We start from the raw sequence: 100,000 nt of genomic DNA, 5'->3' as shown, positions 1-100,000 counted from the left end.
CAGACCATTGGCATTCAGCGCCCGCACGGCCATCGGCTGCGTCTCGGGCGGGACGGCATCGAGAAGGCGGACCGCCGTCTTGACCCGCATGGCCGGCGACAGCTCCGGATTGAACGACGTATCCGGCTTCAGCTGGGCGGCGGCGAAAGCCGCGAGCTGTATGACGAACAATGCCACGGCGACGATCATGATGATGCGGGCGACGAGACCGAGTTTCAGCATGGCTCAGACATCCTTCACGTCCGTGGTAAGAAGATAGCCGGCATTGCGCACGGTGGTGATGATATGGGCGCCATCGGGCAGGCAGTGCCCGAGCTTGGTGCGCAGGCGGGAGACCGTGACGTCGATGGTGCGATCGAAGGGGTCGGCGCCGCGGCCGCGTGTCCAGTCGAGCAATTGTTCGCGCGACAGGACGCGCCGTGGCCGCTCGAGGAAGCAGACAAGCAGATCGAACTCCGCCGTCGTCAGATGCACGACGCGTTCGCCGTCCATTTCGATGACGCGGCCGTCGAGATCGACGGTCAAGCCGGCGAAACACTTACGGCGTGACGGGATGCTGGCGTCTTCCGGCCGTTCCGGCCCGGATCGCCGAAGGATGGCGCGGATGCGCGCCAGAAGCTCGCGCGGATTGAAGGGCTTGCCGAGATAATCATCCGCGCCCATTTCGAGACCGACGATGCGATCGATATCTTCCGTCTTCGCCGTCAACATAAGGATCGGCACTTTGCTGCGCGCGCGGATGCGGCGGCATGCCGACAACCCGTCCTCTCCGGGCAGCATCAGGTCGAGAATGATCAGATCGGGAAAACCCTTGGACAGAACGCGATCCATGACGGCGGCGCTATCGGCCGTCTGCACGGAAAAACCCTCACGGCTCAGGAACTCCTCAAGGAGCGCCCTAATCTCGCGGTCGTCCTCGACCAGAAGAAGCGATGCGGAAACCATGGCCCTTCCATGCGGGGCGAGAGGTCGTTTTGGCAACAGGGAAACGGCCGGCGTTACAAACTGTAACAAATTTCTCCTCTTTTGAAAAACACCAGCAAAAGAAGCAGTGCAGGTTTCCGGGCAAGGGCTATCCCTCCGGAGCGAATGGCGGCAGCCCTGCCGTCTACCCGACCCCATCGCCCGCTCCGGCCCACGACAGGGCTCGCATCCACGAAGTGCGAGCCCTGTTTGCGTTTCAATAGTCTCTTCCCGCACAATGCGGTTTGCGTCCCCGCCGCCGCCATGCGAAAGGATGTCCTTCCCGGGCGCAACGCCCGGCCACGCGATGAAGACAGCAACGATGATCATGAGGCAGAACGGGTGAGCCAGCGGCAATCACCGCAAAGATCCGGCAAGGCGGCGAAGCGCGCCCAGGAGCCCGAAGGCAAGCGCGTGACCTTGCCGCGGGCGCTTTCCAAGCTCGGCTACTGCTCTCGCACCCAGGCGGAGGCGCTGATTACCGCCGGCCGCGTCAGCGTGGATGGCCGGAAGATCGCGGATCCCGCTACCTGGGTCGATCTGGAGCATTCGAAATTCGCGGTCGATGGCAGAGAGATATCAGCGGAAAAGAAGCTCTATTTCATGCTGAACAAGCCACGCGGGCTGGTGACCACCCGCGATGATCCCGAAGGGCGGCCGACGGTCTATGATTGCCTCAAGGAGATCGATGCCCGGCACCTCGCGCCGGTCGGACGGCTGGACAAGGCGAGCGAAGGGCTGCTGCTCTTCACCAATGATACGGTGCTGGCCCAGTCGCTGCTCGATCCCGTCAGCCATGTCGGCAAGGCCTATCACGTGCAGGTCGACCGCATCATGGATCAGGAACAGCTTGCGCGCATGGAGCGCGGCATCGTCGACGATGGCGAGCTTCTGACGGCAAGCTCAGCCCGCCTGCTGCGCAGCGGCGATCGCAACAGCTGGATCGAGGTGGAACTCAAGGAGGGCCGCAACCGACAGATCCGGCGCATGCTGGAGGCGCTCGGTATCGAATGCCTGCGGCTGGTGCGTGTCGCCTTTGGCGATATCGCGCTCGGCGATCTGCCGAAGGGCGGCGTGCGGGCCTTGACCGAGGCCGAAATCCTTGGCCTGCGCCGGCGCGCCGGAATGAAAGTCAACAGATAGAAGGCGGAATGCAATGCAACCCCATGACTTCTGGCAGGAGCTGCATGCGCCGGGCAGCTTCGACCCGATGGAGGAGCGAGCGGATTTTCATGTGGCCGAACTGCCGGACGGACGTCAGTTGCGCCTGCCGATCCGCGTACTCGCGGACGGCGAACACGCGCTGGCGTCGCTCATCATTAATCAGGCGAGCTTTACCGTGCTGGAGGCGCTGGCGGCAGCATTGGCAGCGCGGATCGCGACTCACAATATCGACGTCGTCGCCGGATTGCCGACGCTCGGGCTGACGCTGGCGGCAGCGGTGGCGCGCGCGCTCGGTCATGCGCGCTATGTGCCGCTCGGAACATCGCGCAAGTTCTGGTATCGCGCGGAGTTGTCGGTCCCGCTTTCCTCGATCACCACGCCGAACCAGGAGAAGCGTCTCTATATAGACCCGCGAATGCTGCCGCTGCTGGAAGGAAAGCGAGTGGCGCTGATCGACGATGTCATTTCCAGCGGCGCCTCGATCGTCTCCGGGCTTTCTCTCCTGACGTCCTGCGGCATCGAGCCTGCGGTGATCGGGGCGGCCATGCTGCAATCCGAGCGCTGGCGCGATCGTGTCGATATCGACGGCAAGCAATGGAGCGAGCGGATCGTCGGCGTCTTTTCCACGCCGATCCTCGAGCGAAGCGAAAACGGCTGCTGGCGCCGGCCGAACTAACGGCTTTTGGCCGGCGCGACGAGGCGACCAGCAACGGATTACATATTATATATAGGAAGGCCGTTCCGATTCCGGCCGTGATGCGCTAAGGGTCCGCTCAAGAAGCATCCGTCGGGCGGATGCACGAGCTTGTTGGTGGACACGTTGCGAATTCTCTCCGAAGCCCATTTTCCGGAATTGCCCAACTACTATCGCGGCAAGGTGCGCGAGAATTACGACCTGCCCGACGGCAGCCGCATCATTATCAGCACCGATCGGCTCAGCGCCTTCGACCGCATCCTCACCTGCATTCCCTACAAGGGCCAGGTCCTGACGCAAACCGCGCGCTACTGGTTCGAACAGACGCGCGACATCTGCCCGAACCATGTGATCGACTATCCGGATCCGAATGTCGTCGTCGGCAAGCGACTGAATATTCTCCCGGTCGAAATCGTCGTCCGCGGCTATCTCGCCGGTACGACCGGTACGTCCATCCTGACGCTCTACAAGAAGGGCCAGCGGGAGATGTACGGAATCACGCTGCCTGACGGCATGCGCGACAACCAGATCCTGCCGGAGCCGATCATCACGCCGACGAGCAAGGAATTCGACGGCGGTCACGACGAGCCCCTGACGCCGACTGAAATCGTCGAACACGGGCTTCTGACGCAAGAGCAATGGCAGACGTTGTCTGACTATGCCCTTGCTCTGTTCGCACGAGGGCAGGAAATCGCCCGCAAGCGCGGACTGATCCTCGTCGATACGAAATATGAATTCGGGACCGACGAAAACGGAACCATCATCCTCGCCGATGAAATCCATACGCCCGACAGCAGCCGCTATTGGCTGGCCGGCAGCTATCAGGAGCGTTTCGAAAAGGGCATGCGCCCGGAAAGCTTCGACAAGGATTTCGTCCGAGCCTGGGTCACAGAGCGTTGCGATCCCTACAAGGATGAGATTCCCGAAATCCCGGGCGAGCTCGTCGAAGAGACGTCCAAGGTCTATATCCGCGCCTTCGAAGCGATTACAGGCACCCCTTTCGTGCCTGACGATCGCGGTGCAACACCGCGTGACCGGGTTCGCGCAAGCCTCGCCCGCTATTTCCCTTAAAGCGACGGTCTGGACCATCGTTCAGCTGAATCGGTATGCCGAAACTTCGCAGAAGTTGTGGCGTCTATAAGTTTTTGCGCCTCTTACATCCCCTGATTGCGTAGGCAGGGGTATGTTTTTTGCAACACTTCAGATTTTTTTTACCGATAAGCTGATATTTCGCCCGATCACCCATATGTTCGCTGCCGAGAATTCGTAAAAGCCACTGTGCTATTGCAAAACTCGTTGCTAGATTGACGCCGACCGCTTCGGGTCATTGTTTGTACTGCGTAAGACTGGAGCACCGGTACCTGGAGTCATGTTGACTCCGTTAAAGACACTGATCATGTAAATTGAATTGTGGGACAATGTGATGGTTTCCATTCGTACTGCCGCCCCCGCCCTGCTGCTTGTTTTGGCAGGCTGCGTCAGCGGCCCAGACCATAAGCCACCGGAAATGCCTCTCCCGGCCAAATTCTCGGAGGGCGGTACGAAGGCGAACGGCGATATCGCCGGCTCGCAATGGTGGACCGCTTTCGGCGATTCCAAGCTGAATGCCTTCGCCGCACAGGGACTTGCCCAGAACCTCAACATCCAGCAGTCGCTGGAACGCATCAACCAGGCTGAAGCGGCGGTCGTGACCGCAGGTGCTGGCGGCCTGCCGAGCCTGACGGTTGCCGGCGACCACACGACCAGCGGCCAGAAGGGCTCGCTGCGCACGCAGACCGAAACGCGAAACAGCACCGGCGGCACCGCCTCGGTTTCGTGGCTGCTCGATCTCTGGGGCCAGTATCGCCGCGCAACGGAAAGCGCCAACGCCTCGCTCGATGCCGCCTATTCCAACGTCGATACCGCACGCCTCACCTATCTGCAGGACCTAGCCACCAGCTATGTCAATGCCCGCTACTATCAGGCGCTGGTGGCGATCGCCCGCGAAAACCTGAAGTCCCGGCGCGACACGCTTTCGCTGACCAAGTTCCAGCTCGAAGCCGGCGCTGCCTCGCGCCTCGACGTCGTCCAGGCCGAAGGTCTCGTCAACTCGACACTGTCGACGATTCCCGGCTTCGAGATCAGCTACCGCCAGGCGGTGCATCACATCGCAACGCTGCTCAACGTGCCTTCGTCTACGATCATCGCGCAGATGCAGGGCGGCGGCAGCCAGCCGGTATTCCGCGGCAGCGTCCGCACCGGCGTCCCGGCCGATCTCATCCGCAACCGTCCTGACATTCGCGCCGCCGAGCGGAACCTTGCCGCCGCGACCGCCCAGATCGGCGTTGCGGAAGCAAAGCTCTTCCCGTCGATCACGCTCAGCGGTGCGATCTCGCCGTCCTATATCCATAGCCCGTCCGCAAGCGGCAGCCTCACCAGTTGGTCGTTCGGCCCGGCGCTGAACCTGCCGATCTTCGACGGCGGCACCCTGCGCGCCGGTGTCAAGAGCGCGGAATCGTCCAGCCGCGAACAATACATCGTCTGGCAGCAGACGGTGAGAACCGCGATCCAGGACGTTGAAAACGCCCTATCGGCGGTGACCCGCGATGCGCAGACGGTTGCGGCCCTGCACGCTCAGGTCAAGTCCTACCAGGAAGCCCTGCAGCTCTCGACCGCCAGCTATAAGGATGGCGCGTCTTCGCTGCTCGACGTTCTGGACGCCCAGCGCAACGTGACCAGCGCTCAGCAGAGCCTTGCTCAGGCGGTTCAGCAGAGCGCCATCGACTATATCTCGCTGAACGTCGCGATCGGTGCCGGCTACGTGCCAGCTGGCAAAGCAACCGTGGCCGCGGCTCCGGCCAAGGTCGTCAAGGTCGCTGCCAAGAAGGCGAACTGACAAGGTCGCCCGGTCCGCCAGGCACTTTGCTTGAACTGAAAAGCCTAAAGCGAAAACCGCCGCGTTCCCCGTGGCGGTTTTTCTTTTGATGCCGAAGAGATGAAGGAGCTTCCGTGCTGAAACTGAAAATGGCGCGCTCCGCTTGCGCAAGAGCACGCCATCGCAAAAACAAAAAGGCCGGAATAACCCGGCCTTTCGCCATCCGCTATCGCATCAGTGCCAGTACATCCGTGGTCAAAGGCAATGCGGAACTGCAGCCAGATTGATCATGAAAGGTTAACCAAAGGTCAACTTCTCTTCCAAAACCATGATGAACGAAAACGGCTCGCTTTGAAGCGCGCCAGCCGCCCTCGGCTGCATGACTGAGGTCTATATCGGCGGGCAAGGTGGCAATTTCAAGGCCGTCATCCGAAATTCTCCGACCGATCTCTCCACTGACGGCCGCCAGTGACGCCACACTCTTCAGCCACAACCGGGCCATCGCAACGAATCCAGCAGATTTTCCGGCCACCGCAAGCCATCGTTCAAGCTGCATTCATGCGAATGCCTCTAAAACACATGTAAAGATTGAAGGCTTACCATGGAATCCTATCCGATTCCGTGCATGGGGCGACCTTTATCTTGCCGGCGCCGGGGTAGGCGCATGAGATGCGGAAGACATTCGTTGGCGGTTTCGCGACAACGGTGCGCAAAGGGAGAGTATTCATGAGGTTCAAGGTTCTTGCCGCAAGCTTGCTGGCCGCATTCATTGCGCTGCCGGCCGTTGCGGAAGCCGCGGAGGGCTTTGCCACCGCAAACGTCAACATGCGGTCAGGTCCGAGCACGGCCTATCCGGCGGTGACGATGATTCCCGTCGGAGCGCCGCTGCAGATCAACGGCTGCCTCAACGAGACGCCTTGGTGCGATGTCTCGTTCTACGGCGGTCGCGGATGGGTGGCTGGCCGCTACATCCAGGCCACCTATCAATCACGCCGCATCTATGTCGGCCCGCAATATTATCGGCCGCTCGGCATTCCGACGGTGGTTTTCAACTTCGATGATTACTGGGGTCGCTACTATCGCGGCCGCGATTTCTATCGTGACCGTGACCGCTGGCGGCGTGGCCCCGGCTGGGTCGATCGTCGGCCCGACCGTGGCTGGGATCGCGGATCGGACTGGGATAACGGCCCGGACCGCAATTGGGACCGCCGTCCCTACCGCAATCGCGATTGGGACGATGATTCGGATCGCAACTGGGACCGTCGCCCCGATCGCGACTGGGATCGGCAGCGCGACGACAATCGTAACTGGGGCCGTCAGCGGCCGGACAACAACCAGGACTGGGATAACCGGTCGGACCGCCCGCGCGACAACAACCGCCCCCGCCCGGAACCCCAGCGTCAGTCGCCTCAGGCTCAGCCGCAGGCACAACCTCAGCCGCAGCCGCAGCCGCAGCCGCAGAACAATCCACGACAGGAGACGCGTACGCCAGGCCCTTATAGCCCGGATCACAAGGACTGCCCGGCCTCGGAACCGAATTGCCGGATGTCCGTAAGGGGTTCAAACCGCTGAGCAATTCCCTGAAAAGCTGAACCGTTCTAGCGGCGCCTTCCGGAGTCCGCAAAATCAAAGCCAGCGATCTTGGAGATCGCTGGCTTTTTGATGCGCTATTTATCGAGAAGCGGCACTCAAGCGGAAATAATATCTTGAACGAGATCTCTTGCGCGCCTCCAGCGGCTCGCAGGGATCGAACGAACGGCTTGAAAATGCCGAGCGGTTCAGTGCATCTTCAGGTGCGCTTCACGCGTCGCCGAGATGAACATTTCCCGCGCCTCTTCGGCAGACTTACGACCGTCGATGGCTGCCCGGCAAAGGCTTCTTGCTGCAACATACAAAGGACCGCGCCGATCGGGCCACAGGTTGGCCATGCAATTCAATGCATCGGAAGGACCGGTCACTAGCTGGAAACTACCATGAGCAAAACCGACTTCAATGGGATTGCTCCATTTGACGTGCCGCATGAATACTCCTCCTCACGCGCTACCAATTGCTTGGAACCGTCCTCCACGACGGCCGCACCGTACTATAACCCCGATCAGAACTTTCGAAAATATGAAAGATTTCGAGCTTGCCGCGACATGTCGGGTCGATGTGATCGGGCGAATACGGCCCGGATGATGCCGGGACGACGTGAATGCGATGAACTTCCAAACCTTGACTTAGAGAAGGGTTGGAGGTGCATCGCATGCGATTTACTTCTCACGGGCGATGCGCCTTGCCTCGTCCGGCGAAAAACCTGCCCGGCGGGCAAGGCGTTCCAAGCCGAATATCCGGTCGATCTGATCGACTAGCCATAGTTCGAAACGTTTCCACATTGACGCAACCTCCTCCACTGCCGACCTTCGGTCGTAGCGGCCCACGATGTCTATCGCGTCATTTCCATCGCGCGCTCTCTATCGCGCTTGGCCTGCCAAATTTCCTTTCAGCGAAATTGCGGCGGCCTCTGCGCGTTTGAGAGCAGCTCCTGCTTTGTCGCAAAGTCGCCAAACAGCTTCTTCAGCCGGGCTTCCTCCTCTTTGCAAAGCCGGTGGCGGCGGGCAAAATCCTCGACGCTCCAGACCTCCCGCAATCTGCTCCTGTCGACTTCCTCCACCTTGATCAATGAACTCATGGGCTCGCCCTCTTTGTTGTTGTGCTCTGTTAATGTCCGAAGGGGCGAAAAGTTCCCTCTGCAGCCCGCCAGCAGGGAGCTGGAGCGATCTGGCGGTACGGGTCGGAATTGTTCTTAATTCCTCCTTAAATCGCCGCATTTACAGTTCAGGCGGGACTTGATGTCTTCACGAGGGCTCGTGAACAAATGGCGGTAGCCGCCTTGGCAGCCATATCGGCTCTCGGGCGACCGGCCCGCTTGAAGACGGCCGAACGGTCGCAAAGATTTCTACCGCCGCTGTGATCAGCCTGATAGAAGACATAGGAACACTGGGGAATACTGGACACCGAGGTACAACCGGCCCGCAATGGCAGATAAGAAGAAATCACGCCAGAGGATAGAACCATCCTTTTCCAGCGGTCGGGAACGCATCGATGACGGATTCAATGCCGGCGAGCGCATCGTCGGCAGCAGGCGCTCGGCCAATACATATTCGTCTTCTTCCAAAACATACTACGACGAGCCGGAACTCGACGACGACGAGGATGAAGACGACAAGGATGAGCCCGTGGTCGAAAAACCTCGCCGCACCCGGGCCCGCAGCCGGCGCAAACCGGCGCGGCGCGCCCGCCCGCGGCGCGGCTTTTTCGGCTTCATCCGCTCCACGATCTATTGGGGCCTAGTGCTCTGCCTCTGGGCCGGCATCGGCCTTGCAGGCCTTGTCGCCTATTACGGCTCGCGCATGCCAAGCGCCAGCACCTGGTCGATCCCCGAGCGCCCGCCGAACGTAAAGATCAATGATCTCGACGGCACCTTGCTCGCCAATCGCGGTACGACAGGCGGCGAAGCCGTGGCGCTTGGCGACATGTCGCCCTATATACCGGAGGCGATCGTCGCCATCGAGGACCGCCGCTTCTATTCCCATTTCGGCTTTGACCCGATCGGCCTTGGCCGCGCCGTCGTGACGAACGTCCTGACCGGACACGCCGTTCAGGGCGGCTCGACGCTCACGCAGCAGCTCGCCAAGAACCTGTTCCTCTCGCCGGACCGCACGCTGGAGCGCAAGGTGCAGGAAGTGCTGCTGGCGCTGTGGCTGGAGCACAAATACACCAAGGACCAGATCCTGACGATGTACCTGAACCGCGTCTATTTCGGCTCCAACGCCTATGGCGTCGAGGCGGCTTCGCGGCGCTACTTCAACAAGTCGGCCAAGGACGTAAACCTCGGCGAGGCGGCCATGCTCGCCGGCCTGGTCAAGGCGCCCTCTCGGCTGTCGCCGGCCCGCGATCCGGCTGCCGCCGAGGCCCGCGCGCAGCTGGTGCTACAGGCGATGCATGATCAGGGCTTCATCTCCGAGGCCGACATCAAGACCGCCATGTCGCAGCCGCCGACCCGTTCGAAAAGCTATTGGACAGGTGCCGAGAACTATGTCGCAGACATGGTCATGGACCAGCTTCCGAAGCTGATCGGCGGCGACATCAAGGAAGACCTGATCGTCGACACCACGCTCGATATGTCGCTTGAGGAGAAGGCCGAGAAGGCGCTGGAAGACGTGCTTGCCAAGGACGGCAAGAAGCTGAGTGCCTCGCAGGCCTCGCTCGTCTCCGTCGATGCGACGGGCGCCATCCGCGCGCTCGTCGGCGGCCGCGACTATGCGCAGAGCCAGTTCAACCGCGCCGTCACCGCCAAGCGCCAGCCGGGTTCCGCCTTCAAGCCGTTCGTCTATACCGCCGCACTGGAAGCAGGGCTGACACCCAATTCGATCCGCAACGACATGCCGGTGAAAATCGGCAATTGGGCGCCCGAGAACTACGAACAGCGCTATAGCGGTCCCGTGACGCTCGCCACTGCAGTGGCCCAATCGCTGAACACTGTTGCGGCCCAGCTCGTCGCCGAGATCGGGCCGGATCAGGTCATCAAGGTCGCCCGCAGGCTCGGCATCGAATCAGACCTGCAGGCCAATGCTTCGATTGCGCTTGGTACGTCCGAAGTGTCGCTGCTGGAGCTGACTTCCGCCTATGCCACGTTCATGAACGGCGGCTTCAAGGTGGCGCCGCATGTCATCACCAAGGTGACAACCGCTTCCGGCAAGGTGCTCTACCAAGCCAATACCGACAATCCTGAGCGGGTGCTGAACCCGGATATCGTTGCCAACATGAACGCCATGATGGCCGGCGTCATCGCCTACGGCACCGGCAAGGCGGCCCGCATTCCCGGCTGGCAGGCGGCCGGCAAGTCGGGAACGACGCAATCCTTCCGCGACGCGCTTTTCGTCGGCTTCACCAGCCATCTGACGACAGGCGTCTGGTTCGGCAATGACGACGGCAAGTCGATGCGCAAGGTCACCGGCGGTGGGCTGCCGGCCAAGGCATGGAAGGAGTTCATGGTCGCCGCCCACAAGGGCATTACGCCGACGCCGATCTTCGGCGGCGGCCAGATCATCGACAACGGCCCGCCAATGGCGCAGGCGCCGAATGGCGACCAGCCGACGACGATCGGCAATATCATCTCGGGCGCCGCCGATGACGGACAGGTCGTGCAGCAACCGACACTGCGGCAGAGACCGATCCAGCCCCAGATCGTCAACCAGACCGCGATCAATGACGACCCGCAGGACCTGCCGCCGGCGAACCTTGCCGACGACACCAATCCCTACAGCTCCTACTCTTATGACAGCGGCGATATACCGCCGGCGGACATCGGCGACAGCGGCGCTCCGGTCGCAACGGCGCGGCCGCATCGCTCCTCGCTGCTCGACGTCATCCTGGGCCGATAAAATCGCAATTTTTGTGCCCACAGCGCTGCGCGTCATATATGGCGCGGTAGAGCGGGATGCCGAAAAGTGTGAGCAGTTTTCGGGGCGACATCCCGCCCTAACTTTTTGATTTAGAGCTGCCGCATGATTTTATGCCTAAATCGATCCCGATTTAAGGAATTACGCAGGAGACGCTTGCATGGCCGCGGCAAGGCTGCTCTGATGCGCGGTCGCGTCAAATCCACGTGTCCTCGGCGCACATGGGGTCAGGTGGAATTTGCGCGACAAACCATTTGTTTTGCTGGATTTCGGGCAATTTCCTGCCTTGCAGTCAGTAAAACCGCTACTTATATACGCGGCATCACCGCAGTCATGGCTGCGCAATCCTCAAGACCATCCCGTAAGGGGCTGTCAATGGAATGCCTGACAGGGGTTCCGACAGCTTGCTTCAAGGAGAGAATGACATGGCAAAAGTAATTGGTATCGACCTTGGAACGACAAATTCCTGCGTCGCCGTCATGGACGGTAAGGACGCGAAAGTGATCGAAAATGCCGAAGGCGCCCGGACCACCCCCTCCATGGTTGCCTTCACCGACGATGGTGAACGTCTCGTCGGCCAGCCGGCCAAGCGCCAGGCTGTCACCAACCCCACGAATACCCTCTTCGCTGTCAAGCGCCTCATCGGCCGCCGCTACGAAGATCCGACCGTCGAGAAGGACAAGCACCTTGTTCCCTTCAACATCGTTCGGGGCGACAATGGCGACGCCTGGGTCGAAGCCAACGGCAAGGGCTATTCGCCCGCACAGATTTCCGCAATGATCCTTCAGAAGATGAAGGAAACCGCCGAATCCTACCTCGGCGAAAAGGTCGACAAGGCCGTTATCACCGTTCCCGCATACTTCAACGACGCTCAGCGCCAGGCAACCAAGGACGCCGGCAAGATCGCCGGTCTCGAAGTCCTGCGCATCATCAACGAGCCGACCGCTGCCGCGCTCGCCTATGGCCTCGACAAAAAGGACGGCAAGACCATCGCCGTATACGACCTTGGCGGCGGCACCTTCGATATCTCCATCCTGGAAATCGGCGACGGCGTCTTCGAAGTGAAGTCGACCAACGGCGACACCTTCCTCGGCGGTGAAGACTTCGACATGCGTCTCGTCGAATACCTCGTCGCCGAGTTCAAGAAGGACAACGGCATCGATCTCAAGGGCGACAAGCTCGCTCTGCAGCGCCTGAAGGAAGCCGCCGAAAAGGCCAAGATCGAACTGTCGTCTTCGCAGCAGACTGAAATCAACCTGCCCTTCATCACGGCAGACGCGACCGGCCCGAAGCACCTGACGCTGAAGCTGACCCGCGCCAAGCTGGAAAGCCTGGTCGACGATCTCGTTCAGCGCACCATCGCTCCGTGCAAGGCAGCGCTCAAGGATGCCGGCGTCACCGCTGCTGAAATCGACGAAGTCGTTCTCGTCGGCGGCATGAGCCGCATGCCGAAGGTACAGGAAGTCGTCAAGCAGCTGTTCGGCAAGGAGCCGCACAAGGGCGTCAACCCGGATGAAGTCGTCGCACTCGGCGCCGCCATCCAGGCCGGCGTTCTGCAGGGCGACGTCAAGGACGTTCTGCTCCTCGACGTGACCCCGCTGTCTCTCGGCATCGAAACGCTGGGCGGCGTCTTCACCCGTCTGATCGAACGCAACACGACGATCCCGACGAAGAAGTCGCAGACCTTCTCGACCGCCGACGACAACCAGTCGGCCGTGACCATCCGCGTTTCGCAGGGCGAGCGCGAAATGGCTGCAGACAACAAGCTGCTCGGCCAGTTCGACCTCGTCGGCCTGCCGCCGGCACCGCGCGGCGTACCGCAGATCGAAGTCACCTTCGATATCGACGCCAACGGCATCGTCCAGGTTTCGGCCAAGGACAAGGGTACCGGCAAGGAACAGCAGATCCGCATCCAGGCTTCCGGCGGCCTTTCCGACGCCGACATCGAGAAGATGGTCAAGGATGCAGAAGCGCATGCTGCCGAAGACAAGAAGCGCCGCGAAGGCGTCGAAGCCAAGAACCAGGCTGAAAGCCTGATCCACTCCAGCGAGAAGTCGCTGAAGGATTACGGCGACAAGGTCACGGAAGCCGATCGCACCGCGATCTCCGACGCGATCGCTGCGCTCAAGACGGCAACCGAAGCTTCCGAGCCGGACGCCGAAGACATCAAGGCCAAGACCCAGACGCTCATGGAAGTTTCCATGAAGCTCGGCCAGGCAATCTATGAGGCCCAGCAGGCGGAAGCTCCTTCGGCCGATGCCTCCGCAGCCGGCAAGGACGATGTCGTCGATGCCGACTACGAGGAAATCAAGGACGAAGACGACCGCAAGCGGTCTGCATAAGCGCGAACCGAAAGGTTCTTGAGGAGACTTGAATCCGGCTGCCTTCGGCAGCCGGAAATCCATTTCCGGGGTCTAATCCTTAATGGCAAAAGCGGATTTTTACGAGACATTGGGCGTCTCAAAAACAGCGGACGAGAAAGAGCTGAAGAGCGCCTTTCGCAAGCTGGCAATGCAATATCATCCGGACAAGAACCCGGACGACAGCAATGCCGAGCGGAAGTTCAAGGAAATCAACGAAGCCTACGAAACGCTCAAGGATCCGCAGAAGCGCGCAGCCTATGACCGCTATGGCCATGCAGCCTTCGAACATGGTGGCATGGGCGGCGGTGGCGGCTTCGGGGCCGGTTTCGGCGGCGGTGGCTTCTCCGATATTTTCGAGGATATTTTCGGCGAGATGATGGGTGGCGGCCGCTCGCGCGGACGTTCCTCCGGCGGCCGCGAACGTGGCGCCGATCTTCGATACAATATGGAAATCTCTCTCGAGGAGGCCTTTACCGGAAAGACCGCACAGATCCGGGTTCCGACGTCGATCACTTGCGATGTCTGTTCCGGCTCGGGCGCCAAGCCCGGCACACAGCCGAAGACCTGCGGCACCTGCCAGGGCTCCGGGCGTGTACGCGCTGCCCAGGGCTTCTTTTCCGTCGAGCGCACCTGCCCGACTTGCCACGGCCGCGGCCAGATCATTCCCGATCCCTGCACCAAGTGTCATGGCCAGGGCCGCGTGACCGAGGAGCGTTCGCTCTCCGTCAATATTCCCTCCGGCATCGAAGACGGCACGCGCATCCGCCTGCAGGGCGAAGGCGAAGCTGGCCTGCGCGGCGGACCGGCGGGCGATCTCTACATCTTCCTCTCCGTCAAGCCGCATGAATTCTTCCAGCGGGACGGCGCCGATCTCTACTGCGCCGTGCCGATCTCGATGACGACGGCGGCTCTCGGCGGCACTTTCGATGTCGCGACCCTCGACGGCACGAAATCGCGTGTCACCGTTCCCGAGGGGACACAGGTCGGCAAGCAGTTCCGCCTGAAGGGCAAGGGCATGCCGGTGCTACGCTCCAGCCAGGTCGGCGATCTCTATATCCAGATCCAGATCGAGACGCCGCAGAAGCTGACAAAGCGCCAGCGCGAGCTGCTGCAGGAGTTCGAGCAGATCTCCTCGAAGGACAACAATCCCGAATCGACGGGCTTCTTCGCCCGCATGAAGGATTTCTTCGATACGTTCAGCGACTGATTCGCGAATCAAAATGTTTCACATGAATCCGGCCGATGATTCGGCCGGATTTTTTATTTGGGCGCGCGAATCAGCCGTCCTCGTGGTTCGAAGGTCGTTTCGCTCCCGCCTCACCATGAGGCTGATCTTTTGCGCCCAGTCGCGATATTCCTCCTTCCAGTTTGAGGGCTCCTTCGGACATCCACCGGATTGCTCCTTTGCGGCCGGGTGCTAGATCCGCTCCACCCTCATCCTGACCCGTCGAAGGACGAGGGTGGCCATGGACGGCGCCATCCCATCGCCTCAATATTCCTTGCACTCCTGCGGGGTTCGGCATACGCCTCGCCCATCGACCCGGAATCCGAAAGACCATGCCAAACAAGGTTTCCATTTCGCGCCTGAAGCTCACCGACTTCCGCAATTATGCGGCAGCGGCGCTGACGTTTGACGGACGGCATGTGGTGCTGACCGGCGACAATGGCGCGGGCAAGACCAATCTCATGGAAGCGGTCTCGCTGCTGTCGCCCGGCCGCGGCCTGCGCCGCGCCGCCTATGCCGATATCACCCGAGTCAATGCGCCGGGTGGCTTTTCCATCTTCGCGGAGCTCGAAGGCATGGATGGCAGCGTCGAAATCGGTACCGGCATCGACACGATGGACGAATCGACCGCTCGTCGGCTCCGAATCAACGGCACGCCGGCCAAGACCGTCGACGAGCTGACAGACCATTTACGCGTACTCTGGCTGACGCCGGCCATGGACGGCCTGTTTACCGGCGGCTCCTCGGAGCGCCGCCGCTTCCTCGATCGACTGGTGCTGTCGCTCGATCCCGCCCATGGCCGCCGGGCCAGCGATTTCGAGCGCGCCATGCGCAGCCGCAACAAGCTGCTGTCCGAAAACCGATTCGATCCATCCTGGCTCGCCGGCATTGAGGAGCAGATGGCGAGCCTCGGCATTGCCATGGCGATCGCGCGGCAGGAAATGCTCGGCCTTCTCTCGCGGCTGATCTCCGAAACGCGCGAGACGACACCTTTTCCCTCGGCGGCGTTGGAGCTCTCCGGCTTCCTGGACGGACAGTTCGACCGGCCGGCCGTCGATCTGGAGGACGCCTATGCCGATATGCTGCGCGAGGGGCGTTACCGCGATGCAGCCGCCGGCCGCACGCTGGACGGGCCGCATCGGGCCGACCTTCTGGTACGGCATTGCGAGAAAGACATGGAGGCGGAGCGCTGCTCGACGGGCGAGCAAAAAGCCTTGCTCGTCGGCCTCATCCTTGCCCATGCGCGCCTTGTCGGCAATCTGACGGGCTATGCGCCGATCCTGCTGCTCGACGAGATCGCGGCGCATCTCGACGAAGGACGGCGTGCAGCCCTCTTCGATCTCATCGACGGGCTCGGCGGCCAGGCTTTCATGACCGGCACCGACAAATCCATGTTCTCGGCTCTCGGCGAGCGAGCGCAATTCTTTACCGTGGCGCATGGCGGCATTACGAAATCCTAGCGCCTCTTCGCCCTCGATTGTGATAGATTCGTATCTATGGATCCTTTGACCTCAGACGAAATCGCCCGCTATCACCGCCATATCCTCCTGCCGGAGGTCGGCGGCGCCGGCCAGCAAAAATTGAAGGCGGCCCGCGTGCTTGTCATCGGTGCCGGCGGTCTTGGTGCGCCGGTGCTGCAATATCTCGCTGCTGCCGGTGTCGGGACACTTGGTATTGCCGACGACGACCGCGTTTCGCTGTCCAACCTGCAGCGGCAGGTGATTCACGACACGGGCACGATCGGCGAGATGAAAACGCAGAGTGCGGCAGACGCCATCGCGCGGCTGAACCCGCATGTGCGCACCATCCGCTTCGAGGAGCGGTTCTGTGCCGCCAGCGCCACCCGGCATCTTGCGGGCTTCGATCTCGTCATCGACGGCTCCGACAATTTCGATACGCGCTATGCGGCTGCCGATGCGACCGAAGCAGCGCGCCTGCCGCTGGTGACCGGTGCAGTCGGCCGATTCGATGGGTCGGTGACGACGCTGAAGCCTTACGAAAGCGACGCGGATGGCAACCTCAATCCGCGCTATCGCGATCTGTTTCCCGCGCCCCCGCCGGAAGGTCTCATTCCGAGTTGCGCGGAAGCTGGCATCATCGGCGCACTGACGGGTGTCATCGGCACGCTAATGGCGATGGAGGCGATCAAGCTCATCACGGGCATCGGCGAGCCGTTGATCGGCCGCCTGCTGCTCTATGACGGGCTTTCCTCGCGCTTCGAAACCGTGCGCTATCGCCGCAAACGTGCCCGGGTTGCTGCCGAATGAGCGATATGACGCTTCGTCGCCTCGATGACGGCTTCGATCGCTGGGATGCGTTGCTGGATCTGATCCTGGCGTCCTTCGCCCATATGAACGGACGCATCGATCCGCCCTCCTCCGCATTCGCGCTGACATCCGAAACGCTGAAAGCGAAGGCACTTAGCGAGATTGCTTATGCGGCACTCGATGGCGAGCAGTTGGTCGGCTGCATTTTCTGCCGGCCGGAGGCGGAAAGCCTTTATGTCGGCAAGCTCGCCGTGCTGCCGACGGCACAGGGTAAAGGTATCGGCAAGCGACTGCTGAGCCTGGCCGAGACAACGGCGCGAGAGCTCGGCCTCAAGGCGTTGCGGCTGGAAACGCGGATTGAGCTGGTCGACAACCATGCTACCTTCGCCGCATGGGGCTTTCAGAAGACGGCCGAAAATCGCCACCCCGGCTTCGATCGGACGACATCGATCGAGATGCGCAAGGCGATTGCCTAAATACCCTTCCTCACGCCGAATGGCGGGGCTGTAGCACATGGCGCGGATGAGCACCGGAAGCTCCTTCTCCCCAGCGGGGAGAAGGTGGCCCGAAGCGTCGGATGAGGGGGTTCTCCGATTTGAATTCACGAATTTTCGTACTTCTGGCAGACACCCCTCATCCGCCTGACGGCACCTTTTCCCCGAGGGGAGAAGGGGTGCGCGGCGGAATTCGTGTAATGCGGGCACCCATGGCGTTCAACCGCTCCTCGATTCGCTCGTAACCACGCTCGATCTGCTGGGCATTGTTGATGACGCTCGTGCCTTCCGCACACATCGCCGCGATCAGCATCGCCATGCCGGCGCGGATATCCGGGCTTTCGAGCTGAGCGGCGCGCAGCTTGGAGGGGCCGGCAACGATGGCGCGATGCGGATCGCACAGCACGATGCGGGCGCCCATGGCGATCAGCTTGTCGACGAAGAACATGCGGCTTTCGAACATTTTCTCGAACATCAGCACGACTCCGTCACATTGCGAGGCGGTGACGATGGCGATCGACATGGTATCGGCCGGAAAGGCCGGCCAGGGCTGATCCTCGATCTTCGGAATATGGCCGCCGAAATCGGGCTGGATCTTCATTTCCTGGCCGGAGCGGATGATCAGATCATCGCCGTCGATCTGGCAGCGGATGCCGAGGCGCTCGAAGGTCATCAGGGTGGAGCGGAGATGCTCGACACCTGCACGGCGGATGGTGATTTCCGAGCCGGTGACCGCGGCAAGGCCGATCAGGGAACCAACCTCATTGTGATCCGGGCCGATGCGATGCGACGCACCGCCGAGGCGCTGGCCACCATGGATGGTCATCATATTGGTGCCGACGCCCTCGATTCGGGCGCCCATGGCAATCAGGAAGCGGGCGAGATCCTGCACATGCGGCTCGGAGGCGCAATTGCGCAGGATCGTCGTCCCCTCGGCAAACACGGCAGCGCAAAGCGCATTTTCCGTCGCCGTCACCGACGGCTCGTCGAGAAAGACGTCGGCGCCGCGTAAGCCCTCCGTGCGGAAGCTGTAGACGCTGTTGACCTCGATCCTGGCGCCGAGCTGTTCCAGCGCCAGGAAATGCGTATCGACACGCCGGCGGCCGATGACGTCGCCGCCGGGTGGCGGCAGCGTGATCTCGCCGCAGCGCGCCAGCATCGGGCCGGCAAGCAGGATGGAGGCGCGGATGCGGGCACAAAGATCGGGATCGAGATTGGCGGGGCGAAGCTCCCGCGCTTCGATTTCGAGCTCGTTGCGGCCGAGCCAACGCACGTTTGCGCCGACCGACTGGATCAGCTCCACCAGCGCTTCGACATCGCGGATGCGCGGCACGTTGCTGAGCTCGACGCGCTGGTCGGTCAAAAGCGACGCGGCGATGATCGGCAACGCGGCATTCTTGTTGCCGCTCGGCTCGATCTCGCCCGACAGCTTGAAGCCGCCCTCAACCACATATTGAATCCGCTCATGCGGCAGCGCCCGCGCCATCGTTTCCGCCCTTCCTGATTTGTATTCGTGGTCACCTCTGGGCCGGCTTTATGACATGCACATGACCGGCGAGAGGGAAGTGAGATCAAATTTGCAGCTGGGTATTCAGCCCCGTTTCGGCAGGAGAATCAGAACGCTTCGGTCATCGAAACGGCAGCACGCGATTGGGCGGACGATGGCCATCGATGAAGGTGCGGATATTGATGATCACCTTGTCGCCCATGTCGATGCGGCCCTCGAGCGTCGCCGAACTCATATGCGGCAGGATGACCACCTTGCCCTCGTTGGCGAGCTTCACCAGCTTCGGATTGACGGCAGGTTCATTCTCGAAGACGTCGAGACCGGCACCGGCGATCTTGCCCTCGCGCAGGATCTTGATCAGCGCCGTCTCGTCGATGACGTCGCCGCGCGCCGTGTTGACGATGTAGCTCGTCGGCTGCAGCAGCGCCAGGCGGCGGGCCGAGATCAGGTGATAGGTGGCCGGCGTCGACGGGCAATTGACCGAAACGATATCGACGCGGGCGAGCATCTGGTCGAGGCTGTCCCAATAGGTCGCCTCCAGCTCGTCCTCGGTTGCCGGATTGACGCGCTTGCGATTGTGATAGTGGATCGACAGGCCAAAGGCCTTGGCGCGGCGGGCGACGGCCGTGCCGATCCGCCCCATGCCGACGATGCCGATGCGCTTGCCGTGAATGCGGCGGCCGAGCATCCAGGTGGGCGACCACCCAGCCCATTCGCCGGGTTTGTCGGTCAGCACGCGCGCACCTTCCGCCAGCCGCCGCGGCACGGCGAGGATGAGCGCCATGGTCATGTCTGCGGTATCTTCCGTCAACACATTGGGCGTATTTGTCACGGTGATGCCGCGGCGGGCGGCGGCTTCGACATCGATATGATCCGTGCCGTTGGAGAAGCTGGCAATGAGCTTCATCTGCGGGCCGGCCTCTTCGATCACCTCCGCATCGATGCGGTCGGTGACCGTCGGCACCAGCACATCGACGGAGCGGACAGCCTGGATCAGCTCGGCCTTGCTGCGCGGGCGATCATCGATATTGAGTTCGGCATCGAAGAGTTCGCGCATCCGCGTCTCCACCGCGTCCGGCAGTTTGCGCGTGACGTAGACCTTCGGTTTTTTCTTCGTCGTCATGGCGAGCGGCGATGCCTTGTTCAGATGTTCTTAACCAAGAAGCAGGATAATTTTCCCGTTCCGGGCATTTCTACCAGACCCGCAGGCGAAGACAAACAAAACTCGCTGACGCGATCCGGAGATTTGCCGCTCACCGGAGCGAAAGGTTGCCGGAATGGCGCCTTTGTCATGACGAACGAACGGAAATCCCATGCGTGGCAACGTCTTGAAGTCCTGCGCCATTTTCGCGATCGGCCTGATGATGGCCGCTGCGTCAGCGGATCTTGCCGCCGCCCAGGCGGCCAAGGGGCCGAGCGGCTTGCCGCTGCCGCGCTTCGTCACGCTGAAGTCGAAGCGGGTCAATCTGCGCATCGGTCCGAGTGCCGATTACGCGGTGTCGTGGCTCTACCTCAAACAGGGACTGCCAGTCGAAATTATCCAGGAGTATGATAATTGGCGGCGCGTGCGCGATGCCGACGGCACGGAAGGCTGGGTCAACCAGTCGCTGCTATCAGGCCAGCGCTCGGCGATTGCCGCTCCCTGGATGAAGGGCAAGGGCAAGGCCGTCTTCGTCAACATGCGCCGTGAGTCCCAACCGTCCGCCGCCGTCATCGCCAAGCTTCAGCCCGGCGTGATGATGACCGTCAAGGAATGCACCGGCGACTGGTGTCTCGTCAGCGCCGATGGCACCGAGGGCTGGGTGGCGCAATCCGAGATCTGGGGCGCTTACCCCGGTGAAGCCTTCAAATAACCAAACCCGCGTCGTTCCTCGGTGAATGCAGCCGCGCGATTTTTCCGGCGCGATGAAATATCCGGTATCGCAAAGGGAGAGCGGCGATCTTGGGTTATGTGCTTGGTGTCTTCGGCGTTGCTGTCGCCACGTTCGTTTCGACTAATGTAGACGACATCTTCGTTCTTCTCGGTTTCTTTGCCGATCCTAAATTCCGCTTGAACCAGATCGTCATCGGCCAATATCTCGGCATCGGCGCGCTCTATGGCTTCAGCGCCGTCGCCTCGCTGCTCGTCCTCGTCATTCCCGCCGCCTATATCGGCCTGCTCGGCCTTGCTCCGATCTATTTCGGCCTGAGGCGGTTGTGGGAGATCTGGAACGGCGTCGAAACAGGGGATGATGCGGAAGATCACCAGAAGGCCTCGGCTGGGCACGGCAACATAGCGGCCATCGCCCTTGTAACGATCGCCAATGGCGGCGACAATATCAGCATCTACACGCCGCTTTTCGCCACCCGCTCGGCTCATGAGATCCTGATCATCGGCTGCATTTTCGCAATGCTGACGGCGGTGTGGCTGGGCGCGGCCCATTCCCTCGTCAATCATCCGAAGCTCGGAGCGCCGATCAGGCGACACGGACACAGGGTCGTCCCATTCGTGCTGATCGCGCTCGGTATCCTCATCCTGTATGAGGCGGGAACCGCGAGGCTCTTCTGGTAATGAGCCTTGCCCAGCGAGTTCATGATAAAAGCCGCCCAGCGAACTGCTGAAGGCGGCTTCCATGAGCTGTTGATGGCGAATCTAAAGACGGTCAGAGCAGCCCGAATTCCCTTGCGGCCTCCGAGAGCGACCGCATCGGCCGCGGGCCGATCTGTTCGATGACGATGGCTGCGGCAAGGTTGCCGAGTTTGGCGCAATCTTCCAGGCTACGGCCCTGCGTATAGCCGAACAGGAAACCGGCAGCGAAAAGATCGCCGGCGCCGGTCGTGTCGACACGCTCCTCAATGGGGTGGGCATCGACGATATAGCGTTCGCTGCCGCGCACGATGACGGCGCCGTCCTTGCCCGTCGTCACGGCGGCGATCTTGCAATCGGCCGCAATGAGCTTCAGCGCCTTCTCGAAGTCATCGGTCTCGTAGAGCGAGAGGGCTTCGTCGCGATTGGCGAAGACGATATCGACGGTGCCGGAGCGCATGAGATCGAGAAATTCGTCGCGGTAGCGGCCGACGCAGAAGCTGTCGGACAGCGTCATCGACATTTCACGGCCATTGTCGTGGGCGATGCGGGCGCATTCGCGGATAGCTTCCTTGGCGCGCGGCGGATCCCAGAGATAGCCTTCGAAATAGGTTACCTTGGCATCGGCTACGACGTCCGCCTCGACATCTTCCGGACCGAGTTCGACGCAGGCGCCAAGATAGGTGTTCATGGAGCGCTCGCCATCTTCCGTGACAAAGATCATCGAACGAGCGGTTGGCGGGAAGGTGCCCTTCGCCTTGGTTTCGTAGTGTACGCCCTGGGCGCGGATGTCATGCGCGAAGATCTGGCCGAGCTGGTCTTCGGCGACCTTGCCGAAATAAGCCGCCTTGCCGCCGAAACTCGCGACACCTGCCGCCGTGTTGCCGGCGCTGCCGCCCGAGGCTTCCAGAGCCGGTCCCATGCGCGAATAAAGCAGTTCGGCGCGCTCGGCGTCGATGAGGTTCATCGCGGCTTTGGTGATGTTGTTGTCGATCAGGAACTGATCGTCGCAACGGGCGATAATGTCGACGATGGCATTGCCAACGGTCAGTACATCGAAGCGAGTCATCTATTGGAGGATCCCGGTGTTGGTGATAGCCGGTATCCGGTATTATCGGTTTTTCCGAAGTTTGGAAGAAAAATCAGCGCCGGCGCGGCCAACTTGAGCTCAATCAGTCATTTGCCTGTCACTTTCTATCTTTAAATGCTTATCAAGCGGCTGGGATGGGAAGCTCGAAAGACTTCCGAGCCAGTCTGGGAAGGAATGATGCCTTCCGCCTCACCGGTACGCGGGCCGACCACGGATGAACTGGCGGCATGTGCACCGGGGGGACTTTCCGGCGAGGCCGGATACACAAGCGGGCATTGCCCGCTTTTTTGTTTTTACAGGTTCTCACACCTACAAGGCGCCGCGATCCGTCAGATCCGTTCCTGGTATTTTAAGCTTTTGATTTTGTGCATGTCGTCTTCGCAAAACCGCTCCGCACTTTTGCGCGACATGCTTTGAGCAAGCTGCTACAACTCCTTGATCGCTCTTCCCAAGCCACGATTTTCACGGCCCCCGCCCGGCATGTCCGAAATTCTCATCGACGTCCTCCCCGTCTTTCTGCTCATTCTCGTCGGCTGGGTCATCGTGCGCACCGGCCTGCTGAAAGCCGATGTCGGCGAAGCAATGAGCGAGTTCGTCTTCAAGGTCGCCGTGCCGCTCCTGCTGTTCCAGACCATTGCCGAGGCGAATTTTCGCGGTGCTTCGCCCTTTCGGCTATGGATCGCCTATTTCTCCGGTGTCGCCGTCACCTGGGCTGCCGGCCATATCGTTGCGACGCGGATGTTCGGGCGGGACGCACGGATCGGCGTGCTGGCCGGCGTCTCATCCGCCTTCGCCAATACGATCTTCATCGGCCTGCCGCTGGTGGGACGCACCGTCGGGCCGGACGGCGTCATGGCGATGTCGATTCTGATTGCCGTGCACCTGCCGACCATGATGATCGCCGGCACGCTGCTGATGGAGCAGGCCGAGCGCAAGGAGAATGCCGGCGCCGGCCGCAGCACCAGCGAATTGCTGCGGCAGGTCGGCAGGAACCTGGTGCGCAATCCGCTTGTCATCGGGCTCTTTTGCGGCCTTGTCGTTCACCTCACAGGCGTTCCCATCCCCGCGACACTCGGCACCGTGGTCGACAGCATCGCCAACATCGCCGGCCCGGCGGCGCTGATCTCGCTCGGCATGGCGCTGCGCCAATACGGGCTGTCGGGCAATCTCGGCATCACCAGCGTGATTGCCGGCTTCAAGCTGCTTCTGCTGCCGGCCTGCGTACTGGCGGCGGGTCTTCTGCTCGGCCTCAGCCCAGAATGGCGGGCGGCACTCGTGCTCACCGCCGCCGTTCCCACAGGTGTGAACGCATGGCTGATTGCCAATCGCTTCGGCGTCGGTCACAGTCTCGCTGCCTCGACGATAACTTTGACGACGGCGCTCGGGGCATTCTCGGTGTCGCTCTGGGCCTATCTGCTCGCCTAGCGCCGGTCCGGTTCCGCCGACTTGCAATGGCATATCTCCGCATTCGGAGAAGCAGGCAGGAAAATGGTCATATATTTGCGCATCCCGGCCTTCCCACCCGGAGCGCAGCAAAGGATGGCACATGAATATTGCAGCTCCAGTTACCAATCCAGCGTCCGCCTATTCACAGAAGGTTTTCGTGCTGCAGGGCGGGGGCGCCCTCGGCTCCTACCAGGCCGGCGCCTTTCAGGCGCTCAGAGAACAGAATATCGAACCAGACTGGATCGCCGGCATCTCGATCGGCGCCATCAACGCCTCCATCATGGCCGGCAACGTGCCGGGCGAGCGGCTCGAGAAGCTGCGCTCCTTCTGGAACAAGGTCACCATTCAGCTTCCGGTCGACCTCCTGATGGAGCGGCAGCGAGAAACGAACCCTTTCTATCGCACCGTCAGCAGCTGGTGGGTATCGACCTTCGGCGTGCCTGGCTTCTTCTCGCCCTGGCAGCTGCCGGCCTGGTTTCAAGCGCGCGGCTCGGCGGGTGCCACCAGTGTCTACGATACCGAACAATTGCGCCAGACGCTGCTCGATCATGTCGATTTCGACCGGATCAACCATGGTCCGGTGCGCCTCAGCCTCGGCGCGGTCAATGTGCGCACCGGCAATTTCGCATTCTTCGACAATCGGGACATCAAGATCGCCCCCGAGCACGTCATGGCGAGCGGCGCGCTGCCGCCCGGCTTTCCAGCGATCAAGATCGGCGGTGAATATTATTGGGATGGCGGTCTCGTCTCGAACACGCCTCTGACCTATGTGCTGCGCAACGGCGCCGCAATCGATACGGTCGTCTTCCAGGTCGATCTCTTCAGCGCCATCGGCCCGCTGCCGCAGGACCTGGAAGAGGTGGAAGAGCGGCGCAAGGACATCACCTATTCGAGCCGCACCCGGCTCAACACCGATCTCTTTCTGGAGCGTCATCGCCTGCGGCGCGCGATATCCGAGCTTTATGCGCGCCTTCCAGAAGAGGCCAAAGCCGATCCGGAAATCAGCAAGCTGGAGCAGCATTGCTCCGACTATGGCGTCACCATCATTCACATGATCTATCGCAACAAGCAGTTCCGCTCGCATTCGAAGGACTACGAGTTTTCGGCGCTATCGATGCACGAGCATTGGGAGGCCGGCTTGCGCGATGCCCGCAAGGCGCTGGCCGCGGAAGACTGGCGCACGCCTCCGAGCGCCGTGGATGGTCTCAAGGTCTTCGACCTCGATCAGAGAACGAAATCACGCCGCCATTCGGTCTGAACAGCAGCATGAAAAACCCGGCTCCTGGCAGCCGGGTTTCAATCCATCATTCAGATTATCTCAGTTCGTAGCGGCCGGTGCGTTCGGATCCGGCAACGGCACCTGCGTATCGGCCAGCGTACGCAGATAGGCGATCACGTTGGCGCGGTCCTCTTCCTTCGGCAGACCGGCAAAGCCCATCGCCGTACCGGCGACGAACTTCTTCGGAGCTGCGAGGAAGTGATAGAGATGATCATAGGTCCACTTTTCCGAACCGCCCTTGGAAAATTCCTTCATGCCGGCCGAATAGGCAAAGCCCTCGTGTTCGGCGACCGGACGGTCGACAATACCCCAGAGATCGGGGCCGACCTTGTTCGGTCCTCCCTTCTCTCCGGAATGACAGGCCTGACACTTCTTGAAGATGGCTTCGCCGGCTTTGGCGTCAGCCTTCTGCAGCAGCTGGGCGATCGGCGTTTCCGCCTTGGCGGCCGCACCCTTGTCACCGCCTGCAGCCGGCTCCTCGGTCGCAACAATCGCGAAACCGGGCTTTTCCGGTGTCTCTGAATGGAAAATAAATCCTGACGCGAGCGACACGGACTTCAACACGAACAGCGTGGCCAGAAGCGCCCCGACACCCATGTTCACGTAGGATGAATTCATCTGCTATGCTCCCCTCGCCGCCGGCATCCTCCGCCGGCCCATCTTGAATTCGCGCGAAACCTATGTCTTTTGGCTGTTTCTTGCAACTCTGTAAACGGTCTCCACCGTGAGACGTTTTGACACTTTTCCCTCGGGAATAGAAGGCCCAACAATGACTGATCCGAATTTAGACAAGACGCTGGTCCTCATTCCCGCCCGCATGGCCTCCACGCGCCTGCCGGGCAAGCCGCTGGCTGACATTTGCGGTCTGCCCATGATCGTACAGGTTGCCAAGCGCGCGCGCGAGGCGGCGATCGGTCGCATCGTCGTCGCCGTCGACCATGAGGATACCTATGCCGCCGTCGCTAATGCCGGCTTCGAGGTCGTCATGACGCGCACCGACCATCAATCCGGCTCGGACCGCATTTACGAGGCGCTGCAGGCGGTCGATCCTGAAGGTCGCGCGGAGATCGTCGTCAATGTGCAAGGCGACCTGCCGACCATCGATCCAGCGACCATCCGCGCCTCGCTGCGCCCGCTGGAAGATCCGGCCGTCGACATCGCGACGCTGACCGTCGAGATCAAGGACGAAGAAGAAAAGACTGCGCCGAGCGTCGTCAAGGTCATCGGCTCGCCGATCTCGGAGAGCCGCCTGCGCGCGCTCTATTTTACCCGCACGACCGCCCCCTACGGCAAGGGGCCGCTCTATCACCATATCGGCCTCTACGCTTACCGCCGCGCTGCACTCGCGAAATTCGTGAGCCTCGGCCCATCGACGCTGGAATTGCGCGAATCACTGGAGCAGCTGAGGGCGCTGGAGGCCGGCATGCGCATCGATGTCGAGATCGTTGACACGGTCCCGCTCGGTGTCGATACTCCCGCCGACCTCGAAAAGGCCAGATGCATCCTCTCCGCCGCTTCTCTCTGACGGCATTCCCCCAAGGGCAGTCCCATGATTACCAAGACCAACAAGATCTCCTTCCAGGGCGAGTACGGCGCCAATTCCGACATGGCCAGCCGCGACATGTTCCCGACCATGGAGCCGCTGCCCTGCCAAACCTTCGAGGATGCCCTCACCGCCATCGAGAACGGCGATGCCGATCTCGGCATGATCCCGATCGAAAACACGATCGCCGGCCGCGTCGCCGACATCCATCATCTGCTGCCGGAATCGCGCCTGCATATCGTCGGCGAATATTTCATGCCGATCCGCTTCCAGCTGATGGTGCTGCCAGGCGTAAAGAAGGAAGAAATCCGCACGGTGCACAGCCATATCCATGCGCTCGGCCAATGCCGCAACATCGTCCGCGCCAACGGCTGGAAGCCTGTCATTGCCGGCGATACGGCGGGGGCTGCCAAGCTGATCAAGGAAACCGGCGACCGCAGCATGGCGGCGCTGGCGCCGCGGCTTGCGGCCGATCTCTATGGGCTGGAAATCATCGCCGAGAATGTGGAAGACACCGAAAACAACATGACGCGCTTCGTCATCCTTTCGCGCGACGAGGATTGGACGGAACGCAGTTCGGCGGATGAAAAGATCGTCACGACTTTCGTCTTCAACGTCCGCAACATTCCAGCCGCCCTCTACAAGGCGCTCGGCGGCTTCGCCACCAACGGCATCAACATGACGAAGCTGGAAAGCTATCAGCTCGGCGGCCGTTTTGTCGCAACGCAGTTCTATGCGGACATCGAGGGCCACCCTTCGGATCCGCATGTGCGCCGCGCGCTGGAGGAACTGCGTTTCTTCTCCGAAAAGGTCCGGATCCTGGGCGTCTACAAGGGTCATCCGACGCGGGGCGATCTCTAACATTCGACGCGAACCCGGGCCACCTCGTGGTTCGAGGCAGCACCGTTTTCGCCGCGCTTGACGGCGCCGCTCTGCACCACGAGGTGGATAACGCCCTGTGGTGAGGCACACAAAGATCAGTCCTCGTGGTGAGGTGCGGAGCTCGAAGAGCAAAGCCTTGAACCCCGAGGACGAGTGGTTAAACCGCTACAATTCCACGGCCGGCTATCCTTCGGCCTTGGTCACGACCTCGATGCGATGCCCGTCCGGATCGATGACGAAGGCGGCGAAATAAGTCGGCCCGTAATGCGGTCGAAGACCAGGTGCGCCATTATCCTTGCCGCCATGAGCCAATGCGGCCTGATGGAACAGGACGACAGCCTCACGGCCCTGTGCAGCAAAGGCGAGATGAAAGCCTGGGCCTGGCGCATGAGCCTCTTTGCCGCGCAGTTTGATGGCGAACTTATCGCCCCCACCCGGCGGGCCATATCCGATCGCCTGGTCGGGATCGCCGGGGGTCAAGTCTTCCCAAACCCTGATATAACCGAGCGGCGCAAATGCTGCGTCATAGAAGGCGGCGGCTTTCTCGATATCGGATACACCGAACGAAATATGATGGAGCAACTGTTCCTCGCGTGGTTTTGGGTGCATCGATCAATGTCTTTTGCGGACGCCTATCATCTCAAGCCCCTCATCCGGCCTCCTCAGCTTGCCGAAGGGCGGCCACCTTCTCCCCGCCTGCGGAGAAGGGGATAGACCCACCTGCAGCCTACCTTCCATCATCGGCTTGGCGAGGGAACACAGATCGTCCCCTCTCCCCGAAAGCGGGGAGAGGGCTAGGGTGAGGGGCAGGCAGGGCATGAATTCACTTATCCGGCTCACAAACGCGCAGGCGATGGCCGTCGGGATCAAGAACGACGAAAGTCGGGCCGAAATCCATCGTCGTCAGTTCCTGCGCGATCGGCAGGCCGCGCGCCTTCCAATCCCTGTAGTGCTGCTCGACGGCCCCGGTGCCTTCGACCATGAAGCCCAGTTCGCCGCGATTGCCGATGGCGGAGGGCTGTGGCTCGACGCTGCTGCGGCGCCAGAGACCGAGACTTAAGCCATTATCGAGCGCGAAGGCCACGAAATTCGGCGAGGCGAATGCCGGCTCACGGCCAAAGAGATCGCGGTAGAACGGCGTGCTTTCGCTGGGATCCTTGACGTAGAAGATGATGAGATTCGGGCTTGTCATTTGGATATTCCTCTTGTTTTGGTGGAGTTAAGGGCATGCGGATAGGGCCGGCGAACGGAACAAAGTTCGCCGGAGATGACCGTGTCATTGCCTGGTTGGGTGCTTGCGAAGATGCGCTTCCAAAGGGCATTGCGCTGTTGAGATCAGCGCCTTGCGCTCGGATGTTTGATTATGCGTATGTCGTTATCGCGAAGGCCGCGACGAGCTCCCGCGGCCGGCCTCAGCGCATCCGATCTTCCTCTCGATACGGAGCACAGCCGTCCAGGAAGCCCAGATCTCGTTTCACGGAATCCGGCACTTCTTCGATATCGAGGCGATTCCACCGGCGGGTGAAATAGCCAAGCGCGATCTCAGAAAGACGATCCAGCCATGACCGATGCTTGCCTCTGTGCGCCTCGACGTCGCCGCGATGCATTCCTTTCATCGTGATGAAAACGCTACTTGCCATGATCGGTCCTCCTTCCTGTTTGGATGGAGCCGATTATAACTATCCCTACTGACAGTTTCTGGCAGTAGCATCGCGCCAGCCAGTCAATTATGGGCAATGCCCTCTTTGGCTTGCCATTCTCTTGCAAGCGCGACGCGACGGCGCGGGTAGCGCGCCTCGAGCACCGCGAAATCGACGATGCGGTCGGCGCGGAAATGGCGGAAATCCTGGCGCAGCTCGCACCATGCCATGATGATGCGGGAATTGTCGAAATAGCCGAGCGCGAAGGGCCAGATACGGCGGGTGGAAATGGCGCCGTTCACATCGCCATAGGTCAATTGCACCATGCGTTCGGTGCGGATCGCCTTGCGCATCAGGGAGAGATCGGCCTTGTCTTCCGTGATGCGGCGCGTGCCGACGACCACGGCGGCCTGATCGATCGCCTCGCGCATCTCTGGAGGCAGAACGGCAGCGATCTTGGCGAGAGCATCGGTTCCGGCTGCCGCCAAGCGGGCATCGGTTGCTCGCGCCACCCATCTCGACCCCAGCACCAGCGCCTCGATCTCGTCTTGCGAAAACATCATCGGCGGCAGCATGAAGCCGGGCTTCAGAACATAACCGATGCCGGGCTCGCCCTCGATCATAGCGCCTTGCGACTGCAGACTGGCGATATCGCGATAGAGCGTGCGCAGGCTGACGCCGGTTTCCTCCGCCAGAACGGCACCGCTCACCGGACGACGATAGCGCCGCAGCGTCTGCAACAGCGTCAGCAAGCGTTCGGAGCGGGCCATGGCAGGATAGTCCTAGCGCTTCCATTCCACCCAGTCGCGCATCAGGCGATGGGCGATGGCGCCCTTGGGCGGAGATGTGTTGCCGGAAGCCGAGACGCGGTCGAGCATGGCGAGCGTCTCCTCCGGGGTAAACCAGCGGCAATCCTCGAGCTCGGCCTCATCCATATGAATGTCCGTCGACTTGGCCTCGGCATAGCAGCCAATCATAAGGGAATGCGGCATGGGCCAGGGCTGGGAAGCATGGTAGCGCACGCGGCCGATATGAATGCCGGATTCCTCATGCGTCTCTCGACGCACCGCATTCTCGATGGTTTCACCCGGTTCGACGAAACCGGCGAGACAGGAATACATGCCCGGCGCGAAATGATGGCTGCGGCCGAGCAGGCAGCGATTCCTCTCCTCGTCGATGCAAAGCATGATGACCACAGGGTCCGTGCGCGGGAAGATCGTATGTTCGCAGGCCGTGCAGACCCGCTTGTAGCCGCCGATCCGGCTGTCCATGACCGAGCCGCAGCGGCCGCAGAAGCGGTTGTCGCCATTCCAGCGGAGGAGGCTCATGCCCTGAGCGGCCTCGCCCAGGATTTCGCCTTCGAGCAGCAGGTCGCGCCAGAGGGAGCGCATGTCGGCGGGCTTATACTGGCTGGCAAGCTCGTCGGCATTGACCCGCACCGGCACGGCAAGCCTGGGCTCGCCGGTCTTGCGATAGCCGAGCAACACGGCTTCCTCCCAATTCGGATCGAGTTCCTGCAGCTCGTAGCGGGCAAACAGCGGATCGAGTACCTGCCCGTCATGCTTCAGGACAAGCCGATCCTGTGCGAATGCCAGGATATGCGTGCCGTCCTTGGCGAGGGCCTGCTTGATCGATTCCTCGTCGCGATGCTCGGCATCCCGGTTGAGCTGGTTTTCCGCAAAGGCGGTGAGACTGCTGGCTTCGGGATGCGGCGCATCCGAGGAAAAGATGGAATGGCTCATTGTGAAAGCGTTTCCCGCAACTTGGCTATGAGGTTGTTCATGTCTTCGTCCGAATAGGGTTCGGCCTTGCCGTAGCCCCAGACCGGGCCTGGCCAGTTGGCATCACCTTCGAACCGCGCAATCACATGAACATGAAGCTGACGGACGATATTTCCAAGTGCCCCGACATTGATTTTTATCGCACCCGTCACCGTCTTCAGGGCGCTTGCGACCTTATCCGTTTCGAAGGTCAGCAGGATCCGGTCGAGCGGGGTCAGCTCGAAAACCTCCGATTTGCCGGGCCTGCGGGGGATCAGCACCAGCCACGGCCAGCGGCTATCCTTCATCAGCCGCACGTCGCACAGGCCGGTGATGGCGACGGAAACGCTGTCATTCGCCAGACGGTCGTCGAGCGTAAACTCCTTCAAGGGGGGCATCCTCCATAGTTTTATCAAATGTTTAGCAGTTTTTTTTGACCTTGGCTTGCTTTTGATGACGATATTGCCGATATGTGCATCCGGGAGGTTGGTGGTGGACGAGCCACTCGCCAACCGGGTCAGGTCCGGAAGGAAGCAGCCCTAACGAGCCCGGCACGGGTCATCGTGCCAGCCTCCCACCCTTTCCGAAAGCAGGACCCGGCTTTCCGGGCGACAAGCAGGGCACCGGGCAAAAAGCAGGGCGATGAGCGACAGCGAGCGACAAGCAAAAGATGCCGCCTCGACCGGCACCGGTTACCGGGTGCTGGCCCGCAAATACAGACCCAAGGACTTCACGGACCTGATGGTCGGCCAGGAGCCGATGGTTCGCACGCTGACCAACGCGTTCGAGACCGGCCGCATCGCCCAGGCCTATATGCTGACCGGTGTTCGCGGTGTCGGCAAGACCACCACCGCCCGCATCCTGGCCCGCGCCCTCAACTACAAGACCGCTGCCGTCGATCGGCCCACGATCGACCTGCGCGAACCCGGCGAGCATTGTCAGGCGATCATGGAAGGCCGGCATGTCGATGTCATCGAGATGGACGCCGCCTCCCACACCGGTATCGATGATATCCGGGAAATCATCGAGCAGGTGCGCTACCGGCCGGTCTCGGCCCGCTACAAGGTCTACATCATCGACGAAGTGCACATGCTGTCGACGGCGGCCTTCAACGGGCTGCTGAAGACGCTGGAGGAGCCGCCCGAGCATGTGAAGTTCATTTTCGCCACCACCGAAATCCGCAAGGTTCCGATCACGGTGCTGTCGCGCTGCCAGCGCTTCGACCTGCGCCGCATCAGCGCCTCCGATCTCGTCGGCCTGTTCACCACCATCACCGGCAAGGAAGGCATCGAGGCCGAGCCGGAAGCGCTCGCCATGATCGCCCGCGCCGCCGAAGGCTCGGCGCGCGACGGCCTGTCGCTGCTCGACCAGGCGATCGCCCATGGCAGCGGCTACGTTGCCGCCGACGCGGTACGCGCGATGCTTGGACTTGCTGACCGCGCCCGCATTGTCGATCTCTTCGGCCACATCGTCAAAGGCGACGTCGCCGCGGCACTGGCCGAATTCAACGGCCAGTACGAGGCCGGCGCCAACCCTGTCGTCGTGCTGACCGACCTTGCCGATTTCACCCATCTCGTGACCCGCCTCAAATATGTGCCCGATGCCGCCGACGATCCGTCGCTCAGCGAAATCGAGCGCACGAAAGCGGCGGAATTCGCGCAAGGGGTCGCGGTAACGGCACTTTCCCGCATCTGGCAGATGCTGCTCAAGGGCATTACCGAGACTGAGAATGCCTCGCGCACCGCCGGCGCTGCCGAAATGGTGCTGATCCGTCTTGCGCATGCCGCCCACCTTCCCGCACCCGAAGATGCGGCACGCAGGCTTGCCGAATTTTCCGACGGCAATGGCGGCTCCCGCCCCTCACCATCTCCGAGCGGCGGCAATGGCGGCGGAGCAGTGTCCTATCAGGGCAGCGCCATGGCCCGCGCGGTCGAAACACCGGCGCCACGGCCTGCACCTTCCGCCCCGGTCGCCATGTTGCGCGCCGTGCCGAATACACAGCCGGATTCGCAGCCCGTCGGCCGCATCGAGACGAAACCAGCCGAAGCGCCGAAACCGCTCGTACCGGTCAATTCGATGGCTGATATCGCCGAACTTGCGAGCCAGAAGCGCGATCCGAAGATGAAGGCGCTGGTGCGTACCTTCGTGCGCCCGGTCAAGCTGGAGCCGGGAAGGCTCGATGTGAGCCTGGCCCCCGGTGCTCCCGGCACGCTGCTGAATGAGCTTGCCGTCAAGCTGAAGGAATGGACCGGCATCCACTGGATCGTCAGCCTGAGCTGCGAAGAGGGTCAGCCGACGCTTGTCGAAGCAGAAGCGAACGCCCAGAAGCAGCGAGTCGCCGATGCACGGCAAGACCCCGATGTTGCGGCGATCCTGGCGCAATTTCCGGGCGCAAAGATCATCGACGTGCGCGTGCGGGCACCCGAGACGGACGACGAAGAGGAAGCAGCCGCCCCGCCGGCGGTCGCCGAATCCGTCGATGGCGATATCCTGCCGGGCGACGATATAGAATTCTAAGGGTAGGATAGCGGGCAGCGGAACCGCGTGGCTCGACGCTCCTGGCGGCCGACGGCCCATCTGAGCCGATGGGAAATAGAAGCATTTAGAAGAAGGACCAATAACGATGCGCGACATCATGGGCATGATGGGCAAAGTGAAGGAAATGCAGGCCAAGATGGAGAAGATGCAGTCGGAGATCGCCGACATTCGCGTCGAAGGCAAGGCCGGCGGCGGCCTCGTCACAGTCACCGTCAACGGCAAGGGCCTGATGGTCGGCCTCAAGATCGATCCGTCGCTGTTCAAGGAAGACGATGTCGAAATCCTCGAAGACCTGATCGTCGCCGCCAACAAGGATGCCCAGGAAAAGGCTGAGGCGATCGCCGCTGAAAAGACGCGCGAACTGACCGCCGGCCTGCCGATCCCGCCTGGTTTCAAGCTGCCGTTCTGAGACGGGCACGCTCCCCCGTCAGAGCGTGATGCCGAAAAGCGTGGGCGGTTTTCGGACGACATCACGCTCTATTCTTTGATGCTAGAGCGGATTCAGATTTTAGGTCGACTCGACCTAAAATCATACGGCTCTAACGAGCGGCCGCCTTGCGGATCAGATCGCGGCCAATCGCCTTTACAGGTTCGTTTCGCAGCACCAGCGATGTCGTCACCCCGCCATGGCGGGCAATGGAATCGACGATGGTTTCAAGGTCAGCCGGTGTCGGCACGAGAACCTTGAGCAAAAAGCAATCTTCGCCCGTCAGCCTCAGCACCTCGATAATCTCGGGCATTTCCGAAAACTGCTTGAGATAGGGCCGGATATGCTCATGCGTGGTCCGCAGCCGGATGACCGCCATCATGCCGAGCCCGACGGCAGCGGGATCGACGACCGCTCGGTAACCAGCGATGACGCCGCGCTCCTCCAGCCGCTTCAGCCGCTCCGATGCCGCCGGCTGCGACAGGCCGACACGGCGGCCGAGCTCCGATACCGAGATTCGCCCGTCCTGCTGCAGGATTTCGATGATCGATAGATCCGTCGGATCCAGTCCTCTTTCGATAGTATCCATGGCTCACCTTCAATTCATCGGTTGGGACAAGTTTTATCCGATGGATTGCAATGTCAATCGACATCCCGGCATGCCAGCTTTTTTCCGGGAAAGACCATGGAGAAAGGATAGAGATGAGCGATATCATCACGCTACCGGGGCTTGGCGGTTCGGGCGAAGGTCACTGGCAGACATTGTGGGAACGGGACGATCCGGCCATGCGACGCTTCCAGCCTTCCAGCTGGGACAGGCCGATACTCACGGATTGGATTGCCGCGCTCGAGCGCGAAATCTCGCGCTCCAAAACGCCGCCGATCCTGATCGCGCATAGCCTTGCCTGCCAGCTGATCGCCCATTGGGCGCCCATCAAGAAGGCGGCGATCCTCGGCGCGTTCATGGTGGCCGCGCCTGATCCCACGGGCGAAATCTATCTTGCCGAGGCCGGCAGCTTTGCCGATCCGCCACGGCAGCGGTTGCCTTTTCGATCCCTGCTCGTCGCCAGCACCGACGATCCTTTCAGCTCCTTCGACCATGCGCGCCGCAGCGCCGAAAGCTGGGGCAGCGCCTTCGTCGATGTCGGGCCACGCGGGCATATCAATGCGGCATCCGGACTGGGTGACTGGCCGGAAGGCAAGGCAATCTTCGGGCGTTTTCGCGCCGAGCTTGGCTGAACGCAAATCTGGCGTTTGGAAAAGCCGCGCCGGAATGCTATCTCTGGCGCTCTTCTTCCAGATATCGTCCAGCCTGCCCTGTTGGAGGGAATGCGATGAGCCTATCGACGCTGCTTGTTTTTGCTGGTGCCTTGTTCATTGCGGCGGGATCGCCGGGACCGAACATCGCGGCACTCGTGGCGCGCGTGCTGACGAAGGGCGCGCGCAACGTGCTGCCCTTCCTCTCCGGCATGTGGCTCGGCGAGGCGATCTGGTTGACCTGCGCCGTTGCCGGCCTTGCGACCATTGCCGAAACCTTCCACCTCGCCTTCGTGGCGATCAAGTGGCTTGGCGTCGCCTATCTGCTCTATCTTGCCTGGAAGATGTGGTTTGCCTCCTCCGATACGGCGGGAGAGGAACTGCCGGACGAACAATCAGCCATACGGCTTTTCCTCGCGGGCTTCACAGTCACCATGGGCAATCCCAAGATCATGGTGTTTTACGTGGCGTTGCTGCCCTCGATCATCGATCTGCATGCCGTCACGATCTCCGGCTGGGCCGAGCTGGTGGCGACGATGTTTGCGGTGCTTGTCGTCATCGACCTCTCCTGGGCGATGCTGGCGGCCAAAGCCAGAACCTTCCTCAGGAGCCGCCGCGCCGTGCGCATCGCCAATCGCGCCAGCGCCGGCACCATGGCAGGCGCGGCCGTTGCGATTGCCATGCGGTGAGTTCAGACCGCTGCGTCGCTTTCGATGAGTGCACGCAGCTTGTGATGGACGGGCGCCGCCAGATAGCGCACCCGATCCTCCGCTGACAATCGCCTGCCGAATGTCGCCAGCATTTCCGGCATCGTCACCCTCTCGCCAGCATAAGGCAGATAGGTGACCGGCATATCAGCCCTCACCGTGCCGCTCGCAAGAACGCGGCAATAGATGCCGGGCCGCCCGGCCTGGACGTATCGCTTGACGAATTGTCGATCGCCTATCTTCACCGCGAAGGTGGAGCAGGGAATGCGCGCCGAGGTGACTTCCAAAACAAGATCGTCGGCTATGAATTGGTCGCCGACGGCGACCTGGCAATTGTCCACGCCTTCAATGACGAGGTTTTCGCCGAAGGCGCCGGGCTCCAGCGATCGTCCAAGCTCGCTTGCCCACCAGCCCAGCGTCAGGGAACCCTCGACATAAACGGCCTGATCACGGCCGCCATGATGCCTGCGATTGCAGATGGCATCGCCGAGCAGCCCCAGCTCGTCGATCATGACGGCACCGCTGACCGCGTGCTTATTGATCCCGGTCTTCACCTTCTTGCCCGGCAGCGTTTCAGGGGCACCGCGGCACACGGCCAGAATTTTCATCACTCAACCGTTCCTTCCGAGATTCCGTTCTTGAAGCTTATGAGCTAAAAGCCTCCCATGGCAAAGCGAGTCACCGGCCCCGAAATCGAAAAACTCATCCAGCTCCTGGCGAAAGTACCGGGCCTCGGGCCGCGCTCGGCCCGGCGCGCGGCGCTGCATCTGATCAAGAAGAAGGACCAGCTGCTCGGCCCGCTATCCCATGCCATGGGCGATGCCTATGACAAGGTGAAGATCTGCTCGCGTTGCGGCAATGTCGATACCGTCGATCCCTGCACCGTCTGCACCGACGACCGCCGCGACCAGTCCGTCATCATCGTCGTCGAGGATGTCTCCGACCTCTGGGCGTTGGAACGATCAGGCGCGATGAACGCCGCCTATCACGTTCTCGGCGGCGTGCTGTCGCCGCTTGACGGCGTCGGACCTGACGATCTCAACATTCGCGGATTGATCGCCCGCGTCAGCGAGGGCGGCGTCCGCGAAGTCATCATCGCCGTCAACGCAACGGTCGAAGGGCAAACCACAGCACACTATATAACCGACCAGCTTGATGGCCTCGAGGTCAAGATCACCCGCCTTGCCCATGGCGTGCCCGTCGGCGGCGAGCTCGACTATCTCGACGAAGGTACGCTTGCGGCGGCGCTGAGGGCGCGGACGGCGATTTGATTTGAGAGCTGCAACAGAGGAAAGAGTATGAGGAGAGTTTTTACCCCCCTCTGTCAGCTTTCGCTGACATCTCCCCCACAAGGGGGGAGATTGGTCGCCCGCAGCGGAGATCGGCCTCAAACCAATATCCTGCCTGCAGATGCCGAGAGAAATTTTACGAATAAGGGTCGCAGCGAACTCCCAACAATCTCCCCTCTTGTGGGGGAGATGTCGCGGCAGCGACAGAGGGGGGTATCAGCGGCTCGACATGCGCAATGGCTGCTTTCCCTACTCTGCGTCCTCCTCCTCGCCCTTCTCCCCCTCCCCGCGCTCGCCGCCTCGAAAGCTGATGTCGAAGCGCAGTTTCAGGCCTGGATTCAAAAGGATCTGTGGCCTGAAGCGCGAAAGGCAGGAATATCCGAAAAAACTTTCCAGGCTGCCTTCACTGGCGTGACGCTGAACTGGAATCTGCCGGATCTTGAGCCGCCGGGCTTCCCGAAGCCGGAGCAACAGGCGCAAAGCCAGGCCGAATTCTCCTCCCCCGCCCCCTATTTCAATGAGGCACGGCTGCAGAAACTGGCCGTAACGGGGCGAAGCCTCGCCTCGCAATATGGGCCGGTGCTGAGGCGGATCGAAAAGACCTACGGCGTGCCGGGGCCGATCCTGCTTGCGATTTGGGGCCGCGAGACCGGCTTCGGCATTGCCAAGCTGCCGAATTCGGCGGTCCAGGTGCTGGCGACCAAAGCCTTCATGTCGACGCGCAAGGACATGTTCCGCAATGAGCTGATCGCTGGGCTGCGCATCCTCGAACATGGCGATGTCACGCCGGATCAGTTCAAGGGCTCCTGGGCCGGTGCACTCGGCCAGCCGCAGTTCATGCCGACCAACTACCTGAAATTCGCCGTCGATTTCGATGGCGACGGCCATCGCAACATCTGGACTTCGGTGCCGGACACACTGGCATCCATAGCTAACTATATGGTTCAGAAGGGCTGGCAGCGCGGCCGCGGCTGGGGCTATGAAGTCGCCATCCCGCAGAACGTCTCCTGCGCGCAGGAAGGGCCTGATCTCGCCAAGCCGATTTCGCAATGGGCTTCGCTGGGGATCAAGCCGGTTTCCGGCAAGACCCTCCCGGCAGACGAATTGCGGGCGAGCGGGATGATGCTGGTGCCGGCTGGCCGCGACGGGCCGGAATTCATCGTGACGCCGAATTTTTACGTCATCAAGGAATACAACAATTCCGACCTTTACGGCCTCTATATCGGCAATCTCGCCGACCGCATCGCCTATGGCAGCGGCGCCTTCCGGGAAAAATGGGGCGATGTCGGCAAGATGCTGCGCTCTGACGTCGCCAATATGCAGAAGACTTTGGAGCGCAAGGGATACGATGTTGGCGGCACCGACGGCTTGCCGGGCTACAAGACGCGGCGCTCGATCGGCCAATGGCAGGAAAAGAGCGGCATGAAGCCTACCTGCTATCCCGACAGCTCCATGCTCGGCGTGCTGAAATAGCGGCGAAAACCGCCTTCGACGCGAATGCCTTGCAATTTGCCGGAAAGAGGCTTATATCCGCATCAAATTCTTGATCGTGTGATGAAGAGTGGGCCGCAAGGACCCGCTCTTTTTTATTAGCGCGATCTCCCAATGCATGAACAATGCAGGAGTGAATGCTTGTCGGACGTGACAAACGCAGACAATACCAATGAACCCAGGCTGATCGTCGAAACCGGCCTTGATCAGCGCGTTGCCGCCATCATCGAGCCCGTCCTTGTGGGCATGGGCTTTCGCCTGGTGCGCGTGCGCCTCCTGAACCAGAACGGCCTAACGCTGCAGATCATGACCGAGCGCAACGACGGCACCATGACCGTCGAGGACTGCGAAGAGGTCTCCACGGCCATTTCGCCGGTTCTTGATGTGGAAGATCCGATCGATAAGACGTATCATCTCGAAGTGTCTTCGCCGGGTATCGATCGCCCGATGGTGCGGAAATCGGATTTTCAGCGCTGGATCGGCCATCTCGTCAAGTGCGAAACGTCGATCCTCGTCGATAACCGCAAGCGTTTCCGCGGCAAGATCGCCGCCGTCGATGCCGACGGCTTCACGATCGAACGCGACCAGGTTGCCTATGGCGAGGAGCCCAGGGTGACCATTCCGTTCAGCACGCTGGCCGAAGCCAAGCTGATCCTGACGGACGATCTCATCCGCGACGCGCTGCGCGCCGACAAGCTGGCCAAAGCCGAGGCTGCGAACCAGAACGAAGCGGACGACCAGGAATAACCGATCAACGAACCGCCTGACGGAACGGGAACCCAAGGGCAGGAAGACGGAGACTAAAGACAATGGCAGTCAGTGCGAACCGGCTAGAACTTCTGCAGATCGCAGATGCAGTGGCGCGCGAAAAGGTCATCGACCGCGAGATCGTGCTTGCCGCAATGGCGGACGCGATCCAGAAGGCCGCGCGTTCGCGTTACGGCACGGAATCGAACATCCGCGCCGACATCAACCCGAAGACGGGTGAAATCCGCCTGCAGCGCCTGCTCGAAGTGGTCGAGAAGGCCGAGGACTATTCCACGCAGATCCCGCTGGAACTCGCCCGCGACCGCAACCCGGACGCAGCCCTTGGCGATTTCATCGCCGATCCGCTTCCGCCGATGGATTTCGGCCGCATCGCAGCCCAGTCGGCCAAGCAGGTCATCGTGCAGAAGGTGCGCGAAGCCGAGCGTGACCGCCAGTTCGACGAATTCAAGGATCGCGTCGGCGAAATCGTCAACGGCACGGTCAAGCGTGTCGAATACGGCAACGTCATCGTCGACCTCGGCCGTGGCGAAGGCATCATCCGCCGCGACGAAATGATCCCGCGCGAAAACTTCCGCTACGGCGATCGCGTCCGCGCCTATGTCTACGACGTCCGTCGCGAGCAGCGCGGCCCGCAGATCTTCCTGTCGCGCACGCATCCGCAGTTCATGGTCAAGCTCTTCACCATGGAAGTGCCCGAAATCTACGACGGCATCATCCAGGTGAAGTCGGTTGCCCGCGATCCGGGCTCGCGCGCCAAGATCGCAGTCATCTCGAACGACTCGTCGATCGATCCGGTCGGCGCCTGCGTCGGTATGCGCGGTTCGCGCGTTCAGGCCGTCGTCGGCGAGCTGCAGGGCGAAAAGATCGACATCATTCCCTGGTCCAGCGAGCCGGCGAACTTCGTCGTCAACGCGCTGCAGCCGGCCGAAGTCGCCAAGGTCGTTCTCGACGAAGATGCTGAGCGCATCGAAGTCGTGGTTCCGGACGAGCAGCTTTCGCTCGCCATCGGCCGCCGCGGCCAGAACGTCCGCCTTGCTTCGCAGCTGACCGGCTGGGATATCGACATCATGACGGAAGCCGAGGAATCGGAACGCCGTCAGAAGGAATTCAACGAACGCACCAATCTGTTCATGGACGCGCTCGACGTCGATGAGATGGTCGGCCAGGTTCTGGCCTCGGAAGGTTTTGCCGCCGTCGAGGAATTGGCTTACGTCGATCTCGACGAAATCTCCTCGATCGACGGCTTCGACGAAGACACCGCCCAGGAAATCCAGACCCGTGCGCGCGAATATCTCGAAAAGCTCGAGGCGGAGATGGACGAGAAGCGCAAGGCGCTCGGCGTCTCCGACGAGCTGCGTCAGATCAATGGCATGACCGCACAGATGATGGTCGCCCTCGGCGAGGACGGCATCAAGACGATCGAGGACTTCGCCGGCTGCGCCGCTGACGACCTCGTCGGCTGGAGCGAACGCAAGAACGGCGAAACGAAGAAGTTCGAGGGCCTATTCTCCAAGCTCGAGGTCTCGCGCGTCGAAGCCGAACAGATGGTCGTGCAGGCTCGCCTGCTGGCCGGCTGGATCACCGAAGCCGATCTCGCCGCCGAAGCCGAAGAGGCGTCGGAAGATGAGGGCGAGGCCGAGCAGGAAGCATGATGAGCGCAGAGGGGCCGAAGGCCGCAGCCGAAGACGACGATCTTTCGGGTGACGGCGCAAATGGCCGTATGTGCATCGTAACACGCGAAAGCGGATCGCCGGATGAGCTGATCCGCTTCGTCGCCGCTCCGGACGGAACAGTCGTTCCGGATCTGAAGCGGCAGCTGCCGGGACGCGGATGCTGGGTCAAGATCGACCGTGCACTCGTGGACAAGGCAGTGGCAAAGAAGTTGTTCTCCCGCGCCCTGAAGGCGGAGGTGACCGCGCCGAGCGATCTTGGCGCCACCGTCGACCGCCTTCTTGCGGCGCAACTGGCCGGGATGATGAACATGGCACGCAAGGCGGGCCAGTTCGTATCCGGCTCGTCGAAGGTGGATGGCGCCGTTCGCAACGGCTCGGCACTTGCCGTGTTCCATGCGATGAACGCCGCCGCCGATGGCGTGCGCAAGATCGATCAGGCAAGGAAGGCCTGGCATCTCGGCATGGAGACCGAAGCGGAAATACCGTCCTTCCGTGTCTTTACGGAGGCCGAAATGGACGAACTGATGGGCCAGAATGCTTTTATCCATGCCGCAGCGCTTGCAGGGCAGGCGGGTGAGGGTGTAGTGAAGCGCGCAAACCTGCTCGAACGGTACCGCAACGGCGGTCAGTCCCGGGCAACGGGCGGCGCTGGCCGGCGAAAACAATGACGCGGTCACCGGCCTTTGCCGGACGCCTCATTAAGGTACATGCATTGAACGACAGGGTCTGACGGACGTTTCCGTGCCCTGTCCGAAGGAACAGGAACGGAATGACCGACAATCAAGACGACAAGACGCTGAGTGTTTCGGGTAAGAAGACCCTCACCTTGAAGCCTTCAGGCGTAAACCAGGGCACCGTGCGCCAGGACATGGGCCGCGGTCGCACCAAGGCGGTCGTGGTTGAGACCCGTAAGCGCCGCCCGCTACGTCCTGAAGACGAAAAGCCAATCACGCCGGTAGCAACAGCCGCGCCCTCGGTGACGCGCGTTGCCGAACCGACGCCGCAGCCGCCGCGCCCGCCGCAGCCGGCTCCGCGCATTCATCAGCCGGGCGGCCAGCAGCAGCGGCCCGCACAATCCAACCAGGGCTATCAGCAGCGCCCGCAGCAGGAACGCTCGTCGCGTCCGGTGGTTCTGAACCACCTGTCCGCCGATGAGATGGACGCCCGCCGCCGCGCGCTCGCCGACGCGCAGGCTCGCGATGCCGCGGATGCCATCCGTCGCGCCGAGGAAGAGGCGCGTCGCCGCCAAGAAGAGGAAGCACGCCGCATCGCCGAGCAGGCCGAAGCCGCACGCCGCGCCGCCGAAGAGGCTGCCCGCGCTGCCGAAGTCAAGGCAGCGGCACCGGCGGCGGCTGAACCTCAGGCGGAAGCGCCGAAGCCCGTGGCACAGCCGGCTGCAGCGCCCGTTGTTGCGCGTCGCCCGGACACGGCTCCCCAGCCGGCCCGCCCCGGTGCCCCCTCGATGGAAGCGCCGGCCAACCGTCGGCGGCTCAACCAGGAAGAAGAAGATCGCGGTCCATCGCGTGGTGGCGTGCCTGCCCGCGGCAAGATCGTGCGTCCGGAACCGGCAAAACCGGTTACCACACGTCCAAAGACCGAGGACGAGCGCCGCCGCGGCAAGCTGACGGTCACGACCGCCGATGTCGACGAAGACGGCAACGCCCGTGGTCGCTCGCTTTCGGCCATGCGCCGTCGCCAGGAAAAATTCCGCCGCAGCCAGATGCAGGAAACGCGCGAAAAGATCTCGCGTGAAGTCGTGCTGCCGGAGACCATCACCATTCAGGAACTGTCGCAGCGCATGTCCGAACGCGCCGTCGATGTCATCAAGTTCCTGATGAAGGAAGGCCAGATGATGAAGCCGGGCGACGTCATCGACGCCGATCTGGCCGAGCTCATCGCCGGCGAATTCGGCCACACGGTCAAGCGCGTTTCGGAATCCGACGTCGAACAGGGCATCTTCAACGTTGCCGACGAGGAAGGCGAACTGGTTTCCCGTCCGCCGGTCGTTACCATCATGGGTCACGTCGACCACGGTAAGACCTCGCTGCTCGATGCCATCCGTCATGCGAACGTGGTCGCCGGCGAAGCCGGTGGCATCACCCAGCATATCGGCGCCTATCAGGTCGAGCAGAACGGTCAGAAGATCACCTTCATCGACACCCCCGGTCACGCCGCCTTCACGGCAATGCGTGCCCGCGGCGCCCAGGCGACCGACATCGCGATCCTGGTGGTCGCGGCCGACGACAGCGTGATGCCGCAGACGATCGAATCGATCAACCACGCCAAGGCGGCGGGTGTTCCGATCATCGTCGCGATCAACAAGATCGACAAGCACGAGGCCAATCCGCAGAAGGTCCGCACGGAACTGCTGCAGCACGAAGTCTTCGTCGAATCGATGGGCGGTGAAGTTCTCGACGTGGAAGTCTCCGCGAAGAACCGCACCAACCTCGACAAGCTGCTGGAAGCCATTCTGCTGCAGGCGGAAATCCTTGACCTCAAGGCCAATCCGAACCGTACGGCCGAAGGCACCGTCATCGAAGCCCAGCTCGACCGCGGCCGCGGCTCGGTCGCTACCGTGCTCGTACAGAAGGGTACGCTGCGTCCTGGCCAGATCGTCGTTGCCGGCGATCAGTGGGGCCGCGTGCGTGCACTCGTCAACGACAAGGGTGAGCATGTGAAGGAAGCAGGCCCGGCCATGCCGGTCGAACTGCTCGGCCTTTCCGGCGCACCGCAGGCCGGCGACAAGTTCGCCGTCGTCGAAAGCGAGAGCCGTGCCCGCGAGATCTCGGAATATCGCCAGCGCCTCACCCGCGACAAGGCGGCTGCCCGCCTGTCGGGTCAGCGCGGCTCGCTCGAACAGATGATGACCCAGCTGCAGGCTGTCGGCGTGAAGGAATTCCCGCTTGTTATCAAGGGCGACGTGCAGGGCTCGATCGAAGCCATTGCCGGCGCTCTCGAAAAGCTCGGCACCGACGAAGTTCGTGCCCGCATCGTCCATTCGGGCGCAGGCGGCATCACCGAGTCGGACGTCTCGCTGGCGGAAGCTTCCAATGCGGCGATCATCGGCTTCAACGTCCGCGCCAACGCGCAGGCACGTCAGTTCGCCGAGCGTCAGGGCATCGAGATCCGCTACTACAACATCATCTACGACCTGGTGGATGATGTGAAGGCGGCAATGTCGGGCCTGCTCTCTCCGGAGCGTCGCGAAACCTTCCTCGGCAATGCCGAGATCCTCGAGGTGTTCAACATCACGAAGGTCGGCAAGGTCGCAGGCTGCCGCGTCACCGAAGGCAAGGTCGAGCGCGGCGTCGGCGTCCGCCTGGTGCGCGACAACGTCGTCATCCACGAAGGCAAGCTCAAGACGCTCAAGCGCTTCAAGGATGAAGTGTCTGAGGTCAATGTCGGCCAGGAATGCGGCATGGCCTTCGAGAACTACGAAGACATCCGCGCCGGCGATACCATCGAGTGCTTCCGTGTCGAGCACATCACCCGCACGCTGTAAGCGATCTTTCGATTTGCAGGATATCAAAACCGCCGGCCGAAACCGGCGGTTTTTTCTTGCGCATGACGAGCAGGATGCCGCTTTCGTGAGGATTCTGAGCCTCCGGCGAGCCGCTAAGCCTGTCCAGCCTTGACCTTTGCGCCGGATCGAGTCATTTGACCCGCTTTATCGCGTCCAAGAGACGCTGCTAACGGAACAACCATGACCAGACCAACTTCTTCCGCGCCTTCGCAGCGCATGCTTCGCGTCGGCGAGCAGGTGCGCTCAGCGATCACGCAGGTCCTGCAGCGCGGCGAAGTGCGCGACGACCTGATCGAGCGCACCGTGATCTCCATTTCCGAAGTGCGTATGTCGCCCGATCTGAAGATCGCGACGGCCTTCGTGACCCCCCTTGGCGTTGCCGATCATGGCGCCATCATCGAGGCGCTGAACCGCCATGCGAAATATATCCGCGGCCGCCTCGGCCCGCAGCTTCGCCAGATGAAGTACATGCCGGAAGTCCGCTTCCGCGACGATACGAGCTTCGACAATTACAAGAAAATCGACGCGCTTCTGCGCTCGCCCGAGGTCAGCCGCGATCTCGACGACGACAACGACCAAGATCAATAACAGAGACAGAGAATGTCCAAACCACGCAAGCCCAAGGGCCGCCCGATTTCGGGCTGGCTCATCCTCGACAAGCCGGTGGATTTCGGCTCGACCGAAGCCGTTTCCAAGATCAAGTGGCTGTTCAAGGCCCAGAAGGCCGGTCATGCCGGGACGCTCGATCCGCTCGCGTCCGGCATGCTGCCAATCGCGCTCGGCGACGCCACCAAGACGGTCCCCTATGTCATGGACGGCCGCAAGATCTATGAATTCACCGTGACCTGGGGTGAGGAACGCGCTTCCGACGACCTCGAGGGCGCAGTCACCGCCACCTCCGACAAGCGTCCGAGCGAAGAGGATATTCGCGCGCTGCTGCCGAACTATACGGGTGTCATCAACCAGATCCCGCCGCAGTTCTCCGCCATCAAAATATCAGGCGAGCGTGCCTATGACCTTGCCCGCGAAGGCGAGACGGTCGAGATCCCCTCGCGTGAAGTCGAGATTTTCCGCCTGACGCTGCTTGCCTGCCCGGATGCCAATACGGCGCATTTCGAAGTCGAGTGCGGTAAAGGCACCTATGTACGCGCACTTGCCCGCGATTTCGGCCGCGATCTCGGCTGCTACGGCCATATTTCCGGCCTGCGCCGCAGCTTCGTCGCACCCTTCGCCGAAGAGGCGATGGTGCCGCTTGCCGATCTCGTGGCGCTCGAAGAGATCGAGGACGCGGATGAGCGGCTCGCAGCCCTCGATGCGCTGCTGATCGACACGGCGGAAGCTCTTTCTTCGCTGCCGCACCTCGTCATCAGCGACGACCAGGCGCACCGTCTGAAGATGGGCAACCCTATCCTCGTGCGCGGCCGCGATGCTCCGGTCGCCGAAACCGAGGCCTATGCCACGGCACGCGGCAAGCTGATCGCCATCGGCGAAATCGGCCAGGGCGAATTTCGTCCGAAGCGCGTATTCGGCTAGCCAAACTCAGCCAGAAATAGCGCTATTGCAGCGCAATGGCTATGCGATATGCTCCCCGACGGGCCATCATGGCCCGTCCAAAGGGGGCAAACATGCGCAGAATTGCATTCGGAATAGTTGCATTCCTTTCTCTGTTTCTGGCAGTTGCGAACGCCCAATCCGCCGAGCGATGGGCCGGGCTACCGCCATTTCCTCCAATGCCGCAACCGAAGACGAGCGGCATGGCCGATGTTAACGACATCAAGATGTATTATGCTGAATATGGCGCAGGCGACCCGATCCTCTTCATTCATGGCGGCCTCGGAAATGCCGATGTCTGGGGCGCTCAGGTTGCCGATTTCGCGAGAGATCATCTCGTCATCGTCGCCGACAGCCGCGGGCATGGCCGCTCGACGCGCAGCGAACAGCCCTTCGGCTACGACCTGATGACTTCGGATTATGCTGCGCTGCTCGACCACCTGAAGATCGGTAAGGTGACGCTGGTCGGATGGTCCGATGGCGGCATCATCGGCATCGATGTGGCGATGAAATATCCCGAAAAGCTGACCCGCGTGATCGCGCAAGCCGCCAATGTCACGACCGACGGCGTGAAGCCCGATGTCATGAGCAACAAGACCTTCAACGACTACATCAACGTCGCCGGCGACTATTACAGGAAGCTGTCGCCGACCCCGAACGAATATGACGCCTTCGTCAACCAGATCTCGCAAATGTGGGCGACGCAGCCGGCATGGACCGCAGCCGACCTCGGAAAGATCACGGTGCCGGTGACGCTTGCCATCGGCGACCATGACGAAGCGGTGAAGCTGGACCACACTGAGATGATGGCGAAAGAGATTCCGGGCGCGAAGCTCGTCATCCTGAAGGACGCCAGCCATTTTGCCATGCTGCAGGATCCAGAAGGCTACGACGCCATGATCCGGAACGCCATGGCGGGGCGCTGAAGCCGCCCGGGGGGACAACCCTCTTTCAATTGCCGCTCATTTGGTTTATAGGCAGCGCCAGCATCAGGCGTGCCTGATTGCATTCGCGGCCAATGCTGGACGACATCCCGGCGTTTGGCGACTTCAATCTCCTCTCATAGAAAGGACCATCCGATGTCGATCACTGCTGAGCGCAAGGCTGCGCTGATCAAGGAATATGCGACCGCCGAAGGCGACACCGGTTCTCCGGAAGTCCAGGTTGCGATCCTGACCGAGCGCATCAACAACCTCACGGAACACTTCAAGGACCACAAGAAGGACAACCACTCCCGTCGTGGTCTCCTGACGATGGTTTCTAGCCGGCGCTCGCTTCTTGACTACCTCAAGAAGAAGGACGAAGGCCGTTATACCAAGCTGATCACCAACCTCGGTATCCGCCGCTAACGGAATTTCCGGCGGGCGTTCACCTGAACGCCCGCCGGTTGCTTATGAGGGGTATGAACCCCTAAGACTGTTTCGCTTGCGCCTTGCAACGGCGCGCCGCGAAGCTGCCGGCAGGCCGGATGGGCCGGTGCTGCCAACAACAACCGTTGACCTGTCATGGGGCAGGATTGCCGGATGCTTTCAGCCGAAGCTTCGCGCTTCGGCCGATCTTCGAAAGCCTCTCGTTGTCTTGCCCGTGATGCGTCACATTTCGTGCGGTTGAAGATGCGCCCTGCCGAAATCGTCGGCCACGGCGCCTTTTCCCGCATCATGCAAGGACAAGATATGTTCGATATCCATACCGTCGAAATCGAGTGGGCAGGCCGCCCGCTGAAGCTCGAAACCGGCAAGATCGCCCGCCAAGCCGATGGCGCCGTCGTCGCCACCTACGGCGAGACCGTGGTGCTTGCGACCGTCGTTTCCGCCAAGGCGCCGAAGCCGGGTCAGGACTTCTTCCCGCTCACCGTCAACTACCAGGAAAAGACCTACGCAGCCGGCAAGATCCCCGGCGGCTACTTCAAGCGCGAGGGCCGTCCGAGCGAAAACGAAACGCTCGTTTCGCGCCTGATCGATCGCCCGATCCGCCCGCTTTTCCCGGAAGGCTACAAGAACGACACGCAGGTCGTCGTCACCGTTATCCAGCATGACTTGGAAAACAATCCCGATATCCTGTCGATGGTCGCAACTTCGGCTGCCCTGACGCTCTCCGGCGTCCCCTTCATGGGCCCGATCGGCGGCGCTCGCGTCGGCTACATCAACGGCGAATACGTGCTCAACCCGCATCTCGACGAGATGGACGAATCGAGCCTCGACCTCGTCGTCGCCGGCACGCAGGAAGCCGTGTTGATGGTCGAATCCGAAGCCAAGGAACTGCCTGAAGACGTCATGCTCGGAGCCGTCATGTTCGGTCACCGCGGCTTCCAGCCTGTCATCGACGCAATCATCAAGCTCGCCGAAGTCGCCGCCAAGGAGCCCCGTGACTTCCAGCCGGAAGACTACTCCGAGCTCGAGAAGGAAATGCTCGGCCTTGCCGAAGCCGAACTGCGCGACGCCTACAAGATCACGCAGAAGGCTGATCGCTATGCCGCCGTCGACGCCGTCAAGGCGAAGGTCAAGGCACACTTCCTGCCCGAAGAAGGCGAAGCCAAGTACACGGCCGAGGAAGTCGGCGCCATCTTCAAGCACCTGCAGGCGAAGATCGTTCGCTGGAACATCCTCGATACCTCCAGCCGCATCGACGGCCGTGACCTGCAGACGGTCCGCCCGATTCTCGCCGAAGTCGGCCTGCTGCCGCGCACGCACGGCTCCGCCCTCTTCACCCGCGGCGAGACGCAGGCGATCGTGGTTGCCACGCTCGGCACCGGCGAAGACGAGCAGTATGTCGACAGCCTGACCGGCATGTACAAAGAAAACTTCATGCTGCACTACAACTTCCCGCCCTACTCGGTCGGTGAAACCGGCCGCATGGGTTCTCCGGGCCGCCGTGAAATTGGCCATGGCAAGCTCGCCTGGCGCGCTGTCCACCCGATGCTGCCGACGGCGGAACAGTTCCCCTATACGCTGCGCGTCGTCTCTGAGATCACCGAGTCCAACGGCTCGTCCTCAATGGCGACCGTTTGCGGTACCTCGCTGGCGCTGATGGATGCCGGCGTGCCGCTGGCAAAGCCGGTTGCCGGTATCGCCATGGGCCTGATCAAGGAAGAAGAGCGTTTCGCCGTTCTCTCCGACATCCTGGGTGACGAAGACCACCTCGGCGACATGGACTTCAAGGTCGCCGGCACCGAATCCGGTATCACCGCACTGCAGATGGACATCAAGATCGAAGGCATCACCGAAGAGATCATGAATGTCGCCCTGAACCAGGCGAAGGGCGGTCGTCTACACATCCTCGGCGAAATGGCCAAGGCCATTTCCGAGAGCCGCGGCCAGCTCGGCGAATTCGCACCGCGCATCGAAGTGATGAACATCCCGGTCGACAAGATCCGCGAAGTCATCGGCTCCGGCGGCAAGGTCATCCGCGAAATCGTCGAAAAGACCGGTGCGAAGATCAACATCGAGGACGACGGCACCGTCAAGATCGCCTCCTCCTCCGGCAAAGAAATCGAAGCGGCCCGCAAGTGGATCCACTCGATCGTCGCTGAACCGGAAGTCGGCCAGATCTACGAAGGCACGGTCGTAAAGACCGCCGACTTCGGCGCTTTCGTCAACTTCTTCGGCGCCCGTGACGGTCTCGTCCACATCTCGCAGCTCGCTTCCGAGCGCGTTGCCAAGACGCAGGACGTCGTCAAGGAAGGCGACAAGGTCTGGGTCAAGCTGCTCGGCTTCGACGAGCGTGGCAAGGTTCGCCTGTCCATGAAGGTCGTCGACCAGGCGACCGGCCAGGAAATCGCTGCCGACAAGAAGAAGGACGACGCGGCCGAATAAGCTGCGCCTTCATCCAAGTTCCGGGGCGCGGGATCTTTTCCGCGCCCTTTTTATATTGAAGAGGCTGGCGATCTCGGTTTTTCCGAAGTTCTGTGCCCGGCCCCTTGCCCTAGCCCTCTCCCCGTCCCAACGGGGAGAGGGCTAGGGTGAGGGACAAGCACACAGACAGAAACCCGCCCGCAGGCCCGACCAACGAAACAATAACGAGACCACGCCCATGAGCCGCGATGCCCTGAAGACCCTGTTCCATCCCTTTGCCTCCGGCACCATCGACGCGCCCGGCGAGGGGCAGCGGATCCTGTTTCTCGGCGCCGAAGCGGGCTTTGCGCTGCCGGAGGGATTTGCTGCCGAGCTTTCGGCCGTTCAGGGCTTCCGTCCCTTCTATCGCCAGCTGCAGGCGCAGCGCATCAACGTGACGCCGGAGATCGAAGGCGAAGGTTATGACGGAGCGCTCGTGCTTTGCGGCAAGCACAAGGGCGAGAACGAGGACCATATCGCTGAAGCGCTGGCGCGCGTAAAGGAAGGCGGTCTCATCCTCGTTGCCGGCGGCAAGGAAGATGGTATCCAGCCGCTACGCAAGCGCATCGAAGCCTTCGGTCTTGCGATCGAGCATATGCCGAAATATCACGGCGTTGCCTTCTGGTTTGCGCGTCCTGCCGACATCAAGATACTGACAGCGCAGCTCGCAAAGCCGGCGACTCTCGTCGACGACAGCTTCACCACGGCGCCCGGCATGTTCTCCCATGACCGTGTCGATGCCGGTTCCGAGCTGCTCGCCTCGCGCCTGCCGACCGACTTTGCCGGCGATGCCGCCGATTTCGGCGCCGGCTGGGGCTATCTTTCCGTAGAGCTCGCAACGAAATCGCCGCGGATCGAACGCATCGACCTCTACGAGGCCCATTACGGCGCTCTGGAGGCCGCACGCGCCAATCTGCTGTCGCACTGCCCGAAGGTCGCCCAGCGCTTCTTCTGGCACGATCTGGCGAGCGAGCCGGTCAAGGACAAATACGACCTGATCATCATGAACCCGCCCTTCCATGAGGGCCATGCCGCCGAGCCTTCGCTTGGCCAGGCGATGATCAAGACGGCCGCCTCGGCGCTGCGTGGCGGCGGCCGGCTCATGCTGGTCGCCAATCGCGGCCTGCCCTACGAGCCGGTGCTGGCCGAGAATTTCAGGGAATTCGGCGAGACCTGCCGCAATGCCCGCTACAAGGTGCTCTGGGCAAAAAAATAAGAGAGGAAGGCGACCAAGGGCCGCCTTTCTTTCATGGATCAGGCTTCGTCGGCACGACGTGCACGAGGCATCAGATGATCCCGCAGGATCAGGAAGTTCCTTTCGACGAGAAACCAGAGCGTCGCCGACACGATGAAGCAGGTGGCGAGATAGATGACGAGGCCTGACAGCCCCAGAAGATTGTCCTTGCCGAACACCATCTGGTCGAGATGGTAGACGCCCTTGTGGGTGAGGTAGAGGCTGTAGGAGAGCGCCGCGACGCCTGATATGGCTGGAAGATGCCAGCGACCGATCCTCGGCTGCAGGTCCAGCAATGCGCCGAGAATGATTGCCACCCCCGCCGAAAACATCGGGAAACCGACGGCCGCGCCCGGAAGAGGCTGAAACACGAGCGGCACATTGGCTTCGGCGAGCGGCCCGCGAACGGAGAAGATCACGAGCGCCGCCGTCACGAGCATACCGCCGATGCCGAGCGCGATGTGAGGCGGCATGTACCGTTCCCATAGCAGCGGCTTGAACAGCCGGATCGCCGCCAGAACGACGCCGAAGGTCAAGCCGTCAAGCCGGTTATATGTCGGATAATAGACCTCCCTGAGATAGACGGCGAAGGCTTCCCTGTAGGCCTGCATTTCGACAATCGGACCGACATGGCTCTGCCAGAGCGCAAACCGCAGGCCTATGCCGGCGATCACGATCGCCATCACCAGAAGCGTCACAAAGCCCACCGTCGCTCGCCGCTTGAGCAGGACCACAAGAACCGGAAGAACGAGATAGAAATGCTCCTCGACACTCAGCGACCAGGCCTCGGTGAATGCGCTGCCCAGGCGAGGATCAAGGCCGAAATTGACCGTGAAGGTCAGGAACCGCCAGGCGGATTGCATCGCCGGCGCATCGCGCAGGGAGGGGAAGAACGTATAGACGGCAAGCACGAGCAGAAAGGCCGGCAATATGCGGAACGCCCGGCGCAGATAGAAAGCCTTGAAGTCGACGGCGCGGCGCCGCGCGGCTTCCGTCATCAACTGAGTTCCAATGAGATAGCCACTGAGCACGAAGAAGATGTCGACGCCGATCCAGCCATAGGGCCTAATGCCGGCGAGCGGCAGCGGCGTCGCCTCCACCGGCAGATGCACCAGCATGACGAGGAGGATGGCAAGCGCCCGCAACAGATCCGGCCCCAATGTCCTTGGAGTGGCGGCGGATTCGAGCGGTACCGCCTCGCCCAGCGGATCTAGCAGCTTGGAGCTGGCAACAGTTATGGTGTTCACGGCTGGGGTTCCCGTAAATGGCTGGTGAATACCGATGGACATGCAGGAGATACTGTTGATTGCCTGCCTTGTATCGGAATTCCCGCCAGCCGTAACGAGCCATCCCCGGCAAGATAGAATTAACCTAAAATTTTCGTAAAATCTTGTCGAATGGAGGTTAACGCGTCCAATTCGACACCCTTGCGGCCCATTCCCGGCGCAGTACGGCATAGACACATTCATCGCCCCATATGCCGTTGAAACGATCGTTTTCGATCAGGAGTGCCTCACGGCGAAGACCCAGCCGTTCGACGACGCCAATGGATCCGGCATTTTTCGCATCCAGCCGTGCAAAGATCCGGTGAAAGCCGAATTTTTCGAAGCCGAGAGTAATCATGGCTTGTGCCGCCTCGGTGGCATATCCCTTCCTGGCATAAGCGGGGTTGGAGGTATAGCCAAGCTCGGCTTGAAGCGCCGCCTTGTTTGCGAATGTCAGGCTGACATCACCGACCAAAGCATCATCCTCCCGCCGAATGGCAGCACATAGCAGCGTATCTCCGTCCTCGGCGAAAGGAGAGTTCAGATTGAGATCGAAACGCTCTCTCATCACTTCAGGCGAAGGCGGATCGCGATACAGGAACCGATAGATTTCCGGCAGGGAGCGGTAGGCGCTATAGGCTTTAAAATCCTCCGGCACAAAGCGGCGGAGGATGAGCCGTTCGGTCGATGCGAGGGATTTCGCCTCGTTGGACGTCATCGGGAAGGATATCCGGAAAATGATCCCCCCGGCCAAAGACCGGGAGGGCGATTGAGATCAGCGCGCTTACTCGGCGTCCGCGCTCGACAGCGTTTCCAGCGTCGGCATGGAGGTGATGTTGTAACCGGCATCGACAAAATGGACTTCGCCGGTGACGCCTGCCGCCAGATCCGACAGGAGGTAGAGCGACGACGAGCCGACCTGGTCGATGGTAACAGACTTGCGCAGCGGCGCGTTGCGCTGGTTCCACGACAGGATGGCACGGGCGTCGGAAATGCCGGCGCCGGCGAGCGTGCGGATCGGGCCGGCGGAAACGGCGTTGACGCGAATACCGCGCGGGCCGTAATCGGCGGCGAGATAACGAACGGAAGCCTCAAGCGCCGCCTTGGCGACGCCCATGACATTGTAGTTCGGAATAACGCGCGTCGAACCATTATAGGTCAGCGTCAGCATGCTGCCGCCTTCGGTCATCAGTTCGGCGGCGCGCTTCGCGATCTCGGTGAAGGAGAAGCAGGAAATTATCATGGTGCGGGTGAAATTCTCCCGCGTGGTGTTGGCATAGAGCCCCTTCAGCTCGTTCTTGTCGGAAAAGCCGATGGCGTGGACAATGAAATCAAGCCTGCCCCAGTGCTCCTTGATCGCGTCGAAGACGGCATCAACGGAAGCCAGATCCTCGACATCGCAAGGCAGCAGGAAATCCGAACCGACTTCGGCTGCGAGCGGCTTGACGCGCTTGCCGAGCGCCTCACCCTGAAAGGTGAAAGCCAGTTCCGCGCCTTCGGCAGCAAGCGCCTTCGAAATACCCCAGGCAATCGAGTGATTGTTTGCGACGCCCATGATGAGGCCGCGCTTACCCTGCATGATTCCCGTCATTGCCTTATCCGTTGTAGCGCTGGAACACGAGCGTGGCGTTGGTGCCGCCGAAGCCGAAGGAATTCGAAAGAGCGATATCGAACTTGGCGTTGTCGATGCGCTTGCGCACGACCGGCACGCCTTCGAATTCCGGATCGAGTTCGGTGATATGGGCGCTTTCGCCGATGAAGCGCTCCTGCATCATCAGGATCGAATAGATCGATTCCTGAACGCCTGCGGCGCCGAGCGAGTGGCCCGTCAGGGACTTGGTCGACTGGATCGGCGGGATCTTGTCGCCGAAGACCTCGCGGATTGCGCCGATTTCCTTGCTGTCGCCCACCGGCGTCGAAGTGCCGTGGGTGTTGATGTAATCGATATCGCCCTTCACGGTGGCGAGCGCCTGGCGCATGCAGCGCACGGCACCCTCCCCCGACGGTGCGACCATGTCGTAGCCGTCCGAAGTGGCGCCATAGCCGACAATCTCGGCATAGATCTTGGCGCCGCGGGCCTTGGCATGTTCCAGCTCTTCCAGAACCAGCACGCCGGCGCCGCCGGCGATGACGAATCCATCGCGCTTGGCGTCATAGGCACGCGAGGCGGTTTCCGGGTGGTTGTCGTTGAAGTCCGAAGACATGGCGCCCATGGCGTCGAAGAGGTTCGACATGGTCCAGTCGAGATCCTCGTGGCCGCCGGCGAACATGACGTCCTGCTTGCCCCACTGGATCATCTCGGCGGCATTGCCGATGCAGTGCGCCGAGGTCGAGCAGGCGGACGAGATGGAGTAATTGACGCCGTGGATCTTGAACCAGGTCGCCAGCGTTGCCGAGGCGGTCGAGGACATCGACTTCGGCACCGCGAAGGGGCCGATGCGCTTTGGGCTGTTGTTCTTGCGGGTGATGTCGGCCGCTTCGATCAGCGTGCGGGTCGACGGGCCGCCGGAGCCCATGATGATGCCGGTGCGCTCGTTGGTGATATCGCCTTCCTCGAGGCCGCTGTCGGCGATCGCCTGCTTCATGGCGACATGGTTCCAGGCACCGCCCTGCGATAGGAAGCGCATGGCGCGGCGATCCACCAGATCGGTTGTGTCGATCTTCGGCGAGCCCCAGACCTGGCACTTGAAGCCATGCTCGGCGAAATCGGGAGAGAAAGAAATGCCGGATTTGGCGTCGCGCAGCGAGGCGGTCACTTCTTGAGCATTGTTTCCAATCGAAGAGACAATACCCAGACCCGTAACAACTACCCGTCTCATGTCGATGACCTTTTCTAAAACGTCTGTCTTTGTGGAGGCGGCGGCGCCGCAGTTCAGGCGACCTTGTCCTTCGACAGGCCCACGCGCAGGTCCGTCGCCTGATAGATGGTTTCCCCATCGGCCTTCAGCCAGCCATCGGCGGTGCCGAGCACCAGACGGCCGCGCATGACGCGCTTGAAGTCGATGCCGTATTCGAGAAGCTTCGTATCCGGGCGGACCATGCCCTTGAACTTCACTTCGCCCGTCGAAAGCGCCATGCCGCGGCCGGGCTCGCCGAGCCAGCCGAGGAAGAAGCCGGTCAGCTGCCACATGCCGTCAAGGCCGAGGCAGCCCGGCATGATCGGATTGCCGGCAAAATGGCAGGGGAAATACCAGTCATCGGGGCGCACGTCGTATTCGGCGCGGATGAAGCCTTTGTCGAAGGCACCGCCGGTCTCGGAAATTTCAGTAATGCGATGGACCATCAGCATCGGCGGCAGGGGAAGCTGCGCGTTGCCCGGGCCGAACAGTTCGCCGCGGCCGCAAGCCAGGATTTCCTCGTAATTGAAGCTGGACTGTCTCGTCGTCATAAAAATTCCGTTTCCCCCGCATGAATGCCGATGGATGTGAAGCTTTAGTGCAAGATGGACAGAAAATGAAGCGAAAGCATTGGACTCTCATTCATCCGTTCGATCGACCGCACTAGCCGTTATGTGGTGGTCGCATACAGGAACGCCAGAGCCGCGACCAGAGCGAATTGCGCCAAAAGCCGGTTTTTTGCGGCTTTTGAGCACCTTCCCACCCCATTGAAACTATTGAAAGCAATCAAGGCAAAAGTTATATGGCTTAGTAAAGAATTATAGAGATCAGGAATCCGGAGTCCCTGAATGGCAGAACATGCCGAAATCGCGATCGAAACCAGGCTGCGCAATGTGGGCCTGAGGCCGACCCGACAGCGGATTGCGCTGGGAGACCTTCTCTTCGCCAAGGGCGACCGCCATCTGACGGTGGAGGAGCTTCATGAAGAAGCCGTCGCCGCCGGCGTTCCAGTTTCGCTCGCGACCGTCTACAACACGCTGCATCAGTTCACCGAGGCCGGCCTGATCCGCGTGCTCGCCGTCGAAAGCACCAAAACCTATTTCGACACCAACGTCTCCGATCACCATCACTTTTTCGTGGAAGGCCACAATGAAGTGCTGGATATCCCGATCAGTAACCTGACGATCGACAACCTGCCCGAACCGCCGCAAGGGATGGAAATCGCCCATGTCGACGTGGTGATCCGCCTGCGCCGCAAGCAGAGGCAGTAGGCAGTAGAACGACTGCCTCTCAGCTCACATCACATCGTCCGGATGCCGGCCTGGCTTGTGATGATAGGTCGGAAATGTCCAGCCGAACCAGAGCGCGCCGCCGCGCACCGCAAAGGCGGCAATCACGCCCAGCCCCGCAGAGGCGTAAAGCGGCAACATCGTCGCATTGGCGGCGGTGAAGACGCCAGCGCCGACGATTGACGCCGTCACATAGATTTCCGGGCGCAGCAGGACCGAAGGCTCATTCGCCAGCAGATCGCGCAGGATGCCGCCGAACGTTGCCGTCAGCGCGCCGGTGACGATCGCGACGGTGGGTGAGCCTGTCGCCGCCATGCCCTTGGCGGCTCCCATCACGCAATAGGCCGATAGTCCCACGGCGTCGAGCCAGATGAGCAGCCTGTAGCGCGATTCAAAGAGATGCGCGGTGAAGAAGACCAGGACGCCGACCACGGCGCAGATGATGATATAGGTCGGATTCAGCACCCAAAAGACCGGCACTCGGCCCAGGACGATATCGCGCAGCGTGCCGCCGCCGATGCCGGTGACGGCGGCCAGGAACAGGAAGCCAATCAGATCGAGCTGCTTGCGCGAAGCCGCGAGCGCACCGGTTGCGGCAAAAAGAGCGACGCCGGCATAATCAAGAAACGAGAGAAGCGACATCGAAAACTCCAACGAGGCGCCGGCGATTTTCTCGAAATGAATCACGACGGCAAGGGCCGCGCAAGCCGGCTGATGCAAAGATCTCGCAGCGGCCGCTGCTGTTATCGTGGCCGCGACGGCGCTTCGAAGAGGAATCCCCCGTGAAATCCCTGCTGATCGTGATCCTCAATCTCATCGCATTCGTGATCATGCCCGCAGTGGCCGAGGCGCAGCAATCGATCCTGCAGGATCCCGTCGCATTCGAGAAGGATCACTTCACCAAAAGCTGCGACGGTCAGGCGAGCTTCGGCGACAATTTCGCCACTCAGCAGGATATCAATAACGACAAGCTGATGGATATCGTCGTTAACGAGGGCGAGATCACCTGCAAGGGCGAAAAAGGCCCCTACTGCACGGACGAAGGCTGCCCCTACAATTTCTACGTCCAGGTGGCCGAGGGCGGCTACCTGCTCGTCGCCACTGCGCGGATCTACAGCTACGATTTCATCCAGCGCTTCGGCAACATGGTGCTGGTCATGAAAATGCATCCGCGCTTCTGCGACCGCAAGGACGGCGAGGACCGCTGCGAGATCACCGTCAGGGTCCGCGGCGTCAAATTCGTCACGATCTCGAAGAAGTAGGCTTTACGGCCCAGGGGCAGGTGGTTACGCCCCGGGGCACGTGGCTACGGCCCGGGCACGTAGTTACGGCCCGGGATAGAGCGCCGATGTCCGGCCGACGGCGTAATAGCCGACCAGGCCGACCCATTCGCGCAATCCTGTCGCCAGCAGCTGTGCGTTGCGCGAGGGCTGGGTAAAATCGAGGCCCGGCGTTTCCTTGCCGGTGCTTCGGTAGTCGACCGGCCAAGGCACGACATCGATGCCCTGCCTGCGGAAGATGCCCATCGAGCGGGGCATGTGGAAGCCTGATGTGATGAGCAGGCAATTCGAAAGCCCGTTCTGCGCCAGCAATTCCTTCGTGTTGACCGCATTCTCGAAGGTGGTGCGCGAGGTGGTGTCGGCAACCATGCGGTCTCTGGGAATGCCGAGTGCCGTAAAGAAGCGCTCGGAAATCACGGCATCCCCCTCATAGGTGCCGCCGATCGAGCCATCGCCGCCCGAGATCACGATGCGCGCCTGCGGATATTTCTGCGAGAGACGCAGCGCTTCGACCAGGCGATCGCCGGCCGAATCGAACTCATAGCCGCCACGCGCGGTCGTTACCTCGTTCTGCGTGGCGCCGCCGAGGACGATCATGCATTTGAGGTCGGCGGGATCGGTTGTGGGATGCGGAAAACGCTCCTCCAGCCCCTGGACGACATAGGCGCCGGCCGTCGTATAGAGCGAGACGAACAGGATAAGCACCGACAGCAGCGAGGAGACAATCACGGTGGCGCGCCAGCGCAGAAGAGCGGCGATAAATGCCAGCAGTACGAAGAGAAATGCCAGCGAGAGTGGCTGACCGAAAATCCAGACAAGTTTCGAAAAAACGAACACGGCATATCCTTAGGCTTGTCGGCAAAACGATTCGTTTTTCTCCCTAGCAGATTTTTGTGCACTGCAATGTGGCTATTTCGGTCGCCGCACCGTGGACGCCGAAATAACGAAGCGCTGATTGAAGCGGCGCTGCAGCGGGCGGGGGATGAAAAGCGTCGACAGCGCCAGGACGAGAGCGACCATAGAAACCAGCCAGAGCGCATGTGCGCCAAAGGCGCCGGCCAGAAGTGCGCCGATGATGGCGCCCGAGATCATGCCGCTCCAGGGCACGATCTGCACCGTCCAAAGAAAATCCCGATCCCCCAGGAGAAAACGGCCAAGACCGCGTCCGAAGCGCGACAGCGCGCCGGTGACATAGGTGAGGCCGATCGGCAGGCCCTCGATATGCTCGACCGTGGCATTGACCATGCCCATGGCAAGCACCACCAGATAGAACTGCACCAGAACCAGCGACGGCTCCGCGAAGCCCGCGGCGGCGGCCAGAAGGATGCTGACGCAGGCAAGCACCACGAAAGCTCGCCGGTCCGCCGCATGGGCAATGACGATGCCGAGCGCATTGCCGATGATGAATGTCAGGATGGCCGAGAACAGCACCGCCGCATGGCCGAACTCGCCCATTCCGAGGGCGATCGCCGCCCGTGTCGTATTGCCGGTCATGAAGGACACGAAATTGCCCGTCAGCATCAGGCCGACGGCATCGGTCATGCCCGCCAGAAAGGCGATCGAGGCAACGAGCAGAAACCCCGTCACGGTACGGCGGGTCTTGATGAGACGACGGCGGCGCTGTCTGGTCATGGGCGATTCGGAGTGGGTTGCGGACGGTCGGAGGCTAGCATGAAGTTGGGGGAATGCGGAGTATCTACCAAGTTGTCGATAGAGCGATACGGGCGTGTCTCTTAGAGCAACCTCTTCCTTGCAAATGCTCTGCCAGAATGAGACTTCAGATAGGCCTCAAACTCAAGAGCACGGTATTTGTCAGGAAAGGCAGAATACCAGGGAAGAACCCACGGCATGAACTTTGCGGTGTGGGTCGACTTACCGGCATTGTGGTCGGCAAGCCGCTGCCTGATGGTCCGAAGTCGATCCGGTATATTGCTGGTCGGGAAAATCCACGCTTTGAAGGATGTAAACGTACCACATCCGCATCTCGATCGATTGGCATCCGGTGATTCGAACGCAAATTCTATATGCAATCGAGCGTGTCTTTGTACCCGGAAATGTTTTATGGAGACTCCACCCCGTCGTCGCCCTACGGGCTTTACCGGGCACTGCTTCGGCCTAACGGTTTCCCGCGGCTGCGCCACGCGAAGCCCGTAAGGGCGAAGCGTGGTGGAGCTAAGCGGGATCGAACCGCTGACCTCTTGCATGCCATGCAAGCGCTCTCCCAGCTGAGCTATAGCCCCATCAAGATGGTGCCGTTTGACCGGCCCTGGGTCCCTTCCAAGCGCTTCGCCCGTCGGGGTGGCGGCTTATTACTTGTGGTTTTCACAGATAGCAAGCCGAAAAATTCGGCCCGGGAAAATTTTTCTTGAGACCCGGGCCGACTGTCGTTCCGATTAGACGTCGTCTTCGTCGCCGGTGACGCCGATGATGTCGCTCATGTCGTCATCGTCTTCATCTTCGTCGGCTTCCAGGAAGGTATCGTCGTCATCGTCGCCGATTTCGACATCGTCATCGCCGATATCCGGAATGTCGTCGCCGCCTGCCGCATCATCGGCGTCCTCGAGGGAGACCAGTTCGACTTCCGTGTTTTCGGTATCGACTTCGGCCACTTCGTCTTCTTCCGGAACTTCCTTGGAAGCGGAGGTTTCCTCGAAGAAGGACAAGGGCCAGGACTTGCCTGTATAGGGCGAGACCACCGGATCCCGGTTCAGGTCATAGAACTTCTTGCCGGTATCGGGGTCGGTACGTTTTGTTCCAAGTTCCGCTTTCGCCACTGTCAAAGCCTCATGAATGGCCGAATGAAAATTCGGCAATGCCGGGGAAGCCGGCGTTTTAAGGGAAATATCAGCCGGTCCCCTTAATCGTTGCGGCCGTTTCTGTCAAAGCTAAAGTTCATGCCGCTTCGCACGCAGTTTTCACGCATTGCGGGATGACTGGGGAATGGGCCTGTGCTAACCAGCCAGCGTGAACCGCAGAACATCTGGCCAAGAACGATCTCAGCCAGCACAGAATGCGGATGGAATACCGGCATCGCAAAGGAATTGCCTATGCCGCACGATACCCTCCCCCAACCAGCCGTGGCACGCCGCTCGGCCGGCCTTTCCGGTACGATCCGCATTCCCGGCGACAAATCCATTTCCCATCGCTCCCTCATGTTCGGCGGCCTTGCTTCGGGCGAGACGCACATCAAAGGTCTGCTCGAAGGCGAGGACGTGCTTAACACCGCCGGGGCCATGCAGGCTCTTGGCGCTACGATCCGCAGGTTCAGCGATGCCTGGATCGTCAACGGCACCGGCAATGGCGCGTTGCTCGCGCCCGAGGCACCGCTCGACTTCGGCAATGCCGGCACCGGCTCCCGCCTGACCATGGGCCTGGTCGGCTCCTACGATTTCAAAACAACCTTCGTCGGCGATGCTTCGCTGTCGAAACGGCCGATGGGCCGCATTCTCGATCCGCTGCGCCGCATGGGAACACAGGTCAGCGCCGCTACGGGCGACCGGCTGCCCGTCACCCTGCATGGGCCAGGTGTAACGAGCCCGCTGACCTATCGCGTGCCGATGGCCTCGGCACAGGTCAAATCCGCCGTGCTTCTGGCAGGACTCAATGCACCTGGCATTACGACGGTGATCGAGCCAGTCATGACCCGCGACCATACCGAAAGAATGCTCGCCGGTTTCGGCGCAGCACTTTCGGTCGAGACCGACGCAGCCGGCGTGCGCACCATCCGGCTCGAAGGCCAGGGCAGACTCACCGGCCAGACTATCGACGTTCCCGGCGATCCCTCCTCCGCCGCCTTCCCGCTAGTGGCGGCCTTGATCGTGCCCGGCTCCGACATTACCATCCGCAACGTGCTGATGAACACGACGCGCACCGGCCTCATCCTGACACTGCAGGAGATGGGCGCGGATATCGAGATCCTCGACCGGCGCGTGACGGGCGGCGAGGATGTCGCCGATCTCCATGTGCGCTCCTCGGCGCTCAAGGGTGTCACCGTGCCGGCCGAACGCGCGCCGTCGATGATCGACGAATATCCCGTGCTGGCCGTCGCGGCCGCTTTTGCGGAAGGCACAACGATCATGCAGGGGCTGGATGAGCTCCGGGTTAAGGAATCCGATCGGCTCTCGGCTGTCGCCGAAGGATTGAAGCTCAACGGTGTCGACTGTAGCGAAGGCAGGGATTCGCTGACGGTTCGCGGCAGACCTGACGGTAAGGGCCTGGGCAGTTCCAGCGGCACCGAAGTCAGGACTCATCTCGATCATCGCATCGCCATGAGCTTCCTCGTCATGGGGCTTGCCAGCGAGCACCCGGTTTCGATCGACGATTCGGCCATGATCGCCACCAGCTTTCCCGAATTTTTTGCTATGATGACAAGATTGGGCGCGACGATCGGGACCGGCGGTTAATAGACCGTGCAATGCCCAGGGCGGCGGAAGCTGCGCCGCCGGACTGCATTGCAGCCCCGATGGAAGACATTACCGGCATTGAAATCGATGTCCAGACGATTGACGGCAAATGGAAGGTGAGCCAGAACCGGACGCTGGCTGACCGACTGGCATCGCCGAGGGCCTCGCTGTGCTCGATCGTACAGCCGTGGCGGAAGCGGCCGAACTGGTGCGTCGCTCCAGACAATAACGAGAGACCGCGTAGGGACGGAAGAAGACATGATCATCGCTATTGATGGGCCTGCGGCTGCCGGCAAGGGAACCCTGGCGCGCCGGATCGCCGAAACCTATGGTTTTCATCATCTCGATACCGGCCTCACCTACCGCGCCACCGCCAAGGCGCTGCTCGATGCTGGGCTGCCGCTCGACGACGAGGCTATCGCCGAAGGCATGGCGCGCAAGGTCGATCTGGCCGGGCTCGACCGGACGGTTCTGTCCAGGCACGAGATCGGCGAGGCCGCATCGAAGATCGCCGTCATGCCGGCAGTCCGCCGGGCGCTGGTGGAGGCTCAGCGACGCTTTGCCGAAAAGAAGCCGGGTGCGGTGCTCGACGGCCGCGACATCGGCACCGTGGTCTGCCCTGACGCACCGGTGAAGCTCTATGTGACGGCCTCGGCGGAAGTCCGCGCGAAGCGGCGCTACGAGGAGATCGTCGATACCGGCGGCAGCGCCGATTACGACGCCATTTTCGAGGATGTGAAACGGCGCGACGAGCGCGACATGGGCCGCACCGACAGCCCTTTGAAACCAGCTGAAGACGCGTACTTGCTAGATACCTCAGAAATGAGTATAGAAGCGGCGTTTCAGACGGCAAAGTCGATCGTCGACGCCGCTCTGAGCCGAAATGCCTGAAAATATGAGCGGCTTTCGCGCGCGCCCCGCGCCCGGAACCGCCGATTTCAAAATAGCCTGACATTCCGTCCAAGCGCCGGATAGCTTTCCTTGAATGGAAAGCGGACTGGGGTCAGGCCCGTTAACACGAACCGCCGGCGCATCAGTGTCCAGATTGCATGAATCAAGGACACGCCAGGAGATTTTATGTCTGTAACTTCCCCCTCTCGCGAAGATTTCGCGGCCCTTCTCGAAGAATCCTTCGCCAAGAACGATCTGGCTGAAGGCTATGTCACCAAGGGCATCGTCACCGGCATCGAAAAGGATGTCGCGGTCGTTGACGTCGGCCTCAAGGTCGAAGGCCGTATCGCACTGAAGGAATTCGGTGCACGCGCCAAGGACGGCACGCTCAAGGTTGGCGATGAAGTCGAAGTCTACGTCGAGCGCATCGAAAACGCGCTTGGCGAAGCCGTTCTGTCGCGCGAAAAGGCTCGCCGCGAAGAAAGCTGGATCAAGCTCGAAGCCAAGTTCGAAGCTGGCGAGCGCGTTGAAGGCGTCATCTTCAACCAGGTCAAGGGCGGCTTCACCGTCGATCTCGACGGCGCTATCGCCTTCCTGCCGCGTTCGCAGGTCGACATCCGTCCGATCCGCGACGTCACCCCGCTGATGCACAACCCGCAACCCTTCGAAATCCTCAAGATGGACAAGCGCCGCGGCAACATCGTCGTTTCGCGTCGCACGGTTCTGGAAGAGTCCCGTGCCGAGCAGCGTTCTGAAATCGTTCAGAACCTCGAAGAAGGCCAGGTTGTTGACGGCGTCGTCAAGAACATCACCGATTACGGTGCGTTCGTTGACCTCGGCGGCATCGACGGCCTGCTGCACGTCACCGACATGGCATGGCGCCGTGTGAACCATCCGTCGGAAATCCTGTCCATCGGCCAGCAGGTCAAGGTACAGATCATCCGCATCAACCAGGAAACCCACCGCATCTCGCTCGGCATGAAGCAGCTCGAGAGCGATCCGTGGGACGGCATCCAGGCCAAGTATCCGGAAGGCAAGAAGATCTCCGGTACCGTCACGAACATCACCGACTACGGTGCGTTCGTCGAGCTGGAGCCGGGCATCGAAGGCCTGATCCACATCTCGGAAATGTCCTGGACCAAGAAGAACGTTCACCCCGGCAAGATCCTGTCCACGAGCCAGGAAGTCGAAGTCGTCGTTCTCGAAGTCGATCCGACCAAGCGTCGTATCTCTCTCGGCCTGAAGCAGACGCTGGAAAATCCGTGGGCAGCATTCGCCCGCAATCATCCGGCTGGCACCGAAGTCGAAGGCGAAGTCAAGAACAAGACCGAATTCGGTCTGTTCATCGGCCTCGACGGCGATGTGGACGGCATGGTTCACCTCTCCGACCTCGACTGGAACCGTCCGGGCGAGCAGGTCATCGAAGAGTACAACAAGGGTGACGTCGTCAAGGCTGTCGTTCTCGACGTTGACGTCGAGAAGGAACGCATCTCGCTCGGCATCAAGCAGCTCGGCAAGGATAGCGTTGGTGAAGCTGCTGCTTCCGGCGACCTGCGCAAGAATGCAGTCGTTTCCTGCGAAGTCATCGCAGTCAACGACGGCGGCATCGAAGTGAAGCTCGTCAACCACGAAGACATCATCTCGTTCATTCGCCGCGCCGATCTGTCGCGTGACCGTGACGAACAGCGTCCGGAGCGTTTCTCGGTTGGTCAGGTTGTCGACGCCCGCGTCACCAACTTCTCCAAGAAAGACCGCAAGATCATGCTGTCGATCAAGGCTCTGGAAATCGCAGAAGAGAAGGAAGCCGTTGCTCAGTTCGGTTCTTCCGACTCGGGCGCTTCGCTCGGCGACATCTTGGGTGCGGCTCTGAAGAACCGCAACGCCGAATAATCTTCGGCAGACGCTTGGAAACAAAAGACCCGCCGGAGCGATCCGGCGGGTTTTTCTTTATCGGTTTAGCCGCGCCTATGCCGCCGTCCTCCGAGACGGCCTAAAGCGCATCGCGATCTTTCAGATTCGCTTCTTGCGCTTCAGGTCTTTGATTTTGCGGATGTCGTTGCCGCAAAATCGCTGCACACTTTTGCGCGACATGCTTTATTCCCACGCCACCATGCGCCGATAGAAATCGAAGGCGTGATCGTGCAGCGGATCGCGTGACGGCTGCGGCAAGGCAAGGTGATCCGGCGCGGCCTCGTCAAGAGGAGGCGGAAGCCCCGCGTCTGCTTCGTCGGAAGTCTCTTCAGCTTTCTGCGACGCTTCTTCCGCTTGAGCTTCGTCTTGATCCTGCTGATGCGCCGTCTCTTCGTCCCGGGCGCCGCCGCCTTCTTCGTCGTCGACGGGATCGACGCGGTTGAGCAGTTTCGATTCGCCGGTTTTGACTGGGACATCGGCGGGCAAATAGTTCGCCACCACAAAGGGAACGCCGAGCGGCAGGGGTGCGGATAATCCCGTCTGCTCCGCAGCCTCGTACATTCCCATCGGCGCTGCGGACGACGGCTGCGGGCTGCCGGGGAGCGCGGCGGCAGGCGCGTCGAGCTGATCCGTCAACGATACCGGCACGGCCGAGGCCAGGCTTCTCGCGTTCTCGTTGACGACGGCCGGCTGTGATGGCGGTGGCATTGCCGCATTGGCCGTCAGCGCCTGTGCGATGATCTTCTCGACCGAGGACGCAGGATTGCTGATGATCTGCTCAAGGTCGGAACTGGTCGCCATCGCGGGCGGGTCGATGACGACCTGCAGCCCCTGCTTGATATCGGCTTGAATCTGCTGGATATCACGCGGCACCGACGGCGGCGTCAGCGGCGATCTGATCAAGGCGATTTCGGTCGGAAGTTCGGCTTCGTCACCGATCGCGGTCAGCAGTGCTACCACGGCAAGATCGTCGACAAGGGACGCAAGCTGCGAAGCAGCCGGGTGCGCACCGGCGGCAACGCTGCCGATAGCGGCAGCTTGCGGGGCAGACGGCGTTGCGCTTTGCGCGGACGTCTGGACCGGAACCGTCTGAGCTGCAGCCGGTGCGGCTTGCGTGGGAGGTGCGGCTTGTGTGGGAGCACCCTGTTCCGGCGTCTGCACCGGCGCGAATGCCGACGGGGCCGCGGGCTGCGCTGCCGATGCGATGGGCGTGGGCGTGGGCGTGGGCGTGGGCGTGGGCGTGGGCGTGGGCGTGGGCGTGGGAAGCAACGGCTCTTCTGCGGCGGCCGCAAGGGCCGTTGCCAGGGTGGCCAGATCGGCCGCTCGCTGCAGCGGGGTTGAGGCTGGCGCCTGCGGGACCGGCGCTTCCGTCCTGCCGGCATTCTGGCCGTAGGAATTGACGACGGCCTTCAGCACCGCGTCGGGTTCGGCGGCTGACGCCGGCTCCAGGCTGAGAGCCAGCTGGATCGCGTGCGGGGTCTCCGGATCCTCCAGCGCCTCGGCCAGAAGCGGCAGTGGCACCCGCATGTTCATCTGCGTATCCATTCGCTGTTGGGCGACGACGAGCTGTTGTGGCGTCAGGCTGCGGATCCCGGCGGCAACGCGCTGCGCATAGGCGGCATTGTTCTCGCCCGGTTCACGTGAAACGTTCACCACCTGACTCGCGGCATCGATAGCGGACAGGAGGCTATCGAGCATCCGCTCGCGGGCCGCAACCAGGAGCATGTTCAGCTTGCCCTCGACGCTGGCATTGATCGTGCTCGATAGAACGGCCAGCGGCGTCGCAGCAGTCTGGAGCCCGGAGGTCTCCGCTGTCGCAACTATCGGCTTTTCTATGGGCGCACCCACGGCGGACACGGCACCAACGGGAAGCAACATGACATGCTCCTTTGTCTGGCAAATCTGTCTGGCAATGCGACGATGGAAGCGGAGGCAGGTTCAATCAGGGTCCGCTCATGCGGCCGGTGGGTCTTCGAGCACCGGGATAACCGGAAGAGCGAAACGCGAACGCGTCGGACTGGAAGCCATATGGAAAGATAGCAGCCCGTTTCTTAACAGATTGCTAAATAAAAAAGGCCAATGCCGCTTTCACGGCACTGGCCTGTGGATATTTCTCCCGCGGAACGAGGCGATCAGCTGTGTGCGAAGATATCGGCTTCTTCCCAGCCGAGGAGATCGAGCTTGGCGCGGGTCGGAAGGAAGGCAAAGCAATCATCCGCATAGTCCATGCGGCCGTCGCGCAGCAGCCGTTCCGTCAGCTTGTCGCGAAGCGCATGTAGATAGAGAACGTCGGAAGCCGCATATTCGAGCTGCGCCGGTGACAGCGTTTCCGCGGCCCAATCGGAGGATTGCTGTGCCTTGGAGATATCGACGTCGAGCATCTCCTTGAGATTATCCTTCAGGCCGTGGCGGTCGGTATAGGTGCGGCACAGGCGCGAGGCGATCTTGGTGCAGAAGACCGGCGTAGTGGTGACGCCGAACGTATGGAACAGGACAGCAATGTCGAAGCGGCCATAATGAAAGATCTTCTGCCGAGCAGGATCGGCAAGCATGGCGACGAGGTTGGGTGCCTGCTTCTGGCCGGCGGCAATGCGGATGACATCAGCAGTGCCGTCACCCGACGAAAGCTGTACGACGCAAAGACGGTCGCGGCGCGGAATGAGGCCGAGGGTTTCGGTGTCGATGGCTATGGCGCCGGTGTAGCGGGCGGCATCTTCGGCGGAAATATCACCTTCGTGATAGCGGATGGTGGCAGCCATGAAATTCTCCCGGCGCTGTATTCGAAATTCGCTTTTCGTCCGTTCTATAGAACAGACGAGGCGATAACGATACCGGATAACGATGCAGGCGCCGTTCAAAATGTCGGCGGCGTGTTGATCCAGAGCAATATGGTCTCGCCATCGTGGCGATTGCGCCAGGAATGATAGCGGCGGCTTTCGAAATAAAGGGAATCGCCGGGCAACAGATCGAAAAACTGGTTGCTGTCGAGCACCAGTTCCAAACGCCCGGCAAGGACATGGATGAACTCCTCGCCCTCGTGTCGATAAGCGCCCTCGCTCGCCGCGCCCGGCGCAAGCACGAAGCGATGGCAATCCATCATCCTCCTACCTTCGGCAAGCAGCTGGACGGTGACGCCCGGCGTCGTCTCCGGCCAGGCACGCCATTCGCCGGATCGGATGAGTGCCGGAACATCCTCGCGCTCCTCGCCCGAAAGGCGTGACACCGTCGTTCCGTAGTACTCCGCCAGGTCATGGAGGGTCTTGAAGCTGACGCCCTGAGAGGTGCGCTCCAGGGTCGAGAGCGTCGACGACGTCATGCCCATATCGGCGGCGACCTGCTCCAGCGTCTTACCGGCGGCATGGCGCAGCGAGCGAAGCCTGCGGCCGATCTCCGAGGATGCCGATTGCTCGCCATTCTCCAGGCTCGCTGCGCCACCCTCTTCCGCCTCCAGTGCCTCGCGAATCGCAGCCGGATTGAGACCGCGCTCCGCCCGAAACCATGCAATGCGCTTCAGGCGCGCCACGTCTTCGGCGCTATACTGACGGTGCCCGGTCTCGGAGCGAAAGGGCACGACAAGCCCCTGGCTTTCCCATAACCGCAGCGTGGAGGCCGATACGCCGGCAAGACGCGCCGCTTCCGCCACCTTATAGCGCACGGGGTAGCGCTCGGGCTCGATGCTGCTCATTGCCAATTTCCCTGATCCCTTGTCTGTCGACCCGTCTAGCATGGATGAAGCGCCTTAACGCGCCTTAAAAATGCACGACGCTGCATGAGAGCCTTTGGCGCCTTCTTGCCAGTCGCACAAAATCCCGCTTGAAATCTTGCAGGAAAAATGTAGGAGTTTTCTAAATAAATTGCAGAACTTCTGCAAGATAATTCGAAACAGCTTACTGGGAGCGACTGCGATGACTTTAACCGAGCGGAAGAACGCCGCCATTTCCCGCGGCGTCGGCATGACGACGCAGATCTATGCAGATCGCGCCGAAAACGCCGAAATCTGGGACAAGGAAGGTAATCGCTATATCGACTTTGCCTCCGGCATCGCCGTGGTGAATACCGGCCATCGGCATCCCCGCGTCATCGCCGCCGTCAAGGAACAGCTCGACCGCTTCACGCATACCTGCCACCAGGTCGTGCCTTATGAGAGCTATGTGCATCTTGCCGAGCGGCTGAACGCGATCGTCCCCGGCGATTTCGCCAAGAAGACGATTTTCGTGACGACGGGTGCCGAAGCGGTCGAAAACGCCGTCAAGATCGCCCGTGCCGCTACCGGCCGCTCCGCGATCGTCGCTTTCGGTGGCGGTTTCCACGGCCGCACCTTCATGGGTATGGCGCTGACCGGCAAGGTCGCGCCCTACAAGATCGGCTTCGGCCCGATGCCGGGTGACGTCTTCCATGCGCCCTTCCCGGTACCGCTGCACGGCATCAGTGTCGAACAGTCGCTAGCGGCGCTGAAGAAGCTCTTTGCCGCCGATGTCGATCCGCAGCGCGTGGCCGCAATCATCCTCGAACCCGTACAGGGCGAAGGCGGTTTCTATCCGGCGCCCTCAACCTTCATGAAGGCGTTGCGCGAGATCTGCGACCAGCACGGCATTCTCCTGATTGCCGACGAGGTACAGACCGGCTTTGCGCGCACCGGCAAAATGTTTGCGATGGATCACCACGAGGTGGCGGCCGATCTCGTTACCATGGCAAAGAGCCTTGCCGGCGGCTTCCCGCTTGCCGCCGTCACTGGCCGCGCCGAGATCATGGATGCACCCGCTCCAGGCGGCCTCGGCGGCACCTATGGCGGCAATCCGCTCGGCATCGCCGCATCCCATGCGGTGCTCGACATCATCGCCGACGAAGGCCTGTGCGACCGCGCCAACCAGCTCGGCTCGCGCCTGAAACAGCGGCTGGAATCGCTGCGCGACAAGGTGCCCGAAATCGCCGATATCCGCGGTCCCGGCTTCATGAATGCCGTGGAATTCAACGACGCGGCGACTAAGCTGCCGAGCGCGGATTTCGCCAACAAGGTACGGCTGATCGCCCTCGACAAGGGGCTGATCCTGCTCACCTGCGGTGTCTATGGCAATGTCATCCGCTTCCTGTCGCCGATCACTATTCAGGACGGCGTCTTCAGCGAAGCGCTCGACATTCTCGAGGCATCGCTGATCGAGGCGAGCGTTTCCCGCTGATCGTCGCCATCAGCATTTTCTCATTTGTCCGTCCGTGCGCCCTGCCGGGCGAAACCTGTCGGAGTGCAGACCATGTCCTTTACAACAGCAATGACCAAGCATGTTCCCTTCTCCTCGCGCCTCCTGCGCGCCGCCGGCTATATCAACGGCGCCTGGGCCGGCGGCGGGGCGACGAAGACTTTCGATGTCATCAATCCCGCGACCGGCGAAGTGCTTGCCTCGCTGCCGGATATGGGTGCTGCCGAAACGACGGCCGCCATCGACGCCGCCTATGCCGCGCAAGCCGCCTGGGCCGCCCGGCCGGCCAAGGAACGGGCCGCAATCTTACGCAAATGGTTCGACCTTATGGTCGCCAATGCCGACGAGCTAGCCGCAATCCTGACGGCCGAAATGGGCAAGCCGCTGCCGGAAGCGAAAGGCGAGATCCTCTACGCCGCCTCCTATGTCGAATGGTATGCGGAAGAAGCCAAGCGCATCTACGGCGAAACCATTCCCGCCCCCTCGAACGACAAGCGCATGGTCGTCATCAAGCAGCCGGTCGGCGTCGTCGGCACGATCACGCCGTGGAACTTCCCGGCGGCCATGATTGCTCGCAAGATCGCGCCGGCCCTTGCCGTCGGCTGCACCGTCGTCTCGAAGCCTGCCGAGCAGACGCCGCTGACGGCGATCGCGCTTGCCGTGCTTGCCGAAGAGGCGGGCGTTCCTGCCGGCGTTCTCAACATCATCGTCGGCCTCGACGGGCCGGCGATCGGCCGCGAGCTCTGCGGCAATCCGAAGGTGCGCAAGATCAGTTTCACCGGCTCGACGGAGGTTGGCCGCATCCTGATGCGCCAGTGCGCCGACCAGATCAAGAAGGTCAGCCTCGAGCTCGGCGGCAATGCGCCCTTCATCGTCTTCGACGACGCCGACCTCGACGCCGCCGTCGAAGGGGCGATGGCTTCGAAATACCGCAATGCCGGCCAGACCTGCGTCTGCGCCAACCGCATCTATGTCCAGTCCAACGTCTATGACGCCTTCGCCGCCAAACTCGCAGCCAAGGTGGGCGAACTCTCTGTCGGCGACGGCTTCAAGGCGGGAGTATCAGTCGGGCCGCTGATCGACGAACAGGGTGTCGCCAAGGCCGAAGACCATGTGCGGGATGCCGTCTCGAAGGGTGCCCGCATCGTTGTCGGCGGCAAGCGCATCGAAGGTGCCGGCACCTTCTTCGCGCCGACCATCCTGACCGGCGTCGACCGGAGCATGAAGGTCGCCCGCGAGGAGACCTTCGGCCCGGTGGCGCCGCTCTTCCGCTTTGACACCGTTGAGGATGTCATCGCGCAGGCGAACGACACCGAATTCGGCCTCGCCGCCTATTTCTTCGCTGGCGACCTCAAGAAAGTCTGGCGCGTCGCCGAAGCGCTGGAATATGGCATGGTCGGCATCAATACCGGCCTGATATCGGCGGAGACGGCACCGTTCGGCGGCATCAAGCAATCGGGTCTCGGCCGCGAAGGCTCGCGCCATGGCGCCGACGACTATCTGGAAATGAAGTACCTCTGCATCGGCAATCTATAGCCCGCACATCAAGTTGAGGTAATGTGAACGCGGCCCTGCCACAGCCGGGCCGCGCTCAAACGGCCCGTATAAAAGGCGCCGGTATCGAGATTGAGCCTGAGACCATCGACTTCGGCCTGCCGGATCGGTGTATGGCCGTGCACGATCAACTTCGGCAGCGGCTGCGCGCTGTCGTGGAAGCGCGAGCGGATGAAGACAAGATCGTCGTCCTGCTGCTCGGAAATCGGTCTGTCCGGATCGATGCCGGCATGAACGAACAGCACCTCGGGCGTGTCCAGCAGGATCGGCAGGCGCCGCAGAAAATTGACGTGATCATCAGGCAGCCAAGTCCTTATGAAAGTATCGAGCTGCTTCTGCTTGGGATATCGCTCCCTCAATTTCTGGATATCCACCCCATAGGACGCGAGCGTTGCATCGCCGCCGAGCGCCACCCAATCATCGAGCGATATCTCGCCGTCGATATAGGCGAGCATGGCCATCTCGTGATTGCCCGTCAAGCAGATGCGGTCGAAGCCATTCGGCGGCGACGCCATCAGGCGGCCGACCACCTGCGCCGAGGCTGGGCCGCGATCGATGAAATCGCCGAGCATGATTATGAGCTTTCGGCCCGGCAGCCCTGCCGCGTCTGCAAAAATCTTGCGCTCCAGTGCGCTAAGGAGATCGTAGCGGCCATGGACATCGCCGATGACGTAGGTGGGCATATCGAGATGTTCGAGCCATTCGCGACTCCGGCGATGAGCGAAGCCACTGGCCATTTTTTCGCGTATCCTAGATGCCGCCATGAAACTGCCTTTCGAGCGCACACCCCGGAACGCCCCAATTATGTCTGCAAAAAGGACTCAAAAGCGACGATTCTTTGCCAAGAAAGCAAGAATCGCGCCCATGATTCGATATCGTGATCGGCCAAGGCCTGCGATAGCGAATTGCCTTGCGGCAAAGCGTCCCGAATGGCGCCTTTATGCATGGAGAAAGTTGACAGTGGGTATCCGCAATCCTATCGCGCTCGCCAAGCCGGCGAAATCGATACCGCATCAAACTGGAACTTCGCACTCATGGCGCCTGTAAACTTATCGTGAAGCCCTGATGGATCCGACGACAGCGCTCCAACTCTGCCGCTTTCTTCACGATGCGTCGCTGGTGCTTCTATGGGGTGCGAGCGCCTATCTCTGCCTGCTCGTGCCGAAAACGCTGGCCGACGCCGTCTGGCGCCTGTCCGCAAGGATGTTCGTCGCAGCGACCGCCATTACGGCCGTGACGGTGCTGGCGGCACTCCCCATAACCATGGCGAATCTCGGCAATGGATGGGGCGATGCGCTCGATGCCGGCATGATTCATGACGTGCTTTTCGAGACCACAGTCGGCCTGGCCTGGCAGGCACAGGCAGTTGCGGCCGCAGTCATGGCCGGCGCCTTCCTGCTGCCGGAAAGCTGGCGGCGGCGCGGGCTGGCGCTGGGTTCGGGCCTGGGGCTTGCCTTCCTTTCCTTGACCGGGCACGCCTCGATGCTGGAAGGCTGGCTGCGGCAGGTGCATCGTGCCAACGATGTCCTGCACGTGCTGACCGCCGGCGGCTGGCTGGGAGCGCTCGTGCCGCTGATCCCCATTCTGCGGCTTCTCGACCGAGCGGATTGCCGGGCGGAAGCGCTGCTAGCGCTGCGTCGTTTCTCCAGTGCTGGGCATGTCGCCGTCGCGCTCGTCATCATCTCCGGCGTCGTCAACGTGATGCTGATCCTGAAACGGCTACCGACGGACTGGTCGTCGCCCTATCAGAAGCTGCTTGCCATCAAGATCGCGCTGGTCGCCGTCATGGCGGTGGTGGCGATCGTCAATCGCTATGTCTTCGTTCCCTGGAGCGGCCGTAACCATAGCCGCGCTCTGCAGGCGCTCCGGCTTGGAAGCATCGCAGAGATCGTCATAGGCATTGTCGTCATCGGGCTGGTCGCCGTCTTCGGCATGATGGAGCCGGTCTAGCCGCCGAGCGATTTCACGACCGCGCGAACGGCCGCCGGATCTTGCATCGCCGGCTTGTATTCCAGACCCACCCTGCCCCGATAGCCTTGGGCGTACAGCCAATCCAGCCGCTTCGCCAGATCGATATGGCCGGTGCCGGGGTCGTTACGGCCGGGATGATCGGCGATATGGATATGGACGATGCGGTCGATGCGATCGCCGACGACCTCACGCGTATCCTCGCCCATGACGGCCGAATGATAGAGATCGTAGACGATGCCGATTTCCGGGCGACCGACCTCATCGACGATATCGAGGCCTTCCATGGTCGAGGACAGATAATAGCCGGGATGGTCTATCCTCGTGTTCAGCGGCTCGACGCCGAGCCGGACGGCGGACCCTTCGAGAATATCGGCACCGGCGCTGAGAGCAGCGACGATGGCCGCCCGCTGCTCGGCACGCGAAAACTCCGGCAGATCGTCGCCGGCCTGCGCAATCAGAACCGGTGCGCCGAGACGTTGGGCGACAGCAGCGGACTCCCGCAACCCCTTCAGCCATGCTTCCTTGTTTGCCGGATTCGTGAGAGCGATCATCGGCTCGGCGACGATGCTCGAGACGGCAATGCCGGTCTCGGCTGCGGCAGCGGCGATCGCATTGAGATCCTTGTCCGTCCAACGCCAGAACTCGACCGCATCGAGCCCGGCCGCATACGCCATCCGGATACGATCGGCAAAAGCATCACCGTCGCGCGCAAACAACCACTCGATACAAGCCGAAAACTGCCGCATGAGATCCTCCTCCCTCATCGGTCAGGAGCAATGCGCGAGATCATGCGTGACCGCAAGCCTCTCTAGCGATGATATTGCTGCGACGGCCGCGGCATCGAAGGTTTGATGGCCTCTACTTTCACTGCGGAGAGCACGCGCATGTCGCGCCGGAAATCGGAGGGCGTCATCCCGGCAATATGGCGGAAGGATTTGTTGAAAGCGCTGATCGAGCCGAAACCACTGTCCATCGCGACCTGCAGCACATTGGCGCCGTCGCGCATCAGCATCGCCTGGGCGCGCGAAAGGCGCAGCAGGCTCACATATTTCGCCAGCGTCATGCCTGTCGATTTTTTGAAGAGGTTCATGGCGTATTTCGGATGGAGATTCGCTGCCTTGGCAATATCGACCGTATCGATGTCATGCAGGAAATTTTCGGCGATGAAATCACACATGCGCGCCAGGCTGCGCGAGGATTGCGGATGAGCCTGCTCATTCACCGGATTCGCCGGCTTTTCCGGCACCATGCGATAGGGCTCGAAGGCGATGCGCTCCAGACGCAGGAGGAGTTCCGCGACAGCATGTTCTGCCTTGGCGCCGTCTTCGGACATGACATAGCGGTGCCACCGCGCGAAGTTCTCGTCATCGGCGGCATCGGTCGCCGAGCTGATCAGGGTCTGCCCGCGAATGAGGCGGCCGGAGATATCGAGCGGCAGCCGCAGGCGGAAGAAATGGACAAGCGGCAGATGCGCGCCGGCATAGATCGCATCCTCCGACAGTTCGTCCAACAGATGCGGCTGACCGCCCCAGAAAAGGCAGATCTCGCCCGCTCTCAAAGTAAGCTCGTGATCGCCGATGCGGTAATGCACGGTTCCGCGGACGATGTAATTGACTTCCACCTGTGCGTGCCAATGCGGCTTTGCCATCGGCAACGGGTGGTTATGAAACATCTGCAGGACGTTTGGGAGCCCTTCGACACTGCTCGCACCCGGCTGATAAACCGCCCTTTGACCCACCTTACTTTTCGCCAAGTCGATGTTCCCTTTTTAGGAGACAGAAGCGTACCGGCGGATAGTTTAAGCGTGTTCTACTGAGGACGGCAATTGAAAAGGGAGGATTTTCAATGCGTTTAAAACTTGCTGGAGCGACGGCACTTGCTGCCCTGCTCGCTTCCGGTTCTGCCTTTGCTGAGCAAACCACCATCACTGTCTGGAGCTGGAACATCGCCGCGTCGGCGCTGAAGTCCACTGTCGAGGGATTCAACAAGAAAAATCCTGATATCAAGGTCGAGGTTCAAGACATCGGCAATCCGCAGGTCTTCGACAAGATGCTGGCTGCTTGCGCTGCCGGCGGCGATGGCCTGCCTGATGTCATGTCGATCGAAAACCACAAGGCTTCGATCTTCTGGAATCGCTTTCCGGACTGCCTGACCGACCTGACGAAGCTTGGCTACAACGATCAACTGAAGAAGCAGTTTCCGGATTTCAAACGCGCGGAGCTTGAAGTCGGCGATGCCGCCTACGCGATGCCGTGGGATTCCGGTCCGGTCACCATGTTCTATCGCCGCGACATGTATGAAAAGGCAGGCGTCGATCCGGCAACGATCAAGACCTGGGACGATTTCATAGCCGCCGGCAAAAAGATCTCCGCCGCCAATCCGGGCGTGATCATGACGCAGGCCGATCTCAACGGCGACACCGAATGGTTCCGCATGCTCGCCAATGAACAGGGCTGCGGCTATTTCTCGTACGACAGCCAGAGCATCACCGTCAACCAACCGGCCTGCGTCAAGGCTCTGGACAAGGTGAAGGAGATCAAAGACGCCGGCCTGATGAGCGCGGCGAACTGGAACGAGAAAATTCAGGCGAACACGGCAAGCAAGGTGGCATCGCAGCTCTATGGCGGCTGGTATGAAGGCACCGTCCGCTCCACCTCGCCGGATCTTGCTGGCAAATGGGGTGTCTACCCGATGCCGAGCATGACGGCCGACGGTCCGCATGCGGCCAATCTCGGCGGCTCGTCACTCGCCATCGCCAGCGGCTCGAAGAACAAGGAAGCCGCCTGGAAATTCCTCGAATACACGCTTGGCACCAATGAGGGCCAGGTAACCATGCTGAAATCCTTCGGCCTCGTGCCGTCGCTGCTGACCGCGGTCCAGGATCCCTTCGTCAATCAGCCGCAGCCCTATTGGGGCGGTCAAAAGGTCTGGGCCGATATCCTCGCAACCCTGCCGAAGATCCGCCCGAGCCCAGGCACTCAGTATTTCAGTGATGCCGACGAAGTCATAAAGGCTGTCCAGACGAAATATCTCGCCGGCGGATATCCGAATGGCAAGGCTGCGCTCGACGATGCGGCTCAGCAGATCGCTTCGGCGACGGGTCTGCCGATCGCGAAATGAGTGACACCGCCGGGCGTGCTTCCCAAGCCGCGCCCGGCCTCCCCGCCGCCCTAGAATCAAAGACGTAGAGCGTGACGTCGTCCGAAAACCGCCTACACTTTTCGGCGTCACGTTCTAGGGCGGCGGGGATGCGATGTTACGCATCATTTTCCTGCGTATAAAGGAGAAGGCTTTCATGCGGTTGCGAAACCGGAGCGCCTACGCGTTCCTTGCACCCTATCTTCTGGTATTCGCCGCTTTCTGGGTCTGGCCGATCATCGATTCGTTCCTGATCTCGTTCCAGAATACCCGAGTCAATCCGTGGACCTTCAATCTGTCGCTCAATTGGGGGCGGCTGTTCGGCGATCCGGCATTCTACAACGCGCTTGAAAATACGCTGATCATCCTGATCGTCCAGGTGCCGGTCATGATCACGCTCGCCACGGTCATGGCGGTGCTGCTGAATTCACCGCTGTTGAAGGCACGCGGCATTTTTCGCTTTGCTTTCTTCGCGCCCGTCGTCGTTGGAGAAGTGGCCTATGCCGCGGTCTTTCGCCTGATGTTCAACGTCGATTTCGGCATCATCAACAAGCTGCTCGGCAATGTGAGTATCGCGCCGGTGTCGTGGTTCGCCGACTCCCACGCCGCCATGGTGCTCATCGTTATCGCCGTCACCTGGCGCTGGGCGGGTTACAACGCCATCATCATCCTGTCCGGGCTGCAATCGATCCCAGAGGATGTTTACGAGGCTGCAACCCTCGATCGCGTCAGCCGCTTCAAGCAGTTCATCCACATCACCCTGCCGCTCCTGAAGCCGATCATTCTGTTCTGCGTTGTCCTGTCCGTCATCGGCACCATGCAGCTCTTCACCGAGCCATATCTGATTACCAACAGAGGAGGCCCCGGCGGCGGGACGGAAACGCTCGGCCTGTTGCTGTATCGCCAGGCTTTCCAGTCGACCAACTTCGGCTATGCCTCCGCGATCGCCTATACGATGGCGGCGCTTGCGGTAGCCATCTCTCTCCTCAATCTCTGGGTAGGGCGCGAACCAAAATGAAATCAAAATCCAGATCCACTCTGATCCGCTCGATCGCGTTGCACGGCCTGCTGGCGCCGCTCGCCATCATCTGGCTGTTTCCGCTCTGGATGATGTTCGTCTTTTCGACCATGCCCGATTACGGCATTTTCAGCCCCGGCATCATCCTGACACCGTCGACGGGTTTCATGGACAACTTCCGAAACCTACAGGCCGACACCAACTTCGTCGGCGCGATGACGATCTCCATCGTCGTTGCGGTCACCTACACCTTCCTTTCGGTGCTGCTGACATCGATGGCCGGATGGGCTCTGGCGCGTTACCAGTTCGCCGGCCGTTCCGGCGTCATCGGCATCATCCTCGGCACGATCACCCTGCCCTACTCCGTTGTCGTCATCCCGCAATTCATCATGGTGGCGCGCGATTTCGGGCTGGCCAACTCATGGGTCGCGCTGATCGTACCACCGCTCTTCAACTCGCTCGGCGTGCTCTTCATGCGCCAGGCCTTCTCAATGATGCCGGGCGAGCTCTTTGATGCCGCCCGCGTCGAGGGCGTCAAGGAGTGGCAGATTTTCCTGCGCATCGCCCTGCCGCTTGCAAGGCCGACGATGGCAGCACTCGCCATCATCCTATTCCTGGCCTCCTGGAACAACTATCTCTGGCCGCTGCTCATTAACTCCCGGCCTGGGATGATGACGGCACCCGTGGCGCTCGGAACGCTGATCGGCCTCACCAGGGTCTCCTGGGGCGGCATCATGGCCGGTGCCGTGATGCTGACGGCGCCGATCCTGGTGGTCTTCGTTCTCCTGCAACGCCACTTCATCGCCGGCATTGCCGCCGGCGCAATCAAATAATTCCGGGAGATCCGTATGGCTGAACTTTCTCTCACCAATATCGTCAAACGCTACGGTTCGCTGGAAATCATCCACGGCGCCAATCTCGAGGTGAAGGACGGCGAGTTCGTCGTCTTCGTCGGACCGTCCGGATGCGGCAAGTCCACACTGCTGCGCATGATTGCCGGGCTGGAGGATATTTCCGGCGGCGAACTGAAGATCGGCGGGCGCGTGGTCAACGACATGGAGCCGGCCGACCGCGGCATCGCCATGGTCTTCCAGTCCTATGCCCTCTACCCGCACCTGACCGTCGAGCAGAACCTCAATTTCGGCCTGCGGATGAACGGCAATCCCAAGGCCGACACCGACCGCCGCGTCAAGCAGGCGGCCGAGATCCTGCAGATCACCGAACTGATGCAGCGCCGGCCGAAACAGCTTTCCGGTGGCCAGCGCCAGCGCGTCGCCATCGGCCGCGCCATCGTGCGCGAGCCGCAGATCTTCCTGTTCGACGAGCCGCTCTCCAACCTCGACGCCGAGCTGCGCGTGCAGATGCGCGTCGAAATCTCGCGCCTTCACAAGAAGCTCGGCACGACGATGATCTACGTCACACACGACCAGACCGAAGCCATGACGCTCGCTGACAAGATCGTCGTGCTGCGCGGCGGCAATATCGAACAGGTGGGCGCGCCGCTCGATCTCTATGACGACCCGGCAAACCAGTTCGTTGCCGGTTTCGTCGGCTCGCCTAAGATGAACTTTCTGCAGGCCGAGGTTACGGATAACCAACCCAGCCGCATCGCCGTGGTGCTCAAGGGCCAGCGCAATGTGCGCCTGACGCTGCCGATCACCTCCGCCAAGCTCGAGATCGGCCAGCCGGTGACACTCGGCGTTCGCCCGGAGCATTTCCTCGAAGGCGGGCGCGGGGAGGTCGACATGATCGTCGACGTCGATGTCGCCGAGCATCTCGGCAACACCAGCTATATCTACGCCAATATCGAAGGCGGCGAGCAGATCGTCATTGAGCGCGAGGAGTCCCGCAACACGGGCAACCGCGACAAGCTCACCGTGGCGCTGGCGGCCGCCAAGACATTCCTGTTCGACAGCGCCGGCAACCGATTGCGGTAGGCGCTTCCCATTCCCCCAAGACAGCATGCAGATTTAGGAAAGGATCGTTCCATGACCACTGAGACACCAATCCGCTGGGGCATTATCGGCCCCGGCAGGATCGCGCAGACTTTTGCCGATGGTATCGCCCATTCCCGCAGCGGCAAGCTGGTGGCCATCGCCAGCCGCAACCCGGACAAGCCAGGTCTCGGCGACGGTTTCCCGGGCGCGCGCATCGTTAGCGGTTATGAAGCCCTGCTCGCCGACAAGGAAATCGACGCCGTCTATATCGCTACGCCGCACACCGGCCATGCCGAATGGGCAATCAAGGCGATCCGTGCCGGCAAGCATGTGCTCGTTGAAAAGCCGATCGCGCTTTCCGCTTTCGATGCGGAAGCCATCTACTATGAAGCCAAGAAGGCCGGTGTCTTCGCCGGCGAAGCCTTCATGTATCGCGTCCATCCGCAGACGGCGAAACTGATCGAACTCGTCAAGAGCGGCGTGATCGGCGACTTGCGCATCATCCGCTCATCCTTTGGTTTCAATATGGGCAAGGTCAATCCGGATCACCGGCTGTTTGCCAATGAGACGGCCGGCGGCGGCATTCTCGATGTCGGCGGCTATCCGGTCTCTATGGCCCGCCTGATCGCCGGTGCGGTCGATGGCAAGCCGTTCCTCGATCCGGAAAAAGTCTCGGGCGTCGGCCACCTCGGCCAGACCGGTGTCGACGAATGGGCTTCCGCCGTCCTGAAGTTCCCGAACAACGTTATTGCCGAAGTGTCCTGCTCGATCATGGCGAACCAGGACAACACGCTGCGCATCATCGGCTCCGAAGGCCGTATCGAAGTCAAGGACTTCTGGTTCGCCTCAGGCCACAAGGGCGGCATCGGCAAGATCGACGTCATCAAGGGTGGCGAGACAGAGACGATCGAGGTCAAGGAAGATCGCTGGCTCTATTCTTTCGAGGTCGATGCGGCCGGCGATGCCATCCGCGCCGGAAACAAGGAATTCGCATATCCCGGCATCAGCTGGGCCGATTCGATCGGAAACCTCAAGGTGCTCGACCAATGGCGCACGTCGATCGGCCTGGAATATAGCGTCGAGAAGGCAGCAAAACGGACGAAGAACATCGCCGGCGCGACCGTCACCAAGGGCAACAGCATTCCGAAGCGCAGCATTCCGGGTATCTCAAAGCCGGCATCGATCGTCACGCTCGGCTTCGAATTCTTCCCGAATTTCGCAGCCGCCTCGCTGACGCTCGACGCCTTCTATGAAGCTGGCGGCAATGCCTTCGACACGGCCTATGTCTATGGTGGCGGCAAGACGGAGAGCATCTTCGGCGACTGGCACACCAGCCGCAACGTGCCGCGCGAGGAGATCGTGCTGATCGGCAAGGGTGCGCATTCGCCGCTCTGCTATCCGGATGTGATCGCCAAGCAGCTCGACCAATCCCTCAACCGCCTGAAGACCGACTATGTCGACATCTACTTCATGCATCGCGACAATACCGACGTTCCGGTCGGCGAGTTCGTCGATGCCATGGATGCCGAGGTGAAGGCCGGCCGCATCCGCGGCATCTTCGGTGGCTCGAACTGGACGCGCGCCCGCTTCGACGAGGCGATCGCCTATGCAGAGAAGAACGGCAAGACGGCACCGGCGGCCCTTTCCAACAACTTCTCGCTTGCGGAAATGCTCGACCCGATCTGGGCCGGCTGCATCGCCGCCTCGGACGATGAGTGGAAAGCCTGGCTGAATGCGAAGCAGATCCCGAACTTCGCCTGGTCGAGCCAGGGCCGCGGCTTCTTCACCGATCGCGCCGGCCGCGACAAGCGCGACGACGAGGAATTGGTTCGCGTCTGGTATTCCGACCGCAATTTCGGTCGTCGCGACAGGGCGATCGAACTGGCGCAGAAGCTTGGCCGCAACCCGATCCATATCGCACTGGCCTATGTCGTCGCGCAGCCCTTCCCGGTCATCCCGCTGATCGGCCCGCGTACGATCGCCGAGCTGGAGGATAGCCTTTCGGCGCTCGACATCAAGCTGACGCCGGAACAGGTGAAGTGGCTCGAGGGCTGAAATAGGTCTGGCGCCGTCAAGCAGCGCTGAAACAAAAAGCCCATCCGGAGGACTGGATGGGCTTTTTCGTGCCTGCCTGAATGACCATCAAACGATCACGCGGCAAAGTCGAATGTCGTCGCATCAGCCCCTTCGAGCCGCAGCAGATAGGCCTTGCGCTCGAGACCGCCGGCGAACCCGCGCAAATCACCGGCCGATCCCACGACGCGATGGCAGGGTGCGATGATCGAGATCGGGTTGCGACCATTGGCGGCACCGACCGCACGGATCGCCTTAGCCGAGCCGATCTCGGTCGCAATCTGGCGGTAGCTGCGCGTCTCGCCGAAAGGGATGGCGAGCAGGGCCTGCCATACCTTCTGCTGGAATTCCGTTCCGGCAAAATCGAGCGGCAGGTCGAAAACCTGTCGTTTGCCGGCGAAATATTCGCGGAGCTGCTGCTCGGTTTCCACGAGCACGGGATGGCTATCGTCTTCGGCCACGATCAGCAACGGCACACGCCCTGGGCGATCATTGTCCCAAAGGATCGCGGCAAGCCCATCATCGCTGCCGACGAGCTTCAAGGCGCCAACGGGCGAATCGATGATCCGATAGACATACTGCTTTTCCGCATTTTTCTGCGCTTTGGTCATGCCGATATCCTTTCTTTGAATTGCGCTCGTGGCATCGGGCGAGATTGCCTCTGATGGAGCACTTATGTCGCTATTGGACCTCAAATGACGGTCGGCAACCACCCGAAAACGGCCAACGGTCACGAAAATCCCGGCATATCCGGATTCATGCGGACAGCCTTAAGATGACGCGGGCAACAGGCTCAGACTTGGGAAAGTGGCTGGGATTGTGTAAAACCATAGAGAGACAGATCATCAAGCATGCGGAGCCCGATATGACAGTTCGCCCGCCACGCAATTTCAATCCATCGCAAACCAAAGAAACCGGCCTCGGCATTCTCGAATATGAGATGCTATCGGAACGCGCCAGCACACTCGGCCATCATGGCATGAAGGTGGAGACAGCGCTTGCCGCGCTGCAGGAGGGCGAAGCCAAGGGCAAAGAGGGCGTGGAGCACGAGCGGCTGGTGGATATCGCGGCGCAAGCCGTCTGGGCCATGTTCATCCATCGCGAGATCTGCGGCCTGCGCAACGGCCGCGACGTCATCCAGCGCTACGGCATTCCGAATAAGGTGCTCGCGCGCCTCGGCGCCAGCCCGAGACATCCCTGACTATTAGGATTTCAAGATCGCCTGGAAACGCGGATCGAAGGCGTGGCCGATCGGCTCCGCCGCCGCACCGCGCGCCACTGCCCAAGGATCGGTCATGCCGAGCTGCAGGCGCGGCAGCAATCGATCGGGACGATCGGCATTGGAGGGCAACAGCGGCTGCATCGCAGCCATCAGCCGCGTTGCCAGCGCTGGGGGCGCGCCGCCGCACAGAATAACCGTCTGCGGATCGAAGATAGTTTCGATGAGCTGCACGCTCCAGCGTAGGTCGATCGCCGCCCTTTCGATCCAGGTAAGGATATCGGGATCGTCGGCAGCGGCGCGCTTATCTATCAGCGAATAAATATCAGGCGCCATCGGATCGACGCCGAGGTGATCGTAGAGAGAAGCCAGCGAGGCGCGATGCTCCAGCTGGGTCTGCCTCCCGCCTGATGTCAGCAGCGCCATGCCGATTTCGCCGGCATTGCCATGGGCGCCGCTATAGAGCTCGCCGCCGAGGATGAGCCCGGCACCGATACCATAGCCGACATAGAGGCAGACGGCATGGTCGAGGCCATGTGCGGCACCCACCATGCGCTCGGCGGTCGCGCAGGCCGCGGCGTCGTTCTGCAGAGTGACGTTGAGACCAGTGCCCGCAGAAAGCGTTTCCAGCAGCGGAAAGCGCTGCCAGGCACCCATCATCCAAGGATTGTCGGCATCCTCCTGCTCGATTCCGAACGGACCCGGCATCGCGGCACCGAGGCCGACGAGGCGCTTCTCCGCCTGAGCCACGCGCTCCTTCAATTCGCTGCGCACGTCTTCCACGAGCTGCAAGACGACGGGCGTACCTGTCGCCGGTCCACCTGCCGGTAGGTTCGCTTCCTTGCGTATCAGCACATTGCCGACGAGATCGACGGCGATGGCGCGGGTGATGTGACGGTCGATCTGCAGGCCGATGGCGAAAGCGCCCTCTGGCACAAGACTGTAGGGCGTCGAAGGCTGGCCGCGGCCGCGGCGCACCGTTTCCCTCGATGTGACGAGCCCATCGTTTTCCAGCTCCTCCATGATGTTGGAGACAGTCTGTTTCGTCAGGCGGGTGGCGCGGGCGAGATCGGCGCGAGAGAGCGCACCATTCAACCGCAGGGCATCGATGATCACCCGCCGGTTATGGGCGCTGGTGCCCTCGTGGTTCGTTCCGCTGGTAGCCCTGATCGGGCGAATATCGTTCATCTGTTTTTGCCTCTTGACAGCAATAGAATATTGAAGAACAAATTAGTCAAGACAATTGACTTAAAAGAAACCACAGAGTTTCATCAGGGAACGCAAGGGAGCCTTGAAGCTCCAAAACGCGCCGATCGATGCTCGGCAGCCAACCCGGCCAATTGCCTGCTCGACAACTGATGGCGACGTCAGCCGCCATTGGAAAAATCGCGTGACTGTCAAAAACCGGAGGCTGGAATGTTGAAATCATTGAACAAGACATTGCTCGGCGCAGCGCTGATCGGCGTATCCTTCGCCTCGCACGCCTTTGCCGAAACCACGATCAATGCCCTTTTCATGGCGCAGGCTGCCTATAGCGAAGCCGATGTGCGTGCCATGACGGATGCCTTCTCCAAGGCCAATCCAGACATCAAGGTCAATCTCGAATTCGTCCCTTATGAAGGCCTGCACGACAAGACCGTGCTCGCGCAAGGGTCCGGCGGCGGCTACGACGTCGTGCTCTTCGATGTGATCTGGCCGGCCGAATACGCGACCAACAAGGTTCTGGTCGACGTTTCCTCGCGCATCTCTGACGACACGAAGAAGAACGTGCTGCCGGGTGCATGGACGACGGTCCAGTATGACGGCAAGTACTATGGCATGCCGTGGATCCTCGATACCAAGTACCTGTTCTATAACAAGGAAATCCTAGAAAAGGCCGGCATCAAGACGCCGCCGAAGACCTGGGACGAACTGAACGAACAGGCCAAGATCATCAAGGACAAGGGTCTTCTCGCCACCCCGATCGCCTGGAGCTGGTCACAGGCCGAAGCCGCAATCTGCGACTACGCCACGCTCGTCAGCGCCTATAAGGGCGACTTCATCAAGGACGGCAAGCCGGACTTCCAAACCGGCGGCGGCCTCGATGCCCTGAAATACATGGTCACCAGCTACAAGTCCGGCCTCACCAACCCGAACTCCAAGGAATTCCTCGAAGAGGATGTCCGCAAGGTCTTCGAAAACGGCGATGCCGCCTTCGCGCTGAACTGGACCTACATGTACAACATGGCGAACGACCCTAAGGACAGCAAGGTCGCTGGCAAGGTCGGCGTCGTGCCGGCGCCGGGCGTTGCCGGCAAGAGCGAGGCTTCCGCGGTGAACGGCTCGATGGGTCTCGGCATCACGTCGGCCAGCAAGCATCCCGACGAGGCGTGGAAGTACATCTCCTTCATGACCTCGCAGGCAACGCAGAACCAGTATGCGAAGCTCAGCCTGCCGATCTGGGCCTCGTCCTATAGCGATCCGGCCGTTACAAAAGGCCAGGAAGAACTGATTGCGGCCGCAAAGGTCGGCCTCGCTGCCATGTATCCGCGTCCGACGACGCCGAAATATCAGGAACTGTCGACCGCACTTCAGCAGGCGATCCAGGAATCGCTGCTCGGCCAGTCTTCTCCGGAAGATGCGTTGAAGTCTGCTGCCGACAATAGCGGTCTCTGATAATCTCATCGGGCGGCGCCAATCGCCGCCCGCCTCTTACCTCCTCCATGAAGAATGAAAGAAGGGGCCTGCCATGTCCGGCACCTCCATGACAACTCGTGCCTGGCTTTTGATGCTGCCGCTGCTTGTGGTGATGATCGCCGTCATCGGCTGGCCTCTCGTCGACACGGTCGGCCTTTCTTTCACTGATGCCAAGCTGGTGGGAACCGGCGGCAATTTCGTCGGCATCGACAACTACACCAAGATGCTGGCGAACTCCAATTTCCAGCGCACCCTGATTACCACGGCCTGGTTCGCGATCGTCTCCGTTGCCGCCGAAATGGTGCTGGGCGTGCTGGCCGCCCTGCTGCTGAACCAGAATTTCAAGGGCCGCGGCGTGCTGCGCGCGCTGATGATCCTGCCCTGGGCGCTGCCGACCGTCGTCAACGCGACACTGTGGCGGCTGATCTACAATCCCGAATATGGCGCGCTCAACGCAGCCCTCACTCAGCTTGGCCTCATCGACGCCTACCGCTCCTGGCTCGGCGAACCGGGCACGGCGCTGACGGCGCTCATCGTCGCCGACTGCTGGAAGAATTTCCCGCTCGTGGCGCTGATTGCGCTCGCCGCCCTGCAGGCCGTGCCGCGTGATATCACGGCCGCCTCGCTGGTTGATGGCGCCGGCCCCTTCAAGCGCTTCCGCTTCGTCATCCTTCCCTATCTTGTGGGGCCGCTTATGGTGGCGCTGGTGCTGCGCACCATCGAGGCCTTCAAGGTCTTTGACATCATCTGGGTGATGACGCGCGGCGGCCCGGCAAACAGCACGCGCACACTATCGATCCTCGTCTATCAGGAGGCTTTCTCCTTCCAGCGAGCGGGGTCCGGCGCGTCACTCGCCCTCATCGTCACGCTGCTGGTCACGCTACTTGCCGCGGCCTATGCCGCCCTAGTGCGCAAAACCGCAGGGAGTGCCGCCTGATGGAACGCCAAAGCCCGCTCTTCACCTGTTTCATCTATGTCTGCGCCCTCCTCCTCGCCATCGTTATCCTGGCACCGATCGCCTGGCTCTTCATCATGAGCATTTCGCCGGCTGCCGATCTCGCTGCCAAGCCGTTGCGCTGGTGGCCGCAGACGGCGGATTTCTCGCGCTACAAGCTGCTGCTGTCGACGCTGGAAAACAGCGAGGGTGCCGCCTTCACCTCGTCGCTGCGCAACAGCATCGAAGTCGCAGGCATGGCGACCATCGCGGCGATCGCGCTCGCTATCCCCGCCGGCTGGGCCGTGTCGCGCACGCCGTCCGTCGGATGGTCACTTTCCATGGTCATCGCCACCTATATGCTGCCGCCGGTGGCGCTTGCCGTGCCGCTCTATATGGGCCTTGCCCATCTCGGCATGCTCAACAACGTTTTCGGCCTGGTGCTCGTCTATCTGACGATTCTCGCGCCATTCACGACCTGGCTGATGAAATCCGGCTTCGATTCCATTCCGAAGGAGATCGAAGCGGCTGCCATGATCGATGGCGCCGGGCTGTTCCAGACGCTGCGAATCATCACACTGCCGCTTGCGATGCCCGTGATGGCGACCTCGGCGCTTTTTGCCTTCCTGCTAGCCTGGGATGAATTCTTCTATGCGCTGCTCTTTACCTCGGACCAGCGCGCCAAGACCCTCACTGTCGCCATTGCCGATCTCGCCGGCGGCCGTGTCTCGGATTACGGACTGATCGCGACTGCCGGTGTGCTAGCCGCCCTGCCCCCGGTGCTGATCGGCCTTGTCATGCAACGTGCCCTGATCTCGGGCCTGACCAATGGCGGCGTCAAGGGATGACCATGACCCAAGAGAAAACTCGCCCCGCAGGCCTTGCTGCCATCGACCGCGAAATGGCCCGCCAGCATGCCGATGCACTTGCCTCCTTCGAGGCTGCGAGCGATATGGCCGCCAAGGCCGCTGCCTCGCTGAAGCGCACCGGCAGGCTCTTGCTACTCGGCATGGGCGGCTCGCATGCTGTCAACCGCGCCGTCGAGCCGCTCTATCGCGCCGCCGGCATCGATGCGATCGCCCTGCCGCTCTCCGAACAGCTCGGCCAGCCGCTGTCGCTTGATGGCCGCACGATCTTCATGACCTCGCAATCCGGTGAAAGCGCCGAAGTGCTGCGCTGGTTCAACGAGACGGGCGGCACTGCCGATACTTTCGGCCTGACGCTGGAGGGCAGCTCCTTTCTTGCAAAAAACGCGCTTTCTCTTGTCGGCGCCGGCGGTACCGAGCTTGCCTTTGCGGCAACCCGCAGCCTCACCGTCACCTTCGCGCTGCATCTGGCGATCTTCACCGCCCTCGGGCAGGATCCGGCGCCTGCGCTCGCCGTGCTTCGCACGCCTGAAACGCTCGATATTAAGCCTGCGCTCGCAGCACTCGCCAATGTCGCCACAGTCGTCACCTCGGGCCGCCGCCTGCAGGGCGTGGCCGAGGCTCTTGCGCTCGGCCTCACCGAACTGTCCCGCCGTCCGTGCTTCTCGCTCGAAGGAGGCCAGCTGCGACATGGTCCGATGGAAATGCTTGGCCCCACGATCGGCGCGGTGCTGTTCCGGGGCAATGATGCGACGGCGGACCTCGTAACGGCCATGGCCGTTTCCGCAGTCGAGACGGGTGCCCCAGTGATCGTCTTCGATGGCTCCGAGGAAGAACCGGTGCCCGGCTGTGTCACGCTGCGCTTCAAGCCGGAAACCGGACTTGCCGCCATCTTCCAGATGCTGCCCGTCGCCCAGTCGCTGATGATCGCCTTTGCCGACGAGCGCGTGGAGAATGCCGGCACGCCGATACGCTCCACCAAGATCACCCGGAGCGAATGAATGAAGCCGCTTGCAGTCATCGGCAATGTCAATATTGACCTGATCCTCGGACCGGCGGCGCCATGGCCAAGGGCCGGCACGGAGATCATCGTCGATCATGACGAACTGCGCGTCGGCGGTCAGGCGGGCAATAGCGCGCTTGCCTGGGAGGGCCTCGGCGTTGATTACGAGATCGCGGCCAATGTCGGCAGCGATCAGTTCGGACGCTGGCTCAGCGAGGCATTTGGCGCGCGCAGCAGCAAATGGCCTGTCAGCCCTGAGAGCACGACGCTCTCGGTCGGCATCACCCATCCCGATGGCGAGCGTACGTTCTTCACCACGCGCGGCCACCTGCCGAGGTTCAATCTCGATGACGTGTTTACGGTTCTCAACGGCGAGAAGCTTGCTGGCGGCTATGCGCTGCTCTGCGGCGCCTTCCTCACAGAAGATCTCACGCGGGATTACGATGCCTTGTTCGACTGGGCTGACAAGCACGGGATCACCGTCGCACTCGACACCGGTTGGCCGCTCGATGGCTGGACCAAGGAGAATTGCGACGCCACGCGGCGCTGGCTTTCCCGCTGCGGCGTAGCGCTCATGAACGAGGTCGAGACGACGACCTTGGCCGGCATGAATGATCCGGCCGAAGCCGCTCGCGCGCTCCATACCCTGATGCCCGAAGGCGCGATCTTCGTCGTCAAGCGCGGTCCGGACGGTGCGATCGCCATCGATGCCGACGGCGTGCTGGCTTCGGCCGCGGCACCAAAGGTTATTGTCGTCGACACGATCGGCGCCGGCGATGTCTTCAATGCCGGCTTCCTGGCCGCCCTTGCCCGCGGCGAGCCGCCTGCGGCCTGCCTTTCGGCGGGGACCGCGGTCGCGTCCCGCGCCATTTCCACACTGCCGCGCAGCTACGGCCCGGCCCAAGCATCCGAGGAGGCCGTTCAATGAGCGCGCTCGAAATCCAGAACATCCGCAAGAGCTACGGCGAAGTGGAGACACTGAAAGGCATCGATATTTCGCTCGAAAGCGGTGAGTTCCTGGTTCTGCTCGGCTCGTCTGGCTGCGGCAAGTCCACGCTTTTGAACATCATCGCTGGGCTTGCTGAGGCCACCAGCGGCGATATCCGCATCGGCGAGCGCTCCGTGCTCGGCGTGCATCCGAAGGACCGCGACATCGCCATGGTGTTCCAGTCCTATGCGCTCTATCCGAACCTCTCCGTTCATCGCAACATCGGCTTCGGCCTCGAAATGCGCAAAGTGCCTGCAGCAGAGCGCGACAAGGCGGTGCGCGAGACGGCGAAGCTTTTGCAGATCGAGGCGCTGCTGGAACGCAAGCCGAGCCAGCTTTCCGGCGGCCAGCGCCAGCGCGTGGCGATTGGCCGGGCGCTGGTACGCAAGCCGGAAGTCTTCCTCTTCGACGAACCGCTCTCCAATCTCGACGCCAAGCTGCGCATGGAGATGCGCACCGAGCTGAAGCGCCTGCACCAGATGCTGAAGACCACCGTCGTCTATGTCACACACGACCAGATCGAAGCGATGACGCTCGCGACCCGCATTGCCGTGATGCGCGACGGCCGTATCGAACAGCTCGGCGCGCCGGACGAGATCTACAATCATCCGGCAACGCTCTATGTCGCGACCTTCGTCGGCGCGCCGCCGATGAACCTTTTGAATGCGACCGCCGATCAGGGTTCGCTCCGCATCGACGGAACCTCGATCACGCTGCCGATGCCAGCGACGAAAGCTGGCATCAGCCAAGGACAGCAGCTTGTGGTCGGTATCCGGCCGGAAACCCTGCGTCTTGATGAGCACGGCTTGCTTGAGACGATCTGCGAAGTGGCAGAGTTGACCGGCCCCGAGCTGATCGTGACCGCGAAGGCGGGTTCGCAGCGGCTGATGGCCTGCCTGCCGCCGCGCACCGTGATCGCGGAGGGACAGACATTCAGGCTCGGCTTCGACGCGAGCTCGCTGCATCTCTTCGACCGCGCAAGCGGCCAGCGCTGCGAATAGGCCTTTAAACCCAGGAATATGATCGCCTCGATCCTCAATGGGCCGGCGACCATCGCCACCGAAACAAAAGCGCCGGAAATTGCACACCTTTGGGGCTGTCTTCAGCGGCTGCCCATTCCTATTCAGCATATTGGCGGCCGCGCTCTTTCTTACAATATAGTTAAAGAAATCTACGCAATTATCTAAAAATACTTGATAATTTTGTGATATTTCAAAAACCCTGCAATGTACCCGCAATTCTGACGAGCAAAATAACCTGCATCTCCTAACACCGATCCGTTTCCCGAGACGGGCGGCACGGGAGAGAAGCAGGAACCGTTTCCGGTTCTCCAACGCAAACAGAGACCTTGCGAGCCAACGGGTGGCGCATGGGTTTCGTATGGAGTTATTAATGTCTCTCAGCGCAAGAACGATTTCGTTCGCCACTTTGGCTCTGGCGGTTGCGACCAATGCCTTCGCCGGGCCCCGCCCGGCAGGCGCTGCATCAAGGAGATGCAGTCGCCGTACAGGATGGTGTTGCGGCGGGGCGCATTATGCGTCGTTCTGTTCGGTTTTCGGCTTGCGGATGGTCAAGCGCCCGTTGAGCGGCAGGGCTGTAAGCGTGATGTTGATGCCTTCGCCGTCACTATGTGTCCATCCCGCGCCTACTCTCGTCCAATGCGCTTTGTCGCCTTCTCCCTCTACAACATAGACGGCGTAGTCGGGTTTGCTCTTTTGGGTCGGTTTCATGTTCGGTTCTCCCGTTGGTTATCCGGCTGCGCCTATCGTGGCCGGTCGGGGGATTTTGGCGACCGCGTTTTCTGAGCCGAAGGCGGACGCAGGCAACGGCAACACGGGAGCGTAGCGAATGGAGCGGGCAGCCGATTGCCGGCGGCAGAAACCGGGCGCATACCCCGACCGTTCCGGCCGCGTGGCTCAGCCGGTAACGGAGAACGACAGGAAGGTGGCCGGGGCAAACACCGCAGCCTTTTGCGATCGGAAGCCGACGACAGCCGCTTGTCACATGGACGGGAGGCAACTGACTAATCAGGGGCTATGCGATGAACAGCGGTTGTCCCGCCCCTATCCTCAGGGCGATTCCGTCAAAGTATCCGGCGCGTCAAAACGTCTGCGGCCACCGCTGATGAGCATGCATGACGGTGATAATCTCAATGTCCTGATTGACGCGGTATGGAATTATGTAGGGAATATCCGCGAGCACCACTTCACGGGTGCCCTTGATGCGGCCGGCACGTCCCGTCGCCGGAAAGTCCGCCAGTATGTCAGCAGCCGACACAATCCGCGCGACAACACGCGCAGCAGCGTCTGGATCGTCTTTCTGGATATACTCACCAATCTCATCAAGCCGCCGCAACGCTCGCAGCGTCCAGCGGATGCGTTTCCGACTCATGATTGACGGGCAGACTTGACGTACTTGCCGACAACCTTCGCCACATCATCATCGCTGGCAAATTCACCCCGGTTGGCTTCGGCCAACCCAGCCTCGATCTCGGCGAGCTGCCACTCTTGCTGTTCAACAAACGCCTCGATGGCCTCGGCCGCCATGTACGCGCGGGAGCGATCCAGCTTTTCCGCGATCTGATTAAGCTTGTCCGCGGTTTCATCCGAAACCCGCACAGTAAATGCAGCAGTCATGGCATCTAACTTTCTTTGGTTCACTATAATTATTGGTGAACCAATGTGGTTCGTCAAGGTTCTCGTGATATGGGCCTGGGGGCGATTGTCAGGAATACGCGATGCCACCCTCCAGATCGAGCGGCGGTAATACATCGTTGTCATGGGAAAATTTGGTTGTGGGGGCTCGCAACTAATCATTCCTGCGATTGTTCACGCGGGACATACCAAAGCTGGCACCATAACAATGACATTTTTGGCCCTGGCACGTCCGAGCCGCCGTGGGTAGGCATCCGGTCTGGGCCGCGCAGGAATTACTCAACAGTCTCCGCAGACACCTCCTCTTCGGGTGCCTGATCAAGCCGCCGAACCGCGCCGGACGCAAGTGCCGCGCGTCGCCAACCAAAAAGCTGAGAAGGATCCATGTCGTGGGCACGCGCAACCGCAGAGATGTTCGCGCCCGGAACGAGCGCTTGCTCCAGGATCAGAGCCTTATCCTTATCTGACCAAAACTTCGGCTTTCGCCGCTTCCGGACGGGTTCAGCCGTCAGAATCACGAACGTCCGGCCCTGATTCATATCTTCACTCATAGAATTCCCCGCATGATTCATGCGGAAAATGAGCGATATCGAGCCGCTATGCTACGTGGGGTCGCCTATACGCTTACAAATAACACCCCGTGGATCGGCAGTCATAGCTCTGAACCACGGAACAGTCCCCTGCCCTTAAACGCCTACACAAACGGATTGGAGATTGCCTGAAACGTCGCGGGGTTGATCCGGTCGCTATCAGCCACGAAGTCACGTAGCCGAACGGATATCCGTCTCGGTGAAGTCGTTGCCCTTGAACAGCAACGGTTCTCCGAAATCCTTGGCGAGAGCGTAGGCAAAGCAGTCGCCGAAATTCAGCCCGGCCTTGTGCCGGCCCTTCCCGAAATCGAGGAATGCCTCGCGCGCCAGATGACCCTGTTCAACTGTTACAGGTTCGATATCGATCGCTGCACGGCGGAAGAAGGCATCGGCCTGCCTCATACCTTCCGGCCCGAGCTGTTTCTCGATCACCATGGACAGTTCCAGATAGTTCGCCACACTGATCCGGCTGGCTGTGGAATCGTGGATCAGTCGCGTGAAGGCAGCTGCCTCCGGTTCACCGTAGAGGATCGCCACCATGGCGGATGTATCGATAATCATTTCGGCAGGCCGTCCTCGTCATAGAGGAGCTCGGCGTGATCGGCGTAAGGCCGCTTCAGGTGAACCGCGGCCCTGTCAGCGATCGCCAGAAGCTCTTCGACGGAGGCCCTACCCCTCTGTTTTTCGATTTGTGCATACCGCTCCCGCAGCGCGTCGGTCACGACACGGCTCATGCTCTGCCCGGTCGCATGGGCAATCGCCTGAGCCAGGCGATGCGCTTCGGGATCTTTCACGTTGAGGCTCATGTGGAGGTGCTCCGCTTCTACCTAATCAACCAATCTTCTACCATTCTACCCCATTGTAGCGCAACGACTAAGTCTGGAAGACAATCAAGAGCAGCATGGTTTCGGGGGAAATTACGCCGATCTCAACCGGCAAATGACGGCGACAGCGGCGGCACTCAGGCGCGACCGTTCGGCACGCAACCGGCATCGGGCGGCGAAGGCCAGAACTGACATGCGGACGTGGCAGATCGAGCGACGAAAGCGGACGCGCCATCTGATCGAACTCGGCGGGCTCGTCGTCAAATCCGGCGTTGTCGAACTGACGAACGATGATCGCGCCGTCATGCTCGGCGCGCTCATCTGAATGGCCGAAAAGCTTAACAGCGAAGACGGTGAACGGGCGCGGGAACTGTGGGCCGGAAAGCGGAAAGAGGCGTTCGAGGCGGAACGTCCAGCAGACGCGCATGAAAGGACTCAACCGCAGCAGGATCGGACGTAACCGATGGCGGGCGGAGCGGACCCCACATCGCAGCGCTGCCTGACATCAAAGCATTGGGTTTGACGATCGAGCTTCTTTGATAAGCCAGTTTGCGAACACTTGTATTGGTCCCCCACTCAATCGGATCGGCTCCGGCAGGATGAGGCAGAAGGTCTTGGAGATCGACGTGCCATCAGGCCAGGGTGCGACCAAGCGACCTTCCGCCAATTCGGCTTCGATATAGAGGCGCGGCACCAGCGCAACGCCGAGGCCGGCCAACGCGGCTTCGATTTGCATGGAGTGAAGATCGTAACGGGCACCAACCGCAGGGTTGGTTAGCTCGATACCTGTTTCCTGCGCATAGCGTTGCCAGACGTCCGCGTTCTGGCGTCGATGAAGGCGCGGCAGTTCATCGAGAGATGCCATGCCTTCGCCTTTACCGAGAAGAGCCGGATGGCAAACGGGAACCAATGTCTCTTGCAACAGGCGATGCGTTCTCATTCCCGTCCATGCGGGGTGCTCGAAATGGATCGCGGCATCGAAACCGCTTCCGGCAAGCACAAAAGGCTCCATCCGTTCGGCAAGATGCACGGTGATATTCGGGTGCACTTCGCGGAACCGCGCCAATCGTGGAATAAGCCAGCGCGTCGCAAAGGTCGGGATGGTGGCGATGTCGAGGCTCGCGCCATCGCTGGGCTGCCCCATTAGGTATTGGCTGTCTCGTTCCAGCCGGTCGAGCGTCTCGCGAACCTGAAGCGCATAACGCTCTCCATTTGGCAGAAGCCGAACGCGATTGCCGACCCGCTCGAACAGCGTGACGCCGAGGAACGCTTCCAGCCGAGCGATCTGGCGGCTGATCGCCCCTTCGGTCAGAGCCAGCTCGTCGGCAGCGCGCGCGAAGCTTCCATGACGAGCGGACGCCTCGAACGCCATGAGTGCGGAATTGCTGGGAATCTTGCGGCGCATGACGGCTCCTGACAGGATGGCTTGGCATTCGCCCCCCTGCCACCTTGATATTCAATCACTGAAGCATGATTCAATATCGATATACAGGCAAGAATTGGCGATCCATCATGAGAAAATATCAACGATAGACAAGCCGGAAGCGCTGCGCTTTCGGTCGAAGGTGGCGCGATGATCTATACGGTAGAATGCAGCTTTGCTGATCCAGCCAGCGAAGCGGAATGGAACGACTTTTACAGCCTGGACAAACTGCCAGCGCTCATTTCTGTGAGCGGCTTCCATACTTCGCAGCGTTTCAAGGCGTTGAGCCCCGGCTGCCCTGTCTATCTCGCCCTTCATTCGATTGATGGCCTCGATATTCTGACGGGTGAGGAATATCGCCATAAGGGCGGCGGCAATTTCGCACGCTGGCAGCAGCACATCATCGACTGGCACCGGAACCTCTACGGCGGCGTCGAGCGCGCGCCAGCGATTGGCGATGGCGAATATCTGGCGTCCAGCGCAGCAGGCCCCGAGCCGCTGACCCGGCTGGGCCTCACCCCATATGCGATGCACGCGGTCGCTATGGAGAAGTTCCCGGAACACCGCTGGCTCGCCAAGGTGGAGCGCGGCAATGCGCCTGACATCGAACATCTTCCGGAAGGCGTCCATGTCTATGTGCCGATGACGGCGCAGTTGACGAACGACGGTAACGCCGCTGTCGGGAAGGCGCGGTAGCACCGATGCCGAATGTCACGATCTACATTCCTGCGGACAGGATGCCGCCGGACGCAGCTCTCGTAGGCCTCACGGAGCAATGCACCGAACTTTGCACCGGCATCCTTCGGGCCGCGTTGGAGAAAGTGCATATCGTCTATGTCTCTGTCCGGCACGGTCGGGGGCACCCCGCTTTCGCGGAAATCCGATATCGCCTTGAGCCATTTCGGACGCAGCCGGTCATGGCGCAGTTCATGGAGGGGCTGGACGACGCCATAAGACGCAATACCGACCTCACCGCGCGCATCCGTTGCTTTGGCTATGAAGCCTCGAGCATCCACGCACGAAATTGAGCCGACGCCTGGAGGAGAACCATGTCTAGTCTCGTATTACCCAACCATCAGATCGGTGACTTGACGATCACTGCCGTCAGTGATGGCTATCTCCATACCAGTTTCGATTTTCTCGCGAACATCGACCCGGTTGACGCCTCGCGTATGCAGGAAAAAGCAGGGATAGCGGATCATACCTCGATCCATATCAACTGCTATCTGGTGCGCGGAGGCGGCCGCACGGTTCTGATAGACGCAGGTGCGGGCGGCCTCAAGCAATGGGGCGGCCGATTGAAGACCACTTTGCTGCTCGCGGGCATTCAGCCTTCGGAGATCGACGCGATCCTGTTGACGCACGCCCATCCTGATCATGTTGGAGGGCTGATGGACGCTTCAGGGGAAGCCGTCTTTCCGAATGCCGAACTTGTCGTCCACCGTCGGGAAGCCGCGTTCTGGCAGGACGACAGCAATCTGAACCGTGCGCCCGAACGCGCCCGTGGCAACTTCCTCGTGGCCCGTCAGGCATTCGACGGCTATCGCGAGCGGCTGCGCACCTTCGATGCCGGTGAGGTCCTTCTCGGCATGTCGGCGGTTCCGCTTCCGTGCCATACCGCGGGGCACACCGGATATCGCCTCGAATCCGGCGGTCAAAATCTGCTGGTTTGGGGAGATATTGTCCATTTCCCCGAGATTCAGATTCCGCGGCCCGACGTGTCGATTGCGTTCGATCAGGATGCACATCTCGCCGCCGAGACACGAACGAGGCTGCTGGACCTTGCCAGTTCGGAACACCTACTAATTGCGGGGATGCACCTTGGCGAACTCGGTTTCGCTCAAGTCGAGCGAAGGAGCGCAACCTACAGGATCGCTTATGAGGAATATCGATCTCTTGCCTGAGGCCGAATTGTTGGCTCAGGGTAACGTCAAAGACCGTACCACCAGTGGCGCGCTGCGCAGGTTCAATCCGATCCGATTTGGAAACCGGGCGCAGAATTTGCGCCTAGGGCGACGGAATGCGTGGGCGGCGAAGTAAGGCACTGGGCGAAGAACGGGTAATTACTATTGCTGGCGGCCGCATCCCGATGGTCGCCCTGATTCAGACGCTCGCTGTTGCAGAGTATCTTAGCTTTCGTGGCGCAGCTCACGCCCTCGGAACCAACCAGTCAAGTGTCAGTTTGCGGATCAGGGCATTGGAGCAAGACCTTGGCATCATCCTCTTCGACCGAAAGACACGCGGCGTCCGGCTGACCGAGACAGGACGCCGCTTTGTCGATCAGGTCGATGATGCCGTGGAAATTCTTGACCATGCCATCAAAACCGCCGGGATGCGCGCGCGGCGAGGAAGGAGAACTTCACACCGGAGTTCATTCTCTCGCATCAGGCGGGTTTCGCGACCGGCTGCTGGACCGCTTCCGCAGCCTTCATGCTGGCGTTGGTCTGCACATCACCGAAGGCACAGCAAGAGACGCACAGTTCATGGTGCGGGAAGACCAGCTTGACGTTGCCTTCATGGCCTGCACCCACGAAATCCCCGATCTGCATTCCCGCATCATCTGGCACGACCGCCTTATGGTCGTCATGCGGGAAGCCTACCCGTTGGCGCAGTGCGATCGCATCGCATGGCGAGACCTCGCCACGGAAACCTTCCTTGTGCGGGAGGGCGGAATCGGCCCGCAGCTTCACGACCTCATCGTGGTCCGCGCGGCGGGGAAATGGCCGATTCCCACAATCCTGCGCTGCGATGTGGGAGCGGCGCTAGGATTGGGATTTGCGTTTATGCTTTGGGCCAGCGATTGTTTAGTGCTTGGGGAGGTTATTGTTTTGTTAGGCGGCTTTGTATTGTGGAGCGTGGTTTGGTTAGGCTTTTTTCTGGGGGCTGATTGGTTGGATGCTTTCGGCGTTGGCAGAACGCAAAAAGCCCGCTTGAAGCGGGCTCAGACTGCTGACAAACCTCTGGCGTCAGCCGGAGGTTTTTGATTCAATGGGACATGCTGAAGAAACCTGCTCCCGAACAGACGGCTCTCGAGATGGTGACGCTCGACAGTCTTGTGCCGAAGGATCACCTTCTGCGCCGAATAGACGCGGTGATCGACTTCTCGTTCATCCACGATCGCGTTGCCGGCTTGTACTGCGCCGACAATGGCCGCCCGCCGCTTGATCCGACGCTGATGTTCAAGGCGCTGTTCATCGGCTACCTCTACGGCATTCGCTCCGAGCGGCAGCTGGTGCGCGAGATCGAGGTCAATGTCGCCTATCGCTGGTTTCTCAGGATGAAGCTGACGGATGGCGTGTTCGATGCGTCGACCCTGTCGCAGAACCGCCGCCGACGCTTCAACGATACGTCGGTGGCCCAGGATATCTTCGACCACATCGTTGAACAGGCGGTTTCCCACGGGCTGGTGGACGGCACGGTACTCTATACGGACAGTACCCATCTGAAGGCCAATGCCAACAAGGGCAAATACGATCTGGCCATGATCGAGAAATCGCGTGCCGACTACTGGGCCGACCTCGACCGGGCGATCGACGCGGAGCGCAAGCTGCATGGCCAGAAGCCGCTGAAGGACGGGGAGCGCCAGGCCGAGATCAAGGAGACCAAGGTGTCGCGCACCGATCCCCAGAGCGGCTACATGGTGCGTGACGGCAAGCCGAAGGGCTTCTTCTATCTCGATCATCGCACGGTGGACGGCCGACATGCGATCATCACCGATACCCATGTGACGCCGGCCAACGTGCATGACAGCATCGTCTATCTCGGCAGGCTCGACCGGCAGTGCCAACGCTTCGGCTTCGATGTGAAGGCTGTCGGGCTGGATGCCGGCTATGCCACCTCAGGCATCGCCCAAGGCCTGGAGGACCGCGCCATCCTCGGTGTCACCGGCTATCGCAATCCGACCCCGCCCAAAGCCGGCATGATGCGCAAGAACAGCTTCGTCTACGATCAGCGAGCCGATGGCTATCGCTGTCCGCAAGGCCAGCTTCTCACCTACGCCACCACCGACCGCAACGGCTACAAGCATTACACATCCGATCCTGCCATCTGCGGCACCTGCCCGCTTCTGGCGTCGTGCACGTCCAACGGCAAGGCCATCCGCACCATCACCCGGCACGTTTGGGCCGATGCCCGCGAGCGCACCGACGGTCACCGTCTCACATCCTGGGGCAAGGCGATCTACAAAAGACGCAAGGAGACGGTCGAGCGTTCCTTTGCCGATGCCAAGCAGCTGCACGGCCATCGCTACGCCCGCTTCCGAAGTCTCATCAAAGTCCGATGCCAGTGCCTGATGGCCGCCGCAGCCCAGAACATCAAGAAGATCGCGATGGCGCTCACAAAGACACCCAAACCGAGCCTCGCATGAATCACAGGAGCAGGACCGATCTCCCTTCAATGCCGCAACCCAGGAAACAAACACACCAGAAATACAAAACCCCGCCAAAATTTGACGGGGTTTGTCAGCAGTCTGAGCCCGCTTGAAGCGGGCTTTTTTTGTAATTGGTTGCGGGGGCAGGATTTGAACCTGCGGCCTTCAGGTTATGAGCCTGACGAGCTACCGGGCTGCTCCACCCCGCGTCACCAGCGTAAGC

The 100,000-nt window shown here is 61.2% G+C and carries 101 protein-coding genes, 2 tRNA genes, 1 other RNA gene and 3 pseudogenes (1 of these 107 cut by a window edge); 61 read left to right on the top strand and 46 right to left on the bottom strand.

Translation table 11 applies throughout. The features are described 5' to 3' along the window. Both DQ393_RS01830 and DQ393_RS01825 read right to left on the bottom strand, forming a co-directional pair. On the bottom strand, positions 1–222 hold the 5' portion of the coding sequence (locus tag DQ393_RS01830; protein ID WP_112340114.1) for an ATP-binding protein. The gene continues 1,131 nt to the left of window position 1, outside the view; the window shows 222 of its 1,353 coding nt (coding positions 1–222); the start codon lies at positions 220–222; the stop codon falls past the left edge of the window. A gap of 3 nt (positions 223–225) precedes the next feature. Continuing rightward, a complete protein-coding gene (locus DQ393_RS01825) occupies positions 226–945 on the bottom strand; it encodes a response regulator (RefSeq protein ID WP_112340113.1) in 720 nt (239 codons plus the stop codon). Positions 946–1,305: 360 nt separating this feature from the next. Between DQ393_RS01825 and DQ393_RS01820 the strand changes: the two genes are divergently transcribed. The 4 genes from DQ393_RS01820 (at position 1,306) to DQ393_RS01805 (ending at position 5,696) form a co-directional block, all read left to right on the top strand. After that, entirely contained in the window at positions 1,306–2,106 is an 801-nt protein-coding gene (locus DQ393_RS01820) for a pseudouridine synthase (protein WP_112340121.1), read from the top strand. 13 nt (positions 2,107–2,119) lie between these two features. After that, complete coding sequence (locus DQ393_RS01815; RefSeq protein ID WP_112340112.1) at positions 2,120–2,803, top strand: phosphoribosyltransferase; 684 nt, start codon at positions 2,120–2,122, stop codon at positions 2,801–2,803. 144 nt (positions 2,804–2,947) lie between these two features. After that, positions 2,948–3,892, top strand: coding sequence for a phosphoribosylaminoimidazolesuccinocarboxamide synthase (locus DQ393_RS01810; protein WP_112340120.1), 945 nt, complete (start codon positions 2,948–2,950; stop codon positions 3,890–3,892). Positions 3,893–4,244: 352 nt separating this feature from the next. Continuing rightward, entirely contained in the window at positions 4,245–5,696 is a 1,452-nt protein-coding gene (locus tag DQ393_RS01805; RefSeq protein ID WP_112340111.1) for an efflux transporter outer membrane subunit, read from the top strand. Between the two features lie 205 nt (positions 5,697–5,901). Here the strand turns inward: DQ393_RS01805 and DQ393_RS33150 are convergent, their stop codons facing one another. After that, positions 5,902–6,231 (bottom strand): hypothetical protein, encoded by a 330-nt coding sequence (locus DQ393_RS33150; protein ID WP_146758956.1) that lies wholly within the window; start codon positions 6,229–6,231, stop codon positions 5,902–5,904. 170 nt (positions 6,232–6,401) lie between these two features. On the opposite strand from DQ393_RS33150, the gene DQ393_RS01800 reads away from it, so the two are divergent. After that, entirely contained in the window at positions 6,402–7,247 is an 846-nt protein-coding gene (locus DQ393_RS01800) for an SH3 domain-containing protein (protein ID WP_112340110.1), read from the top strand. Between the two features lie 206 nt (positions 7,248–7,453). Here DQ393_RS01800 and DQ393_RS01795 read toward each other — a convergent pair whose 3' ends face one another. The 3 genes from DQ393_RS01795 to DQ393_RS01790 all read right to left on the bottom strand — a co-directional run bounded on the left by DQ393_RS01795 (position 7,454) and on the right by DQ393_RS01790 (position 8,346). Further along, positions 7,454–7,696: a DUF982 domain-containing protein gene (locus tag DQ393_RS01795; RefSeq protein ID WP_112340109.1), complete on the bottom strand. Its 243-nt coding sequence runs from the start codon at positions 7,694–7,696 to the stop codon at positions 7,454–7,456. 231 nt (positions 7,697–7,927) lie between these two features. Beyond that, on the bottom strand, positions 7,928–8,050 hold the full coding sequence (locus DQ393_RS34055) for a hypothetical protein (RefSeq protein WP_257714005.1): 123 nt from the start codon (positions 8,048–8,050) through the stop codon (positions 7,928–7,930). 107 nt (positions 8,051–8,157) lie between these two features. Beyond that, positions 8,158–8,346 carry a hypothetical protein gene (locus DQ393_RS01790; protein ID WP_112340108.1) on the bottom strand — a complete coding sequence of 63 codons (189 nt, stop codon included), beginning with the start codon at positions 8,344–8,346 and terminating at the stop codon, positions 8,158–8,160. Between the two features lie 346 nt (positions 8,347–8,692). On the opposite strand from DQ393_RS01790, the gene DQ393_RS01785 reads away from it, so the two are divergent. From DQ393_RS01785 to DQ393_RS01760, 6 genes are all read left to right on the top strand, one after another. Then, positions 8,693–11,101 carry a transglycosylase domain-containing protein gene (locus tag DQ393_RS01785; RefSeq protein WP_112340107.1) on the top strand — a complete coding sequence of 803 codons (2,409 nt, stop codon included), beginning with the start codon at positions 8,693–8,695 and terminating at the stop codon, positions 11,099–11,101. A 443-nt stretch (positions 11,102–11,544) separates the two neighbouring features. Further along, positions 11,545–13,461 carry a molecular chaperone DnaK gene (gene dnaK, locus DQ393_RS01780; protein WP_112340106.1) on the top strand — a complete coding sequence of 639 codons (1,917 nt, stop codon included), beginning with the start codon at positions 11,545–11,547 and terminating at the stop codon, positions 13,459–13,461. Positions 13,462–13,543: 82 nt separating this feature from the next. Further along, complete coding sequence (gene dnaJ / locus DQ393_RS01775; RefSeq protein ID WP_112340105.1) at positions 13,544–14,689, top strand: molecular chaperone DnaJ; 1,146 nt, start codon at positions 13,544–13,546, stop codon at positions 14,687–14,689. Between the two features lie 350 nt (positions 14,690–15,039). Next, positions 15,040–16,167, top strand: coding sequence for a DNA replication/repair protein RecF (gene recF, locus DQ393_RS01770; protein WP_112340104.1), 1,128 nt, complete (start codon positions 15,040–15,042; stop codon positions 16,165–16,167). Between the two features lie 36 nt (positions 16,168–16,203). Then, complete coding sequence (locus DQ393_RS01765) at positions 16,204–16,974, top strand: molybdopterin-synthase adenylyltransferase MoeB (RefSeq protein ID WP_112340103.1); 771 nt, start codon at positions 16,204–16,206, stop codon at positions 16,972–16,974. 5 nt (positions 16,975–16,979) lie between these two features. Beyond that, on the top strand, positions 16,980–17,450 hold the full coding sequence (locus tag DQ393_RS01760) for a GNAT family N-acetyltransferase (RefSeq protein ID WP_181592269.1): 471 nt from the start codon (positions 16,980–16,982) through the stop codon (positions 17,448–17,450). A gap of 157 nt (positions 17,451–17,607) precedes the next feature. Here DQ393_RS01760 and murA read toward each other — a convergent pair whose 3' ends face one another. Further along, on the bottom strand, positions 17,608–18,954 hold the full coding sequence (gene murA / locus DQ393_RS01755; RefSeq protein ID WP_112340101.1) for a UDP-N-acetylglucosamine 1-carboxyvinyltransferase: 1,347 nt from the start codon (positions 18,952–18,954) through the stop codon (positions 17,608–17,610). Positions 18,955–19,096: 142 nt separating this feature from the next. Next, positions 19,097–20,098, bottom strand: a complete 1,002-nt coding sequence (locus DQ393_RS01750; RefSeq protein ID WP_112340100.1) for a 2-hydroxyacid dehydrogenase — start codon at positions 20,096–20,098, stop codon at positions 19,097–19,099. A 190-nt stretch (positions 20,099–20,288) separates the two neighbouring features. Here DQ393_RS01750 and DQ393_RS01745 point away from each other — a divergent pair, with 190 nt between their 5' ends. Then, on the top strand, positions 20,289–20,828 hold the full coding sequence (locus DQ393_RS01745; RefSeq protein ID WP_112340099.1) for an SH3 domain-containing protein: 540 nt from the start codon (positions 20,289–20,291) through the stop codon (positions 20,826–20,828). Positions 20,829–20,926: 98 nt separating this feature from the next. Next, positions 20,927–21,526: a cadmium resistance transporter gene (locus tag DQ393_RS01740; protein ID WP_245430233.1), complete on the top strand. Its 600-nt coding sequence runs from the start codon at positions 20,927–20,929 to the stop codon at positions 21,524–21,526. 91 nt (positions 21,527–21,617) lie between these two features. On the opposite strand, the gene DQ393_RS01735 is transcribed toward DQ393_RS01740, so the two are convergent. Further along, positions 21,618–22,610 carry an adenosine kinase gene (locus DQ393_RS01735; protein ID WP_112340097.1) on the bottom strand — a complete coding sequence of 331 codons (993 nt, stop codon included), beginning with the start codon at positions 22,608–22,610 and terminating at the stop codon, positions 21,618–21,620. Positions 22,611–23,111: 501 nt separating this feature from the next. Here DQ393_RS01735 and DQ393_RS01730 point away from each other — a divergent pair. Both DQ393_RS01730 and DQ393_RS01725 read left to right on the top strand, forming a co-directional pair. Then, the gene (locus DQ393_RS01730; protein WP_112340096.1) at positions 23,112–24,056 is read left to right on the top strand and encodes an AEC family transporter; all 945 of its coding nucleotides are present in this window, start codon (positions 23,112–23,114) and stop codon (positions 24,054–24,056) included. Positions 24,057–24,177: 121 nt separating this feature from the next. After that, complete coding sequence (locus DQ393_RS01725) at positions 24,178–25,335, top strand: patatin-like phospholipase family protein (RefSeq protein ID WP_112340095.1); 1,158 nt, start codon at positions 24,178–24,180, stop codon at positions 25,333–25,335. A gap of 60 nt (positions 25,336–25,395) precedes the next feature. On the opposite strand, the gene DQ393_RS01720 is transcribed toward DQ393_RS01725, so the two are convergent. Further along, positions 25,396–25,974: a c-type cytochrome gene (locus DQ393_RS01720; RefSeq protein ID WP_112340094.1), complete on the bottom strand. Its 579-nt coding sequence runs from the start codon at positions 25,972–25,974 to the stop codon at positions 25,396–25,398. Positions 25,975–26,125: 151 nt separating this feature from the next. On the opposite strand from DQ393_RS01720, the gene DQ393_RS01715 reads away from it, so the two are divergent. Beyond that, positions 26,126–26,881, top strand: a complete 756-nt coding sequence (locus tag DQ393_RS01715; RefSeq protein ID WP_112340093.1) for a 3-deoxy-manno-octulosonate cytidylyltransferase — start codon at positions 26,126–26,128, stop codon at positions 26,879–26,881. 24 nt (positions 26,882–26,905) lie between these two features. Further along, complete coding sequence (locus DQ393_RS01710; protein ID WP_112340092.1) at positions 26,906–27,760, top strand: prephenate dehydratase; 855 nt, start codon at positions 26,906–26,908, stop codon at positions 27,758–27,760. A gap of 204 nt (positions 27,761–27,964) precedes the next feature. Here DQ393_RS01710 and DQ393_RS01705 read toward each other — a convergent pair whose 3' ends face one another. From DQ393_RS01705 to DQ393_RS01675, 6 genes are all read right to left on the bottom strand, one after another. Beyond that, positions 27,965–28,363, bottom strand: a complete 399-nt coding sequence (locus tag DQ393_RS01705; RefSeq protein WP_112340091.1) for a VOC family protein — start codon at positions 28,361–28,363, stop codon at positions 27,965–27,967. Positions 28,364–28,604: 241 nt separating this feature from the next. Next, entirely contained in the window at positions 28,605–28,973 is a 369-nt protein-coding gene (locus DQ393_RS01695; protein ID WP_112338900.1) for a VOC family protein, read from the bottom strand. 220 nt (positions 28,974–29,193) lie between these two features. After that, complete coding sequence (locus DQ393_RS01690) at positions 29,194–29,421, bottom strand: hypothetical protein (RefSeq protein ID WP_112340089.1); 228 nt, start codon at positions 29,419–29,421, stop codon at positions 29,194–29,196. 83 nt (positions 29,422–29,504) lie between these two features. Further along, positions 29,505–30,191: a helix-turn-helix transcriptional regulator gene (locus DQ393_RS01685; RefSeq protein ID WP_112340088.1), complete on the bottom strand. Its 687-nt coding sequence runs from the start codon at positions 30,189–30,191 to the stop codon at positions 29,505–29,507. 12 nt (positions 30,192–30,203) lie between these two features. Beyond that, positions 30,204–31,163: an NAD(+) diphosphatase gene (nudC, locus tag DQ393_RS01680; protein ID WP_112340087.1), complete on the bottom strand. Its 960-nt coding sequence runs from the start codon at positions 31,161–31,163 to the stop codon at positions 30,204–30,206. After that, entirely contained in the window at positions 31,160–31,570 is a 411-nt protein-coding gene (locus DQ393_RS01675; RefSeq protein WP_112340086.1) for an HIT family protein, read from the bottom strand. The genes nudC and DQ393_RS01675 overlap by 4 nt, the downstream gene beginning before the upstream one ends. A gap of 92 nt (positions 31,571–31,662) precedes the next feature. On the opposite strand from DQ393_RS01675, the gene ffs reads away from it, so the two are divergent. The 3 genes from ffs (at position 31,663) to DQ393_RS01660 (ending at position 34,128) form a co-directional block, all read left to right on the top strand. Next, positions 31,663–31,759: signal recognition particle sRNA small type (gene ffs / locus DQ393_RS01670), an RNA gene on the top strand. Positions 31,760–31,823: 64 nt separating this feature from the next. Next, positions 31,824–33,698 carry a DNA polymerase III subunit gamma/tau gene (locus DQ393_RS01665; RefSeq protein ID WP_112340085.1) on the top strand — a complete coding sequence of 625 codons (1,875 nt, stop codon included), beginning with the start codon at positions 31,824–31,826 and terminating at the stop codon, positions 33,696–33,698. A gap of 106 nt (positions 33,699–33,804) precedes the next feature. After that, positions 33,805–34,128 (top strand): YbaB/EbfC family nucleoid-associated protein, encoded by a 324-nt coding sequence (locus tag DQ393_RS01660; RefSeq protein ID WP_037155519.1) that lies wholly within the window; start codon positions 33,805–33,807, stop codon positions 34,126–34,128. 130 nt (positions 34,129–34,258) lie between these two features. On the opposite strand, the gene DQ393_RS01655 is transcribed toward DQ393_RS01660, so the two are convergent. After that, positions 34,259–34,735: an Lrp/AsnC family transcriptional regulator gene (locus DQ393_RS01655; RefSeq protein WP_112340084.1), complete on the bottom strand. Its 477-nt coding sequence runs from the start codon at positions 34,733–34,735 to the stop codon at positions 34,259–34,261. A 113-nt stretch (positions 34,736–34,848) separates the two neighbouring features. Here DQ393_RS01655 and DQ393_RS01650 point away from each other — a divergent pair, with 113 nt between their 5' ends. Then, entirely contained in the window at positions 34,849–35,385 is a 537-nt protein-coding gene (locus DQ393_RS01650) for an RBBP9/YdeN family alpha/beta hydrolase (protein WP_112340083.1), read from the top strand. 95 nt (positions 35,386–35,480) lie between these two features. After that, positions 35,481–36,092, top strand: a complete 612-nt coding sequence (locus DQ393_RS01645) for a LysE family translocator (RefSeq protein WP_112340082.1) — start codon at positions 35,481–35,483, stop codon at positions 36,090–36,092. A gap of 2 nt (positions 36,093–36,094) precedes the next feature. Here DQ393_RS01645 and DQ393_RS01640 read toward each other — a convergent pair whose 3' ends face one another. Beyond that, complete coding sequence (locus DQ393_RS01640; protein ID WP_112340081.1) at positions 36,095–36,718, bottom strand: MOSC domain-containing protein; 624 nt, start codon at positions 36,716–36,718, stop codon at positions 36,095–36,097. A gap of 57 nt (positions 36,719–36,775) precedes the next feature. Here DQ393_RS01640 and recR point away from each other — a divergent pair, with 57 nt between their 5' ends. The 12 genes from recR (at position 36,776) to DQ393_RS01580 (ending at position 51,451) form a co-directional block, all read left to right on the top strand. Next, complete coding sequence (gene recR / locus DQ393_RS01635) at positions 36,776–37,381, top strand: recombination mediator RecR (protein WP_112340080.1); 606 nt, start codon at positions 36,776–36,778, stop codon at positions 37,379–37,381. Between the two features lie 207 nt (positions 37,382–37,588). Then, positions 37,589–38,872: a lytic murein transglycosylase gene (locus tag DQ393_RS01630; RefSeq protein ID WP_112340079.1), complete on the top strand. Its 1,284-nt coding sequence runs from the start codon at positions 37,589–37,591 to the stop codon at positions 38,870–38,872. Between the two features lie 159 nt (positions 38,873–39,031). Beyond that, entirely contained in the window at positions 39,032–39,637 is a 606-nt protein-coding gene (rimP, locus tag DQ393_RS01625; RefSeq protein ID WP_112340078.1) for a ribosome maturation factor RimP, read from the top strand. A gap of 62 nt (positions 39,638–39,699) precedes the next feature. Continuing rightward, positions 39,700–41,310 carry a transcription termination factor NusA gene (gene nusA, locus DQ393_RS01620; RefSeq protein WP_112340077.1) on the top strand — a complete coding sequence of 537 codons (1,611 nt, stop codon included), beginning with the start codon at positions 39,700–39,702 and terminating at the stop codon, positions 41,308–41,310. Continuing rightward, positions 41,307–41,999, top strand: a complete 693-nt coding sequence (locus DQ393_RS01615; RefSeq protein ID WP_112340076.1) for an RNA-binding protein — start codon at positions 41,307–41,309, stop codon at positions 41,997–41,999. Before nusA ends, DQ393_RS01615 begins: the two co-directional genes overlap by 4 nt. A gap of 101 nt (positions 42,000–42,100) precedes the next feature. Beyond that, on the top strand, positions 42,101–44,833 hold the full coding sequence (gene infB, locus DQ393_RS01610; protein WP_112340075.1) for a translation initiation factor IF-2: 2,733 nt from the start codon (positions 42,101–42,103) through the stop codon (positions 44,831–44,833). Positions 44,834–45,034: 201 nt separating this feature from the next. After that, positions 45,035–45,442 carry a 30S ribosome-binding factor RbfA gene (gene rbfA, locus DQ393_RS01605; protein WP_112340074.1) on the top strand — a complete coding sequence of 136 codons (408 nt, stop codon included), beginning with the start codon at positions 45,035–45,037 and terminating at the stop codon, positions 45,440–45,442. 12 nt (positions 45,443–45,454) lie between these two features. After that, entirely contained in the window at positions 45,455–46,387 is a 933-nt protein-coding gene (truB, locus tag DQ393_RS01600; RefSeq protein ID WP_112340073.1) for a tRNA pseudouridine(55) synthase TruB, read from the top strand. Between the two features lie 92 nt (positions 46,388–46,479). Continuing rightward, the gene (locus DQ393_RS01595; RefSeq protein WP_112340072.1) at positions 46,480–47,331 is read left to right on the top strand and encodes an alpha/beta fold hydrolase; all 852 of its coding nucleotides are present in this window, start codon (positions 46,480–46,482) and stop codon (positions 47,329–47,331) included. Positions 47,332–47,484: 153 nt separating this feature from the next. Beyond that, the gene (gene rpsO / locus DQ393_RS01590) at positions 47,485–47,754 is read left to right on the top strand and encodes a 30S ribosomal protein S15 (protein WP_112340071.1); all 270 of its coding nucleotides are present in this window, start codon (positions 47,485–47,487) and stop codon (positions 47,752–47,754) included. 324 nt (positions 47,755–48,078) lie between these two features. Continuing rightward, entirely contained in the window at positions 48,079–50,217 is a 2,139-nt protein-coding gene (gene pnp, locus DQ393_RS01585) for a polyribonucleotide nucleotidyltransferase (RefSeq protein ID WP_112340119.1), read from the top strand. Between the two features lie 217 nt (positions 50,218–50,434). Further along, positions 50,435–51,451 (top strand): class I SAM-dependent methyltransferase, encoded by a 1,017-nt coding sequence (locus tag DQ393_RS01580; RefSeq protein ID WP_112340070.1) that lies wholly within the window; start codon positions 50,435–50,437, stop codon positions 51,449–51,451. Between the two features lie 38 nt (positions 51,452–51,489). Here DQ393_RS01580 and DQ393_RS01575 read toward each other — a convergent pair whose 3' ends face one another. The 5 genes from DQ393_RS01575 to fabA all read right to left on the bottom strand — a co-directional run bounded on the left by DQ393_RS01575 (position 51,490) and on the right by fabA (position 56,122). Further along, the gene (locus tag DQ393_RS01575; protein ID WP_112340069.1) at positions 51,490–52,716 is read right to left on the bottom strand and encodes an acyltransferase family protein; all 1,227 of its coding nucleotides are present in this window, start codon (positions 52,714–52,716) and stop codon (positions 51,490–51,492) included. 157 nt (positions 52,717–52,873) lie between these two features. Next, entirely contained in the window at positions 52,874–53,452 is a 579-nt protein-coding gene (locus DQ393_RS01570) for a GNAT family N-acetyltransferase (protein WP_112340068.1), read from the bottom strand. A 66-nt stretch (positions 53,453–53,518) separates the two neighbouring features. Then, positions 53,519–54,325, bottom strand: a complete 807-nt coding sequence (fabI, locus tag DQ393_RS01565) for an enoyl-ACP reductase FabI (protein ID WP_112340067.1) — start codon at positions 54,323–54,325, stop codon at positions 53,519–53,521. Positions 54,326–54,329: 4 nt separating this feature from the next. Next, the gene (fabB, locus tag DQ393_RS01560) at positions 54,330–55,553 is read right to left on the bottom strand and encodes a beta-ketoacyl-ACP synthase I (RefSeq protein WP_112340066.1); all 1,224 of its coding nucleotides are present in this window, start codon (positions 55,551–55,553) and stop codon (positions 54,330–54,332) included. Between the two features lie 53 nt (positions 55,554–55,606). Next, on the bottom strand, positions 55,607–56,122 hold the full coding sequence (gene fabA, locus DQ393_RS01555) for a 3-hydroxyacyl-[acyl-carrier-protein] dehydratase FabA (RefSeq protein ID WP_004127724.1): 516 nt from the start codon (positions 56,120–56,122) through the stop codon (positions 55,607–55,609). 297 nt (positions 56,123–56,419) lie between these two features. Here fabA and irrA point away from each other — a divergent pair, with 297 nt between their 5' ends. Beyond that, entirely contained in the window at positions 56,420–56,842 is a 423-nt protein-coding gene (gene irrA, locus DQ393_RS01550) for an iron response transcriptional regulator IrrA (protein WP_112340065.1), read from the top strand. Between the two features lie 24 nt (positions 56,843–56,866). Here the strand turns inward: irrA and DQ393_RS01545 are convergent, their stop codons facing one another. After that, a complete protein-coding gene (locus tag DQ393_RS01545) occupies positions 56,867–57,502 on the bottom strand; it encodes a trimeric intracellular cation channel family protein (RefSeq protein ID WP_112340118.1) in 636 nt (211 codons plus the stop codon). A gap of 140 nt (positions 57,503–57,642) precedes the next feature. Between DQ393_RS01545 and DQ393_RS01540 the strand changes: the two genes are divergently transcribed. Then, the gene (locus DQ393_RS01540; protein WP_112340064.1) at positions 57,643–58,122 is read left to right on the top strand and encodes a hypothetical protein; all 480 of its coding nucleotides are present in this window, start codon (positions 57,643–57,645) and stop codon (positions 58,120–58,122) included. Positions 58,123–58,185: 63 nt separating this feature from the next. On the opposite strand, the gene DQ393_RS01535 is transcribed toward DQ393_RS01540, so the two are convergent. The 5 genes and pseudogenes from DQ393_RS01535 to DQ393_RS01515 all read right to left on the bottom strand — a co-directional run bounded on the left by DQ393_RS01535 (position 58,186) and on the right by DQ393_RS01515 (position 60,914). Continuing rightward, positions 58,186–58,977, bottom strand: a complete 792-nt coding sequence (locus DQ393_RS01535; protein ID WP_112340063.1) for a YdcF family protein — start codon at positions 58,975–58,977, stop codon at positions 58,186–58,188. A gap of 72 nt (positions 58,978–59,049) precedes the next feature. After that, positions 59,050–59,772 (bottom strand): YoaK family protein, encoded by a 723-nt coding sequence (locus tag DQ393_RS01530; protein ID WP_112340062.1) that lies wholly within the window; start codon positions 59,770–59,772, stop codon positions 59,050–59,052. Positions 59,773–59,873: 101 nt separating this feature from the next. Next, positions 59,874–60,117: pseudogene (locus DQ393_RS01525) on the bottom strand (GIY-YIG nuclease family protein). Positions 60,118–60,304: 187 nt separating this feature from the next. Beyond that, a tRNA-Ala gene (locus tag DQ393_RS01520) sits at positions 60,305–60,380 on the bottom strand. Between the two features lie 153 nt (positions 60,381–60,533). Continuing rightward, positions 60,534–60,914, bottom strand: coding sequence for a TIGR02300 family protein (locus DQ393_RS01515; RefSeq protein ID WP_095436113.1), 381 nt, complete (start codon positions 60,912–60,914; stop codon positions 60,534–60,536). A gap of 273 nt (positions 60,915–61,187) precedes the next feature. On the opposite strand from DQ393_RS01515, the gene aroA reads away from it, so the two are divergent. The 3 genes from aroA (at position 61,188) to rpsA (ending at position 65,324) form a co-directional block, all read left to right on the top strand. Then, on the top strand, positions 61,188–62,543 hold the full coding sequence (aroA, locus tag DQ393_RS01510) for a 3-phosphoshikimate 1-carboxyvinyltransferase (RefSeq protein WP_112340061.1): 1,356 nt from the start codon (positions 61,188–61,190) through the stop codon (positions 62,541–62,543). Positions 62,544–62,801: 258 nt separating this feature from the next. After that, a complete protein-coding gene (gene cmk / locus DQ393_RS01505; protein WP_112340060.1) occupies positions 62,802–63,434 on the top strand; it encodes a (d)CMP kinase in 633 nt (210 codons plus the stop codon). A gap of 186 nt (positions 63,435–63,620) precedes the next feature. Next, positions 63,621–65,324 carry a 30S ribosomal protein S1 gene (gene rpsA / locus DQ393_RS01500; RefSeq protein ID WP_112340059.1) on the top strand — a complete coding sequence of 568 codons (1,704 nt, stop codon included), beginning with the start codon at positions 63,621–63,623 and terminating at the stop codon, positions 65,322–65,324. 204 nt (positions 65,325–65,528) lie between these two features. Here the strand turns inward: rpsA and DQ393_RS33300 are convergent, their stop codons facing one another. From DQ393_RS33300 to DQ393_RS01485, 3 genes are all read right to left on the bottom strand, one after another. Then, on the bottom strand, positions 65,529–67,223 hold the full coding sequence (locus DQ393_RS33300; RefSeq protein ID WP_181592268.1) for a hypothetical protein: 1,695 nt from the start codon (positions 67,221–67,223) through the stop codon (positions 65,529–65,531). Between the two features lie 254 nt (positions 67,224–67,477). Then, positions 67,478–68,104 carry a ribonuclease D gene (locus tag DQ393_RS01490; protein ID WP_112340058.1) on the bottom strand — a complete coding sequence of 209 codons (627 nt, stop codon included), beginning with the start codon at positions 68,102–68,104 and terminating at the stop codon, positions 67,478–67,480. Between the two features lie 95 nt (positions 68,105–68,199). Beyond that, on the bottom strand, positions 68,200–69,030 hold the full coding sequence (locus tag DQ393_RS01485) for a MerR family transcriptional regulator (protein WP_112340057.1): 831 nt from the start codon (positions 69,028–69,030) through the stop codon (positions 68,200–68,202). A 220-nt stretch (positions 69,031–69,250) separates the two neighbouring features. Here DQ393_RS01485 and DQ393_RS01480 point away from each other — a divergent pair, with 220 nt between their 5' ends. Both DQ393_RS01480 and DQ393_RS01475 read left to right on the top strand, forming a co-directional pair. Then, a complete protein-coding gene (locus DQ393_RS01480; RefSeq protein WP_112340056.1) occupies positions 69,251–70,522 on the top strand; it encodes a 4-aminobutyrate--2-oxoglutarate transaminase in 1,272 nt (423 codons plus the stop codon). A 72-nt stretch (positions 70,523–70,594) separates the two neighbouring features. Further along, positions 70,595–72,076 (top strand): NAD-dependent succinate-semialdehyde dehydrogenase, encoded by a 1,482-nt coding sequence (locus DQ393_RS01475; protein ID WP_112340055.1) that lies wholly within the window; start codon positions 70,595–70,597, stop codon positions 72,074–72,076. 8 nt (positions 72,077–72,084) lie between these two features. On the opposite strand, the gene DQ393_RS01470 is transcribed toward DQ393_RS01475, so the two are convergent. Beyond that, positions 72,085–72,858: a metallophosphoesterase family protein gene (locus tag DQ393_RS01470; protein WP_112340054.1), complete on the bottom strand. Its 774-nt coding sequence runs from the start codon at positions 72,856–72,858 to the stop codon at positions 72,085–72,087. Between the two features lie 301 nt (positions 72,859–73,159). Between DQ393_RS01470 and copD the strand changes: the two genes are divergently transcribed. Further along, on the top strand, positions 73,160–74,044 hold the full coding sequence (gene copD, locus DQ393_RS01465; RefSeq protein ID WP_112340053.1) for a copper homeostasis membrane protein CopD: 885 nt from the start codon (positions 73,160–73,162) through the stop codon (positions 74,042–74,044). Here the strand turns inward: copD and DQ393_RS01460 are convergent. Together DQ393_RS01460 and DQ393_RS01455 are read right to left on the bottom strand one after the other, a co-directional pair. Beyond that, positions 74,041–74,811, bottom strand: coding sequence for a TIM barrel protein (locus DQ393_RS01460; RefSeq protein WP_112340052.1), 771 nt, complete (start codon positions 74,809–74,811; stop codon positions 74,041–74,043). The two genes, copD and DQ393_RS01460, sit on opposite strands and share 4 nt — an antisense overlap. Positions 74,812–74,873: 62 nt before the next feature. Further along, entirely contained in the window at positions 74,874–75,824 is a 951-nt protein-coding gene (locus tag DQ393_RS01455) for a helix-turn-helix domain-containing protein (RefSeq protein WP_245430232.1), read from the bottom strand. A gap of 86 nt (positions 75,825–75,910) precedes the next feature. Here DQ393_RS01455 and DQ393_RS01450 point away from each other — a divergent pair, with 86 nt between their 5' ends. From DQ393_RS01450 to DQ393_RS01430, 5 genes are all read left to right on the top strand, one after another. Then, a complete protein-coding gene (locus DQ393_RS01450; protein ID WP_112340050.1) occupies positions 75,911–77,185 on the top strand; it encodes an ABC transporter substrate-binding protein in 1,275 nt (424 codons plus the stop codon). 175 nt (positions 77,186–77,360) lie between these two features. Next, positions 77,361–78,221, top strand: coding sequence for a carbohydrate ABC transporter permease (locus DQ393_RS01445; RefSeq protein ID WP_112340117.1), 861 nt, complete (start codon positions 77,361–77,363; stop codon positions 78,219–78,221). Continuing rightward, complete coding sequence (locus tag DQ393_RS01440) at positions 78,218–79,054, top strand: carbohydrate ABC transporter permease (RefSeq protein ID WP_112340049.1); 837 nt, start codon at positions 78,218–78,220, stop codon at positions 79,052–79,054. Before DQ393_RS01445 ends, DQ393_RS01440 begins: the two co-directional genes overlap by 4 nt. 15 nt (positions 79,055–79,069) lie before the next feature. Continuing rightward, a complete protein-coding gene (locus DQ393_RS01435) occupies positions 79,070–80,158 on the top strand; it encodes an ABC transporter ATP-binding protein (RefSeq protein WP_112340048.1) in 1,089 nt (362 codons plus the stop codon). Positions 80,159–80,209: 51 nt separating this feature from the next. Beyond that, the gene (locus tag DQ393_RS01430; protein ID WP_112340047.1) at positions 80,210–82,213 is read left to right on the top strand and encodes an aldo/keto reductase; all 2,004 of its coding nucleotides are present in this window, start codon (positions 80,210–80,212) and stop codon (positions 82,211–82,213) included. 95 nt (positions 82,214–82,308) lie between these two features. On the opposite strand, the gene DQ393_RS01425 is transcribed toward DQ393_RS01430, so the two are convergent. Continuing rightward, complete coding sequence (locus DQ393_RS01425) at positions 82,309–82,842, bottom strand: methylated-DNA--[protein]-cysteine S-methyltransferase (protein WP_112340046.1); 534 nt, start codon at positions 82,840–82,842, stop codon at positions 82,309–82,311. A 254-nt stretch (positions 82,843–83,096) separates the two neighbouring features. On the opposite strand from DQ393_RS01425, the gene DQ393_RS01420 reads away from it, so the two are divergent. Continuing rightward, positions 83,097–83,432: a DUF6665 family protein gene (locus DQ393_RS01420; protein WP_112340045.1), complete on the top strand. Its 336-nt coding sequence runs from the start codon at positions 83,097–83,099 to the stop codon at positions 83,430–83,432. 3 nt (positions 83,433–83,435) lie between these two features. Here the strand turns inward: DQ393_RS01420 and DQ393_RS01415 are convergent, their stop codons facing one another. Continuing rightward, positions 83,436–84,638, bottom strand: coding sequence for an ROK family transcriptional regulator (locus tag DQ393_RS01415; protein ID WP_112340044.1), 1,203 nt, complete (start codon positions 84,636–84,638; stop codon positions 83,436–83,438). Positions 84,639–84,866: 228 nt separating this feature from the next. Here DQ393_RS01415 and DQ393_RS01410 point away from each other — a divergent pair, with 228 nt between their 5' ends. From DQ393_RS01410 to DQ393_RS33295, 7 genes are all read left to right on the top strand, one after another. After that, entirely contained in the window at positions 84,867–86,105 is a 1,239-nt protein-coding gene (locus DQ393_RS01410) for an extracellular solute-binding protein (protein WP_112340043.1), read from the top strand. A gap of 73 nt (positions 86,106–86,178) precedes the next feature. Further along, the gene (locus tag DQ393_RS01405) at positions 86,179–87,063 is read left to right on the top strand and encodes a carbohydrate ABC transporter permease (RefSeq protein WP_112340042.1); all 885 of its coding nucleotides are present in this window, start codon (positions 86,179–86,181) and stop codon (positions 87,061–87,063) included. Continuing rightward, positions 87,063–87,908 carry a carbohydrate ABC transporter permease gene (locus tag DQ393_RS01400; protein WP_112340041.1) on the top strand — a complete coding sequence of 282 codons (846 nt, stop codon included), beginning with the start codon at positions 87,063–87,065 and terminating at the stop codon, positions 87,906–87,908. The genes DQ393_RS01405 and DQ393_RS01400 overlap by 1 nt, the downstream gene beginning before the upstream one ends. Then, positions 87,905–88,927 (top strand): SIS domain-containing protein, encoded by a 1,023-nt coding sequence (locus tag DQ393_RS01395; protein ID WP_112340040.1) that lies wholly within the window; start codon positions 87,905–87,907, stop codon positions 88,925–88,927. The genes DQ393_RS01400 and DQ393_RS01395 overlap by 4 nt, the downstream gene beginning before the upstream one ends. Continuing rightward, positions 88,928–89,857, top strand: a complete 930-nt coding sequence (locus tag DQ393_RS01390; RefSeq protein WP_112340039.1) for a PfkB family carbohydrate kinase — start codon at positions 88,928–88,930, stop codon at positions 89,855–89,857. It abuts the gene before it with no gap. Continuing rightward, a complete protein-coding gene (locus tag DQ393_RS01385; RefSeq protein WP_112340038.1) occupies positions 89,854–90,918 on the top strand; it encodes an ABC transporter ATP-binding protein in 1,065 nt (354 codons plus the stop codon). The genes DQ393_RS01390 and DQ393_RS01385 overlap by 4 nt, the downstream gene beginning before the upstream one ends. 18 nt (positions 90,919–90,936) lie before the next feature. Then, on the top strand, positions 90,937–91,104 hold the full coding sequence (locus tag DQ393_RS33295; protein ID WP_181592267.1) for a hypothetical protein: 168 nt from the start codon (positions 90,937–90,939) through the stop codon (positions 91,102–91,104). A gap of 345 nt (positions 91,105–91,449) precedes the next feature. Here the strand turns inward: DQ393_RS33295 and DQ393_RS01380 are convergent, their stop codons facing one another. The 6 genes from DQ393_RS01380 to DQ393_RS01355 form a co-directional block, all read right to left on the bottom strand. Further along, positions 91,450–91,647 (bottom strand): hypothetical protein, encoded by a 198-nt coding sequence (locus DQ393_RS01380; RefSeq protein WP_112340037.1) that lies wholly within the window; start codon positions 91,645–91,647, stop codon positions 91,450–91,452. Between the two features lie 370 nt (positions 91,648–92,017). Further along, positions 92,018–92,308 carry a type II toxin-antitoxin system RelE/ParE family toxin gene (locus tag DQ393_RS01375; RefSeq protein WP_112340036.1) on the bottom strand — a complete coding sequence of 97 codons (291 nt, stop codon included), beginning with the start codon at positions 92,306–92,308 and terminating at the stop codon, positions 92,018–92,020. Beyond that, on the bottom strand, positions 92,305–92,553 hold the full coding sequence (locus tag DQ393_RS01370; RefSeq protein ID WP_112340116.1) for a CopG family ribbon-helix-helix protein: 249 nt from the start codon (positions 92,551–92,553) through the stop codon (positions 92,305–92,307). The genes DQ393_RS01375 and DQ393_RS01370 overlap by 4 nt, the downstream gene beginning before the upstream one ends. 293 nt (positions 92,554–92,846) lie before the next feature. Continuing rightward, positions 92,847–93,122, bottom strand: coding sequence for a transposase (locus DQ393_RS01365; protein ID WP_112340035.1), 276 nt, complete (start codon positions 93,120–93,122; stop codon positions 92,847–92,849). Positions 93,123–93,332: 210 nt separating this feature from the next. After that, positions 93,333–93,722 (bottom strand): type II toxin-antitoxin system VapC family toxin, encoded by a 390-nt coding sequence (locus tag DQ393_RS01360; protein ID WP_112340034.1) that lies wholly within the window; start codon positions 93,720–93,722, stop codon positions 93,333–93,335. Further along, positions 93,719–93,967, bottom strand: a complete 249-nt coding sequence (locus DQ393_RS01355; protein WP_112340033.1) for a type II toxin-antitoxin system VapB family antitoxin — start codon at positions 93,965–93,967, stop codon at positions 93,719–93,721. Before DQ393_RS01355 ends, DQ393_RS01360 begins: the two co-directional genes overlap by 4 nt. Positions 93,968–94,178: 211 nt before the next feature. On the opposite strand from DQ393_RS01355, the pseudogene DQ393_RS01350 reads away from it, so the two are divergent. After that, a pseudogene (locus DQ393_RS01350) lies at positions 94,179–94,445 on the top strand (conjugal transfer protein TraD). Between the two features lie 45 nt (positions 94,446–94,490). Here DQ393_RS01350 and DQ393_RS01345 read toward each other — a convergent pair. Continuing rightward, on the bottom strand, positions 94,491–95,390 hold the full coding sequence (locus tag DQ393_RS01345; RefSeq protein WP_112340032.1) for a LysR substrate-binding domain-containing protein: 900 nt from the start codon (positions 95,388–95,390) through the stop codon (positions 94,491–94,493). Positions 95,391–95,558: 168 nt separating this feature from the next. Between DQ393_RS01345 and DQ393_RS01340 the strand changes: the two genes are divergently transcribed. The 3 genes and pseudogenes from DQ393_RS01340 to DQ393_RS34265 all read left to right on the top strand — a co-directional run. Next, positions 95,559–96,104, top strand: coding sequence for a sugar ABC transporter (locus DQ393_RS01340; protein WP_112340031.1), 546 nt, complete (start codon positions 95,559–95,561; stop codon positions 96,102–96,104). Positions 96,105–96,457: 353 nt separating this feature from the next. Then, positions 96,458–97,312 (top strand): MBL fold metallo-hydrolase, encoded by an 855-nt coding sequence (locus DQ393_RS01330; protein WP_112340029.1) that lies wholly within the window; start codon positions 96,458–96,460, stop codon positions 97,310–97,312. 116 nt (positions 97,313–97,428) lie between these two features. After that, positions 97,429–97,617 (top strand): annotated as a pseudogene (locus DQ393_RS34265) (helix-turn-helix domain-containing protein); the annotation flags it as partial. On the opposite strand, the gene DQ393_RS33665 reads toward DQ393_RS34265, so the two are convergent. Beyond that, positions 97,579–97,722 (bottom strand): hypothetical protein, encoded by a 144-nt coding sequence (locus tag DQ393_RS33665; RefSeq protein WP_210209403.1) that lies wholly within the window; start codon positions 97,720–97,722, stop codon positions 97,579–97,581. The pseudogene DQ393_RS34265 and the gene DQ393_RS33665 overlap by 39 nt on opposite strands. On the opposite strand from DQ393_RS33665, the gene DQ393_RS01325 reads away from it, so the two are divergent. Continuing rightward, positions 97,721–98,392: a LysR substrate-binding domain-containing protein gene (locus DQ393_RS01325; RefSeq protein WP_210209402.1), complete on the top strand. Its 672-nt coding sequence runs from the start codon at positions 97,721–97,723 to the stop codon at positions 98,390–98,392. The genes DQ393_RS33665 and DQ393_RS01325 overlap by 2 nt on opposite strands. Before the next feature lie 11 nt (positions 98,393–98,403). Continuing rightward, positions 98,404–99,774, top strand: a complete 1,371-nt coding sequence (locus DQ393_RS01320) for an IS1182 family transposase (protein ID WP_112340028.1) — start codon at positions 98,404–98,406, stop codon at positions 99,772–99,774. A 135-nt stretch (positions 99,775–99,909) separates the two neighbouring features. Here the strand turns inward: DQ393_RS01320 and DQ393_RS01315 are convergent. Beyond that, a tRNA-Met gene (locus DQ393_RS01315) sits at positions 99,910–99,986 on the bottom strand. Positions 99,987–100,000 lie beyond the last annotated feature (14 nt).

Origin of the sequence: Martinezella tropici (assembly GCF_003287875.1) — a bacterium.
GTDB classification, from domain to species: Bacteria; Pseudomonadota; Alphaproteobacteria; order Rhizobiales; family Rhizobiaceae; genus Rhizobium; species Rhizobium tropici_C.
This window is presented reverse-complemented; position numbering and strand designations above follow the sequence as displayed.

Excerpts from the sequence above, each read along its gene's own strand:
- murA (WP_112340101.1), bottom strand. The coding sequence starts at position 18,954 with ATGGCGCGGGCGCTGCCGCATGAGCGGATTCAATATGTGGTTGAGGGC.
- DQ393_RS01665 (WP_112340085.1), top strand. The coding sequence starts at position 31,824 with ATGAGCGACAGCGAGCGACAAGCAAAAGATGCCGCCTCGACCGGCACC.
- DQ393_RS01385 (WP_112340038.1), top strand. The coding sequence starts at position 89,854 with ATGAGCGCGCTCGAAATCCAGAACATCCGCAAGAGCTACGGCGAAGTG.
- DQ393_RS01470 (WP_112340054.1), bottom strand. The coding sequence starts at position 72,858 with ATGGCGGCATCTAGGATACGCGAAAAAATGGCCAGTGGCTTCGCTCAT.
- DQ393_RS01735 (WP_112340097.1), bottom strand. The coding sequence starts at position 22,610 with ATGACTCGCTTCGATGTACTGACCGTTGGCAATGCCATCGTCGACATT.
- infB (WP_112340075.1), top strand. The coding sequence starts at position 42,101 with ATGACCGACAATCAAGACGACAAGACGCTGAGTGTTTCGGGTAAGAAG.
- irrA (WP_112340065.1), top strand. The coding sequence starts at position 56,420 with ATGGCAGAACATGCCGAAATCGCGATCGAAACCAGGCTGCGCAATGTG.
- DQ393_RS01745 (WP_112340099.1), top strand. The coding sequence starts at position 20,289 with ATGCGTGGCAACGTCTTGAAGTCCTGCGCCATTTTCGCGATCGGCCTG.
- DQ393_RS01460 (WP_112340052.1), bottom strand. The coding sequence starts at position 74,811 with ATGCGGCAGTTTTCGGCTTGTATCGAGTGGTTGTTTGCGCGCGACGGT.
- DQ393_RS01390 (WP_112340039.1), top strand. The coding sequence starts at position 88,928 with ATGAAGCCGCTTGCAGTCATCGGCAATGTCAATATTGACCTGATCCTC.
- DQ393_RS01545 (WP_112340118.1), bottom strand. The coding sequence starts at position 57,502 with ATGTCGCTTCTCTCGTTTCTTGATTATGCCGGCGTCGCTCTTTTTGCC.
- DQ393_RS01340 (WP_112340031.1), top strand. The coding sequence starts at position 95,559 with ATGATCTATACGGTAGAATGCAGCTTTGCTGATCCAGCCAGCGAAGCG.
- rpsA (WP_112340059.1), top strand. The coding sequence starts at position 63,621 with ATGTCTGTAACTTCCCCCTCTCGCGAAGATTTCGCGGCCCTTCTCGAA.
- DQ393_RS01790 (WP_112340108.1), bottom strand. The coding sequence starts at position 8,346 with ATGAGTTCATTGATCAAGGTGGAGGAAGTCGACAGGAGCAGATTGCGG.
- DQ393_RS01795 (WP_112340109.1), bottom strand. The coding sequence starts at position 7,696 with ATGCGGCACGTCAAATGGAGCAATCCCATTGAAGTCGGTTTTGCTCAT.
- DQ393_RS01325 (WP_210209402.1), top strand. The coding sequence starts at position 97,721 with ATGCCATCAAAACCGCCGGGATGCGCGCGCGGCGAGGAAGGAGAACTT.
- DQ393_RS01480 (WP_112340056.1), top strand. The coding sequence starts at position 69,251 with ATGACTTTAACCGAGCGGAAGAACGCCGCCATTTCCCGCGGCGTCGGC.
- DQ393_RS34055 (WP_257714005.1), bottom strand. The coding sequence starts at position 8,050 with ATGTGGAAACGTTTCGAACTATGGCTAGTCGATCAGATCGACCGGATA.
- DQ393_RS01450 (WP_112340050.1), top strand. The coding sequence starts at position 75,911 with ATGCGTTTAAAACTTGCTGGAGCGACGGCACTTGCTGCCCTGCTCGCT.
- DQ393_RS01380 (WP_112340037.1), bottom strand. The coding sequence starts at position 91,647 with ATGAAACCGACCCAAAAGAGCAAACCCGACTACGCCGTCTATGTTGTA.
- DQ393_RS01530 (WP_112340062.1), bottom strand. The coding sequence starts at position 59,772 with ATGACCAGACAGCGCCGCCGTCGTCTCATCAAGACCCGCCGTACCGTG.
- DQ393_RS01435 (WP_112340048.1), top strand. The coding sequence starts at position 79,070 with ATGGCTGAACTTTCTCTCACCAATATCGTCAAACGCTACGGTTCGCTG.
- DQ393_RS01655 (WP_112340084.1), bottom strand. The coding sequence starts at position 34,735 with ATGGATACTATCGAAAGAGGACTGGATCCGACGGATCTATCGATCATC.
- DQ393_RS01365 (WP_112340035.1), bottom strand. The coding sequence starts at position 93,122 with ATGAGTGAAGATATGAATCAGGGCCGGACGTTCGTGATTCTGACGGCT.
- DQ393_RS01490 (WP_112340058.1), bottom strand. The coding sequence starts at position 68,104 with ATGGCTGCCACCATCCGCTATCACGAAGGTGATATTTCCGCCGAAGAT.
- recF (WP_112340104.1), top strand. The coding sequence starts at position 15,040 with ATGCCAAACAAGGTTTCCATTTCGCGCCTGAAGCTCACCGACTTCCGC.
- DQ393_RS01725 (WP_112340095.1), top strand. The coding sequence starts at position 24,178 with ATGAATATTGCAGCTCCAGTTACCAATCCAGCGTCCGCCTATTCACAG.
- DQ393_RS01445 (WP_112340117.1), top strand. The coding sequence starts at position 77,361 with ATGCGGTTGCGAAACCGGAGCGCCTACGCGTTCCTTGCACCCTATCTT.
- DQ393_RS01720 (WP_112340094.1), bottom strand. The coding sequence starts at position 25,974 with ATGAATTCATCCTACGTGAACATGGGTGTCGGGGCGCTTCTGGCCACG.
- DQ393_RS01375 (WP_112340036.1), bottom strand. The coding sequence starts at position 92,308 with ATGAGTCGGAAACGCATCCGCTGGACGCTGCGAGCGTTGCGGCGGCTT.
- nusA (WP_112340077.1), top strand. The coding sequence starts at position 39,700 with ATGGCAGTCAGTGCGAACCGGCTAGAACTTCTGCAGATCGCAGATGCA.
- copD (WP_112340053.1), top strand. The coding sequence starts at position 73,160 with ATGGATCCGACGACAGCGCTCCAACTCTGCCGCTTTCTTCACGATGCG.
- nudC (WP_112340087.1), bottom strand. The coding sequence starts at position 31,163 with ATGAGCCATTCCATCTTTTCCTCGGATGCGCCGCATCCCGAAGCCAGC.
- DQ393_RS33150 (WP_146758956.1), bottom strand. The coding sequence starts at position 6,231 with ATGCAGCTTGAACGATGGCTTGCGGTGGCCGGAAAATCTGCTGGATTC.
- DQ393_RS01805 (WP_112340111.1), top strand. The coding sequence starts at position 4,245 with ATGGTTTCCATTCGTACTGCCGCCCCCGCCCTGCTGCTTGTTTTGGCA.
- fabB (WP_112340066.1), bottom strand. The coding sequence starts at position 55,553 with ATGAGACGGGTAGTTGTTACGGGTCTGGGTATTGTCTCTTCGATTGGA.
- DQ393_RS01595 (WP_112340072.1), top strand. The coding sequence starts at position 46,480 with ATGCGCAGAATTGCATTCGGAATAGTTGCATTCCTTTCTCTGTTTCTG.
- DQ393_RS01440 (WP_112340049.1), top strand. The coding sequence starts at position 78,218 with ATGAAATCAAAATCCAGATCCACTCTGATCCGCTCGATCGCGTTGCAC.
- DQ393_RS01330 (WP_112340029.1), top strand. The coding sequence starts at position 96,458 with ATGTCTAGTCTCGTATTACCCAACCATCAGATCGGTGACTTGACGATC.
- DQ393_RS01580 (WP_112340070.1), top strand. The coding sequence starts at position 50,435 with ATGAGCCGCGATGCCCTGAAGACCCTGTTCCATCCCTTTGCCTCCGGC.
- cmk (WP_112340060.1), top strand. The coding sequence starts at position 62,802 with ATGATCATCGCTATTGATGGGCCTGCGGCTGCCGGCAAGGGAACCCTG.
- DQ393_RS01410 (WP_112340043.1), top strand. The coding sequence starts at position 84,867 with ATGTTGAAATCATTGAACAAGACATTGCTCGGCGCAGCGCTGATCGGC.
- DQ393_RS01395 (WP_112340040.1), top strand. The coding sequence starts at position 87,905 with ATGACCATGACCCAAGAGAAAACTCGCCCCGCAGGCCTTGCTGCCATC.
- dnaJ (WP_112340105.1), top strand. The coding sequence starts at position 13,544 with ATGGCAAAAGCGGATTTTTACGAGACATTGGGCGTCTCAAAAACAGCG.
- DQ393_RS01760 (WP_181592269.1), top strand. The coding sequence starts at position 16,980 with ATGACGCTTCGTCGCCTCGATGACGGCTTCGATCGCTGGGATGCGTTG.
- aroA (WP_112340061.1), top strand. The coding sequence starts at position 61,188 with ATGCCGCACGATACCCTCCCCCAACCAGCCGTGGCACGCCGCTCGGCC.
- fabA (WP_004127724.1), bottom strand. The coding sequence starts at position 56,122 with ATGACGACGAGACAGTCCAGCTTCAATTACGAGGAAATCCTGGCTTGC.
- DQ393_RS01825 (WP_112340113.1), bottom strand. The coding sequence starts at position 945 with ATGGTTTCCGCATCGCTTCTTCTGGTCGAGGACGACCGCGAGATTAGG.
- DQ393_RS01570 (WP_112340068.1), bottom strand. The coding sequence starts at position 53,452 with ATGACGTCCAACGAGGCGAAATCCCTCGCATCGACCGAACGGCTCATC.
- DQ393_RS01425 (WP_112340046.1), bottom strand. The coding sequence starts at position 82,842 with ATGACCAAAGCGCAGAAAAATGCGGAAAAGCAGTATGTCTATCGGATC.
- DQ393_RS01485 (WP_112340057.1), bottom strand. The coding sequence starts at position 69,030 with ATGAGCAGCATCGAGCCCGAGCGCTACCCCGTGCGCTATAAGGTGGCG.
- DQ393_RS01420 (WP_112340045.1), top strand. The coding sequence starts at position 83,097 with ATGACAGTTCGCCCGCCACGCAATTTCAATCCATCGCAAACCAAAGAA.
- DQ393_RS01345 (WP_112340032.1), bottom strand. The coding sequence starts at position 95,390 with ATGCGCCGCAAGATTCCCAGCAATTCCGCACTCATGGCGTTCGAGGCG.
- recR (WP_112340080.1), top strand. The coding sequence starts at position 36,776 with ATGGCAAAGCGAGTCACCGGCCCCGAAATCGAAAAACTCATCCAGCTC.
- DQ393_RS01360 (WP_112340034.1), bottom strand. The coding sequence starts at position 93,722 with ATGATTATCGATACATCCGCCATGGTGGCGATCCTCTACGGTGAACCG.
- DQ393_RS01765 (WP_112340103.1), top strand. The coding sequence starts at position 16,204 with ATGGATCCTTTGACCTCAGACGAAATCGCCCGCTATCACCGCCATATC.
- DQ393_RS01710 (WP_112340092.1), top strand. The coding sequence starts at position 26,906 with ATGATTACCAAGACCAACAAGATCTCCTTCCAGGGCGAGTACGGCGCC.
- DQ393_RS33665 (WP_210209403.1), bottom strand. The coding sequence starts at position 97,722 with ATGGTCAAGAATTTCCACGGCATCATCGACCTGATCGACAAAGCGGCG.
- rpsO (WP_112340071.1), top strand. The coding sequence starts at position 47,485 with ATGTCGATCACTGCTGAGCGCAAGGCTGCGCTGATCAAGGAATATGCG.
- DQ393_RS01685 (WP_112340088.1), bottom strand. The coding sequence starts at position 30,191 with ATGGCCCGCTCCGAACGCTTGCTGACGCTGTTGCAGACGCTGCGGCGC.
- truB (WP_112340073.1), top strand. The coding sequence starts at position 45,455 with ATGTCCAAACCACGCAAGCCCAAGGGCCGCCCGATTTCGGGCTGGCTC.
- DQ393_RS01615 (WP_112340076.1), top strand. The coding sequence starts at position 41,307 with ATGATGAGCGCAGAGGGGCCGAAGGCCGCAGCCGAAGACGACGATCTT.
- DQ393_RS01475 (WP_112340055.1), top strand. The coding sequence starts at position 70,595 with ATGTCCTTTACAACAGCAATGACCAAGCATGTTCCCTTCTCCTCGCGC.
- DQ393_RS01800 (WP_112340110.1), top strand. The coding sequence starts at position 6,402 with ATGAGGTTCAAGGTTCTTGCCGCAAGCTTGCTGGCCGCATTCATTGCG.
- DQ393_RS01430 (WP_112340047.1), top strand. The coding sequence starts at position 80,210 with ATGACCACTGAGACACCAATCCGCTGGGGCATTATCGGCCCCGGCAGG.
- fabI (WP_112340067.1), bottom strand. The coding sequence starts at position 54,325 with ATGACGGGAATCATGCAGGGTAAGCGCGGCCTCATCATGGGCGTCGCA.
- DQ393_RS01645 (WP_112340082.1), top strand. The coding sequence starts at position 35,481 with ATGAGCCTATCGACGCTGCTTGTTTTTGCTGGTGCCTTGTTCATTGCG.
- DQ393_RS01650 (WP_112340083.1), top strand. The coding sequence starts at position 34,849 with ATGAGCGATATCATCACGCTACCGGGGCTTGGCGGTTCGGGCGAAGGT.
- DQ393_RS01370 (WP_112340116.1), bottom strand. The coding sequence starts at position 92,553 with ATGACTGCTGCATTTACTGTGCGGGTTTCGGATGAAACCGCGGACAAG.
- rbfA (WP_112340074.1), top strand. The coding sequence starts at position 45,035 with ATGACCAGACCAACTTCTTCCGCGCCTTCGCAGCGCATGCTTCGCGTC.
- dnaK (WP_112340106.1), top strand. The coding sequence starts at position 11,545 with ATGGCAAAAGTAATTGGTATCGACCTTGGAACGACAAATTCCTGCGTC.
- DQ393_RS01690 (WP_112340089.1), bottom strand. The coding sequence starts at position 29,421 with ATGGCAAGTAGCGTTTTCATCACGATGAAAGGAATGCATCGCGGCGAC.
- DQ393_RS01640 (WP_112340081.1), bottom strand. The coding sequence starts at position 36,718 with ATGAAAATTCTGGCCGTGTGCCGCGGTGCCCCTGAAACGCTGCCGGGC.
- DQ393_RS01355 (WP_112340033.1), bottom strand. The coding sequence starts at position 93,967 with ATGAGCCTCAACGTGAAAGATCCCGAAGCGCATCGCCTGGCTCAGGCG.
- DQ393_RS01405 (WP_112340042.1), top strand. The coding sequence starts at position 86,179 with ATGTCCGGCACCTCCATGACAACTCGTGCCTGGCTTTTGATGCTGCCG.
- DQ393_RS01400 (WP_112340041.1), top strand. The coding sequence starts at position 87,063 with ATGGAACGCCAAAGCCCGCTCTTCACCTGTTTCATCTATGTCTGCGCC.
- DQ393_RS01750 (WP_112340100.1), bottom strand. The coding sequence starts at position 20,098 with ATGACGACGAAGAAAAAACCGAAGGTCTACGTCACGCGCAAACTGCCG.
- DQ393_RS01660 (WP_037155519.1), top strand. The coding sequence starts at position 33,805 with ATGCGCGACATCATGGGCATGATGGGCAAAGTGAAGGAAATGCAGGCC.
- DQ393_RS01730 (WP_112340096.1), top strand. The coding sequence starts at position 23,112 with ATGTCCGAAATTCTCATCGACGTCCTCCCCGTCTTTCTGCTCATTCTC.
- DQ393_RS01815 (WP_112340112.1), top strand. The coding sequence starts at position 2,120 with ATGCAACCCCATGACTTCTGGCAGGAGCTGCATGCGCCGGGCAGCTTC.
- DQ393_RS33295 (WP_181592267.1), top strand. The coding sequence starts at position 90,937 with ATGATCGCCTCGATCCTCAATGGGCCGGCGACCATCGCCACCGAAACA.
- DQ393_RS33300 (WP_181592268.1), bottom strand. The coding sequence starts at position 67,223 with ATGTTGCTTCCCGTTGGTGCCGTGTCCGCCGTGGGTGCGCCCATAGAA.
- DQ393_RS01320 (WP_112340028.1), top strand. The coding sequence starts at position 98,404 with ATGCTGAAGAAACCTGCTCCCGAACAGACGGCTCTCGAGATGGTGACG.
- pnp (WP_112340119.1), top strand. The coding sequence starts at position 48,079 with ATGTTCGATATCCATACCGTCGAAATCGAGTGGGCAGGCCGCCCGCTG.
- DQ393_RS01715 (WP_112340093.1), top strand. The coding sequence starts at position 26,126 with ATGACTGATCCGAATTTAGACAAGACGCTGGTCCTCATTCCCGCCCGC.
- DQ393_RS01630 (WP_112340079.1), top strand. The coding sequence starts at position 37,589 with ATGTCGCGGCAGCGACAGAGGGGGGTATCAGCGGCTCGACATGCGCAA.
- DQ393_RS01695 (WP_112338900.1), bottom strand. The coding sequence starts at position 28,973 with ATGACAAGCCCGAATCTCATCATCTTCTACGTCAAGGATCCCAGCGAA.
- DQ393_RS01415 (WP_112340044.1), bottom strand. The coding sequence starts at position 84,638 with ATGAACGATATTCGCCCGATCAGGGCTACCAGCGGAACGAACCACGAG.
- DQ393_RS01785 (WP_112340107.1), top strand. The coding sequence starts at position 8,693 with ATGGCAGATAAGAAGAAATCACGCCAGAGGATAGAACCATCCTTTTCC.